The organism is Paraburkholderia sp. SIMBA_053, from assembly GCF_046534895.1.
Taxonomy (GTDB): domain Bacteria; phylum Pseudomonadota; class Gammaproteobacteria; order Burkholderiales; family Burkholderiaceae; genus Paraburkholderia; species Paraburkholderia caledonica.
Genome location: NZ_JAWRXU010000012.1, coordinates 57672 through 173014 on the forward strand (window position 1 = coordinate 57672; position 115343 = coordinate 173014).

General features: G+C 63.5%; 75 protein-coding genes and 1 tRNA gene (2 of these 76 cut by a window edge). 28 read left to right on the top strand and 48 right to left on the bottom strand.

What is annotated here, in order from left to right:
• The 5 genes from SB753_RS27150 to SB753_RS27170 form a co-directional block, all read right to left on the bottom strand.
• On the bottom strand, positions 1-548 hold the 5' portion of the coding sequence (locus SB753_RS27150) for a MotA/TolQ/ExbB proton channel family protein (RefSeq protein WP_020069917.1). It extends 64 nt beyond the left edge of the window; only the first 548 of its 612 coding nucleotides appear in the window; the start codon lies at positions 546-548; its stop codon lies beyond the left edge, outside the window.
• 112 nt (positions 549-660) lie between these two features.
• Positions 661-3363: a TonB-dependent receptor plug domain-containing protein gene (locus tag SB753_RS27155; protein ID WP_088175097.1), complete on the bottom strand. Its 2703-nt coding sequence runs from the start codon at positions 3361-3363 to the stop codon at positions 661-663.
• Positions 3364-4419: 1056 nt separating this feature from the next.
• Positions 4420-10335, bottom strand: a complete 5916-nt coding sequence (uvrA, locus tag SB753_RS27160; RefSeq protein ID WP_410802906.1) for an excinuclease ABC subunit UvrA — start codon at positions 10333-10335, stop codon at positions 4420-4422.
• A gap of 226 nt (positions 10336-10561) precedes the next feature.
• Complete coding sequence (locus SB753_RS27165) at positions 10562-10879, bottom strand: single-stranded DNA-binding protein (protein WP_020069920.1); 318 nt, start codon at positions 10877-10879, stop codon at positions 10562-10564.
• A 76-nt stretch (positions 10880-10955) separates the two neighbouring features.
• On the bottom strand, positions 10956-11852 hold the full coding sequence (locus tag SB753_RS27170; protein WP_088175096.1) for a LysR family transcriptional regulator: 897 nt from the start codon (positions 11850-11852) through the stop codon (positions 10956-10958).
• 115 nt (positions 11853-11967) lie between these two features.
• On the opposite strand from SB753_RS27170, the gene SB753_RS27175 reads away from it, so the two are divergent.
• Entirely contained in the window at positions 11968-12711 is a 744-nt protein-coding gene (locus tag SB753_RS27175; RefSeq protein ID WP_410802789.1) for an SDR family oxidoreductase, read from the top strand.
• A gap of 134 nt (positions 12712-12845) precedes the next feature.
• On the opposite strand, the gene SB753_RS27180 is transcribed toward SB753_RS27175, so the two are convergent.
• The 4 genes from SB753_RS27180 to SB753_RS27195 all read right to left on the bottom strand — a co-directional run bounded on the left by SB753_RS27180 (position 12846) and on the right by SB753_RS27195 (position 16554).
• Positions 12846-13871, bottom strand: a complete 1026-nt coding sequence (locus SB753_RS27180) for an aldo/keto reductase (protein ID WP_410802791.1) — start codon at positions 13869-13871, stop codon at positions 12846-12848.
• A gap of 40 nt (positions 13872-13911) precedes the next feature.
• Positions 13912-15636, bottom strand: a complete 1725-nt coding sequence (locus SB753_RS27185; protein WP_410802793.1) for a tetratricopeptide repeat protein — start codon at positions 15634-15636, stop codon at positions 13912-13914.
• 67 nt (positions 15637-15703) lie between these two features.
• Positions 15704-16264, bottom strand: a complete 561-nt coding sequence (locus SB753_RS27190; RefSeq protein WP_410802795.1) for a DUF4142 domain-containing protein — start codon at positions 16262-16264, stop codon at positions 15704-15706.
• A gap of 140 nt (positions 16265-16404) precedes the next feature.
• The gene (locus SB753_RS27195; RefSeq protein ID WP_165572743.1) at positions 16405-16554 is read right to left on the bottom strand and encodes a hypothetical protein; all 150 of its coding nucleotides are present in this window, start codon (positions 16552-16554) and stop codon (positions 16405-16407) included.
• A gap of 24 nt (positions 16555-16578) precedes the next feature.
• Here SB753_RS27195 and SB753_RS27200 point away from each other — a divergent pair, with 24 nt between their 5' ends.
• Entirely contained in the window at positions 16579-17553 is a 975-nt protein-coding gene (locus SB753_RS27200; RefSeq protein ID WP_020069926.1) for a chemotaxis protein CheV, read from the top strand.
• A 38-nt stretch (positions 17554-17591) separates the two neighbouring features.
• On the opposite strand, the gene SB753_RS27205 is transcribed toward SB753_RS27200, so the two are convergent.
• The 6 genes from SB753_RS27205 to SB753_RS27230 form a co-directional block, all read right to left on the bottom strand.
• The gene (locus SB753_RS27205) at positions 17592-18698 is read right to left on the bottom strand and encodes an asparaginase (protein WP_410802797.1); all 1107 of its coding nucleotides are present in this window, start codon (positions 18696-18698) and stop codon (positions 17592-17594) included.
• 122 nt (positions 18699-18820) lie between these two features.
• Entirely contained in the window at positions 18821-20068 is a 1248-nt protein-coding gene (locus SB753_RS27210; protein WP_087753175.1) for a metal-dependent hydrolase family protein, read from the bottom strand.
• A 71-nt stretch (positions 20069-20139) separates the two neighbouring features.
• Complete coding sequence (locus SB753_RS27215; protein WP_310070955.1) at positions 20140-21441, bottom strand: MFS transporter; 1302 nt, start codon at positions 21439-21441, stop codon at positions 20140-20142.
• A gap of 163 nt (positions 21442-21604) precedes the next feature.
• Positions 21605-22522 (bottom strand): LysR substrate-binding domain-containing protein, encoded by a 918-nt coding sequence (locus SB753_RS27220; RefSeq protein ID WP_020069930.1) that lies wholly within the window; start codon positions 22520-22522, stop codon positions 21605-21607.
• A gap of 77 nt (positions 22523-22599) precedes the next feature.
• Positions 22600-23244 (bottom strand): pyridoxamine 5'-phosphate oxidase family protein, encoded by a 645-nt coding sequence (locus tag SB753_RS27225; protein ID WP_410802799.1) that lies wholly within the window; start codon positions 23242-23244, stop codon positions 22600-22602.
• 120 nt (positions 23245-23364) lie between these two features.
• On the bottom strand, positions 23365-24645 hold the full coding sequence (locus SB753_RS27230) for an MFS transporter (protein ID WP_410802801.1): 1281 nt from the start codon (positions 24643-24645) through the stop codon (positions 23365-23367).
• 373 nt (positions 24646-25018) lie between these two features.
• Here SB753_RS27230 and SB753_RS27235 point away from each other — a divergent pair, with 373 nt between their 5' ends.
• Positions 25019-27079, top strand: a complete 2061-nt coding sequence (locus SB753_RS27235; protein ID WP_410802908.1) for a TonB-dependent siderophore receptor — start codon at positions 25019-25021, stop codon at positions 27077-27079.
• A gap of 128 nt (positions 27080-27207) precedes the next feature.
• Here the strand turns inward: SB753_RS27235 and fhuB are convergent, their stop codons facing one another.
• The 12 genes from fhuB to SB753_RS27295 form a co-directional block, all read right to left on the bottom strand.
• Positions 27208-29199, bottom strand: a complete 1992-nt coding sequence (gene fhuB, locus SB753_RS27240; RefSeq protein ID WP_410802803.1) for a Fe(3+)-hydroxamate ABC transporter permease FhuB — start codon at positions 29197-29199, stop codon at positions 27208-27210.
• Positions 29196-30155, bottom strand: coding sequence for an ABC transporter substrate-binding protein (locus tag SB753_RS27245; RefSeq protein WP_410802805.1), 960 nt, complete (start codon positions 30153-30155; stop codon positions 29196-29198). The genes fhuB and SB753_RS27245 overlap by 4 nt, the downstream gene beginning before the upstream one ends.
• Positions 30156-30201: 46 nt before the next feature.
• Positions 30202-32394 carry a TonB-dependent siderophore receptor gene (locus SB753_RS27250; RefSeq protein ID WP_408417039.1) on the bottom strand — a complete coding sequence of 731 codons (2193 nt, stop codon included), beginning with the start codon at positions 32392-32394 and terminating at the stop codon, positions 30202-30204.
• A gap of 207 nt (positions 32395-32601) precedes the next feature.
• Positions 32602-38301: an amino acid adenylation domain-containing protein gene (locus SB753_RS27255; protein WP_410802807.1), complete on the bottom strand. Its 5700-nt coding sequence runs from the start codon at positions 38299-38301 to the stop codon at positions 32602-32604.
• 64 nt (positions 38302-38365) lie between these two features.
• The gene (locus SB753_RS27260; RefSeq protein WP_410802910.1) at positions 38366-55057 is read right to left on the bottom strand and encodes an amino acid adenylation domain-containing protein; all 16692 of its coding nucleotides are present in this window, start codon (positions 55055-55057) and stop codon (positions 38366-38368) included.
• A 91-nt stretch (positions 55058-55148) separates the two neighbouring features.
• Entirely contained in the window at positions 55149-58895 is a 3747-nt protein-coding gene (locus SB753_RS27265) for a condensation domain-containing protein (protein WP_410802809.1), read from the bottom strand.
• 224 nt (positions 58896-59119) lie between these two features.
• Positions 59120-59938: an ATP-binding cassette domain-containing protein gene (locus SB753_RS27270; protein ID WP_410802811.1), complete on the bottom strand. Its 819-nt coding sequence runs from the start codon at positions 59936-59938 to the stop codon at positions 59120-59122.
• A gap of 17 nt (positions 59939-59955) precedes the next feature.
• Positions 59956-61602, bottom strand: a complete 1647-nt coding sequence (locus tag SB753_RS27275; RefSeq protein ID WP_410802813.1) for a cyclic peptide export ABC transporter — start codon at positions 61600-61602, stop codon at positions 59956-59958.
• Positions 61603-61703: 101 nt separating this feature from the next.
• Positions 61704-62606: a YqcI/YcgG family protein gene (locus SB753_RS27280; protein ID WP_410802815.1), complete on the bottom strand. Its 903-nt coding sequence runs from the start codon at positions 62604-62606 to the stop codon at positions 61704-61706.
• 215 nt (positions 62607-62821) lie between these two features.
• Positions 62822-64258, bottom strand: a complete 1437-nt coding sequence (locus tag SB753_RS27285) for a peptide synthetase (RefSeq protein WP_410802817.1) — start codon at positions 64256-64258, stop codon at positions 62822-62824.
• 100 nt (positions 64259-64358) lie between these two features.
• Positions 64359-65177: a thioesterase II family protein gene (locus tag SB753_RS27290; RefSeq protein WP_410802819.1), complete on the bottom strand. Its 819-nt coding sequence runs from the start codon at positions 65175-65177 to the stop codon at positions 64359-64361.
• A gap of 18 nt (positions 65178-65195) precedes the next feature.
• Positions 65196-65429, bottom strand: a complete 234-nt coding sequence (locus SB753_RS27295; RefSeq protein ID WP_087752640.1) for an MbtH family protein — start codon at positions 65427-65429, stop codon at positions 65196-65198.
• 303 nt (positions 65430-65732) lie between these two features.
• Here SB753_RS27295 and SB753_RS27300 point away from each other — a divergent pair, with 303 nt between their 5' ends.
• The gene (locus SB753_RS27300) at positions 65733-66356 is read left to right on the top strand and encodes a nitroreductase (RefSeq protein WP_288827473.1); all 624 of its coding nucleotides are present in this window, start codon (positions 65733-65735) and stop codon (positions 66354-66356) included.
• Between the two features lie 257 nt (positions 66357-66613).
• Positions 66614-67129 (top strand): BLUF domain-containing protein, encoded by a 516-nt coding sequence (locus tag SB753_RS27305; protein WP_087752638.1) that lies wholly within the window; start codon positions 66614-66616, stop codon positions 67127-67129.
• Between the two features lie 161 nt (positions 67130-67290).
• On the opposite strand, the gene dacB is transcribed toward SB753_RS27305, so the two are convergent.
• The 4 genes from dacB to SB753_RS27325 all read right to left on the bottom strand — a co-directional run bounded on the left by dacB (position 67291) and on the right by SB753_RS27325 (position 73483).
• Positions 67291-68943, bottom strand: a complete 1653-nt coding sequence (gene dacB / locus SB753_RS27310; protein ID WP_410802821.1) for a D-alanyl-D-alanine carboxypeptidase/D-alanyl-D-alanine-endopeptidase — start codon at positions 68941-68943, stop codon at positions 67291-67293.
• 311 nt (positions 68944-69254) lie between these two features.
• Positions 69255-70730, bottom strand: a complete 1476-nt coding sequence (locus tag SB753_RS27315; protein ID WP_410802823.1) for an efflux transporter outer membrane subunit — start codon at positions 70728-70730, stop codon at positions 69255-69257.
• Between the two features lie 16 nt (positions 70731-70746).
• A complete protein-coding gene (locus tag SB753_RS27320; RefSeq protein ID WP_392395348.1) occupies positions 70747-72363 on the bottom strand; it encodes an MDR family MFS transporter in 1617 nt (538 codons plus the stop codon).
• A complete protein-coding gene (locus SB753_RS27325; RefSeq protein WP_410802825.1) occupies positions 72341-73483 on the bottom strand; it encodes an HlyD family secretion protein in 1143 nt (380 codons plus the stop codon). Before SB753_RS27325 ends, SB753_RS27320 begins: the two co-directional genes overlap by 23 nt.
• A gap of 95 nt (positions 73484-73578) precedes the next feature.
• Here SB753_RS27325 and SB753_RS27330 point away from each other — a divergent pair, with 95 nt between their 5' ends.
• Positions 73579-74373, top strand: coding sequence for a CerR family C-terminal domain-containing protein (locus tag SB753_RS27330; RefSeq protein WP_410802827.1), 795 nt, complete (start codon positions 73579-73581; stop codon positions 74371-74373).
• A gap of 160 nt (positions 74374-74533) precedes the next feature.
• Here SB753_RS27330 and argE read toward each other — a convergent pair whose 3' ends face one another.
• From argE to SB753_RS27350, 4 genes are read right to left on the bottom strand one after another with little or no spacing between them, the layout of a single operon-like run.
• On the bottom strand, positions 74534-75697 hold the full coding sequence (gene argE / locus SB753_RS27335) for an acetylornithine deacetylase (RefSeq protein ID WP_410802829.1): 1164 nt from the start codon (positions 75695-75697) through the stop codon (positions 74534-74536).
• Positions 75690-76367, bottom strand: coding sequence for a DUF1028 domain-containing protein (locus SB753_RS27340; RefSeq protein WP_087752632.1), 678 nt, complete (start codon positions 76365-76367; stop codon positions 75690-75692). The genes argE and SB753_RS27340 overlap by 8 nt, the downstream gene beginning before the upstream one ends.
• Positions 76368-76377: 10 nt before the next feature.
• Positions 76378-76815 (bottom strand): RidA family protein, encoded by a 438-nt coding sequence (locus tag SB753_RS27345; RefSeq protein ID WP_006048278.1) that lies wholly within the window; start codon positions 76813-76815, stop codon positions 76378-76380.
• Between the two features lie 44 nt (positions 76816-76859).
• Complete coding sequence (locus SB753_RS27350; RefSeq protein ID WP_410802831.1) at positions 76860-78224, bottom strand: flavin-containing monooxygenase; 1365 nt, start codon at positions 78222-78224, stop codon at positions 76860-76862.
• A gap of 209 nt (positions 78225-78433) precedes the next feature.
• Here SB753_RS27350 and SB753_RS27355 point away from each other — a divergent pair, with 209 nt between their 5' ends.
• The 6 genes from SB753_RS27355 to SB753_RS27380 all read left to right on the top strand — a co-directional run bounded on the left by SB753_RS27355 (position 78434) and on the right by SB753_RS27380 (position 85144).
• On the top strand, positions 78434-79360 hold the full coding sequence (locus tag SB753_RS27355; protein ID WP_027779271.1) for a LysR family transcriptional regulator: 927 nt from the start codon (positions 78434-78436) through the stop codon (positions 79358-79360).
• A gap of 181 nt (positions 79361-79541) precedes the next feature.
• Positions 79542-80705 carry an SRPBCC family protein gene (locus SB753_RS27360; protein WP_408411036.1) on the top strand — a complete coding sequence of 388 codons (1164 nt, stop codon included), beginning with the start codon at positions 79542-79544 and terminating at the stop codon, positions 80703-80705.
• 32 nt (positions 80706-80737) lie between these two features.
• Positions 80738-81919 (top strand): ABC transporter ATP-binding protein, encoded by a 1182-nt coding sequence (locus tag SB753_RS27365; RefSeq protein WP_410802833.1) that lies wholly within the window; start codon positions 80738-80740, stop codon positions 81917-81919.
• Between the two features lies 1 nt (position 81920).
• Entirely contained in the window at positions 81921-82967 is a 1047-nt protein-coding gene (locus SB753_RS27370; protein ID WP_020069960.1) for an ABC transporter substrate-binding protein, read from the top strand.
• A 37-nt stretch (positions 82968-83004) separates the two neighbouring features.
• Positions 83005-84258 (top strand): ABC transporter permease, encoded by a 1254-nt coding sequence (locus tag SB753_RS27375; RefSeq protein WP_410802912.1) that lies wholly within the window; start codon positions 83005-83007, stop codon positions 84256-84258.
• Positions 84259-84316: 58 nt separating this feature from the next.
• Entirely contained in the window at positions 84317-85144 is an 828-nt protein-coding gene (locus SB753_RS27380) for an ABC transporter permease (RefSeq protein WP_020069962.1), read from the top strand.
• Positions 85145-85429: 285 nt separating this feature from the next.
• Here the strand turns inward: SB753_RS27380 and SB753_RS27385 are convergent.
• The 4 genes from SB753_RS27385 to acs form a co-directional block, all read right to left on the bottom strand.
• Positions 85430-85520 (bottom strand) — tRNA-Ser (locus SB753_RS27385).
• A gap of 60 nt (positions 85521-85580) precedes the next feature.
• Entirely contained in the window at positions 85581-87599 is a 2019-nt protein-coding gene (locus SB753_RS27390; protein ID WP_020069963.1) for a sodium:solute symporter family protein, read from the bottom strand.
• Positions 87596-88030, bottom strand: a complete 435-nt coding sequence (locus SB753_RS27395; RefSeq protein ID WP_410802836.1) for a DUF4212 domain-containing protein — start codon at positions 88028-88030, stop codon at positions 87596-87598. The genes SB753_RS27390 and SB753_RS27395 overlap by 4 nt, the downstream gene beginning before the upstream one ends.
• Positions 88031-88167: 137 nt before the next feature.
• Entirely contained in the window at positions 88168-90150 is a 1983-nt protein-coding gene (gene acs / locus SB753_RS27400; RefSeq protein WP_410802838.1) for an acetate--CoA ligase, read from the bottom strand.
• Positions 90151-90581: 431 nt separating this feature from the next.
• On the opposite strand from acs, the gene SB753_RS27405 reads away from it, so the two are divergent.
• From SB753_RS27405 to SB753_RS27445, 9 genes are all read left to right on the top strand, one after another.
• Complete coding sequence (locus tag SB753_RS27405) at positions 90582-91475, top strand: DMT family transporter (RefSeq protein WP_410802840.1); 894 nt, start codon at positions 90582-90584, stop codon at positions 91473-91475.
• 274 nt (positions 91476-91749) lie between these two features.
• Entirely contained in the window at positions 91750-92316 is a 567-nt protein-coding gene (locus tag SB753_RS27410) for a TIGR00645 family protein (RefSeq protein ID WP_020069967.1), read from the top strand.
• A 52-nt stretch (positions 92317-92368) separates the two neighbouring features.
• Positions 92369-93892, top strand: coding sequence for a fumarate hydratase (locus SB753_RS27415; RefSeq protein WP_410802842.1), 1524 nt, complete (start codon positions 92369-92371; stop codon positions 93890-93892).
• 183 nt (positions 93893-94075) lie between these two features.
• Positions 94076-94555, top strand: coding sequence for a bacterioferritin (bfr, locus tag SB753_RS27420; protein WP_088175061.1), 480 nt, complete (start codon positions 94076-94078; stop codon positions 94553-94555).
• Positions 94556-94713: 158 nt separating this feature from the next.
• Entirely contained in the window at positions 94714-95598 is an 885-nt protein-coding gene (gene murI / locus SB753_RS27425) for a glutamate racemase (protein WP_410802844.1), read from the top strand.
• Between the two features lie 218 nt (positions 95599-95816).
• A complete protein-coding gene (locus SB753_RS27430) occupies positions 95817-96053 on the top strand; it encodes a bacterioferritin-associated ferredoxin (RefSeq protein WP_020069971.1) in 237 nt (78 codons plus the stop codon).
• A gap of 290 nt (positions 96054-96343) precedes the next feature.
• On the top strand, positions 96344-97078 hold the full coding sequence (locus tag SB753_RS27435) for an energy transducer TonB (RefSeq protein ID WP_410802846.1): 735 nt from the start codon (positions 96344-96346) through the stop codon (positions 97076-97078).
• A 27-nt stretch (positions 97079-97105) separates the two neighbouring features.
• The gene (locus SB753_RS27440) at positions 97106-97837 is read left to right on the top strand and encodes a MotA/TolQ/ExbB proton channel family protein (protein WP_027779251.1); all 732 of its coding nucleotides are present in this window, start codon (positions 97106-97108) and stop codon (positions 97835-97837) included.
• Positions 97838-97865: 28 nt separating this feature from the next.
• Positions 97866-98285: an ExbD/TolR family protein gene (locus SB753_RS27445; protein ID WP_088175058.1), complete on the top strand. Its 420-nt coding sequence runs from the start codon at positions 97866-97868 to the stop codon at positions 98283-98285.
• Positions 98286-98669: 384 nt separating this feature from the next.
• On the opposite strand, the gene SB753_RS27450 is transcribed toward SB753_RS27445, so the two are convergent.
• Entirely contained in the window at positions 98670-99665 is a 996-nt protein-coding gene (locus SB753_RS27450) for a LysR family transcriptional regulator (RefSeq protein ID WP_408194080.1), read from the bottom strand.
• A 122-nt stretch (positions 99666-99787) separates the two neighbouring features.
• Here SB753_RS27450 and SB753_RS27455 point away from each other — a divergent pair, with 122 nt between their 5' ends.
• From SB753_RS27455 to hemP, 4 genes are all read left to right on the top strand, one after another.
• Positions 99788-100666, top strand: coding sequence for a pirin family protein (locus tag SB753_RS27455; protein WP_288827432.1), 879 nt, complete (start codon positions 99788-99790; stop codon positions 100664-100666).
• Between the two features lie 201 nt (positions 100667-100867).
• Positions 100868-101266: an OsmC family protein gene (locus SB753_RS27460; RefSeq protein WP_087752616.1), complete on the top strand. Its 399-nt coding sequence runs from the start codon at positions 100868-100870 to the stop codon at positions 101264-101266.
• 94 nt (positions 101267-101360) lie between these two features.
• Complete coding sequence (locus SB753_RS27465; protein WP_020069979.1) at positions 101361-101843, top strand: SRPBCC family protein; 483 nt, start codon at positions 101361-101363, stop codon at positions 101841-101843.
• Between the two features lie 231 nt (positions 101844-102074).
• The gene (gene hemP / locus SB753_RS27470) at positions 102075-102338 is read left to right on the top strand and encodes a hemin uptake protein HemP (protein ID WP_408171956.1); all 264 of its coding nucleotides are present in this window, start codon (positions 102075-102077) and stop codon (positions 102336-102338) included.
• Between the two features lie 306 nt (positions 102339-102644).
• On the opposite strand, the gene SB753_RS27475 is transcribed toward hemP, so the two are convergent.
• The 5 genes from SB753_RS27475 to uvrB all read right to left on the bottom strand — a co-directional run bounded on the left by SB753_RS27475 (position 102645) and on the right by uvrB (position 108414).
• Complete coding sequence (locus tag SB753_RS27475; protein WP_410802849.1) at positions 102645-104051, bottom strand: 4Fe-4S binding protein; 1407 nt, start codon at positions 104049-104051, stop codon at positions 102645-102647.
• Positions 104048-104893, bottom strand: coding sequence for an FTR1 family protein (locus SB753_RS27480; protein ID WP_087751670.1), 846 nt, complete (start codon positions 104891-104893; stop codon positions 104048-104050). Before SB753_RS27480 ends, SB753_RS27475 begins: the two co-directional genes overlap by 4 nt.
• A gap of 79 nt (positions 104894-104972) precedes the next feature.
• Positions 104973-105305, bottom strand: coding sequence for a cupredoxin domain-containing protein (locus SB753_RS27485; protein ID WP_020069983.1), 333 nt, complete (start codon positions 105303-105305; stop codon positions 104973-104975).
• Positions 105306-105423: 118 nt separating this feature from the next.
• The gene (locus SB753_RS27490; protein WP_087751669.1) at positions 105424-105972 is read right to left on the bottom strand and encodes an iron transporter; all 549 of its coding nucleotides are present in this window, start codon (positions 105970-105972) and stop codon (positions 105424-105426) included.
• 348 nt (positions 105973-106320) lie between these two features.
• A complete protein-coding gene (gene uvrB, locus SB753_RS27495; protein WP_310359419.1) occupies positions 106321-108414 on the bottom strand; it encodes an excinuclease ABC subunit UvrB in 2094 nt (697 codons plus the stop codon).
• 335 nt (positions 108415-108749) lie between these two features.
• Here uvrB and SB753_RS27500 point away from each other — a divergent pair, with 335 nt between their 5' ends.
• Positions 108750-109949: an amino acid aminotransferase gene (locus SB753_RS27500; protein WP_410802852.1), complete on the top strand. Its 1200-nt coding sequence runs from the start codon at positions 108750-108752 to the stop codon at positions 109947-109949.
• Between the two features lie 117 nt (positions 109950-110066).
• On the opposite strand, the gene SB753_RS27505 is transcribed toward SB753_RS27500, so the two are convergent.
• Positions 110067-111305: a DUF3734 domain-containing protein gene (locus tag SB753_RS27505; protein ID WP_020069987.1), complete on the bottom strand. Its 1239-nt coding sequence runs from the start codon at positions 111303-111305 to the stop codon at positions 110067-110069.
• Positions 111306-111315: 10 nt separating this feature from the next.
• Positions 111316-112113 carry a 3-hydroxybutyrate dehydrogenase gene (locus tag SB753_RS27510; protein ID WP_013587820.1) on the bottom strand — a complete coding sequence of 266 codons (798 nt, stop codon included), beginning with the start codon at positions 112111-112113 and terminating at the stop codon, positions 111316-111318.
• A gap of 243 nt (positions 112114-112356) precedes the next feature.
• On the opposite strand from SB753_RS27510, the gene SB753_RS27515 reads away from it, so the two are divergent.
• Together SB753_RS27515 and SB753_RS27520 are read left to right on the top strand one after the other, a co-directional pair.
• The gene (locus SB753_RS27515) at positions 112357-113328 is read left to right on the top strand and encodes a potassium channel beta subunit family protein (RefSeq protein WP_410802854.1); all 972 of its coding nucleotides are present in this window, start codon (positions 112357-112359) and stop codon (positions 113326-113328) included.
• A 260-nt stretch (positions 113329-113588) separates the two neighbouring features.
• Entirely contained in the window at positions 113589-114434 is an 846-nt protein-coding gene (locus SB753_RS27520; RefSeq protein WP_410802914.1) for a 23S rRNA (adenine(2030)-N(6))-methyltransferase RlmJ, read from the top strand.
• Between the two features lie 48 nt (positions 114435-114482).
• Here the strand turns inward: SB753_RS27520 and SB753_RS27525 are convergent, their stop codons facing one another.
• Positions 114483-115343, bottom strand: the 3' portion of a protein-coding gene (locus tag SB753_RS27525; protein ID WP_408417409.1) for an ABC transporter substrate-binding protein. Its footprint extends 177 nt past the window's final position; the window shows 861 of its 1038 coding nt (coding positions 178-1038); its start codon lies off the right edge, out of view; its stop codon occupies positions 114483-114485.

Consider the following 115343-nt stretch of genomic DNA (forward strand, 5'->3'; position numbering starts at 1 on the left):
ATACGCTTGTTGAAGTAGTTCAGGAAGATCACGCAGATAATGGCGATCGTCAGGCCGCACGCGGTAGCCGTGAGCGCGTGGCCGATCCCGCCCGTCACGCCGTTCGGATTCGCGGTGCCGCTCGTGCCGAGCACGTTGAACGACTCGACCATGCCGATGATCGTGCCGAGCAGGCCGAGCAGCGGCCCGAGCGTCACCGCCGTGTCGAGAATCCACAGATTGCGGTCGAGGCGCGGCATCTGGAACATGATGGTTTCCTCCAGTTCGCGCTCCACCACCGCTTCGGGTTTGCCTTGCACCTTCAGCGCACTTTTGACCAGTTCGCCCTGCACGGTTGCTTTGTAGTGCTCGGCGACTTTCTGTGCATCGGACAGATTGGCCGGCTCGACCATCTTCAGATCATGTTCGAGCGTCTTGCCCGCCTTGACCGCTCGCGAGAAGAACATGAAACGCTCGACGATGATCGAGATGCCCAGCAGGAAGATGAAGGCCAGAACGGGAATCAGGCCCATCGATTGAACTGAATAGTTGATAAGGGTATTGAGCACGGGGAACTCCAGTTGCGTCTCTAACAAAGTTGGGCCGCTTCGGTCCCGAAGACGGGAGCCGAAGCAGCCGACCGACTAAACAGACTGCTTTTCAAAAACAGACATCGAGGACTTAGAAGCGGTACGTCGCGCCGACCTGGAAGAAGCGGCCGATGTTGGTGTAAAGCGACTGGTCGTAGCCGGTGATATCCGGTGTGGCCTGCCACTCGACGTCGAACGGCGGTTTGCGATCGAAGATGTTGTTGATGCCGCCGTAGATGGTCCAGTGCTTGAAGCCGCGATACGTGGCCATCAGGTTGAACTGGCTGTACGACGCCACCGACAACGTGCCGCCGTCGCCGAATTCGGACGCCACCGCATTCGTGTAAGGGCCCGTGTACTGCCACGTGAGCGTGGTCGTGAACTTGCGATAGTCCCAGCTCAGGCTCGTGTTGCCCTTCCAGCGCGGGTTGCTCGCGCCGAACGGTTGCAGCAGCGCAAGGTTGTTACCCGCGAAGTCCTGCGTCGGTGCGCCGGGGCTGTTCAGCTTGAAGTGCCACACATAGGCCCAGTCGCCGGCGAGCGTGAACGTGCCGTACTTCGTGCCGACCGACTTGCGGAAGTTCATGTCGAAGCCGTCGGTGTCGAGCGAGCCGAGATTGACGAACTGCTCCTTGATGTAGGCGACCGTGCCGTCCGCATTGCGAATCACCGTCGACGGGTCGTTCGCGTTCATCACCGCATTCGGATCGTTGGTGCCGATCACGCCGTCGATGTGAATCTTGTAGAACGCTGCGCCGATATCGGTCGACGAATCCGGCGAGAGCTGGAAGCCGATGTTGTAGTTCTTCGTATGCTCGGGCTGCAGGTTCGGATTGCCATTGACCTGTTCAGTCGTAAAGCGCTTGGTCGACGAACCGCTCGGATCGTTCGGATCGACCAGGTTCTGGTGCGCAAGATAGGTTGCCTGCGAGTTTTCCACGAGCGTAGGCGCACGGAAACCGCGGCTATACGACGCAAATGCCGTGAGCGCCTGCACCGGCTGGAAGCGCAGCGCAAAGCTCGGCGAGAACGCGCCGCCGAAGTCGCTGTAGTGGTCGTAACGGCCCGCCTGCGTGAACGTCAGATTGCGGATGATCGGAATGTCGACCTGGTAGTACACCGCGGCCACGTTGCGCTCGCCGTCGACCGTCTGCACGTTGGCCGGCGCGGTGATGCCCTGCACAGTGTACGTGCGCGAATTGATCAGCGAACTCTCGTGGCGGAATTCCGTACCGAAGCCCACGCCGACCGGCCCGCCCGGCAAGTTGAACAGATTGCCGGTCGAGGTTTTCGCCGTCACGCTGTCGAGCTTCGAGATAGCCTGCTCGTAGTCGTTCTGGAACACGCCGTTCAGCCCGTTAGGCGTGGCCGACGGATTCGCGAAGTCGTACACGCCGTTCTGCAGAATGTTCTCGACACCCGCGACGTTCAACATGTTTCTGTAGGTCGTGTCCACGGTGCTTTGCGAATGACCGTAGTCCGCAGACCAGTCCCAGTCGCCGAACTTCTGCGTGGTGAACGAGCCCTTCACGCCGGTCATCGCGCGCCAGAAGGTGGAGACCGTATCCGCTGAAATAGTGTTGGGGAACGTGTAGTTGATCTGCGCCGGTGCGCCGAACGGGTTGTACGGATTGGTCCCCGGAACGGTGCGCGACAGCGGCAGCGCGGAACCGGTGGCCGGATTGTAGGCGTTGGTTATGCTTGAAAGTGCCGCGGGGCCTTCGTTCTGCACGGTTTCGTTGCGGCTCACCCATAGGTCCGCGTAGGCCTGCACGTCGTCATTGATCTTGAAGGTGCCGCGCACCTTTGCGTTCAAACGCGTTGTAGACGGAACCAGCGAGGTCGTGCTCGCGGGATTCGATTTACACTCCGCGCCGCCGTCCGCCGACACGCTGCCGGGCGGGCATGGGTTGAGCGCGGTCTTGGTGCCGTCAGGAGCCGTCCAGTACGACTGCTGGTTCGGCCCGAGCGGGCCTGCAAGGCCGCCGGGGAACTGGCTGAAGTCCTGGTTGGCCGTCATCGAACGATCGGCGAGCGAGGAACCGGTGTCGCGGTAATAGCTCGCCGCAGCCGTTACGTTGAAGCGGTCGGAATTCAGATCGCCGAAGCCGCCGAGCACGCCGAAGTTGCCCTGCGCATCGCCCGGATGCTGCGCCTTGCCCAGTTGGCCGTCGAACTGCAAGCCCTGGAAGTTCTTCTTCGTGATGATGTTGACCACGCCGGCAATCGCGTCCGAGCCGTACACCGACACGGCGCCCGTCTTCACGATGTCGATGTGATCCACCATATTGAGCGGGATCGAGTTGACGTCGAAGAACGTGTCGGTGAAGTTCACCGCCTTGCCGTAATTGGCGACGCGCTGTCCGTCCACCAGAACCAGCGTGTACTTTTCGCTCAGGCCGCGCAACGCGATGCCCCCACCGCCTTGCGCCGAGCTGTTCATGGTCGTTTGGCCCCAACTGCTGCCCGAGTTGGCGGACGTGCCGCGCAGAAAATCAGCCACGGTCGTGTAACCGCTCTGCTCGATTTCCTTCGGCGTGATGGTTTGCACCTCGGTATTGCCGACCTTATCCGACGTGCGGATCAGCGAGCCGGTAACTTCCACGCGCTGCATCTTCGTTACGTTGCCCGAGTCCGTCGCTGTCGGAGTGGCTTCCGACGTCGTAGTGGCCGCGGTATTGCCGGTCGTCGCCGGCTGGCTTTGTGCAAACGCCGGTGCGGCCATAGCCGCCGACAAGGCGAGTTCTGCCCAAAGCATCCTTTTAATGGCCAACGCCAATGCCCTTTGTTTCATTTTCCCCTTCTCACTTGTCAGTAAGACCACACCTGTTGTGCAAAGAAAAGCCTTATGAACTTCCCTGCCCTTTTTACGACGACGGCGCACCACGCTTTACCGAATATGCCCAGCATTAGTGCAAATAAGTCCAAAACGATTAAATTGCGTTTAATCCAATCACTTTGCGAAAGGCGATACGAATCCAATTCAATCGATTGAATTGGACTACTAATTTACTAACAGAAATGAAAGCTTTTCTATTTCGTGCAATGTTCATGTCGAGGTGAACCAGCCCGCTTTCGCGGCACGCCATTTTCGGCGCGGCTCGGCACATTCACTGAGACACAAACACTTTGGATGCCTAACTTTTAATCAACCCGCCAGCGTTCTGCCGAGGGCACTTCCGGTGCGAGATTGCTTCTGCCCAGCTGATCCGTCAGTGAGTTGAAAGATTCACTGACTGGGGAACACTATTGCCACAGACCCGCCTGCGCGCAAGGCTCAGCTCAAATTGCGTTGCATGTCATGCGGTGGCAGAAACATAGCAAGTCAGAATCACGTAGTCAAAATTTGTTTGATATAAGCAAATATTGTTTCGCGCACCACACCCACTGCTCGTCCGGCCGCTATGTCGCAAAGCTGGACCACGCCTCGAGGCGTCACGGCAAGCGATTAAGCATTTCGAGCGCGAGCGGAAGCGGCGGCCGAATTACGGACGCTTGACTTTCAAACAGGCTGGAAAAGCGTGAAGAAGAGCCCGGTGCGCGTGTCCCACCAACGCACCAAGCGTTATGAAACACTCAATGGACAGGGACAATAACAAATCAAAATCGGTCGTCAAACTTTTTTTGATGGCATTGTTTCAATCTGGCACTGCCGGCCTTTTAGACGGGACGTTCTAAAGTTATCCGAATTTGCCCGTGTGCCAACCCGGCTTGCGATATCCGACGACGTGACAGTGCACTAAACAAAACATTGTCTCGAACTAAACATGCTCTAGTGGAATGGAAAGGGCCCGCATCGCCTGGTCGGCAATGCGGGCCCTCTCTTTTGCTACGCGACTCGAAGTTTCCGCTACCCGTTGGTGCCTTCGCCCGCTTCGACTTGCGCAGCGCGAGCGCCGCCATGTGCAGTACGGTCGAGCACAGGCTTCAACGCTGCGCCGGTGTGGCTCGCGCGAACCTGCACGATTCCTTCGGGGTCCGTAGCAGCGACGACTGTCCCGCCACCCACACCGCCTTCGGGACCGAGGTCGATGATCCAGTCTGCCTCGGCGATCACATCGAGGTCATGCTCGATCACCACGACGCTATGGCCGCCGTCAGCGAGACGATGCAGCACGCGAATCAACTTGGCGACGTCGGCCATATGCAGGCCAACCGTCGGCTCGTCGAGCACATACAACGTATGCGGCGGTTTTTGACCGCGCCGCGTAATGTCGTCGCGCACCTTGCTCAACTCCGTGACGAGTTTGATGCGCTGCGCCTCTCCGCCCGACAAGGTAGGCGATGGCTGACCGAGCGTGAGGTAACCGAGCCCCACGTCTTTCATCAACTGCAGAGGATGGGCAATGTTCGAGATCGGCGCAAAGAACTCGACAGCCTCGTCGATTTCCATGGTGAGCACGTCGCCGATATTCTTGCCCCGCCATGTCACTGCGAGCGTTTCCGGGTTGAAGCGCTGCCCGTGGCAGACATCGCATGGCACCTTTACGTCCGGCAGGAAGCTCATGCCGATGGTGCGCACGCCTTGCCCTTCGCAAGCTGGGCAGCGGCCCTCGCCTGTGTTGAACGAGAAGCGCGATGCCGTGTAGCCCCGCGCGCGAGCTTCGAGCGTGCCGGCAAACAGCTTGCGAATTGCGTCCCACACGCCGATGTACGTTGCGGGACACGAGCGCGGCGTCTTGCCGATTGGCGTCTGATCGACTTCCAGCACGCGGTCGATGCTTTCCCAACCCGTAATCGAGTCGCAGCCCTGCCACGCATGCGTGACGTTCAGCGGAGCACGTGGCGCGGTGCGCGCGAGCACGCTCGAACGGCGGTTCGCGGCGGGCTTCTCTTCTGCCGCCGCTCGCGCCCGACGCGTAGCCGGCGACGACAACACCGAGCGCCCAACTGCGTCGAGCAGATTCGCCATGAGCACGTCACGCGCAAGCGTGGACTTGCCCGAGCCGCTGACACCCGTCACCGCGACGAGCCGCGAGAGCGGAATGCCCACGGTGACGTTGCGCAGATTGTGCAGTCTGCCGCCGTGCACGGTCAGCCAGTTCTCGGGCACCGCCGCCGCGCGCTTGCCTGGCGCGACGACTTTGCGACGCGGCTGTAGCGGATGCACGATGGGCGTCGCGAGAAACTGCCCCGTCAGCGATTCGGGCTGCGCGGACAGATCCGCCACGCTGCCCTGCGCGATCAGCGTGCCGCCGCGCTTGCCGGCGCCCGGCCCGATGTCGATGATGTGATCGGCCCGCCGGATCGTGTCTTCGTCGTGTTCGACGACCACGAGCGTATTGCCCTTGTCGCCAAGCTTGCGCAGCGCGTTCAGCAGGATCTGATTGTCGCGTGGATGCAGGCCGATGGTCGGCTCGTCCAGCACATAGCAGACGCCTTGCAGGTTGCTGCCCAGTTGCGCGGCGAGGCGAATGCGCTGCGCCTCGCCGCCCGACAGGCTCGGCGCTGCCCGGTCGAGGCTCAGATAACCGAGACCGACCTCTTCGAGAAACTGCAAACGGCTGCCGATCTCGCTGACTACGTCGCGCGCGATCTCAGCGTCGCGGCCTGTCATGTGCAAACCGTCGATCCACGCGCGCGTATCCGACACGGTCCATTGCGCGACGTCGGTAATGGCTTGCGCGTCGAACGTGACGGCGCGCGCCGTGGGATTCAAACGCGTGCCCACGCAATCCGGACACGGTTCGTCGACGAGACCTTCGGGTTCCTGCTCTTCCGACGGCAAACTCTGTTCGCGGCCACGATGGTCGTCTACGACGATCGTGTCATCGTACGCGGCGCGTTGCTCGCGTGTGAGCGCGAGCCCCGTGCCCACACAGGTCGTGCACCAGCCGTGCTTGCTGTTATACGAGAACATGCGCGGATCGAGCTCGGGGTAGCTCGTGCCGCAAACCGGACACGCCCGCTTGGTGGAGAGCACCTTGACCGCGCCGAGCTTCGCGGTGGGCTGCCCGCCGTTTATTGCGTCATGCAGACCGTCGAGCGGCGCGAGCAGATGCATCACACCCTTGCCGACTTCCAACGTCTGATCGAGCGCGTGCCGCAGTTCCGCTTCGTTGTCCGCCGACACGATCAGGTCGGCGACCGGCAATTCAATAGTGTGCTCACGGAAGCGGTCGAGCTTCGGCCACGGGTCCACCGGCACGAATTCGCCGTCCACCCGCAGATGTGTATTGCCCCGCGCTTTTGCCCACTTCGCGAGATCGGTGTACACGCCTTTGCGGTTGACCACGAGCGGAGCGAGGAAGCCGACGTGCTGCCCCTTATGGTCACGCAGCAATTGCGCGGCGATGGACTCGACGCTTTGCGACGTAACCGGTGTGCCGTCATGAATGCAATGCTGCAAACCGAGCTTCACATACAGCAGGCGCAGGAAATGCCACACCTCGGACGTGGTCGCCACCGTACTCTTGCGGCCGCCGCGCGACAGACGCTGTTCGATCGCGACCGTCGGCGGGATGCCGTACACGGCGTCGACCTCAGGCCGGCCTGCGGGCTGCACGATGGAACGCGCGTACGCATTGAGCGATTCGAGGTAGCGGCGTTGCCCTTCGTGGAAAAGAATGTCGAACGCGAGCGTCGACTTGCCCGACCCCGACACACCGGTGATGACATTGAACTTGCCATGCGGAATGTCGACGTCCAGCGCTTTCAGGTTGTGCTCGCGCGCGTTGACGATGCGTACCACGTCTTCGCCTTCGATTGCACGGCGCGCGCGCGCCGCGCTCAGTGCCTTCTGCAACGGAATGCCTTGCGATGCCTCCTCGGCAGGCTGCGCAGCCGCGCTCATTGCGCGGTCGTAGTGCAACAGCGCTTCGCCGGTATGCGATTCGGGGCAGCCCTTGACGTCTTCCGGGGTGCCGGCGCACAACACGCGGCCACCGCCGTCGCCGCCTTCTGGACCGAGGTCGATGATCCAGTCTGCCGCGCGAATCACGTCGAGATTGTGCTCGATCACGATCAGCGAATGACCGCTTGCCAGCAGCTTGCCGAAAGCCTGCATCAGCTTGGCAATATCGTCGAAATGCAGGCCGGTGGTCGGCTCGTCGAACATGAAAAGCCGTTTGGCGACTGCCTGCTTCGCCCCGCGCGCGGTGGGCGCCTGCGCGGATTCAGCGAGAAAGCCCGCGAGTTTGAGCCGCTGCGCCTCGCCGCCCGACAACGTGGGCACCGGCTGGCCGAGCTTCACGTATTCGAGGCCCACGTCGACGATAGGCTGCAGCACGCGCAATACTTCGGCATCCTTCGAAAAATAGGCGGCGGCTTCGCTGACGGTCAGTTCGAGCACGTCTGCGATGCTCGACGCACGGGCGGGTTCGCCGCGCTCGATCTTCACTTCGAGCAGTTCGGCGCGATAACGGCGGCCGTCGCAGTCCGGACAGCGCAAATACACGTCGCTCAAGAACTGCATTTCGATATGTTCGAAGCCCGAACCGCCGCACGTCGGGCAGCGCCCGTCGCCGGAATTGAAGCTGAACATGCCCGGGCCATAGCCGCGTTGTTGCGCAAGCGGCGCCTTCGCGAACAGCTTGCGGATCTCGTCGAACGCGCCGACGTAGCTCGCCGGATTGGAGCGTGCAGTCTTGCCGATAGGCGACTGGTCGACGAACACGACGTCGGTCACCTGGTCCGCGCCGGTGAGGCTGCGAAATGCACCGGGTGACTCGGTGGCGAGACCGAAGTGCCGCGCCATGGCCGGGTACAGCACGTCTTGCAGCAACGTGGATTTGCCGGAGCCCGACACACCCGTTACGCAGACGAGCCGTTGCAGCGGAATCTCCACCGTCACGTCGCGCAAATTATGTTCGGTCGCGCCTTCGAGCACGATGCGAGGCGTGCTCGCGTCGACCGGGCGCTGCGACCAGTGCGCCGCGTCCGCCACGTGCCGGCGGCCGCCGAGATATTCGCCGGTGAGCGTGCCCGACGAGCGGATGGCCTCGGGCACACCGTCGTAAATGATCGAGCCGCCCCGCTCGCCCGGCCCCGGACCCATGTCGATCAGGCGATCCGCCGCCAGCATGACCGACGGATCGTGTTCGACAACCACCAGCGTATTGCCCGCGTCACGCAGGCGATGCATGGCTTCGACGATACGGTTCAGATCGCGCGGATGCAGGCCGATACTCGGTTCGTCGAGCACGAACAGCGTTTTCGTGAGCGACGTGCCGAGCGCCGTGGTGAGATTGATCCGCTGCACTTCGCCGCCCGACAGCGTGCGGCTTTGGCGGTCGAGGGTCAGGTAGCCGAGCCCTACGTCGCACAGGTATTTGAGGCGTGTGCGCACTTCCGCGAGCAGCAGCTTGAGCGCGTCGTCGAGCAAAGCGCTCGGCAAACTGATTTCGTCGAAGAAGCGGCGGATGCGCTCGATCGGCATCAGCATCAGATCGTGCACGGTGAGACCGGGCAACGCTTCGAGCTGAGCGCGGTTCCATTCGACGCCGCGCGGCATGAAGCGCTGTGCGGGCGTCAGCACGTCGTCGGCGTTCTTCTTGCTGCCGAGGCGCCAAAGCAGCGATTCCGTTTTCAGGCGCGCGCCGCCGCAGGTTTCGCATGGCGTGTAGCTGCGGTATTTCGACAGCAGCACGCGGATATGCATCTTGTACGCTTTCGATTCGAGATATTCGAAAAAGCGTTTGACGCCGTACCAATGGCTTTGCCACTTGCCGTTCCAGTCAGGCGAGCCGTTGATCACCCAGTCGCGCTCGGCGTCCGTGAGTTCGCCCCACGGCGTGCCGCGGCGTATGTCGGCCTTCGCCGCGTAGCGCATCAGATCGTCCTGACACTCCTTCCACGCCGGCGTTTGCATGGGCTTGATCGCGCCGTCGCGCAGCGTCTTGCGCGCGTCTGGGATCACGAGCCCCAGGTCGACGCCGATCACGCGGCCAAACCCGCGACAGACCTCGCACGCGCCGTAGGCCGAGTTGAACGAGAACAGCGCCGGTTGCGGATCGGCGTAGCGCAGATCGCTCTCCGGGCTGTGCAGTCCTGTGGAGAAACGCCAGATTTGCGGCTCGGCTTGCTGTGCCTCAGGCGGCTGCTGGACCTCGGAAGCCGGCGGCAGCACGTAGATATTCACGCGCCCGCCGCCGCGCTTGAGCGACGCTTCGATCGCCTCGACAACGCGCTGCTTGTCCGCCTGGCGCAGGCGGAAACGGTCGGCGACGACGTCCAGCAGTTTGCGTCTGCCGGTAGGCGACTCGACCTCGCGCTGCGCCTGCACACGCGTGTAGCCGCTTGCCGACAGCCATTGCTCCACTTCCTGCTCGGACGCCGACTCCGGCAACTCGACCGGGAACGTGACGACAAGCCGCGGATCGTCCTTTTCCGTGCGTTCGAGCAGCTCGGCATAGATCGTTTCAGGCGTGTCGTGACGCACCTGATGCGCCGTCTTGCGGTCGAACAGTTCGGCCGCGCGCGCGTAGAGCAGCTTCAGGTGGTCGTTGAGCTCCGTCATGGTGCCGACGGTGGAGCGCGAACTACGCACCGGATTGGTCTGGTCGATCGCGATGGCGGGCGGCACGCCGTCGACCCGGTCGACTTGCGGCCGGTCCATGCGATCAAGGAACTGCCGCGCGTACGCACTAAACGTTTCGACGTAGCGCCGCTGCCCTTCCGCGTAAAGCGTGTCGAACACGAGGCTCGACTTGCCGGACCCGGACGGGCCGGTAACGACCGTCATTTCGCCGGTTTTCACGTCGAGATCGACGTTTTTGAGGTTGTGCTGGCGCGCGCCGCGAATCTTGATGATGCCGTTGGATGACAATTTTTCGACCGTCTGAATGAGTGGGCCACCTCTCACGGACGCCTCGCGACCGCGCAAGTTCAGTGCAAACGGGCGCTGAGGCGCTGAAGCCGCGCCCCGCTTGCAGTTGAACACTATACTGTATATTTATACAGTTTTCCACGACGCGCACCGGCCAAGTTTGGCGCACTTCGTGTCATAACGCCCCGCTACACGGCAGGCGCCATGCCGCGCGCGGCGTCAGCCGTCACGCGTCGCCGTCCTTGCGCCCCTCGTAGGCTGTCAGGAGCTTGTGAGCGACCATGTCGACGGCCGGTTTGACCAGGCCGTTCTTGTCGGTCCACACCTTGGGCGTGATTGCCCCGCTCAGCGCAACGCTGTCCGCGTCGCTCAACGCGAGCAGCGCGGTTTGCACGCCGTTATCGAACGCAATCACGTTGACGAAAATCGTGTCGCCGTCATTGGTGACCGCGCGCACCTTGCAGGTCACGAAGCGCGTACCGTTTTGCCCCGTGCGAAGCTGCGCCTCGCCATACAGGCGCCCGCTCACCAGTCCATCGATCATCTTGCTGCTCCCTTGTTGCAGGTTCCGCACCCGATGTGCGGCGCACATCATCCCACGAGACCTTACACGGCGGCGCTTACGCCGTGCCCGCCGCCTCGAAGATATCGCGCAGCCACGTTGCAAACACGCGCACCCGCGACGACAGTTGCCGATTCTGCGGATACAGCACGGACACCGGCATCGGCGGCGGCGGAAAATTCGCGAGAATGATCTTAAGGCGCCCGCTTGCCAGTTCATCCGACACGCGATAGCGCGGCACCTGGACCATGCCCAGCCCGGCCACCGCCGAGCCCGTATAGAGCTCGACGCCCGTCACGGACACCGCGCCGGGCAACAGCATCGGCGTAATGCGGCCTTCGATGTCGAATTCGAGCGGCACCGGCTTGCCCGTTGCGCTCGACACATAGTTGACCGCGCGGTGCGATTCGAGCGCCGACGGATCGGCGGGCTCGCCATATTTCTCCAGATAAGCCGGGCTCGCCACCGTCACTTGCTGCAGTTGCGCGACGCGGCGCCCGACCATCGACGAATCTTGCAGCGTGCCCGCCCGCAGCACGCAGTCGATGCCCTCGCGCACCAGGTCGACCAGACGGTCGTCTTCGCCGATTGTCAGTTCGATGTCGGGGTAGCGTGCAAGGAACGCCGGCAGCGTCGGCACGACGAAGTGCCGGGCGAGCGTGCCTTGCAGATTCACACGTAACAAACCTTTCGGCGCCAGGTTAGAGAACGAGCCCTCCGCCTCTTCCATATCGGCGATCAGCCGCACGCAGCGTCCGTAATACGCCTGCCCGTCTGGCGTCAGGCGAACCGTTCGCGTGGTGCGCTCCAGCAGCCGCGCGCCGAGCCGCTCCTCCAGACGTTTGATGAGGTTCGTGACCGTGGCGCGCGGTATCTGCAAGTCGTCGGACGCACGCGTGAAGCTTTGCCGCTCGGCGACCCGCACGAACACACGCATTTCTTCGAAACGGTCCATATGGGCGCTATTGTTAAAGAAGATCGAATGATGATGGCGAGTCTAACCTGATTATCTCGGAGCACAAAGCGTTCATCATTCACTCACCAACTCCATACCGAAAAGGAAACGCACCATGAACACGATCAGAAACGCACAAGTCGCTATCGTTACCGGCGCATCGCGAGGCATCGGCGCCGCCATTGCGCGGCGCCTTTCGAGCGACGGCTTTGCTGTCGTCGTCAACTATGCGTCCAGTTCCAGCGAGGCCGACGCGCTCGTCGCCGAACTCAACGGCGCGGGTGGCCGGGCGGTGGCGGTGAAGGCCGATGTGTCGAAGGCTGCCGACGTGCGCCGCATGTTCGAAACCGCCGAGCAGCAACTGGGCAAAGTGGACGTGCTGATCAATAACGCCGGCGTGATCAAGCCGACGCCGCTCGCCGACACGAGCGACGAGTTGTACGACCGCACATTCGACATCAACGTGCGCGGCACCTTCAATACGTTGCGCGAAGCGGCGGGCCGCATGAACGACGGTGGACGCATCATCAACTTTTCGAGCACGACCGTCGCGCTGAACATGCCTGGCTACGCGATCTACAGCGCGACCAAAGCCGCGGTGGAAACGTTCACGCACGTGTTCGCGAAGGAACTGCGCGGGCGCAACATCACGGTGAACGCGGTGGCGCCGGGCCCGGTCGCGACGGCGCTGTTCTTCGACGGCAAGACCGACGAGCAGATTCAACACTTTGCAAAGATGCCGCCGCTGGAGCGCCTCGGGCAACCGGAAGATGTTGCGTCGGTGGTGGCCTTTCTTGCGAGCCCGGCGGCCGCGTGGGTCAACGGCCAAGTGCTGCGGGCAAACGGCGGATTGGCTTGATGCGTGTCGGGCGCCGCTCCAGCAACCTGAAGCGGCTCAACGCAGTGGTCTAATCGAACTTGCAGCGCGCGTGAGTCCGGGCACTCGTGACAAGCCGCCCAACTCACGCGTTAGAACTCGCAGCGAACCGCCCGCTAAACCGCTTTGGGATTGCGCTCGGCGAATCCTTCCTGATGCCAGTACGGATAAGCCGGCCGCACGGCGCTCGCCGCATCGAGCCGCGCGACCTGCTCCGGCGTCAGGTTCCAGCCGACCGCGCCCAGGTTCTGCCGCAACTGCTCTTCATTGCGTGCGCCGATCAGCACGGTCGACACCGTCGGACGTTGCAACAGCCAGTTCAGCGCGATCTGCGGCACGGTCTTGCCGGTTTCCACGGCGATCTCGTCGATCGTATCGAGCACGCGGTACAAATACTCGTCCGGCACCGGCGGCCCCATGTCGGCGGTCTTGTGCAAACGGCTCGTATCGGGCAACGGCTGGCCGCGCTTGATCTTGCCGGTCAGACGTCCCCAGCCGAGCGGGCTCCACACCACGGCGCCCACGCCCTGATCGACGCCGAGCGGCATCAGTTCCCACTCGTAATCGCGCCCGACGAGCGAGTAGTAAGTCTGGTTCGCGACATAACGCGGATAGCCGTAGCGGTCCGCCGTGTCCAGCGACTTCATCAGATGCCAGCCGGAGAAGTTCGACACACCTGTGTAGCGGATCTTGCCTGCGCGCACCAGGTCGTCCAATGTGGACAGCACTTCCGTGACCGGCGTTCTGGCGTCGAAACCATGCAACTGAAAAAGGTCGATGTAATCGGTTTGCAAGCGCTTGAGCGCTGCGTCCACTGCCTGAATCAGATGAAAGCGCGATGAGCCGACGTTGTTCGGACCGTCGTCGAAACGGAAGGTCGCCTTGGTCGAGATGATCACCTCATCGCGCTTGCCTTTCAGCGCTTCGCCAAGCACCGACTCCGAAGCGCCGCGCGAATAGATGTCTGCGGTGTCGAACATCGTCACGCCCGCATCGAGGCAAATATCGATCAGACGCCGTGCTTCATCGACGTCGGTCGAGCCCCACGCCTGAAAAAAATCACCCTTGCCGCCGAACGTGCCCGTGCCGAAACTCAGCACCGGCACCTTGAAACCGGATGCACCCAGATGTCTGTATTCCATTGATGAATCTCCGTGGCATAGCCGTCATTTAAACGGACGTTCAGTCTACGCCGGTCCACGCGAGCGCGTGGTCGGCGAGCGCTGCGCGCACGGTTTCCATTACACTATCCCAATCGCCCAGTGACGGTTGCCTGAAGAGCCTTGCGCGCGGATACCAGGGCGTGTCGCTGCGCTCCAGCATCCAGCGCCAGCAGGTGTCGAAGCGGTTCAGAATCCACACCGGCCTGTTCAGTGCGCCGGCGAGATGCACGGTGGATGTGTCGACGGAAATCACCAGATCCAGGTTCGCGACGAGCGCTGCAGTGTCGGCGAAATCGTGCAGTTCGCCGGTGTGGTCAACGATATGCGCGGCGCATTCGCCGGCAGTCAATTGTTGCGCCGCCGGTCCTTTTTGCAGACTGAAGAACTGCACGTTGGGCACATCGAGAAGCGGCGCGAAGCGCGCGAATGTGAGCGAACGGCGCGCGTCGTTCTTGCGAAGCTCCGCCACGTGCGGACGGTTCCCGCCGGCCCAGACGAGGCCGACCTTGAGGCGGCCTCCTGCGTCGGCGTCGATACGCTCGCCCCATGCGCGCGCCGCAGCGGGCTCGGCAGAAAGATAAGGTGTGGACGACGGAATGCTGCCGGGCGACGTGCCGAGCGCGAGCGGCAAGCTCAACAGCGGACAGTGGCAATCGAACGGCGGCAGCGGTTCGCCCGCTTCGACGATCTGATCTGCGCCGTCGAGCGTGGACATCAGCCGCCGCAACTCAGGCTGCACTTCGAGTATGACCTTCGCGCCGAGCTTCGACACCATTGCCGCATAGCGGCAGAACTGCAGCGTGTCGCCCAGCCCTTGCTCGGCGTGCAACAGAATCGTCTTGCCGTCGAGCGAAAAGTCGCCGAGCCAAAGCGGTTGCGCGATGACGCGCCGGCTCGCCTTGATGCGGCTGCGCTCCCATCGCCATTCATACTTCCGCCAGCCCGCTTCGAGCTGCCCCAATTGCAGCAGACACAGCGCTTCGTTCCAGTGGGTCTCGGCGGCTTCGGGATTGAGCGCGAGCGCGCGCTGATAGCTGGCAAGCGCCTGCTCATGTTGCCCCTGATCGATCTGCGTAAGACCGAGGTTATTCCATGCATCGACGAAGCCCGGCGCCAGTTCGAGCGCGCGCTGGTAGCTGCGCTCGGCTTCATGCGGCTCGTTCAGATCGGAGAGCGCATTGCCGCGATTGCTCCATGCTTCGGCGTAACCCGGTTGCAGCGCGAGCGCGCGGTCGCAGCTGGCCAATGCGTCGGCGGGACGGCCCAGATCGCGCAGCACGCACGCGCGGTTGTTCCAGGCCTGCGCGAAATCGGGGGCGAGCGCGATCGCCCGGTCGAAGCTCGCCAGCGCGTCGAGCGGACGATCGAGGCCCGCCTGCGCGTTGCCGCGATTATTGAGCGCGTCGGGAAACTGCGGCTGCAAGGCGAGCGCGCGATTGGCACTGGCCAACGCCTGATCGAAACGATGCAGCGCGTTCAACGCATACGCCAGGTTGGAATGAACCGCGGCCTGTTTCGGGTTGACCGCGAGCGCCCTCGCGAGCAGATCGACGCCCTCTTCGATGCGGCCGCTCTGCAACGCCAATGCGCCCAGCAGTTGCAGCGCGTCGAAATGGCGAGGCCTGAGCTCGAGAATCTCGCGATAAAGTTCCTGCGCCACGGCCAACGCGCCGTTCTGTTGAAGCGCGACCGCTTGCCTAAGCATATGGTCCAACTGTTGCGCCAGATTGGCAGGCTTCTTCATGCGATGAGTCCGGAAAAAGCGCGCGCCGCGCCGCTTTGCTCCAGCGAGGCGGCACGCGTGCAGTGCTTTACTGCGCCGCCGTCAGATGCTTGCGTTTGGCCAGTTCCTGCGCCATCGCGTAATGCTCCTGAATGGTCGGCAGCGCCTTTTTCGCCGCATCCTTCAACTGCGGATCGCGGCCCGAAGCGATCTCGGCCTGGAACGCCGACAATGCCTTCTGCTCGCCGGCAAGCGCGACCTGCTCGATATATGCCTTGTCGAACTCGGCGCCACGCAGATTGTTGATGCTCGCGAGCACGGCAGTGTCAGGGTCGTTCTTCGGCACGTCGACGCCGCGCGGGCTCGCCGCGCGAAGCGCGTCCGAGATCTTAGCGTTATCGGTCGAGACGCGCTCGGCGAATGCCTTGACGTCGCGGTCCGTGGAACGCGAGGTGGCGATGCGCGCGGCATCGCGTTGAGTCGCGACGGCCTTGGTGCCGTCGGCAATGAACGTCTGGTCGGCAGCATGCAGACGGCCCGCGTCCGGCGCGGCGGGGGCCGGCGCCGTCTGGGCGCTGGCGGCCGTGGCGACGGTCAGCAGGCTCACCATAGTGGCGTTGACGATAGTGGCGAGAGGCAAGCGGATCATACGTTCTCCTTGGATTGAAAGCGAAACGGCAACGGAGCACGGGGCGCCGCGTGGCACCGCCGTCCATCGCGGGAGATTCTAGAAGCGCGCCCCGGCGCGGTGTGATACGACGCTGTGGCTTGTGTAACGGCAGGTAACCTTCACACGAATGACGCCATCTCGTGAATGAGATCAGGTGGCTCACCCAGGGATTGCCAGCAGAAATCCGGCAAAGCGCTGAATTTTTCGGCAAGCGCGCCGATAACAAAAAGTAAGAGGCGCGACGGCATCAATCCATGCAAGCGCGCCACGCACCGCAATCCTGGAGAGATTCGATGGCAGCAGATAACCGCGCGCACGACGAACGCAGCAACCTGACGAGTTCCAACAAATTCGAACTGCTGCTGTATCGGCTGGGCTCCGTCCCCGGCAGTGACGCGCATGAGCTTTACGGCATCAACGTGTTCAAGGTCCGCGAAATTTCGACGATGCCGCCGGTCACGCCGATCGCCGGTTCGTCGCCGTTCGTGATGGGCGCCGTCGACATTCGCGGGCAGATCATTCCCGTGATCGACTTGCCGCGGCTCATGGGCTGCGAGCCCACGCGCGGCCTGAATATCCTGCTCGTCACCGAATTCGCGCGCTCCACCCAGGCGTTCGCGGTCGAGGAAGTGGACGACATCGTGCGACTCGAGTGGAATCAGGTGCTCTCCGCGGAAGGCGCGGCGGGCGGCAACCTGGTGACGAGCATTGCGCGGATCGACGGCAATACGGGCGATTCGCGGCTCGCGCAGGTGATCGACGTCGAGCAGGTGTTGCGCGACGTGTTCCCCTCGCAGCACCCGAGCGTGGACCCGACGTCCGTGGGCGATGCACTCGGCATTCGCCCGGGCGCGAAGATTCTTGCCGCCGACGACTCCGGCTTCGCCCGCAAGCTGATCGAGCAGGCATTGACCGCAATCGGCGCCGAATACGTGATGACCAAGACCGGCGAAGAGGCGTGGCAGACCTTGCAACAAGTCGCCGACGAAGCACAGAGCAACGGCGCGCGCGTCAAGGACAGCATCGCGCTCGTTCTGACCGACCTCGAAATGCCCGAGATGGACGGCTTCATGCTGACCCGCCAGATCAAGGCCGACGAGCGCACCCGCGACATTCCGGTGATCATCCATTCGTCGTTGACCGGCGCGGCCAACGAAGCGCATGTGAAGAACGCCGGCGCGAACGGCTATGTCGCGAAGTTTCAGGCCAGTGAACTCGCCAGCGCGATACGCAGTGCACTGATGTCTGCCACAGAAGCCGCGGCCTGACGAATCGCGTGAGTGCCGGGCGCTGCCCGGCACACGTCCTATCGGGACGCTTCGAGCGTAACCGAAAAGACCCGCCGGCCAGTTGCGACGCCCATGGTGTTGAGCATCGTGGGCGTATGGAAAGAGTCGAGCTTCGCGCGCTGTCCGGCGGTCCCGATGTCGAGTTGCGCCAGCACTTCGGCAACCACCGCGTACAGCACGCCGACATTGCCGTCCTCGATTTTTACGGCGATGCCGAGTGCGCCTTGTGTGCCTTGTGCACCTTGTGCGCCCGCTTTCGCCGTGTGCGCGGCAGTCTGACTCGATGCGCGCACGCCGATCCCATAACTGCCGTCTGCACCGAGCTTGCCGACGAGCGCGCCGCCAAACGCGTTCATCAATATCGTGCAGAAGCGGCCCTCGCCCCCCACCAGTTCCGGATAAGCCGTCATCGCGCGATAGATGCGCGCGAGCGCCGCTGTCCGCGTATTGGGCGCTGCACCGGACGACGAGACCTCGTCCTGCGCCGCGGCCAGCTTCGCAAAGAGCCGTGCGAGACGATCGAGCGGAAAGGCCGGCGTGGGCAGATTGCAACCGTCAGTGGCCCATTGCACGCCGTCGTCCGGCAAGTCGCAAACGTCGGCCACCGTGTGCTTCACGCGGATCTGCAACGGATGCTCCGGCTGTTCGTAACCGCTCAGCGCCGCGCCGATCGAACGCGCGCCCGCCAGCATGCCCGCATGCTTGCCCGAACAATTGCTGCACACGGCACCCGGTTTGAAATCGCGCTTGATCCAGTCGACATATACCGCATCCGACAGCGGCGGATGACCGCCGCAGCGCAGGTCGGTTTCGCTCGCCTGCGCTTTGGCGAGCATCTGCCGCGCACGTTCGATATGACGCGGCTCGCTGCTGTGCGAGGCGCACATCAGCGCGAGGTCCGCATCGTCGAAACCGAAGCGCTCGAGCGCGCCCGTTTCCAGCACCGCCAGCGCTTGCGCGGGCTTGGCGGCGGAGCGGGCCAACGTCACGCGCGACGGGTCGCCGAACGAATACAGCAGGCGGCCATTCGAATCGACGACCGCAACATGCGCGCGGTGCGTGTTCTCTACCGAATCGCCGCGATAGACGGTCGCCGCAATCGGCCCGGCCGTGTGCAAAGTCATGCCCGTTCTCCTCGTGATCGCGCAAATCGTTGCGCTGGCAATCAAGCGTTGTGCGCCACGATTCTACGTAACGGGCGCACGGGCATCAATTGCACGCGATCAGTCCGGCATGACACGCTGTCTCAGCGCGAGACGACCGCGCCGCGCTCGCTCACAACTTCGCCGCGCTGAAACACATACGCGAGACGCTCGCCCTGCCCGGTCAGCGTGCCGATATCGTCGAGCGGATTGCCGTCGACGACCAGCACATCCGCCACCGCGCCCGCTTCGATTGCGCCCAGCTTGCCTTCTTGCGCAACGATCTCAGCGGCGATCGTGGTTGCTGAGCGCAGCGCTTCGAGATTGCCGAGCACTTCCGCGCGAATGCGCAGTTCGTCGCTCTGGAACGTGTGCATTTCGCCGAGCAGGTCGGAGCCGAAACCCATCGGCACGCCCGCGTTCGCGTAGATCTGCAGCGAATCGCGTCCTGCTTGCCGCACGGTTTCGACCTTCGCGATCGAATCGGGCGGCAACCCGTAGTCAGCGCCGTGCTTCGCAAGCGCGTCGTAGGTGACGAGCGTCGGCACGACGAACGCGCCATGTTCGCGCATCAATTTCGCGGCGGCTTCGTCCACCAGATTGCCGTGCTCGATAGTGCGCACGCCGCAGCGAATCGCGCGCGAAATCGCGCGGCCGGTGTATGCATGCGCCATCACATAGGTGTTTGCAGCTTGCGCTTCGGCGACGATCGCGCGGATTTCGTCCTCGGAATACTGCGTGTTGCCGATTGGATCGGTTGGCGATGCCACGCCGCCCGATGCCATGATCTTGATCTGCGTCGCGCCCTTCTGGATTTCTTCTCGGACGGCGAGACGCACGGCATCCACGCCGTCCACCACGCGCGCAATTGCGCCAGCCCGAAAACAGCACGAACACGGCTCGAGCATATCGCCGCGCGGACGGAAATCGCCGTGGCCGCCCGTCTGCGAAAGCGCCTTGCCGGATGGGAAAATGCGCGGCCCCGGAACCAGGCCGTTTTCGAGCGCCTGCGTCAAACCCCAATCCGCGCCGCCCGCATCGCGCACGGTCGTGAAGCCGCGGCCGAGCATCGCCTTCAGGATCGGCAGCGCGCGGATCGCCGTCAGAATGTTGGGCTGCGTTGCGTTCGCACCGAGGTTCGCACGCGAAGCGAGCACATGTACGTGACAATCGATCAGACCTGGCATCACCGTCTTGCCGCGCGCGTCGATCACGCGTGCGTTCGGCAGATCAACGGGACGATCGGTGACTTCGACGATATGGCCGTTCTCGATCACGACATGATGATGTTCGAGCAGAATGCCCTGCTTGAGATCGAGTACATTGCCGCCATTGATTACCGTAATGCTCATGGGAATTGTCCTGACTTGCTGACTTGATGAGAATCCGTGCGGCCGGAAGCGCACCGCACGCGCTGCCCGATTCAGTGCCGCTGCGGATCGCGCACGAAGAACGTGCCCGTCAGGCTGATCGCGGCGGCGATCATCACGTAGAACGCGGGTGCCATGTTGCTGCCTGTCGACGCAATCAGCCACGTAATGAAGAACGGTGCGAAGCCGCCGAAGATCGTCACAGCGAAGTTGTAGGCGACCGACAGTCCCGTGGAGAGCACCTTGGTCGGAAACAGTTCGGAGAACGCCGCGAGAATGGGTCCGGTGTATGCAGCGATCAGCAGACCGAACACGCCTTGAAAAACCATCAGCGAAGTGAGGCCCGGCGCCCGGTTGATGTATGCGAACATCGGCCAGGCCAGCACGAGAATCAGCACGGCGGCTCCCGACAGGAAGCGGCGGCGCCCGTAGCGGTCGGCGAGTTTGCCCACCACCGGAGCGAAACACATGATCATCGAGCCGCCGAACATGCCCGCGAGAAATCCCGTGGACTGCGGCAGATGCAACGTGCGGACCGAATACGTCGGCATGTAGAACAGCAGAACGTAAGTACAAACGGTCCACAGAATCACCATCGAAAAGCTCGCGAAGGTTTCTCGCGGGAAGCGGCGGAACACTTCGGCGAGCGGCGAATCGTCTTTTGCTTCGTCGGCCACTGCGCTGAAGGCAGGCGTTTCGTCCATGCGGCTGCGAATGAAATAGCCGACGGGTCCGATCAGCATGCCGATCAGGAACGGCATTCTCCAACCCCACGAATGAAGCGCTTCGGTGCTCAGACTGCTGGTCACGAACGTGCCGACCGCTGCGCCCAACAACACCGCAAAGCCGATGCTCGACTGAATCCAGCTCGAGTAGTACGCGCGCTTGTTAGCGGGCGCGTACTCGGTGAGAAACGCCGTCGCGCTGCCCATCTCGCCGCCCGCCGAAAACCCTTGCAGCAATCGCGCGATCACGATCAGTACGGGTGCCCACACGCCGATCTGCTGATAAGTCGGCGCGATGCCGATGAGCGCCGTGCCGCCCGCCATCAGCAGAATGGTCAGCGACAGCGCGGCCTTGCGCCCGACCTTGTCCGCATACACGCCGAGCACGATGCCGCCCACCGGACGCATGAAAAAGCCCACGCCGAACGTGGCGACGGCAAGCAGGAGCGAGGTCAGGTCATTGCCGGTCGGAAAGAACAGCTTCGCGATAATGACCGCGAAAAAGCTGTAGACGGTGAAGTCGAACCATTCGAGCCCGTTGCCGAGCACGGTCGCGATAATGGCGTGCCGCCGCTGACGCGCGAGCGTGTCCACCGAGAGCGGTACGTTGGATGAAAGCGTTCCTTGCATGGTCTCTTTCCTCATCTGGCTGCCTGTCAGGCAAAGTGTCGGCAACGCGCCACGCCGTCGTCGCGGCGCTTTTGCATGCATAACGCCGATCGTAGAGAGACCTGAATTGTTTTCGAAACGAAAGATTCGCATGCACGCATGCGTGCAGCGCATGCGAAGCCGTTCAGGCCGCCGCCCTGCCCGTCTGCGCTTCGGCCTGCTCGAAGAGCCACCGCGTGAACACGCGCGCGGCCTGGTTCTGTGAGCGGTCGTTCGGCGACACCACGTAGTAGCCGCCGCCGTGACTTGCGGATGCGTGGGTGGCGCGCACCAGCAGCCCTTCTTCGAGACATCGGTCGATCATGTGCCGCCAGCCGAGCACGACGCCCTGACCGAGAATCGCCATTTGCACGAGTTGCGGATAGTGATTGACCATGACAGCCTGCGGCGCAACCGGCATTTGCACGCCGTTGATGCGAAACCATTCCGGCCACGACATCCATTGGCGCTGACCGTCTTCCTGAATCAGCAGCGTTTCCTGAGCAAGATCGGCGGGCTCGAGCACGCGGCCTGCGAGATAGGCGGGTGAACAGACCGGGTACACCTCCTCGTCGAAAATGCGGCGGGCGGTGTAATGCGGCTCGGCATGCTGGCGAATGTAGTAGAGACCCACATCGAATTCGGCGGGCGACATCGAAGCGAGTCCGTCGCGTACGATCATTCTGATTTTCACGTTCGGGTAAGCGGCACGAAACGCACCGAGCCGCGGCGTCAGCCACAACACGGCGACGCCCGACGAACACGCGATGGTCAGTTCCTGGTCGCCGTAACGCTTCATGACGTCGAGCGTCGCTTCGGAACAGTTAGCAAGCAACCATTGCACGCGCTTTGCGTAACCCTCGCCGGCGATGGTCAAACGCAATGCGCGATGCTCACGGACGAACAGCGACCGGCCGAGAAATTCCTCGAGTTGCTGGATTTGCCGGCTGACCGCGCTTTGCGTCAGATGCAACTCCGCGGCGGCCTTGGTGAAGCTTGCGTGCCGCACGGCCGATTCGAACGCGACCAGACATTGGAGCGGTGGTAAGGGAGCAATGCGCATGATGAAAGGAGCCGAGTCGCGATCGCACCATGATAGCGGGTGCGGCTCAGGCTCAGATCACCGTCGGGCATCGTCTATCAAGCGCCAGAAGCAGCTGAAAGGCGCTTGAGTTCCGCTACTTGCGCTTCGAGATCCTTGATGCGCTCGTCACGCTCCTGCAACGCGGCGGCGACGTCCGCAGCCTCGAAACGCTGTGGAATGTGCTGAGGGCAATTGACGTCCCACGCATGCACGCTCATCACGATCACGCGTTCTCCGCGTGCCTTGTAACCTTGCGGCATGAGCTTCGCGAGCAGCGCGGGATCGTCGTCGATCACACGCGCTTCGCCCCATAGCTTGATGCGCCGGCGATGCGCATAGTCGACGAGAAAGAGATGCACTTTCGGGTTGTCGGTTAGATTGCCGGACGTAATGTACTGACGATTGCCGGCGAAGTCGGCGAACGCAATCGTGTGGTCGTCGAGCACGTGCAGAAAACCCGCAGGGCCGCCGCGATGCTGGATATAAGGTTGCCCTTCTGCGCTTGCGGTCGCGAAGAACACACTGGTCTGCTGCTCGATGAAACGCGCGACGTCAGGCGTCAGCCGGGTTTGCCAGCCGTGCTCTTCTTCCATCCGGGCATACGCGTCGCGCGATCCGTTGCGGCTTTGCAATGCCTTGACGGTGGGCGTGAAAGCAATGTCGCTCGGATAACTGTTCGGTTGCGAGTCGAGGCGTGTCATGAAGCGGCTCCTTCGCGGGTCGTTCCGCAAGTAACGCGTCAACCTTAACCGTTAAAGCCTCTCTGGAGAACCCGGCCGGATCGAGAACCGGGTTTCCATCAATTGAGAATAGCGCGCCGCTCAGATGCTAGGCACCAGTTCTTCTTCGCGTTCGAGCGAACGCGCGTTCCTGAGTTCGGGGAAGAGCTTCATCCACAGCAAGGCGACCGTGATCGTTGCGATGCCGCCTACCAGTACGGCCGTTCGTGCGCCCCACCAGCCGGCCGTCACGCCGGACTCGAATTCGCCCAATTGATTCGACGTCCCAATGAAAAGCGAGTTGACGGCGCTCACGCGTCCGAGCATTTCATCCGGCGTGCGAAGCTGCACGAGCGACAGCCGCACGACCACGCTGATGGTGTCCGACGCGCCGAGCGCCATCAACGCAAGCAGCGAAACAATGAACTGATGCGACAGGCCGAACACGAGCGTGGCGATGCCGAACACGACCACGCCGCCGAACATGGCCGCGCCGGGCCGGTTGCGCAGCGGGAAATGTGCAAGCCAGATGGTCCCGGCGAGCGCGCCGATGGCCGTGCCCGAGCGCAACAGGCCAAGCCCGAGCGGCCCCGTATGCAGGAAGTCCCGCGCAAACACCGGAAGCAACGCCGTGGCACCGCCGAACAGCACCGCGAACAGATCGAGCGACAGCGCGCCCAATATGACCGGCTCCTTGCGAATGAACGCGATGCCGGAGAACACCGATTCGAGCGTGACAGGCGCGCGGCTTGCCGGCTTCGCGCGTAGCGGAATGCCCCACACGGCCGTCGCGGCGGCAGCGAAGGACAGCATGCACGCGAGATAAGCGGCGCCCGGCCCGATGCCGTAAAGCAGACCGCCGAGCGCGGGACCGGCGATCTGCGCGGTCTGGTTCGCCGAAGTGGCCCATGCCGTCGCTTTCGGCAACTGCGGGCGCGGCACGACGCCCGGCAGCAGCGAAGCGACCGCCGGCGATTCGAACGCGCGCGCCGCGCCCACGCATGCGGCCAGCGCATAGATGACCGGCGCGCTGATCCATCCGCCAAAGGTGCCGCACGCGAACAGCAATGCGGCGACGCTTTCGAGACTCTGACAAATCGCCGCGATCCGCCGACGATCGTAGCGGTCCGCAAAATGGCCGACCACGAGCGTGAGCAGGAACATTGGCAGGAATTGCGCGAGACCGACGAGGCCGAGCGCGAACGCGCTGTGCGTCAGCGCATAGATATGCCACCCCATCGCGACCGCGAGCATCTGGAACGACAGCGACGAAAGGATCCGCGTGCACCAGAAGCGTTGAAACGCCGGTTGCTTCGGCAGGCTGACACTCGCTGTATCGGTGGAGTCGTTGCGATCGTTGGAATCGGCGGGAACGGGAGGCATCGAGGTCGTCTTGTTTGATTGGGCTGGGCGCGGGCGGCAGCTAGTTTAGAGCAAGCATGCGGGTTCTGCTGACGCGGCGGTCACCGGCGTAGCGCAAGCAGGCCGAGCCAATGCGGCCGCCTCACCGCTCTCCGCCTACCTAAGATTTTCGATGTTTTCATTTGATAACAATTCTCATTTACATTATTCTCTCGCATCATTAATAAAAACTGACGCCGCCGGACACTCCCGACCGCTTTGGTGCGGGCGTGCCGCGTCGTCCGAACCATCCATGCGCTTCGTAAAAACTTCTGCACTACCCGGCCGCTATCGCCGGTTCGGCATCGGCTTGCCGCTTTCGATGATGATGTACATGGTGACCGCGCCAGCCGCGATGGCCGCCGCTTCCTCCGACGCCGCGAGCCCCCAGCCCGCCGCTTCGACGGAATTGCCGGCGGTCGCCGTGCAAGGCACAGCGCTCGCCGACCCGACCGTCGGTTATCGTCCGCGCACGAGCGAAACGGCGAGCGGTATCGCGACGAAGATCAGCGACATTCCGCAATCCGTCGCGGTAGTGAGTTCGAGCGTGATGCAGGACCAGCAGGCGCGCACACTCGACGACGTACTGAGTAACGTAAGCGGGATCACGCAGACCAACACGCTTGGCGGCACGCGCGACGCGTTCATCAAACGCGGCTTCGGTTCGAACGACGACGGCTCGATCCTCGTCGACGGCATCCGCTCGCCGAGCTTGCACAATTATCTGGCGACGATCGACCGTGTCGAAGTTCTCAAAGGCCCCGCCTCGCTGCTCTACGGCATTCAGGAGCCGGGCGGCGTCATCAACCTGATCACGCGCAAACCGGAGGACACCTTCCACGGCTCCGTCTCGGCGAATTACACGAGCCATCGCGGCAGCGGTACGGGCTTCGACCTGACCGGGCCCATCGGCCAGCCGGGACAGGTCGCGGGCGGCACGCTCGCCTTTCGCCTGACCGGCGAATACAACACGGCGCGCTACTGGCGCAGCTTCGGACGTCAGCGCGATTCGTTGATCGCACCGTCGCTCTCATGGCATGACGCCAATACATCGATCGACGTGAGCTACCAGTACGTCGATTACACGACGCCCTTCGACCGGGGCACGGTGCTCGTCAACGGCCATCTCGACGATGCACTGCGCTACACGCGCTACGAGGAACCCTGGGCGCAAAGCTCGGGCGAGCAGGAAACGCTACGGGCGAAGATCGAACATCGCTTCTCGGACGAGTGGCGCGTGCGCGCGACTTACGGATGGAGCCGCGACCGCTACGACCAGTACATCACGCGCGCGACGGCGTTCAACAGCAGGACCGGCATCATGAGCCGCACGTCGGATGCGAATCTGCAGCGCAACGACTCCGACGAGATCGCCACCGTGGGCGCGATCGGCAATCTGAATCTCGCGGGCATGCGTCACGAGGTATATGTGGGCGGCGAATACGAACGGCAGCGCAGCTTTCGGGGCGACACGATTCGCGGCAAGGCAGTGTCCGGCTTCGATCTGTACGAGCCTGTCTATGGAATGCTCGCTGCGGGCGGCACGCCGAGCGCGGCGCAAAGCGATAGCTTGTCGAAAGTGCACACCTACTCGGTCGTCACGCAGGACACCGTTCATCTGACCGACAGGCTGATCGCGGTAGGCGGCGTGCGCTGGGAGAACTGGCAGCAACTGTCGGGCGTGGGCCGTCCGTTCGTGATCGCCGATCACTCGCATGGACAGGTTTGGCTGCCGCAATTCGGCCTCGTGTACCGGCTGACGCCGGCACTTTCCGCGTATGCGAACTTCAGCAAGTCGTTCGTGCCGAACGTCGCCACACAAGTGAACGAGCCGCTCGCGCCGGAGCATGGACGCGTGTTCGAAACCGGGTTGAAGTTCGACTCGCACGGTATCACCGGCACGCTCGCGGTGTATCAGATCGACAAGCAGAACGTCGCGGTAACCGTCGGCGATACGACCGAGACAGTGGGCAGCGCGAGGTCGCGCGGTGTCGAACTGGACGTTGCCGGACGGCTCACGCAGCACGTCAGCGTGATCGGCAGCTATGCATATACGAACGCGACGGACCGCGACGACGGCACGCGTCTCGTGAATGCAGCACGTCACACGGGCAGTCTCTTCGCCGTCTACGACACGATGCTGCCCTACCTGCCGGGACAATGGCGCTTTGGCGGCGGTGCGCGGCTCGTAAGCAAGCGGCCGGGCGATACGGCGAATAGCTTCACGCTGCCGGGCTATGTGGTCGCCGACCTGTTCGCCGCGTACGACACGAAGATCGGCAAGATTCCCACGCATGTGCAACTGAACGTGAAGAACGTGTTCGACAAAACGTACTATCCGTCGAGCAACAGCAATCTGATCATCGCCGTCGGCGAGTCGCGGCTCGTGATGCTCAATACGACGTTTTCGTTCTAAGGCGGCGTTCGACGCAATTCGCGAGGCCGCGCAAATCGCGCGCAGACGTCGCACAAAAAGTCAGGGAGCCATCGGCTCCCTGACTTCGTCCCCGCTTTCAGCAGGATCGGCCTAACTGGATCGATGCATCAACGACGCAACAGCCACATCAGATAAGGGCCGCCCAGAAGCGTCGCAATCACGCCCGCCGGCATCTGCTGCGGGAAGATCATGTTGCGCCCGAGCCAGTCCGACAGCACCATCAGCAACCCGCCAATGAGCGCCGCGATGAGCATCTGCGAACGCGCGCGCGGAAAGCCGAGCAGCCGCGCGAGATGCGGCGCCATCAGGCCGACGAACGACATCGGGCCGATCACGACCGTTGCTCCCGCCGTGAGGATCGCGGCGACCGCGAGCAGCAGCAGCCGCGCGCGCTGTGCGCCGACGCCGAGCGCATCCGCCACGTTGGCGCCGAGCGGCAGGATTTCCAGCCAACGCGCGCCGAGATACGCGACAAGCACGGCGGCGACCGTACACACGCCAACGGCGATGGCCGTCGCGGGCACGATGAGATAGGTCGAACCGTACTGCAGCGGACGCAGCAGGTTCGCATAAGCGCCGCCGCTCGCGGTCGCGAGCATGATGACTGCTTGCGCGAACGCGCTGATCGCGATGCCCGCGAGTAACACGTGCTCGGGCGCGAAACCGCTGCGGCGTCCAAGCGTGACGATAGTCAGCAGGCAAATAAGTGCACCGGCCGCCGATCCCGCGAGCAGCACGGGCGTCGACGGCTCCGTCGCGACGACCGCGGCCACCAGCATGCCGAGCATCGCGCCACCGCTGACGCCGAGCAAGTCGGGGCTCGCCATAGGATTGCCGGTTACGCGCTGCAGGATCGTGCCCGCGAGTGCGACCATCACGCCGGCCCCGAGCGAAGCAGTCAGCCGCGGCACGCGCCAGAACCAGACGTCGCTCCAATGTTGCGCGTCCGTCCACTGCCAGCCGTGTAGCGTCACCGAAAAACACAGCGAGATGACAACCGCGGCAACGAGCAGCCCGCCGAGCAGCAGCACGGGCACACGCAACGCGCGGCGCGGGGCTGCGCGTTCCACCGACGCTGGACGCGGCGCGTCGACGTGCAAACGGCGCAGCATCCACAGCAGCAGCGGGCCGCCGCAGAGGGCCACCGCGACGCCGGTCGGCAGCAATTCGCCGAGCACGCCTGGCAAGCTCTGCACGGCTTGGTCGGCGATTGCGAGCAACAGCGCGCCGACGAGCGGCGCCCACAGCAACTGGTCGCGCAGCCGGCGCGCGCCCATCAGTCGCGCGAGCACCGGACCGCCGAGCCCAATGAAGCCGATCACGCCGACCGCGCTCGCGACGAACGCGCTCAGGATCACCGCGATGGCGAGCGCGACGGGCCGCGTCCATGCGAGCGACATACCGAGCTGGCTCGCGCTGCCGTCGTCGAGAGAAAACAGCGTGAGCGGACGCACAAGTAGCGCCGCAGCCGCACCGCAGGCGAGCACGCGCGGCAGTAGCCAGACGACACCCGCCCAGCCGTTCTGCACGAGCGAGCCGCCGCCCCAGATGAAAACGGACGTGAGCGAACGCTCGAACACAATAGTTAGGAGGACGGACAGTGCACCGCAATACAGGTTCACGATCATTCCGGCCAGCACGATCGACACGGCGGCGAAGCCTTTGCGCCAGGTCATCGCCATGGTTGCCAGCATTGCGAGTGCGGCGCCGGTCAGCGCAACCGTGAAACGCATGTCGGCGACCAACGCGGGCGCGACGACCGCGGCGATCGTCAGGGCGAGATAGGCGCCCGCTGACACGCCAAGCGTAAGCGGTTCGGCAAGCGGATTGCGTAATACCTGCTGGAACACGACACCGGCGAGCGACAAAGCCGCACCGGCGATCAACGCAATGGCGACGCGCGGCAACCAGCCATAACGCACGACGAGTTGCGGCAGCGTTGCGTCGGCGCCGGACAGCACGACGCCTGGCCATTGCGCGACCGGCAGCCGCGCCGATAGCGTGTGATAAACGAGCCACGCGGCCAGCATCAGCAGCAACGCGGGCAGTCGCCATGTGCGAGGGGCGGCGAAGGCGACGGTCGCCGTTGGGCGATTCATGTAGTGACTCCTTGCAGCGCGTTTGCGAGGCTGTCGGCAAAACGCATCGACGCAACGACGCCGCCGAGCGCAGGCAACGGTCCGATATGTTGCACGCGGTTTTGCCTCACGAACGGCAACGCGCCCCATAGCGGGCTTCGCGCAAGTTGCGCGGCGACGCCGGGCGGCACGCCGATCGTGACGACTTGCGCATCGGTGCGCGTCGCGAGCGCGCCGAGGTCCGCTTCGGTCATGCCTTGCGGATCGGCCATGCCCTGCCACGCATTGTCGATTCCGAGCGCGCCGAGCACGCCGCCGAACAGACTGTTCTTGCCGAACACGGCGATATGCCGGTCGTCGATTGGGCGTAGTAGATAGAGCGGGCGTCCGGTCCCGCGAAAGGCCGCGAGACGTGCGGACGCGTCGGCAAGCGCGGCGTCGGCGCGTGCGAACAGCGCATCGGCCGCGGCCTCGCGTCCTAGCGCGCCGGCCAGCCTTCGCGTCGCGGCATGAACCGCCGGATACACGTCGATGCCGGGTCCGAACAATTGCACCGTCAACGTCGGCGCGATCCGTTCGAGCAACGCGCGCAGCGGCGCATGCCATGGGGTGATGACGATAAGCTCTGGTTTCAGCGACTCCAGCACCTCGAAATTGGGCTGATACAGCAAGCCCGTGTCGACGACGGAAGACGGCAACGGTGGAACGCCGTCGAGCTTCGCATACCACGTGGGACGCGAAACGCCGGCCGGAACCACGCCGAGCGACAGCACGACTTCCGTCAGCGGCCAGTCGAGCACCACGACGCGCGGATTCGAAGCGACAGCGGCGCCTGCAGCCGCACGCGCGGCCGAACTCGCGGCCAAACTCACCGCCGCCTCGCGGGCGAACGGAGCGCCCGATGCCGCGAGCGCCGCCGCGCCCAAACCCGCGAGCGCGAGGCGCCGCCTGCCGTTAAAGCGCAAGCGTTCCGTCATGACAACGCATGCAGTGAGCCATCGGCGCTACCCTTCGTCATGGCCATCACCATTGGTAGCGCGCCGTTCCGAGCACCGTACGGCTCGCGCCCCAGTAGCAAACCGACGCGGTCGTGCAGTACGAGATGTACTCGCGGTCGAACACGTTGTTCAGGTTCAGCGACAGACGCCAGTTCTGGATGTCGTAATGCGCACCCAGGTCGACGAGTACGCGCCCCGGCACCGTGAACGTGTTGGCTGCGTCGCCCGCCGAACTGCTCATATAGCGCACGCCCGAGCCGAGGCCGAAGTTGCGCAGCGGTCCGCGGTGGAACGTGTAATCCGCCCACAGCGAAGCGGTGTTACGAGGCGCGATCGTCGGGCGCTTGTTCAGGCTGCTAGCCGTCGTCGTGTTCGTCACTTCCTGATTCAGGTACGTGTACGACGCGATCACCTTCACGTCTGCGGTGACATTCGCGTGCGCTTCCAGTTCGACGCCGCGCGAGCGGATCTGACCGGTTTGTATCGTGCTGCCCAGATGGTTCGGATCGCTTACCGACACGTTGTCCTGCGTGAGAGTGAACGCGGCGACCGAGAAGTAGCCGTCGAACCACTTCGGCTGATAACGCACGCCGGCTTCGACCTGCCGGCCCTTGGTCGGCGCGAACGGCGCGCCCGAGTATGTCGCGCCGAGCACCGGCTGGAACGAACGCGAATAGCTGATGTACGGCGCAATGCCGTTTTCGAACTCGTACGCGAGACCGGCGCGCCAGGTGAACGCGTGATCGTTCGTGTGGTAGGTCGTGCCGGTTCCGGTGGTGAGCAACGTGGTCTGCTGGTTGCCTCCTGTCCAGTCCTCACGAACGCCGAACGTCAGCACCCAGTTGCGCCAGCGCGCCTCGTCCTGCGCATAGACGCCGACCGTGCTCAACGAATAGTCGAGGCGCGTGTTCGCTTGCTGTGTCGGCAGCGACGAGAAGTTCGGGTTATACAGATCGACCGTGCCGAGGACGGAATTGCCCTCTGTGTCGCCCAGCATCGAGCGCTGATAGTCGAGACCGAACAGCAACGTGTGCTGGACGGCGCCCGTCGTCACCTTGGCCTGCGCGTGCGTGTCGACCTCGAACTGCGTGTAGTGTTCGTTATCGACGTTGCCCCACATCGACACCGTACGCTGATTGCTTCCGAGCGCGCTCGTCACCGACGTCTGGTAGTAATGCTGGTCGATGTGCAGATAGCGCAGGTTCTGCGACACGCTGAGTTTGTCGTTGATCGCATGATCGAACTGATAACCGAACCAGTACTGGGTGCGGTGCATGCCGTCGCGATCCGGATCGCCGAAATATTTGTCCGGCCCAAGTTGACCGTTTGGATTACTGAACAATGTCGCGCCTGCGGGAACCGGATTGAACAGTCCACCGTTCGGGTCGCGCTGAAAACTGCCCTGCAGCGTGAACGTGGTGTCGCGGTTCGGGCGGATCGTGACCGACGGCGCGATGGCAAGCCGCTGGTCCTTGATCGCGCTGACTTGCGTCTCGGCGGTGCGGGCGACGCCTGTCAGCCGGTACAGCACGGTGCCATTCTTGTCGACGGGACCGCTAAAATCGAAACCCAACTGATAGTTGTTGTGGTTGCCGATCTGCATCATGAGTTCGTGATACGGCTGCTCCGTCGGCAACTTGCTCACGTAGTTGACGAGACCACCCGGGCTGCCCTGCCCATAGAGCACTGAGGCCGGACCATGGAGCACGTCGATGCGCTCCATGAAATATGGGTCGATGCGCGGCGTCGCGAAGCGCGGCGACTGGTACAGATGCAAGCCGTCCAGATACGAGTCGAGCGCAAAACCCCGGCCGTAAAGCTGATCGGCACGAATGTCGGTGCCGTCCTGCGAATACACGCCCGGTGTATAGCGCAACGCCTGATCGACAGTCTGCGCGCCCTGATCGTCCATCTGCTGACGCGTTACGACCGATACGCTCTGCGGATTCGTGAGCAACGCGGAATCCGTCTTGGTTCCCGTCATGGAACGTTTGGCCACGTAGCCGACGCCTGGCCCAAGCGGATCCTCAGCAGAACTGCGCACCTGGACCGCGGGCAATTCCTTCGAGGCCTCCGTGCCCGAGGCCGCGGCCGGCGACCCTTGCGCGTGCGCGCCGAACCCGGCAACGCCCAGCATCAGCGCCACGTATATCGGGCGCAGGTGCGGCAAGCCGCGCTCCCGTTTAGAACCGCTTTTCCCTGCCTGCTCTACCTTCATTCTTCTTGTTTCCCCATTCTTGTATCCCCGAGTCAGGGGCGGCGTCCCGCGCCGCTCCTGGTGCGTGACGATTCTCTCAAGACAAGATGCTAATGTAAACAATAATCGTTCGCATTCAATGTGAATAAATCGTCGCGACGAAGCGACAACGGCGCTTGTCGGAGAGTCCTGCAGGTCGTGCGGCGGACCTTGCAGAACGCCGACTGCTCAGGCGTCGCCGTATAAGGACGCTGATGGGTGGTCGTTTCGTGGAAGCGGCTGTCCGAACCACTGCGCAAGCTGCGCCGCGAGAAGCGGATGGTGGACGATGCTGGAATGAGTCGCGTCGATGTCGAACTCGTGCAGCCGGCCGCGCGTGCGGTCCGCCCATGACATCCGGCGGCGCGGATCGGCGACACGCAGAGCGCGCCACACGTGCAGATCGCAAGCGACGCGCGGCAGTTCATGCCGGGACATCAAGTCCGCGTGCATGGAATCGACGGCAAGCGCTTTGCCGAGCAGCGACGGCTCCGCCCCGTCGAGCAATGCGAGTTCGGGCGCAGCCACGGAGCTTTCGTCGACTATGGGCGCAGCGCCGTCTACGCGATGCGTCGCCGTATCGACGATACCGACGAACGACGCGCGCGCGCCGCGCCGCTCGAAATGATCCGCGATGGCGATCGCAAGCCGCCCGCCGAACGACCATCCGAGCAACGCGTAGTCGCCGTGCGGCTGCAGCGCCTCGATGCGCTGTGCGTAGTGCGCGGCGAGCGCTTCGAAGCTGTCGCCTTCCCATGGCTCGCCACGCAGCACCGGCGCCTGCATCGCGATCAGGGTCACGCGGCCATTGAGCGCTTGCGCAAGCGTGCGATATTCGCCGACCATGCCGTAGCCCGGATGCAGACAGAACAGCGTGGCGGGCGCACCGAGCGCGTTCAACGGCACGGCCGGCGATGACACGGCGCACGCCCGCGCGTTCGCGTCTTGCGGCCGACGTCGCGCGAACCAGCCAGCGAGCGCGTCGTCGGACGGCACCGGCAGACTGGCCTCATAGACCGCACGCGCAGCCCAGCTTGCAGCGACGGCGTCGCGCCTTGCAAGCGCCTCGATCGACTCCGGAACTGCTTTTAGGGAAGCGGACATCTGCGGCTGCGACGTGGCCGTGCGTAAATGAGCCAGCAGTTCGCCGAGAGCGGACTCGAACGACGCGAAGAGTTTCTCCGCGAGCTCGTCGGGCAAGAACTGCGGCGCGTAGCCCCAGTTGAACGCCAGCGAGTTGCCTGCAATCCAGCCATTGATATCGAGCGCGCGATCGGGAATCCGCGCATGCGGCGCGATGGCGTCTCCCGACGATTCAGGCGCGAAGCCAAAGCGGCTTTCGCCGTCGAACGTTTGATCGAAGCGGCCCAGGTAGTTAAAGCCGATTTCCGGGGATGGCAGCGCACGCACCGCGGACTGGCTGGCTGCGTCGGCGCAACAGGCCAGCAGGCCCCAGCCGAGGCCGCGCAGCGGTACTGCGGCAAGGCGCTCGCGCACGCGCAGCAGCGAGTCAGCGGAGTCCATGCCGCGCGGTAACGCGAGCGGGTATTGAGTGGTGAACCACCCAACCGTTCGGCTGAGGTCTGCGCCTTCAATCACGTCTTCGCGACCGTGGCCCTCCAGTTCGACCAGCACTTCGTCACGCGCGACGGTATCGCCGATGGCCCGAGCGAGCGCGGCAAGCAGCACTTCATCGACACGCATTTTGTAGGCGCGCGGCGCTTCGCGCAGCAACTCGGCGGTCATGTCGGGCGATAGTTTCTTCAGCAGCGTCTTTTGCGGTTGGGGATGCGAAGAAAGCGGCGGGAACAGCGGGCCGGCGCGCAACGCCGGCGCGTCGAGTGACGTTTGCCACCACGCGAGTTCACTGACGCGCTCCGATGATTCGGCATACTGATTGATTGCGCGTACCCAGGCGCGCCATGGCATCGACGGCGCCGGCAGCGCGATGGGTTCGTCGCGTTCGGCCTGTTCATAGGCGGTTTGCAGTTCTTCGAGGAGCACGCGCCAGGAGACGCCGTCCACCGCCAGGTGATGAATCGCGATCAGTACGCGCGTTTCGTCGAGCGTCTCGAAGTGGCCCACGCGCCAGATCGGGCCGTGTTCGATGTTCAGGCTCGACTGGATGCGGTCGCAGGCCGCTGTCAGCCTGGAAAGCGAGGCGAGGTGGTCGTGATGGACTACCGCTGTGCTAGCTGACTGTAACGGTTGTGAGGTCTGCGCTGCTTGAGAGGCTTCAGACATTTGCGCGAACATCTCTGACGCCCCTGCTTGCTTCACCGCCACCTGCTTCCACTCCCCCGCCTCCTTCACGAACCGTAGCCGCAACGCGTCATGCCGCGCCTCCAGCGCCGCCACCGCGCGCTCCAGCGCCGCCGGCACCAGCCGCCCTTTCACCTTCAGCAGCACCGCCTGGTTCCAGTGCGATTCCCCTTGCGGATAGCGCTCGAAGAAGAGCCGCTGGATCGGCGTCAACGGCAGCGCGGCGCCGTCGTCGATCTCCTGTACTGCGCCCGCGTCCAGCCGCTGTGCGCGTTGCGCGAGGCCGGCCACGGTTGGATGCTCGAACACCTGCCGCGGCGTCAGCCGCCAGCCCGCCTCGCGTGCCCGCGCGATGATCTGCAGGCTCTGGATCGAGTCCCCGCCCGCTTCGAAGAAGTTGTCCGTCACACCGAGGTCATCGCGCCCGAGCACGGCCGCCCAGATCGACAGCAGTGCCGCTTCGACCTCGTTCGACGGCGCCACCCGTTCGATCGACCCCGCCTGCGGCGCGGGCAGCGACGCCCGGTCGAGCTTGCCGTTGGGCATCCACGGCAACCGTGCGAGCACCGTTATCGACGACGGCACCATGTAGCCGGGCAGCTTCTGCTCCAGTTCGCGCTGCAGACGCTGCGCGTCGAGCGGCTGCAAGGCCGCTGCATCGGACTGCCCCGCCACATACGCCGCGAGCCGCTGCTTCTGCGCCTCGCCCACCACGATCACCGCGGCTTCGCGCACGCCCTCGCACTGGCGCAGCACCGCCTCGATCTCGCCCAGTTCGATGCGCTGCCCGCGCAGCTTCACCTGCTGGTCCAGCCGCCCGAGGAACTCCACCGTGCCGTCCGCGCGCAGCCGGCACAGGTCACCGCTGCGATAGAGGCGCGCCCCCGGCTCGCCGTACGGGTCCGGCACGAACCGCTCCGCCGTCAGCGCTGCCCTTCCCGGATAGCCGCGCGCCACCGTCGGTCCGCCGATGCACAGCTCGCCGAGCCCGCCCACCGGCGCCTCATCGCCGAACGCGTCGAACACCCGCGCCGTACGCCCCGGATACGGATGCCCGATCGGCACCGTCACCTGCCGTGCGTCGTCGGCTCCGGTGCGGCGGTACAGTGCCGCCACCGTCGTCTCGGTCGGCCCGTACAGGTTGTCCAGCCGGATATCCGCGAGCGGCCCCTCGCGCCAGCGCGCGAGCGCGTCGCCCGGCAGCGCCTCGCCGCCCACCGTCACCTGGCGTAGCGCGAGCTGCGCGCGCGGCGGCGCATGACGCTGCCACTGCTGCCACAGCGCGGTCGGAATCCGCGCGAATGTCACGCGCCGCTTCACCAGCCGCTCGCTCAGGCTTTGCAGATCCCACGGCTGCGAGCCGCGCATCTCCACCGTCGCGCCGCGCAGCAGCGCCGGCAGCGTCTCGTGCAGCGCGACGTCGAAGTTGATCGTCGACGAGTGCAGCACCGTATCCTTGCCGTCGATGCCGTAGGTCGCGAGAAAGTCCTGCAGGTGCGTCCACAGCGCGCCGTGGCTCACGCCGACGCCCTTGGGCCGGCCAGTCGAGCCCGATGTGTAGAGCACGTAGGCGAGCTGGTCGGGATGAAGGGGGGTGTCGAGGAACTGTGGTGCTGCGGTCGCTGTTTCCGCGCTCAAGGCGGCATCGTGCTGAGTCGCCCCCACCTCAACCACCTCACACCCAGCCAGCACCGCCCCCACCTGCTTCGCGCTAGCGCTATCGGCCACCACCTCTACGATGCCCGCGTCGTCGATCATCTGCGCAAGGCGTGCGGGCGGATACTCGGGATCGAGCGGCACGAACGCCCCACCCGAGCGGATGATCCCAAGCAGTGCCGCAACCAACGCCGGACCGCGTGCCACGCACAGCCCCACGCGCCGCTCGGCGCCAACGCCTCGCGCGACGAGCCGTGCCGCCAGCGCCGCCGACCACGCGTCCAGTTCCGCATAGGTGAGCGATTCATCCTCGCAGCGCAACGCAATCGCATGCGGCGAGCGCTTCGCCTGCGCCGCAAGCGCCATCCCGAGCGATTCGAACGCATAACGCTGCAACGGCGCTGCTTCGTATCGCCCGGGCAGCGTCAACGATCCAACGCGTCGCGCGACGTCTTCGGCCATCTTCGTCAGAATTGCTTCGTACTGCAATGCAATTTGTTCGACGGTGCTTGCATCGAACACATCCGCCGCATAGTTGAACATCAGGCGCAGGCCGTGCCCGTCGTCCACCACGTTCAGCACAAGATCGAAACGCGCCGTGTCCGTGCCGCCTGCCTCCGGCTCCACGACAAGTCCTGGCATCGCAACGGACGCGCTACTCGTCGCCTGCTCGAGGTTGAACATCACCTGAAACAGCGGCGAGCGCCCGAGATCGCGTTCGATCCGCAATGCGTCGAGGATGCTGCCGAACGGCGCCGCCTGGTGCGCATGCGCTTCGAGCACACGTTCATGCAATCCAGCGAGCAGCGTGCCGAACGGCATGCGGCCGTCCACATCGACGTCGATCACGAGCGTGTTGACGAAAAAGCCGATCAGCCCTTCCGTCTCGCTGCGCTGCCGTCCCGCCGACGGCACGCCGATCCGTACGCCTGACTGCCCGTCATAGCGATACAGCAAGGCGGCATACGCGCCAAGCAGTAAAGTGAAAAGCGTCGTGCGCTGCGCGCGCGCGACTTCGCGCAGGCGCCCGGCGAGCGCAGGGGCGACGTCGCGCCGCGCGCGTCCGCCTTCGATGCCCCGCACCGCAGCGCGCGGCCGGTCCAATGGTAGTTCGAGCGCGGGGCGATCGGTGCCGAGGCGCTGCGTCCAATACGCTAGATCGTCAACGAGCGCGCCGTCCTGCCATTCACGCTGCCATGCAGCGACGTCGCCAAAATGAATTTCGACGGGCGGCAGCGCGCGAGCCAGCGGCGCATCCTGGCCCGTGAGTGCCGCGCGATACAGCGCCGCGAGTTCGCGAACGAGCAATGACTGCGACCAGCCGTCAGACACGATGTGATGCACGACGATCGAGAGCGCGTGACGCTCTGCCCCGATCGCGATGAGATCGACACGCAGCAGCGGCCCCTTCATCAGATCGAATGGTTCGCGAGAGGCGGCACGCAGCGTGTCGCGCAGTTGCGCGGCGTCTTCGAGCGCGTGCTCGCGCCACAGGTAGTGCGCGCCGTCACCGATGTGCTGCGCCACCACGCCGCGCGTCTCCACGAAGCGCGTACGCAGTGCGCCATGGCGTGCGACGAGCGCATCGAATGCACGGCGCAATGCGGGCACATCGAGATGTCCCGTCGACCGCAGCGCACGCGACAGGTTGTACGCCGGGTTCTGCGGATCGAGTTTCCACAAGAACCACAGGCGCTCCTGCGCGGGCGCAAGGGGGTAAAGCGCGGAGCCGGGCGAAGAAGGAACGCCGTCCTTATCGTTCGCGTTGCCAGCCTCGCGCGACAACGGCACGATCGGCAGACGCGCGGGATCGACGCCCTGCTCGCTCGCCTTCTCGCGAAAACGGCGCCGACGCTCCGGCGACAGCGCTGCGTACTTGCGCGAAATCGCGAGCGCGTGGCTCGGCGCGTCGCCGATGCCTGTGGAAGAATCCGGCGCTGCGGCCGGTTCGTTGCGGGTCGTGGTCTGCATGACGTCAGTCTGGTCAGTCTAGTAGGTAAGCGAGCGCGTCGCGCCCGCGCATGGTGTTCGCTTCTCAATCCAGCGCATCGAACAGTCCATCGAGCGCCTGCAACTCATCGCTCGCGGTCTTTCCCGACGACACGTCGACCTGCGTGTTTCCATCCACAACGTCCGTAAGCAGTTGAGCCAACAGCCTCGGTGTAGGACTGTCGAACAGCGCCGCGAGCGCAACCTTTCGTCCGAGCTGTTCCGACAGTCGGGCAATCAATCGCACCGCCGCGAGCGAGTGGCCACCGAGCGCGAAGAAATCGTCGTCGGCGCCGACACGCGCGAGCCCCAGCACATCGCCAAACAGCCGCGCCGTCAGCACTTCGATTTCGCCCGATGGCTCCGCCCACTGCGCCTCGCTTTGCGGCGACACCTCGAACCGCGCGAGCGCGTTGCGATCAAGCTTGCCGTTCGCGGTGCGAGGCAGCGCATCAATCTGGTAGAGCGCTGCGGGAACCATGTAGCCCGGCAGACGTGTAGCAAGCGCTTGGCGCCAGCCTGCAGGTACCGCGGATGATTGGCCCACCACATAGCCGACGAGCCGCGCTTCGGCGTCACCTGCGCCCGGCACGAGCGCGACTGCAGCGTCGAGTACGCCGTCGTAGTCGCGCAATGCCGCCTCGATTTCGCCCAGTTCGATTCGATAACCGCGCAGCTTGACCTGCTGGTCGATCCGGCCAAGGCATTCGACTTCGCCGTCGGGCCGCTCGCGACACAGGTCGCCTGTGCGGTACATCCGCGCGCCCGGCGGCCCGTACGGATCAGGCACGAAGCGCTCGGCAGTGAGTCCGGCGCGACCCAGATAACCGCGCGCAAGATTGTCGCCGCCGATGCACAGTTCCCCGACGCCGCCTTGCGGCGTCAACTGGCCGCTCGCGTCGACGATGCGCAGCCCGTTCGCATGCAGCGCGCGACCAATGGTGACCGCTCCGCCTTGAGACACCCGGGCGCAAGTCGACCAGATCGTCGTTTCGGTCGGGCCGTAGAGGTTCCACAAATCGACGCCGCGTTGCGCGAGTTGAACCGTCAGGTCTGCGGGCAACGGCTCGCCGCCGGCGATGCCGGTGAGTCGTCCGCGCGACGCCCCGCGCCAACCCGATTCGATCAGCAGACGCCAGCCGCTAGGCGTTGCCTGCATGATGCTCGCGCCGCTTTCATCGATAAGACGCGCAAGCGCAGCGCCGTCCGCGACGGCGGCGGCGTCGGCCATTTCGACGCAAGCGCCTTTCATGAGCGGCAGGCAGAATTCCAGCAGCGAAATGTCGAACGACGGCGTAGTGACTGACAATAGTACGTCATCCTTATCGATTCCCATGACGATGTCGACACTCGCGAGCAGCCTTGCCAGCGCGCCATGAGAAACCGCAACGCCCTTGGGTCGCCCTGTCGAACCTGACGTGTAGATCACGTAGGCGAGTTCCGAACCGGTGCATGGCAATACGGGTGGCGGCACTGTTGCCGCCTTGCCCACCACGGCGTCAGGGACACCCGTAACTCCGACCTCTGCGCCAATCCCACCATTCACCACGACACGACCGTCGAGCCCGCTGCCGAGCCGGGCGCGCCCTTCTTCGTCCGCGATGACCCGCGTTATCCCCGCGTCGTCCAGCATGGCGACGAGGCGCTCCGCCGGGAACGACGGGTCGAGCGGCACATAAGCCGCGCCGCTGCGCCACACGCCGAGCATGCTCGCAATCAGCGCCGGCGAGCGGCGCATGCAGACGGCTACGCACTCCTCCCGCGCGACGCCGCTCGCACGCAAACGCGCGTCGATCGTCGCGGACCAACGGGCGAGCGTCGCGTAGTCGAACGCTTCGCCGTTTTGCCGGACGGCGATGCGATGCGCCACGCGCGACGCCTCAGCCGCAAAGCGTTCGTGCCACGCGAGCGGCGCAGGTTCTGGCAACGGCTCGGCGTGCGGCGCACCTCGCCGCACCGCAAGTTCGCCGACGAAGCGCGGCGCGTGCTCGCCGTCGTCAGCGAGTTGATCGAGGAGCCCGAGATATTGCCGCTGCAACTGCTCGACCTGAGTACGCGTGAGCCGCCGGTTGTCCCACTGCCATTGCAGTTCGATGCGCGTCGCCGGCAGGATCGTCAACGTCAGCGGATAGTGTGTGCGTTCGAACGAATCCACGCGCTCCACACGCAGCGCGTCGGTTGCCGTGGACGCCGCGCGGGCCGCAACCGGATAGTTCTCGAACACGATCAGGCTGTCGAACAACGCGTCGCCGCTGCGACCCGCCCACTGCTGCAGCGACGATAGCGGCGTATGCTCGACCTCACGCATTTGCATGTTGCAGGTCTGCAATTCATCGAGCCATGCCGGTATCGTCAAGTCACCGGGCACCGCTGCAAACACGGGCAAGCTATTAATAAACAGTCCGAACATTTGATCCGACCCAGCGAGAGATGCGGGCCGCCCCGACACCGTGACACCGAAGGCCACCGTCCGCTTGCCGCTCGCCCGTGCGAGCAGCACGGCCCACGCGCCCTGCATCAACGTGTTGAGCGTCACGCGATGCCGCTGTGCGGCACGGCGGACTCGCGCATCGAGCGGCGCGTCCAGTTCGAGCGTGAGCTTGCGTGGCACGCTCGCCGCCTCGCTCGAATCTGTGCCGAGCGGCGCGACAAGGCTGGCTGTGAGCGTGCCGGTATCGTCGGCAGCGGGGAGCCGCTCGCTCCACCAATCCCGTGGATCGGGTTGCACAGCGAGCCACTCGACATAGCGCCGGTACGATGGCGGCATGCCCGCGGCAGCGCGCGCGCCGTCGCGCGGCGAAACGCCCAACGCACGCTCGTAGTCGTCGAATACTTCGGCGAGCAGACGTGCGCCGCTCCAGCCGTCGGTCAGCACGTGGTGATGCGTGCGCACGAGGTCGAAGCGGCCATCCGGACGCCGGAACACGTCGACACGCATCAGCGGCGCGCGCGACGCATCGATGCCCGCAGCGATGTCCGCCGCGCGCCACGCGGCGAGTCGCGCGTCGTAGTCGTGTGCATCGCGCCAGTCGTGCACCGCAAACGGCAGCACGGCTTCGCGTTGCACGATCTGCAACGCCACTTCGCCATGACGCCACTCGAAGCGCGTACGCAACATGTCGTGCCGCGCAATGGCGGCCTGCCAGGCGGCGCGCAAGGCGGCGGCGTCGAGGCGGCCGCCGAGCGTCAGCAGCAACTGGTTCACATACACGCCCTCGCCCTGCTGCAACTCGCTGTGATAGAGCAAGCCCTGCTGCAATGGTGTAGCCGGATAGATATCGGCGACGCCGCCAAGCGGCAGGCGCAGCGCGCGCAACTGTACCTGGTCGAGGCCCGACAACGGGAAATCCGATGCTGTCGCGCCCGGCGGGGCGGCGACGCAGTGCGCGATCAGTGCGTCGACGTGTTGATCGAAGGCCGCGACAATGCGCTCGACGCTTTCACGCGCGATGCGTGCCGGGTCGAAGCGCCAGCGTAGCAGCAGCGTGTCGCCGGTGACGATGCCGTTGAGGTCGAGCGCATAATCGACGCGCGCGCCGGGTCCGTGGCTGCTGCCTGCATCATCGGAGCTGAAGGTGAAGCGCGATGCCGCGTCGAACGACTGATCGAAGCGCCCGAGATAGTTGAAGCTGATCGCCGGACGCGGCCGCGCGCGGCTCGCGTCGAGCAGCCCCCAGTGCATCCCTTTGTGAGGCACGGCACGCACTCGCTCCTTGACCGCAACGAGGGCATCGCCCGGTGCTGCCGGGGCTCCTGGAAGCGCGACCGGGAAGCGCGTCGTGAACCAGCCGACCGTGCGGCTCAGGTCGGCACCGTCGATCACGTCTTCGCGGCCATGGCCTTCCAGTTCGACGGCAATTTCAGCCGCGCCGCTCCACGCGCCCAGCGCCTGCGCAAGCGCGGCGAGCAGCAACTCGTCGACGCGCGTGCGATAGGCGCGCGACGCGTTTTGCAGCAGATCGCGCGTGCGGCTAGCGTCGAGTGTCCAGTCGATGGTTTCGCTTCCGGCGACGCGCGTGCCTGCGGGCGCACGCAACGGAAGTTCCGAAGCCTCATCGAGGACACTCAGCGCGTTCTGCCACCAACCGGCTTCGGACTTAACTACATCGGAGTGCGAATATTGTTCGAGCGCGCGTACCCAGGCGCGCCATGACATCGACGGCGCCGGCAGCGTAATCGGTTCGTCGCGTTCGGCCTGTTCATAGGCAGTTTGCAGTTCTTCGAGAAGCACGCGCCAGGAGACGCCGTCCACCGCCAGGTGATGAATCGCGATCAGTACGCGCGTTTCGTCGGGCGTCTCGAAGTGGCCTACGGCCCAGACCGGGCCGTGTTCGATGTTCAGGCTCGACTGGATGCGGTCGCAGGCCTCTGCCAGCCCGGAAAGCGAGGCGAGGTGGTCGTGATGGACTACCGCTGTGCTAGCTGACTGTAATGGTGGTGAGACCCGCGATGCTTGAGAGGCGTCAGACATTTGCCCGGCCATCTCTGCCGTCCCCGCTTCCCTCACCGCCACCTGCTTCCACTCCCCCGCCTCCTTCACGAACCGCAGCCGCAACGCGTCGTGCCGCGCCTCCAGCGCTGCCACCGCGCGCTCCAGCGCCGCCGGCACGAGCCGCCCTTTCACCTTCAGCAGCACCGCCTGGTTCCAGTGCGACTCCCCTTGCGGATAGCGCTCGAAGAAGAGCCGCTGGATCGGCGTCAATGGCAGCGCGGCGCCGTCGTCGAACTCCTGTACTGCGCCCGTGTCCAGCCGCTGTGCGCGTTGCGCGAGGCCGGCGACCGTCGGATGCTCGAACACCTGCCGCGGCGTCAGCCGCCAGCCCGCCTCGCGTGCCCGCGCGATGATCTGCAGGCTCTGGATCGAGTCGCCGCCCGCTTCGAAGAAGTTGTCCGTCACCCCAAGGTCATCGCGCCCGAGCACGGCCGCCCAGATCGACAGCAGTGCCGCTTCGACCCCGTTCGACGGCGCCACCCGTTCGATCGCCCCCGCCTGCGGCGTGGGCAGCGACGCCCGGTCGAGCTTGCCGTTGGGCATCCACGGCAGCCGTGCGAGCACCGTTATCGACGACGGCACCATGTAGCCCGGCAACTTCTGCTCCAGTTCGCGTTGCAGACGCTGCGGGTCGAGCGGCGGCAGGGACGCTGCATCGGACTGCCCCGCCACATACGCCGCGAGCCGCTGCTTCTGCGCCTCGCCCACCACGATCACTGCGGCCTCGCGCACGCCCTCGCACTGGCGCAGCACCGCCTCGATCTCGCCCAGTTCGATGCGCTGCCCGCGCAGCTTCACCTGCTGGTCCAGCCGCCCGAGGAACTCCACCGTGCCGTCCGCGCGCACCCGGCACAGGTCGCCGCTGCGATAGACGCGCGCCCCCGGCTCGCCGTATGGGTCCGGCACGAACCGCTCGGCCGTCAGCGCTGCCCTTCCCGGATAGCCGCGCGCCACCGTCGGCCCGCCGATGCACAGCTCGCCGAGCCCGCCCACCGGCGCCTCATCGCCGAATGCGTCGAACACCCGCGCCGTACGCCCCGGATACGGATGCCCGATCGGCACCGTCACCTGCCGTGCGTCGTCGGCTCCGGTGCGGCGGTACAGCGCCGCCACCGTCGTCTCGGTCGGACCGTACAGGTTGTCCAGCCGGATATCCGCGAGCGGCCCCTCGCGCCAGCGCGCGAGCGCGTCGCCCGGCAGCGCCTCGCCGCCCACCGTCACCTGACGCAGCGCGAGTTGCGCGCGCGGCGGCGCATGACGCTGCCACTGCTGCCACAGCGCGGTCGGAATCCGCGCGAACGTCACGCGCCGCTTCACCAGCCGCTCGCTCAGGCTTTGCAGATCCCACGGCTGCGCGCCACGCATCTCCACCGTCGCGCCGCGCAGCAGCGCCGGCAGCGTCTCGTGCAGCGCGACGTCGAAGTTGATCGTCGACGAGTGCAGCACCGTATCCGTACCGTCGATGCCGTAGGTCGCGAGGAAATCCTGCAGGTGCGTCCACAGCGCGCCGTGGCTCACGCCGACGCCCTTGGGCCGGCCGGTCGAGCCCGATGTGTAGAGCACGTAGGCAAGCTGGTCGGGATGAGGGGGGGCGTCGAGGAAGTGTGGTGCCGCTGCTGTCGCTGTTTCCGCGCTTGCGTCGTCATCCGGCCGAGTCGCCAAGACGGCGTCTCCCACCTCAACCACCTCACACCCCGCCAGCACCGCCCCCACCTGCTTCGCGCTAGCGCTATCGGCCACCACCTGCACGATGCCCGCGTCGTCGATCATCTGCGCAAGGCGTGCTGACGGATACTCAGGATCGAGCGGCACGAACGCCCCACCCGAGCGGATGATCCCAAGCAGCGCCGCAATCAGCGCCGGGCCGCGCGCCACGCACAGCCCCACGCGACGCTCGGCGCCAACACCTTGCGCGACGAGCCGTGCAGCCAGCATCGCCGACCACGCGTCCAATGCCGCATAGGTGAGCGATTCATCCTCGCAGCGCAGCGCAATCGCATCCGGCGAGCGCTTCGCCTGCGCCGCAAGCGCCATCCCCAGCGATTCGAACGCATAACGCTGCAACGGCGCTGCTTCATAACGCCCAGGCAGCGTCACTGATCCAACGCGTCGCGCGACGTCCCCGGCCATCTGCGTCAGAATTGCTTCGTACTGCACCGCAATTCGCTCGACGGTCTCGCGATCGATCCGCTCGCCGTTCCACGCCCATTCGAGCGAAAGCGTCTTTCCGCGCGGAATGATCGCTAGCGCGAGCGGGTAATGCGTCGGATCGACGGAATCGATCGACTCCACCTTCAGGCTCGCATCGCCATCGCGCGCGGCATCGACGGGATAGTTTTCAAACACCACTATGCTGTCAAACAGCGCGTCGCCGCTACGTCCGCTCCACTGCTGCACGCGCGCGAGCGGCGTGTGCTCGTAGTGGCGCAGTTCCATCAGTTCGCCTTGCAGCTTGTGCAGCCATGCGCCGAGGTCCGCGCTTGCGTCGACGTCGACCTGCACCGGCAGCGTATTGATGAACAGCCCCAACATGCGTTCGACGCCCGGCAGATGCGCCGGCCGTCCCGACAACGTAGTGCCGTATGAAACCTGTCGCCGATGTCCATAGCGCGCGAGCAGCACCGCCCACGCGCCTTGCATCAGCGTATTGAGCGTGATTTCGTGGCGACGCGCCGTTGCATGCAAACGCGCGACGAGCGCTTCGTCCAGCGCGCAGCGCCGCGCATGGGCGCCCGGTTCTGCTGCGCGCGGCTCGCCGAGACTGGCGGTGAGCGTCGCAGGATCGTCGGCGCGCGCGGCCCATGCGCGCCACCATGCTTCGGTTGCGGGATCGTCGGCCGCTTCACGAATCCACTCGACGTACCCGCGATACGGCGGTGCCTGTTCGAATGTCGCGGCAGCGCCGCTCGTGCGCAGTCGATAGTCGCGCAAGATCTCCGCGAACAACAGCGAAACGCTCCAACCGTCGAGCAGAAGATGATGATGCGTCCACACGAGGTCTGCGGTGTGCGCGTCGCGAATGAAGAGCGCGATGCGCATGAGCGGCGCCTCATCTGGCGCGATGCCATCGGCGAGATCGCGCGCCCGCCAGTCGGCCAGGCGCGCGTCGTAATCGGGTGCGGCCGACCAATCGTGCGTTTCGAACGGCAACGCGATGCTGCGATGGACAATCTGCATCACCGAGCCGCCGTGCTGCCACGCGAAACCGGTGCGCAATATCGCATGACGCGCAAGCGCGGCCTGCCACGCGGCTTGCATTGCGGCGACGTCGAGCGTGCCCGACAGTGTCGCGCGCATCTGGTTGAGATACGCGCCCTGTTGGGACTCCGCGAGCGTGTGATAAAGCAGACCGCTTTGCAGCGGCGTCGCCGGATAGACATCCTCGACGTGCTCAGGCGTGATGCCCAGCGCGCGCCACAGATCGGACGACGCCGACGCGCTGGTTCCAGCCGATGGTTCTACGCCCGCGAGCGATGCGGATGCCGACGCCGGCACAGGTCCGGCCGCACGCGCAAGCTGTTGCACGGTCGGCGCTTCGAACACCATGCGCGGCGTCACGTGCAAGCCCGCATCGCGCGCTTTTGCCACGATTTGCAGACTCAGGATCGAGTCGCCGCCTATCACGAAGAAGTTGTCCGTCACGCCGATATCGTCGCGCCGCAACACAGCACGCCAGACGGCAAGCAACGCGGCCTCGGCGGGCGTCGATGCGGCGACGCCCTGCTTCGCGTTCGCCACCGCCTCCGGCGCAGGCAATGCACGGCGATCGAGCTTGCCGTTCGGCGTCAGCGGAAATCGCTCAAGCTCCACATACGACGACGGCACCATGTGCCCCGGCAGCCGCTCGGCGAGCCACGTCTGCCAGCGTCCCGCATCGCCTGCATCGGGTCCCCCGCGTGGCACCACGTAGGCAATCAGGCGCCGGTTGTCGTTGGCGTTGTTGCCGTTGCCGTGGCCCGACACCAGCACCGCCACGTCCTGCACTTCTGGATGCGCCCGGAGCGCCGCCTGGATTTCACCCAGTTCGATACGGAAGCCGCGAATCTTCACCTGATCGTCGTTACGGCCCAGGTACTCGAGGTCGCCATCGGGCAGCCGCCGCGCGAGGTCGCCCGAACGGTACAGCCGCGCACCCGGCGCACCATATGGATCCGGCACAAAGCGCTGCGCGCTCAGCGCTGCGCGGCCCAGATAGCCGCGCGCAAGACCCGCGCCGCCCACATACAGTTCGCCCACTGCGCCCAGCGGCACACGGTTCAGATCCGCGTCGAGCACGTGCAGCGTGAGGTCATCGAGCGGTGCTCCGATCACGCTGCGCCCGTCGCGCAACGCCGCTTCGTCCAGTGTCCGGTGCGTCACGTGCACCGTCGTTTCCGTGATCCCGTACATGTTCACGAGCGCCGGTAATACGCCCTTGCGCCGCGCGCCGTCGGCCCATCGCGCCAGCGAGGACGGCTCAAGACGCTCGCCGCCAAAAATCACCGCACGCAGCGAGTCGAGCGTGTTGCCGTCATCGGTCTGGATCAGTTGCACGAAGGCCGACGGCGTCTGGTTCAGCACCGTCACCTGTTCCTTGCGCAAAAGCGCATGGAATGCCGCGGGTTCGCGTGCGCTCCAGTGCGGCACGATCACGAGCCGCGCGCCATGCACGAGCGCCCCGAAAATCTCCCACACAGAGAAGTCGAATGCGTAGGAATGGAACAGCGTCCACACGTCCTGCGCGTCGAATGCAAAGCGCGACTGCGTTGCGTCGAACAGGCGCGCGACGTTCTCATGCGTGATGCCCACGCCTTTCGGTACGCCCGTCGAGCCCGACGTATAGATCACGTAGGCCAGTTGTTGCGGATGCGGGGACGCCTCGGCATCGGCCGTGTCATCGCCCGTGGCATCGGCAGGCACCGCATCGCGCAGCGCCGCCGCATCGACGGTGGACCGCGAGCCGAACAGCGACGCATGCTGCGCGAGACTCGACGCATCGGTGACGATCAGCCGAAGCTGCGAGTCGTCAAGGATATGCGCGAGGCGTCCGGCCGGGTACGACGGATCGAGCGGCACATACGCGGCGCCCGCACGCAACACGCCGAGCAGCGACGCAACCAGCGCAGCAGAGCGCTGCATTGCGACGCCCACGCGCGTTTCCGCTGTTGCGCCGAGACGCCGCAACTCATGTGCGATTGCGCGCGACCACACATCGAGTTGCGCATACGTCACATGCTCATCGCCATCAATTAGCGCGACCGCTTCGGGCCGCGCATGCGCCTGCGCGGCGATCCGCGCCGTCACCGGCTCGTAGGCGAACGTGGATGGCAGACGTGGCGACGGTTGATCACCGAGTTCATGCAGTTCGAACGAGGCAATCCGTGCATCGGGAGCCGCGCTCCACTGTTCGAGCAAGCCCGTGAAGTTACGCGCTAACCGTTCGATGGTGGACGCGTCGAAGACGTCAGTCGCGTACGTGAACGCCAGGTCGATCGCGCCGTCGGCGGCCTCGGCGATATTGAGCATCAGATCGAATTGCGCCTCGCCGTTGTCGACTTCCTGCACCGTCACGCGCAGTCCCTCGCCGAACGATGCAGCGAGATCATGGCGCTGTTGCTGATTGACGAGCACCTGAAAGAGCGGTGTCTGCGCCAGGTCGCGCTCCGGTTGCACCGCCTTGACGACGCTCGCAAACGGCACGTCCTGGTTCGCGTAAGCGCCGAGCAGCCGCTCACGCACATCGTCGATGAGTTGTGCCGCGCGCGTTTCGCCGCGCGGCGCGGTGCGAATCACGACAGTGTTGACGAAGAAGCCCGCGACGTCCTCGGCTCCCGGCAGATCGCGGCCTGCGAGCGGCACGCCAAGGCGAATGTCGGACTGGCCCGAGTATCGGTAAAGCAGCGCATCGACTGCGGCGAGAAGCGTCATGAAGAGCGTCGCGCGACGTGCGCTTGCGAGCGCGCGCAACGCATACGCAGTGCCGGCGGGCACGCGCACGCGATGACGCGCGCCGGGCGCGCAGCGCGAGCCGGAGCGCGTTCGATCGTATGGCAGCGCAAGCGTCGCGGGAGACTCGTCGTCGTTCGTGAGCGCTGCGCGCCACCATTCGAGTTGTTGCAACTCGCGCTCGGGCGTCAGTCGAGCCGCGCGCGCCGAGATCAGTTCGCGATAAGCGGCGGCCGATGTGACGGCGACGCGCTCATCGTCGGAGATAGACGCGACAGATGTCACGGACGCAGCAGGACCCGCTGCGCAGTAGTCGCGATACAGGCGCGAGAAATCGGCGAACAGGAGACCGAGCGACCAGTCGTCGCTGACGATGTGATGCAGCACGAGATGCAGCACGTGACAGTCGTCGGCCATGCGCACGAGCGTCGCGCGCACGGGCGGCTCGGCGCTCAGGTCGAACGGCGTGCGAACGAGCGCGCCGAGACACGCGGCCAGCGCTTCCTCGCTGGTGTCGTTGGTCTCGGTGTGCGTGTTCGTGTTCGGCAAATCGAGCAGGCGGATCTCGCTGCGGCATGCGTCGCCGATGCGCTGGTATGGAACGCCTTCTATCTCGGCGAAACGCATCCGCAGTGCGGGATGCCGCTTGCCTAGCGAGACGAACGCTGCACGCAGCGCATCGACGTCGAGCTGGCCGTCGAAGCGGAGCGCACCGTTCACGTGATATGCCACGCTCTGAGGATCGAGCTTCCACAGGAACCACAAGCTTTGCTGCGACGGTGAAAGCGGCATTGGCGCGGTGACGTCTGCTTGACGGGCGATGTCGGCGGCGGTGACGGCAGCGGTGATGGAGAGCGCAGCAGCATCACCATCAGCAGCAACCGCAACGCTAGACGCCGACGTCAGCGCGCCGTCGTCGGCTCCAGCGGATTGCGCGGCGCTCAGCAGCGTCGCGAAGTCTTCGAGACGCGGATGTTCGAACACTGCCCGAAGCCCGGGCGCGTCGCCGAATTCTTTACGCACGGCCGACAGGACACGCACTGCCAGCAGTGAATGGCCTCCAAGGAGGAAGAAATCGTCGTGTGCGCCGACGCGCTCGACGCCGAGTACCTGTTGCCAGATCGCGGCAAGCTTTGTCTGTGTTTCGCCGTGCGGTGCGACATAAGTCGCGCGGCTTGAATTGGCCACCTCCGGCGCAGGCAATGCACGGCGATCGAGTTTGCCGTTCGGCGTCAGCGGAAATCGCTCAAGCTCCACATACGACGACGGCACCATGTGCGCCGGCAGACGCGCGGCGAGCCACGTCTGCCAGCGTCCGGCATCGCCTGCATTGGGTCCGCCGCGTGGCACCACGTAGGCGATCAGGCGCCGGTTGTCGTTGGCGTTGTTGTCGTCGCCCTGGCCCGACACCAGCACCGCCACGTCCTGCACTTCCGGATGCGCCCGCAGCGCCGTCTGAATCTCACCCAGTTCGATACGGAAGCCACGAATCTTCACCTGATCGTCGTTACGGCCCAGATACTCGAGGTCGCCATCGGGCAAGCGTCGCGCGAGGTCGCCCGAACGGTACAGCCGTGCACCCGGCGTACCATACGGGTCCGGCACGAAGCGTTGCGCGCTCAGCGCGGCGCGGCCCAGATAGCCGCGCGCAAGACCCGCGCCGCCCACATACAGTTCGCCCACCGCCCCAACCGGCACGCGGTTCAGATCCGCGTCGAGCACGTGCAGCGTGAGGTCATCGAGCGGCGCGCCGATCACGCTGCGCCCGTCGCGCAGCGCCGCTTCGTCCAGTGTCCGGTGCGTCACGTGCACGGTCGTTTCCGTGATCCCGTACATGTTCACGAGCGCCGGCAATGTTCCCTTGCGGCGCGCGCCCTCCGCCCATCGCGCCAGCGAGGACGGCTCAAGACGCTCGCCGCCAAAAATCACCGCGCGCAGCGAGTCGAGCGTGTTGGCGTCATCGGTCTGGATCAGTTGCACGAAGGCCGACGGCGTCTGGTTCAGCACCGTCACCCGTTCCTTGCGCAAAAGCGCATGGAATGCCGCGGGTTCGCGTGTGCTCCAGTGCGGCACGATCACGAGCCGCGCGCCATGCACGAGCGCCCCGAAAATCTCCCACACAGAGAAGTCGAATGCGTAGGAATGGAACAACGTCCACACGTCCTGTGCGTCGAAGGCAAAGCGCGACTGCGTTGCGTCGAACAAACGCGCGACGTTCTCATGCGTGATGCCCACGCCTTTCGGTACGCCCGTCGAGCCCGACGTATAGATCACGTAGGCCAGCTGTTGCGGATGCGGGGACGCCTCGGCATCGGCCGTGTCATCGCCCGTGTCATCGCCCGTAGCATCGGCAGGCACCGCATCGCGCAGCGCCACCGCATCCAAAGTTGGCCGCGAGCCGAACAGCGACGCATGCTGCGCGAGGCTCGACGCATCGGTGACGATCAGCCGAAGCTGCGCGTCGTCGACGATATGCGCGAGGCGTCCGGCCGGGTACGACGGATCGAGCGGCACATACGCCGCCCCTGCACGCAACACGCCGAGCAGCGACGCAACCAGCGCAGCAGAGCGCTGCATTGCGACGCCCACGCGCGTTTCCGCCGTCGCGCCGAGACGCCGCAACTCATGTGCGATAGCGCGCGACCAGGCATCCAGTTGCGCATACGTCACCTGCTCATCGCCATCGACCAGCGCGATCGCTTCGGGCCGCGCGCGCGCCTGCGCAGCGATCCGTGTTGTCACCGGCTCGTAGGCGAACATGGATGGCAGACGTGGCGACTTTGCAGATGGAGCGTCGTCGGTCGGCAGATCGCGCAGCCGCACGTGCGGGTCGTCGCCTTCAACGAGCGCGTTCGCGAGGCAGTCCAGCATCCGCTCGAAATACTTCGCGATGCGCGCAACGCCATCCTCGGACACGCTCGCGGCATGCCTGTGCCACTCCAGTCTCAGCGCGTCGCCGCCTCCTACATGACGCGGCGCGACGACCAGCATCAGCGGAAAATGACTGCGATTGCGTGCGTCGACAGCGCGAATACGCGGCACGTCGCCAAGCGCATCGAGCGCGTCGTCGAGCGGATAATTTTCGAAGACGATCAGGCTATCGAACAGCGCATCGGCGTTCGAATTCGCCCATTGCTGCAAGCTCGCGAGCGGCGTGTGCTCGACGTCGCGCAACTCCGCGTTTTGCCGCTGCAGCGCGGCGAGCCAGGAGCGCACCGTCGCGTCGGATTTCACATCGACCCACAACGGCAAGCTGTTGATGAACAGACCGACTATCGATTGCGCATTCGGCAGATCGACCGGGCGGCCAGACACCGTCATGCCGAACGTCACCTGCGTGCGCCCGGAGAAACGTGCGAGCGCGAGCGCCCACGCTGCCTGGACAAGCGTATTCAGCGTGACCTGTGCGCGCCGCGCAGCGCGCGTCAGTCGCGCGTGAGACGGGCCGTCGAGCTCGCGGATCAGCGCTTGTGCCGCTACGCCATCGGCGCCCTTTTCAGACGACGCACGCAAAGCACCGCCGAGCGCATCGGCTACGCGCGCCGGTTCATCGCGCGTCGCGAGCCGTGCGCGCCAGGACGGAGCCGTATCGGGTTGGCCGCGCAGCCAGTGGACGTAATCCGCGTACGGCGCCGCCGGCGACGTGTCGGGGACGCCGCCCGCGTCGAGCGCCGCATACGCGCGCGCGACTTCGCTGACGACCTGCGCGGTGCTCCAGCCATCGGTCAGCGCGTGATGGTGAGTCCACAGCAGATCGTGCGCGCCGTCGGGGCGCTCGAAGACATCGACGCGCATCAGCGGCGCGACGTCCGGCTCGAAACCGCGCGTGGCAATCGCCTCGCGTGCGGCTTCGTATGCGGCGTCGTACTGTTCGTCCGTCGATGCCGCCGCAGTGAGCGCGGCGATCGGAACCGGCACAACTAGCGCATCACGTGGATGCAATTCGAACGGCATGCGCACGCGCCGCTCGACGATCTGCAACGGCTCGCCACCGGCCGGCCACACGAAGCGCGTGCGCAAAACCGGGTGACGGGCGATCACAGCGTCCCACGCCGCACGCATAGTGTCGATCTTCAAGCTGTCGATCGTGAGGCGCAATTGCGATACGTACATGCCTGGCTCGCCATCGAGCATGCCGTGAAATAGCAGACCCTGCTGCATCGGCGTGGCCGGATAGACTGCGTCGACGGCGTCGCGCGAAACACCGGCTTCGGCGAACCAGCGATCGTCGTCGGCGACCTGCGTGGTGCGCGGCGGTGTCGCGGCGGCATGTGCCGTTGCGTGACTCGTGCTGGCGTCGGCGCGGGTCCACTCGCCTGTCTTGGTCTGTGTCGTCGTGCTTGCCTGCTCAGTCGAGCCTGCGCTTGTCCGCTGGTTCGCCCCGCCGCCTTTCTCTCCAGCGCTCCGATGGTCGGACGCCACCTTCATGGGGACGGCGACGCGCGCCGCCGCCTCGATCGTCGGGTGGTCGAACATCTGTTTCGGCGTGAGCTTGAGTCCCGCGCCGCGCGCCTTGGCAATGATCTGCAGGCTGAGAATCGAATCTCCGCCGATTTCGAAGTAGTTGTCCGTTACGCCAATGTCATCGCGCTTGAGCACCAGCTTCCAGATTCCAATCAGCGTGCGTTCCGCGTCATTGCGCGGCTCGACACGCGCGGCTCCCGCCGTGTTTTCCTGCAGCGGCGCCGGCAACGCGGCACGGTCGATCTTGCCGTTCGGGGTCAGCGGCAACGCGGCCAGCACCTGAAGCGACGACGGCACCATGTAGTCCGGTAGTTCCGCGGCAAGACGGCTGCGGATCGCATCGACGTCGAGCGATTCCGCGGCACTCAGGTACGCGACGAGGCGAGGCGCGGCGCCGTCGCTATCCGCGTAGGCGATCACCACTGCGTCGCGCACGCCATGCTCGTTGCGCAGGCGCGCGGCGACCTCTTCCGGCTCCACACGAAAACCGCGGATCTTCACCTGGTCGTCGAGTCGGCCGAGAAACGCGTATTCGCCGTCCGGCAGACGGCGGCTTCTATCGCCCGTCCGGTAGAGCCGCGCGCCGTTACCGTCGGGATCGGGCACGAAGCGCTCCGCCGTCAGCGAAGGTCTGTTCAGATAGCCGTGCGCCACGCTCGCGCCGCCGATGCACAGCTCACCAGTGGCACCTTTGGGCACCGCATGACCGTCGGCATCCACGATGCGAGCCTTCACGTGCGCGAGCGGCTTGCCGAGCGGAAGCGTCCCCGCGCGACTTTGCGCGCCCGCGCGCGTGAGTACGCCGACCGCGGTCTCGGTCGGCCCATAGTGGTTGATCAACTGGCATTCGGGCCGCAACGTCGCGATGCGCCCGGCCAGACGCGTCGGCGCCGGCTCGCCGCCCAGCATTAGACAGCGGCGCGGCAGCACCCATTCCGCCGATTGCGCTTGCAACAGCGCGTCGAGATGGCTCGGCACGATCTTGAGCAGGTCGACCGAATGCGTGTGCATGTAGGCGGCAAAGGCGTCCGGATCGGCGGCGACGTCGGCGTCGATCAGATGCAGAGTCCAGCCGTGCCACAGCGCGCCGAACAACGACGTGTGGCCAAGATCGGCGGCGGTGGTCGACAGATACGCTGCGCTTGCAATACCTTCGGGCAGCCGTTCGGAAAGACCCTGCAAATAAGCGGCGAGCGCCGCATGACTGAGCACGACACCCTTCGGCCGGCCGGTCGAGCCCGACGTGTAGATCACGTACGCAGGCCAGATCAGGACGCTGTCGTCGCTCGATGGACCAGACATCGCGTGGTGAAAGATTTCGCTGCTTGCGGCGTTAGTTGTGTCGAGCGCCTTGGCCGCAGCGTCGTCGGGGACGCGGAACGCTTGCGGGTCGAGTGTCGTCACGCCCTCGGGGAGCCAGCGCGGGCCGTCGGTTCTGATTGCGGCGTTGGTTGCATGAACTGCATCAGCGGCGACACCCTCCACCACCGCATCCAACACCCCACTTGTCAGCGCAGCGCCCGTCATCACCACGCGCGCGCCGCAGTCCCCGGCCTGCCAGCGCAGCCGCGCTTCCGGAAGCGCCGGGTCGAGCGGCACATAGCATGCGCGCACCCGCCACACTGCGAGAATCGCTGCAACGAACGCCGTGCAGCGCGGTAATGCGAGCACCACGCGATCGCCGGGCCGCACACCTTCTGCGACGAGCGCCGCGGCGAGCCTGCCGGACCACTGCCAAAGATCACGCCAGACCAGTGGTCCCGTGCTGTCGACAAGCGCAACGGCATCCGGCCGTTCGATGGCAAACCGCGCGACGCGGGCGGGCAAAAAGTCGGTGTCGAAAGAGATAGCTTGCATGGTGTCCGTGGTGTGATCCAGGTGTCTTGCACCCGCGCCGGCAAGCGCGGGCTCGATGCGTCGATGCGATGTCAGGACGGCGGCCGCATACTCAAAGCGAGTACGTCCCAGCGACTGGCGCAATGCCGTCGACCACTTCATCCTCGTCGAGATTGAATTCGCCGATCGCGCGCTCCGGCGTGTCGGCGATCTGTTCGAGCAGACCGATGTAGTGCCGCGCGAACTGCGCGATAAAGGCGTCGTCATAAAGCTCGGCGGCGTACGCAAAAACGCAGCGCAGTCCGCGCGCGCCCTCGCGAAACACGTCGAGCGCGATTTCGAACCGCGCGTCGCTCGCGTCGGCGTCGACCAGCGCGCAGCGCACGCCGCCAAGATCGAGCGCGCGTTCGAACTCGTCGTGCAGCACGAACTTGATCTGCGCAAGCGGGCTGACGCCCGCGCGCCGGCCGACCTGCAGCGCGGCCACGACGCGCTCGAACGGCACGTCGGCGTTCGTCTGCGCGTCGATGCTGTCGTCGCGCACCTCACGCAGCAACGTCGCGAACGACTTCGCGCCTTTCACGGACGCGCGCACCGCGAGCGTGTTGATGAAGAAGCCGATCAGCTCCTCCGTTTCGATCCGGTCGCGGCCGGCGACGGGCACCGCAATCGCCACGTCGTGCGCGCCGCTGTAACGCGACAGCAACGCAGCGAACGCGGCAAGCAGCACCATGAACAGCGTGGCGTTGTGCTCGCGCGCGAGCGCCTCCAAACGGCTCGCGAGCATGGTCGGTATATCGGCGCCGACACGCTCGGCACGAGGCTCATAGGGACGGCCGCGCTCATGCAAGGTCGGCAGATCGAGCAGCGCGTCGTAGCCCGCCAGACGGTTGCGCCAGTAATCGAGTTGCGCAGCGAGTTCCACGCCGCCGTCGCCGTCGTCGGAGAATCGCGCGCGTTGCCATGCGGCGTAATCCGCATATTGAACCGCCGGCGCCGGCAACGCCGGCATCTCGCCGAGCCGCGCGGCGCGATAGGCGGCCGCAAAATCGCGCAGCAGCACATTGATTGACCAGCCATCGCAGACGATGTGGTGCATCACGATATGCAGCACATACTGCTCCGGGCCGCGGACAAACAGCGCCGCGCGAAAGAGCGGGCCGAGCGTCAGGTCGAAGGGCTCGCGAGTGCGTCGGCGCAACTGCGCGTGGAAGTCGCCGGTGGTGAGTTCCAGCGCGTTCACGCACTCCCAGCGCCACGCATCGGTCGTGTCAGTCACGGGCCTGACCAGTTGACGCGCCACGCCGTCGACATCCGCAAAGCGCGTGCGCAGCATCTCGTGACGGCGTACCACATCGTCGAGCGCCGTTCTCGCGGCATCCGCATCGAGCGGACCGGTCAGCGAAAGTGCAGCAGAAATGTTGTACGCGGGGCTGTCCGGATCGAGTTGCCACAGCATCCATAAACGCTGCTGCGGCAGAGATAGCGGCGCCTCGCTGCGTTCGCTTTCGGCGCGGCGCGCGAGCGGCGCAACCGGAGCGAGCGCGTTCGACGGCGTCGCCCAGCGAGCATCGAGCGCCGCGGCAAGGTTCGCGAGCGTCGGGTGGCTGAACAACAGACCGACTGGCACGTCGCGACCCAACTGCGCGCGCAGCCGCGACGCGACCTTCGCTGCCAGCAGCGAACGGCCGCCGAGCGCAAAGAAATCATCCGATGCACACGGCGTCGGCACGTCGAGAACCTCGCTCCATACTTGTGCGATAGCGTGCGCGGTGGGTGTCAGCATGTCGCCGCAACCGGCAACCGGAATTGCATCCGTCGGTGCTGTGTCCGTCGCGATGCGTGGCGACTGCCCGGACCTGGCGTCGCGCACTGCGAACGGCACGAGCGCGCCGCTTTGCCACGCGGCAACACACGCGCTGCGCTGCAGTTTTCCGCTCGACGTCCGCGGCAAATCGCCCGGTTCGAGTAACAGAATCAACGCTGCTTCATGTTGGAACGCGTCGCCGAGCGCGGCCGCGATCGCGGCGAAGATGGTCTCGGGCGCCACCTGCCGCGCCCTGCCGCGCGGCACTTCGGCGGCGACGCCGATGGCCTCGGCGCCGTCGGCCGCTTCGACGGGGAACGCGGTGACGCGCCCGCGCCTCAGCCATTCGACGCGATCGGCCAGCACGGTTTCAAGATCCTGAGGATAGATGTTTTCGCCACGCAGCACGATCAGGTCCTTGCGGCGTCCGCAGAAGAAAAATTGGCCGCGCTCGACGAAGCCGAGGTCGCCGGTGCGTAGCCAACGTCCCGGAAAACCCGGTGCGTCGTCGAGGAACACCGCAGCGCTCGCTTCGGGATTGCGCCAGTAACCGCGAGTGATGCTCGGGCCGCTGCACCACACTTCGCCGACGTGCCGATCCGGCAAACGCTCGCAAGTATCCGGATCGACGATCGCGAGCGCATGGCCCAACGCGGTCACGCCGCAGCCGACCACGGCCTTGGTGTCGTCGTCGCTTGCGTTGTCTTTTTCGTCATGCTTTTCGCTGCCGTTTCCGCGGCCGGCCGGCAACGCGACCGGCACGCGCCGAGCAAGCGCCGATGCAGAGAAGCGCGTCTCGGGCGCGCCCGTGCCGACCTCGACGCCCGTGAAAAACAGTGTTGCCTCGGCGAGGCCGTAGCACGCATACATAGCGTGCGGATCGAGGCCGTGCGTACTGAAACGCGCGGCGAAACCGTCGAGGGTAGTCTGGCGAATAGGCTCCGAACCGCAAAACGCGACACGCAGCGAAGACAGGTCGAGCCCGGCCAGTTGCGCATCGCGCACGCGGTCGGTACACAGCCGATACGCGAAGTCCGGGCCGCCCGTCACCGTCGCGCGCTCACGTGCGATGCCCGCGAGCCAGCGCGCCGGGCGTTCCAGAAAATGCAACGGCGAAATCAGCGTGACCTGGAAGCCGCACAAGACCGGCATCAGCACGCTGCCGATCAAGCCCATGTCGTGATAGAGCGGCAGCCATGAGAACATCCGGTCGCCGGCACGGCAACCCATGCCTCGCGACATTGCGCTGACGTTCGCGCATATGTTCGCATGACTAACGATCACCCCTTTCGGCGACGACGTAGAGCCGGACGTGTATTGCAAAAACGACACTGCATCGGGCGCCGCGCTGTCGATGCAAAATCCGTTGCCACCGCTGTGAACATCCGTATCGACGGCGTCGGGCGACAACAACGTCGCGCCATGCAAAGAAAGCTCGTCGCTGATGCTGGCAAACGACTCATGCGATGTCCGATCTAGCACCGCAATGTGCGCCATGCAATCGCCGGCGATGCGCCGCAGCCGCGCGAGGTGTGCGCTTTGCGGCGCATCGGGCGGATATGCGGGAACCGCGATCATCCCTGCGTACTGGCACGCGAAGAACGACACGATGTAATCGAGCCCGCTTTGCAGCATCAGCAGCACGCGATCGTTCGGCGCGCCATGGCGGCGGAGCACGGCCGCGAGACGCCGCGCGCGCTCGTCGAGTGCCGCGTACGTGAGTTCGCGTGCGTCGGCGTCGCCGTCAGCGAGAAATCGCACCGCCAATTGATCGGGGCGCTGGCCGACGTGCAACTTCATCACCGAGACGAGGTCGTTTGCTGGCGCCGAGGCCCAATTCGCGGTGTGGGGCGCTGTGTTGGCCGTTACGGTTTCGGCCGTTGCGTTGGCCGTTGCGCTCGTTGCGCTACCGGACGCGGAATCGGCAGTCTTAATCGCCGCAACGTCACCTGTGCCACGATCCGCCCTATCTTCTGCCGCGTTCTCCGCGGTGGCCGCACCCGCTGCATGCAGGTTCACGCCATCCTGGCGCGGCGTATTGATAACAGACATCCTCGCCTCCCGAGATTTACCGCGCGCCGCGCGGTCGTCTTCGCCGTGCACCGCATCAGCGCGGCGCACGCAGACCGTCGCCGACGCATGCTTGCGTCGACAACCTGAATTCGTCATTGCGGGGAAAGCAAGGCGTCTCTTGGGAGCGCCGTTATCTGCTGTCGGTCATGCAATGCCGGCAGCGATGCATCGTGACGATGCGAGAGCCGGCATGCGCATGCCGTTCAATACGCGAAGCTGATTGGCATGCCGCCGCGCGGATGCGCGACCGTGCCCATCGGCACGCCGTAGATCGCGCCGAGCATCTTCTCCTCGATCAGCTCTGGCGCCGTGCCGCTTGCTAGCAGCCGGCCGTTTTTCAACGCGATCAGGTCGTCGCAGAAACGCGCGGCCATGTTGATGTCGTGCAACACGACGACCACGCCAAGACCGCGCTGCTGACTCAGCGTGCGCACGAGATCGAGCACTTCGATCTGATGCGCGATATCGAGCGCGGAGATCGGCTCGTCAAGCAGCAGGCACTGGCTATCCTGGGCGACCAGCATCGCGATCCATGCGCGTTGCCGCTCGCCGCCCGACAGGCTGTCCACTGCACGATCCGCGAACCGGGTGATGTCGGTCAACTCCATCGCTTCATGAACTTTCTCGCCGTCGACGCCGGTAAAGCGGCCGAGCGCGCCGTGCCACGGATAGCGGCCGAGCGCAACCAGTTCGCGCACCGTCATGCCGCTCGCGGCCGGCTGCTGCTGCGGCAGATAGGCCACCTGTCGCGCGAACTCGCGGTTCTCCCACTCGCGCAGTGGGCGGCCCGCGAAACGCAGCGTGCCCGCCGTGGGCGACTGCTGACGCGCAAGCAGTTTAAGCAGAGTCGATTTTCCGGAGCCGTTGTGACCGATCAGGCCGCACACGCGACCTCTCGGCAGCGTGAGCGCAAGCGGATGCAACAACACCCGCTCGCCGATGCGAAACGACACGTCATCGAGTTCGTACATCGGTTCGCCGTGCACGGCGCGCGCGGAATCAATGGATAGATTGGCATTCATGTGCGGAGGCATGCTGGTCAGTTATCAACGGACGTGAGGTTCGCCGCATGTGCAGCGCCCGGCCCGTCCTCGACGATCTGACCGAAATCGAGTTTGATAAAGCGCTCTGCAAGATGGAAATAGCGGTCGTCATGTGTGATGACGAGCACGGTCTTGCCCTTCGCCTTGAGTTCGGGAAGCAGACGCTTATAGAACACGTCCTTGAAGAGCGGGTCCTGATCCGCGGCCCATTCGTCGAACACATAGAACGGCCGGTCCTCCAGATACGCGACGACAAGCGCGAGCCGCTTGCGCTGCCCTTGCGAGAGATCGAGCGTCGAGAACTTGCCGTCCTTCACGCTCACCTTGTGGTCGAGCTGCAGGTCCACCAGCAGTTGCTGCGCGAGCGCGTCGAGTCCTTCGGTATGCATGCCGAGCAGTGTGTCGAACAGGAAGAAGTCGCTGAAGACGACCGAAAAATGCTGGCGGTACGCGTCGCGCCGTGCTTCGTCGACAGGCTCGCCGTTCAGCAACACCCTGCCACTTTCCGGCACGTACAAGCCAACCAGCATCTTTGCGAGCGTGGTCTTGCCGCTGCCGTTGCCGCCGATCAGATAAACGAGCTCGCCGCGCCGGAACGTAAGATCGATCGGCCCGAGCGTGAACACCTCATTCTCCTTCTCGCGGAAGTAACGGTGCGTGGCGCCGTCGAGCGCGATGGTGTCGAACGATGCGGCGACGGGCGGCTCGAGCATGACTTCGCGCGGCAGTTCCGCGTTGACCTGCTCGATTCGTTCGAGCGCGACGCGCGCCGAACTAAGGCTCGGAATAGCAGAAAGCACGGCTTCGATCGGCATGATCATGTAGACGAACACGATCGCATAGCCGGACATGACATGCGGATCGACTTTGATGTAGCGCGCGAACACGAAGAGCGTAAGGCCGATGAACGCGAACAGAATGAAGTTGCCCCAACTGGACGCAGCCGCATACAGCATGTAGCCGCGCGTGCGCTGCACACGCACCTCCTCGACGTTGCTTGCGAGCGTGTCCTCGACGAACGCGTGTTTGCGGGCGCGATGCAGCTTCAGTTCCTTCGCACCGTCGAAGAGTGCGCGGAAGTGCTTGACGAGATCGTCCTCGCGTTTGCGCGACGCGCGCAGATGGAACATTGCGCGGCTGTGCGCGTAGCGAAAGCCTGCCATGCCCAGCACGATAGTCACGATCGCGACCAGAAGAATCGGCCACGACATGTAGCCGAGATAGGCAAGACAACCGACTATCACTGCACTTTGCATCGCGAGCGACGGCATGCTCACGAAAAACACCACGATGGTGTCGAGATCCTGCGTGAGCACCGCGAGCGATTTCGCCGCGCCCTGCTTCTCCAGATGCGCGAACGCAGCGTCGCCGATACGACGAATGGTGCGCATGCGAAGCGTCGCCTTCGCCTGCTGGCCGAGCCACATGAAGAGCGACTGTGCGAGCGCGCGCATCGCCAGAACAGCGAGGCCGATCGCAAGGAACTGCCAGCCGAGGCGCGCGAGTCCCTGCGGCGTCGCGACCAGCGCCTGATTGATGAGGGCGAGCAGCGCCGCATTGCCGAGGCCGCCGAGCACACTTGCGATGAGCGCCGCAGCGATCATCCAGCGTGACTTGCTGACCAGTTGCAAAAGTACGGACATGAATCTCCTTTCGTTGCGGCATGAGAGCAGGAAGACGGCAGGCCGGCTCGCAGTAGCGAATGCCGCGAGCGTCGTGCAGACGTCCTCGTGCGCCGGCCGCGTCAGTTATCGGCGCCTCGCGCAGCGTCCTTTCGCGCGAAGCCTCTTTCGTGTTCATTGCGCGCGTCTTGCGGAGCCACCTGACGGCGGGCCTGCATGGACTGCACTTGCGCTGACGCTGCGTCGCGTGCCTGCGCGCGGCGTTTCAGAAACGGACAGCGCTCCTCGATGGGCGCGTTTGCATCGTCGAGAAAGTACTGCTTCCATTCGAGATTGCCCGGATCGCCATAAAAGCCGAGATCGGGATGCGCGGGAATCTCGTCCCATGTTTCCAGACGCTTGCGCACCTGATTGCGTGCCTCGCGGCCAATGACCTTGTTCGTGATCGTATCGACAAACACCGAGCGCGGTTGAAACAGCAGCACCATGCCCGGCCCCAGGTTGCGGCTATGGCGCGCGCGAAACGACGGGCACGCGCACACCACGAACATCTGCACGCCCGCATATGAGAACTCCCACGCCTCGTCCATCGGGTCCGGCTGCTGGTCGGCCGCCGGATCCGGATCGCCGTCGTGCAGCTGCTGCAGGATGCTCCAGAACAATGTGCGGTACGCATCGTGCGCAAGCGGCTGCGGGTCCGGTTCGAAAAATACCGCGATGTTGTTTCGCCTGTACTCGGGCTGCACGGCGAGCTCCGCGAACGTTTGCATCGTCGCGGGCAGGTCGCGCAAATCGCGCCCGTTGACGAACGAGTAGAACATCTCGCCGCGCCGCTCGGCCATCGTGCCGAAAAAGCACGGATACGCCGGATCGAGCACCTGCTCGCGCAGCGTGGCATACGAAGCGTCCAGCCACGCAGGCGCGGACACCGCCGCGCCCGTCGCCCTGCCGGCAATGATCCGGCTCTTCCAGTCGCTGACCTCGAACCGATCGGCCTCTGCGATAGCACTGTTGCCTGCTTGCATCGTTCGCTCTCTCTTCCTCACCCACTGTTGCGCGCGTCGAACGCGCGAGGCATCCCAGCCTGCGTGGCCGGAACGTCGATATTGCTGTCGTGGGGAAGAGGCGCATTTTTTGTCGATCTCCGCCGTTAGCGCCTGCATGGTGCCGCCGGCTCGTTGCTACCTTGTTACCAGCTTGTTGCCGATCGGTTACGGATGTACCGCGCGATCTGCTGCTGTCATGTCGAAGCCGCCGCCGGTTCGTCGAGCTCGGCCACGAGGGCCTCGACCCACTCGTTCGGAATGATCGGCTGGTGATACGTGCATTCGTTCGATACGACCGTCGATCCGTGCAGCCTGCCATCCGGAATCAGCACCATGTCGCCTTTGTGCATCGAAAGCTGCATGCCGACGTTGCCCCAGAACAGCATGTCGCCCTCCTCGATCGTGACGAGGCGGTGATCGTTGTGCACGTGCGTCGTCGAGCACATTTCCTGAGGCTCGATGAAGGTCTCACGGTCGATGCCGGGACACTCAGCGTCGATGCGCGAGCTGATGCGATGCGCGAAGTTCACATACTCGCGAATCGACGACAGCCAGCGCAACTGTTCGCCAAGATCCCAACGCCCGCGTTCCGCGAGGCGCTCGCCTGCGACAACGCCTTGCACGCATTGAGCGCGCGCGACATCGCCGAAGCCTTGCGCAACACGCTCCAGCGCACGCGCGCAGCGCTGCTGCAGCGCGGCCCTCAGTGCTTCGGAATCGGCCGGGCCGCGGCCGGCCGGTTGCAGATGCGCGCAAGCCCGTTCGAGCGCGAGCCCGAACGCCAGCCACTCCGCCTCGGCTGCGAACGCCGCGCCGATAAGCCCGAACGCGCGGTCCGGACGGCGAGCAAGCGCATAGAGCAGATTGCATTTCGCGATGCTCGTCGGCAGATAAAACTGCCAGTAAGCATGTTGCCGGCGCGTAATGCGGCTTGCCTCGGCCACGCGCTCGAACAGTGCGTCGTCAGGCACCTGACGGTGAAGGCTCGGACGCTCGTCGGGCGCGAGCATGTCGAAGAAGCCGCTTGCGCCCGCTCGCGCGAGCGCGCGGCGCTTCGACACCGCGAGCGCCCAGCGCTGCACCATGATGAAACGCAGCCCTTCTTCAAGGTAGTCGTTGCTCATCAACCGCTCGAACGTGGCGCTCCAGAATGCCAGTTCGTCGTCGACGATGCGCGTCAGTCGCGCGCTCACGGCGCCGGTGTTTTCGCGGGTATCGACGTCCTTCGTCAGGTATTCGAACGCATACGCTTCGAGGAACGGCGCAATCTGCGCCCCGAGTTCGCGCGTATCTTCGCGATAGAAATCAGCAAAACGCTGCCAGTCGGTGGGCTCGCTGCTTACCGGCGGGCGCGCGACGTCGAGCTCGTAGATCGACATCAGCGTGCGCCCGGACGCAAGCGCCGGCAGACGACTCACGTTGTGCCCGCGCACGGGTTTCATGAACTTGAGGAAGTCGAAATCCTCTGGCCGCAGCGGGCGTCGATGGAAGTCGTCGTCGAGCAGCAGTTCGTCGACCGTCGCGCTGCGAAACGGCCCAGCCGCCGCAAACTGTTTGATAAGCGCCACATAGCGCTCGCTGTGCCCAACGAACGGCGAGAAATCGAAGATCGGCAGCGAAGCCTGGCTCATGGTCATTCGTTCCTTTTCCGGGTTGCCCCAATACTGCAATTAGTGATTACCGCGTGCGCGAGGTCAGCGATTCGCGCGAGCACTCCGCGCTAAGGGTTCGTCATGCCGCGACGCCTCGCACCGGTTGCGCTCGTTGCGCCGGCTGTCCATGCAGAAAGAGCGCTTTGGCCACGGCTGCGAGTACGGCTTCGCGAGCCGTGTCGATGAAGAAGTGCCCGCCGTCGAACCAGTGCACTGCGCATGGGCCGCGTGTCTCGTTTGCCCAGGCGTCGACATCCGCGCGGTTTGCCGTGGCGGGATCATCGCGGCCGATGAACACGTCGATCGGACAGTCGAGCATGGCCGATGTGTTCGACGTTCCGGGCAGCATCGCGCGCCTCGCAATATGCGCCGGATGCACGCCGCACAGGTGGAAATCGGCGCGCAGCACCGGCAGCATGAAGTCGACGAACTCCGCGTCGTCGAGCAGCTCGGCGGGTGTGCCGCCGCGCTCCCGCAAGCAAGCAATCATTTCGCTCTGCGAACAGTTCAGCCAGTGTGTTTCGTGCTTACGACGCGCTGGCGAGATGGTTGCCGACGCACCGAACCAGACAGGAGCGCGCGCTCCGCGCTCGCGCAGCGCGTGTATCAATTCGAGTGCGACGAGCGAGCCCATGCTGTGTCCGAACAACGCAAACGGAGCGCCGCCGACCAGCGCGAGCAGTTCATCTGCGAGTTGCGCGATGAGCGCGGGCCATTCGGTATGCGGCGATACGGACCGGCGCATGCCGTGGCCGGGCAATTCGAGCATGCGCGCCTGCACGAACCACGGCAACCGTGGCTGCCAGTCCCGGTACAACGCCACGCTGCCGCCCGCATGCGCGAGACACACGAGGATTAGCGGGTCCGACATACGCGGCAAACCATTCGACGAGGTCATCGGCTGGACGCCCGTTGATCACGCATTGGGTACGCTTTCGGCCGCAGCGCTCCCGGCCATGGCCTCGCGCAAGCTCAGCGGACGCATATCCGTCCAGACCTGGTCGATCCATTGCAGGCATTCGTCCTTCTTGCCCGACTTGCCGGCTTCACGCCAGCCGGCGGGAATCGCCTTGTAGTCAGGCCAGATCGAATACTGCTCTTCGTGATTTACAACGACAACGAAGTTGGTGTTTTCGTCACCCCAGCTCATCGCGGCTCCTGAATGAAGTTGTACGTCGGCTTGCGGCCAAACATGCCGGGCAGCCCTCGCAAAAGCGCGGCGGATTGCCCGGCAGAATTTTGAATCACTACGCATTAAATGCGAATCATTTGCATTTAAATTTACTCGTTGCCCTTGATGCGTGTCAAGGTCCATCCCTACCCTCTTTGTCTCTGGGCAATGGAGGGCACAGCTTAAAACAAATTCATTCGTCATACAAGCAAATAGGAATCATTTGCATTACCGTGCGTTTGTCGTCATCATCCATCCGATAGAAAACTCAATTACACCGCCATGGATACCTCTCAGATCCGTCAGATCGACGACACCGTTTCGCCGCGACAACAAGCGTTCTTCGAAACGCTGCTCTCGCGCCAGTCGCACTGGCCGCTGGCCGAGCCGGGACCCGGTGACACCGAGCTAAGTCTGATCTTCGACGCGGCCATGCGAGCGCCGGACCATGGTGCACTGCGCCCCTGGCGCTTCGCGCTGATTCGCGACGACGCGCGCGCCGATTTCGGCGAAGTCCTCGTCGATGTCGCGGCGCGACGCGAACCGGCAACGCCTCGCGCAGATCACGAGCAACGGCGGCAACTCGCGTACACGGCGCCGCTCGTGATCGTCATAGCCGCGGCGCCGGTTCCCAATTCGCACATTCCCGAATCGGAGCAACTGCTCGCGGTCGGCGCGGCGGTCATGAACATGCTCAACGCAATTCACGCGCTCGGTTACGGCGGTTTCTGGGCGACGGGCGTCGATGCGTACGACCCCAATCTCCAGGCCGCGCTCGACTTCGAGCCGGCCGAGCGCGTGCTGGGTTTTTTATTTGTTGGCACACCGAAATCACGTGAACATTCGGCCGTGAGGCCGCCGCATTCGCCGTACGTGCGTGAGTGGTTGGGACGTGCATCGGTTTGACAATGTCGACAGCGATTGAACCGACCGCCCCGCTTCACTAGAAGCTGCGCGAGACGCGACCTCAAGCGCAATTTCTAAGCACGCGTTGAAACACGCGGCGCGGTCAGTCATGCGTCACCCTGCGCTAATCGGACAACCGCATAACGTGTGCCGTGAATTTCCGCCTGCATGGGCGCAGCCGACTAACGTTGGTCGATTTTAGACAGCCGGCCCTGTACTAAAGTGGAAACGCGAAACGACTTTGCAGAGGTGTCCCTATGTTCTCAGACGAATCCAAACGTCTCGAAACGCGGGACCAGGACGAAACTTTGTTCGGCGCGGTGTACATCAGCAATGTCGCGTCGGGCGTAGGCATATCGGACGTTGAATCGATTGTGTCGGTATCTCGCGTGCTCAATCGCGCGGATGCACTAACCGGTTTTCTCGTGCACGCGGGCCGTAATTTTGTCCAGTATCTCGAAGGTGATCCGGTAGCAGTGAGGGAATGCTTGCGCCGTATCGGCAATGACAGCCGTCACTACGACATGCGGATTGTCGCGATCGGTTCGCTGGAAAACAGGCACTTTGCCGAGTGGTCGATGGGGTATTTCACCGGTGACATTCACGGCTCCGAGCGCATCGAAAATGTGCTGACAAGCTGGTCGGGTACGGACCGCTCGCTTCTGGAGGAAGTCTGGCGCATCACGCAAGCTGCCAAAACGCTGCCGGAAGTGAGCGAATCGCATCTCGTAGCAGGCCGGTTCGACGTTCTGCTGCGACGAAGCGTGAAGTGAACGGCGCCTTGTCGCATCGGTGATGATCCCGTCACTGCCGTCGCTATGCTAGATCTTCTTCGCGCGAGCCGGCAGGAACATCCATGCGCGCGCAGTTCCTGCCCATTCCGACCTTTATGTTGCCCCTTGGCATCGTCTATGCGAAGTCCTGACAAGCGCCGTCATTGCATTTTCCATAACATGGCAGCGATCGTGCCCTCGTCCTGAAACACGGTCAGCACGTCGGGAATGCCCGTGATCGGCACGTTGTTCACCGTCAGGAAGAAGACGATGCGGCGGCCGCTTTTCGCATCTATATAGCCGGCGAGCGCCTGCCCTTTCAGCAGCGGCATGCCCGGCGCGGCCGGATTTTCGGCGACGTACGTGCCCGTCTTCGCGTGCACCTGGCCTCTCGCTCCCGCCAATGTAGAGTCAGCTTCGAAGTTTGTGACTGTGGCGAGCGATCCGTCCACGCCGAGCACCGGCATCGAATTGAAGTACGGTGTAAAAGCAGGTTTCGCGCTCATACCGCGCAGCATCGCAATGACGGCTTTGCCGTTGGCCGTGGTTTCGCCGCCGCCGCTGCCGTCGATGAAATGATATTGAGCCGGCGAAATGTTGAACACGGTGGACAGTTCGCTCTGTTCCGCGGCAAGCGAACCGGCCATGGTGGTCGATCCGTTGTGCGCGAGTCCGAACTGCATCAGCGTCACGTCGGCCCCAATGTTGTAGCTGATTTTGTTGACGTATCGAACGTGCTGCGCATACGGCGCCGATGTCAGTTGCGCCACCTGTTGCGCGCTCGAATACGAGCCCTTCGCGGGCAGCAACTGCACAGGATTGGCCGCGACGGGCGCAGCCGTTACCGTTACGCCCGAGCGCGCGAGTGCTTCGATAAAGATCGTGCGCGCGTAGTTCGACGGCTCGCTCGCGCGGAACGTGCGGATCAGCGGATATGCGTTGGTCAGAATGGGCACGTAACCCGCCGGCACGGTCCCGCTGACAGTGGCCACACAATTAGCCGCGCCGATGCATTGCGGCGGCTCGGGGTCGAGCCCGATGGCGAGCGTCGACGTCGCGCTGCCGGTCTTCAGCGTCGATTGCACGGAGAAAGCCGCCGACTTCGGCCGCCAGTCGAATGGAACAGCGGCGCCTTCGGCGCTCTGCGATAGTGTGACGTCGACGAGGTCGTCATTGACGAAGATCGGCCGCACGTCGAACTCACCGCGGAAGTTGAACGGTTCGAAAAGACGGTCGTCGATCACGACATTGCCGTTGATCGTGGTGATGCCGGCAGCCGCCACCTGCGCCGCCAGCGCGTTGTATCCCGCGAGCGGGTCGGGCGCCGACAGCACTGCATTGCCGAGCGAGTTCGCTTCGTTATGGTCGAAGTCGGTGAGCGCTATCGTTCCATCGGGATTGGCGCGCCCGCCCATCGTCAGATCTCCGCTCGCAACCAGGATCAGATTGCCGTTGAGCGTGCCGTTCGAAGCAACGCTGCCCTGCCGATAGACTGGCGTGACGAACTTGTGTTGCGCGCCGAGCGCGTTGAGCGCGTTTCCGGTCGAGAAAACTTTACGCACCGAGGCAATGAACATCTGCGAGTTGGAGTCGAGGTCGTAGATAACTTGCCCGGACTCGAGATCGACCACCAGCATGGACCAGCTCGCACTCTTATAGGCGGGCTTCTGCATTACCTGCATGATGGATGCAGGCACGGCCGTATTCGAATCGATAGACCCGCCGCACGAGGCCAGCAAAAATGCACCTGCAATCACGGTCCAGCGTTCGCACGCTCCACGGAGCGTCGTCATTGTCGCGATCGTCGCGTTCATCGCAGGCCTCCAGATTCGTTCTGTCTTTGCAAACTGAATGGCTCGGGTCGACGCATTGCGCGCCGATGACCGCGAGTATTCGCGCCGACAGACCCAAAACCCTGCCCACTATATTCCGCCGATAGCGGGGGCGATCGTCTTTTTGCAGCCAAAATCCAGAAAACCGGCCATACCGTGCGTGAGTCGCTGCCGCTCGTGCGCAAACTGCGAAGCCAGGCAGCGCACCGCGCAAAAGTGACGCACCGCAATAAGGACCCGCGCTGTGCGCCACTACGGAAGGCTCGCACCCGCCACGCAAACGCACGACCGGACTACCCCTGCGGCGCTTCCCACCCAATGCCAAGACTCTTCTGCAGCGACACGAAGTCCTTCAGCAACTCGGCCTGCCCTGCCACGACATTCTGCTGCGCGCTGAATTCCTGGCGCTGCGTGTCGAGCAAATCGATCAACGTCGCGACACCCGCCGTGTAGCGCTGCCGCATCAGCGCGGCAGAGTGGGTCGCGGACGTCTCCACTTTCAGCAACGTCACGACATGCTCCCGCTGATGCCCATAGCGCGACAACGAAGAGTTCGCGTCCTGAAGCGCGCCGAGAACAGCCTTCGTGTAACGCGCCTCGGCTTCGTCTCGCGACGCCTCCGCCGCATGTACGCTGCCTAGCGTGCGTCCGAAATCGAACGCATTCCATTGCAGATAGGGTGCGGTAATCCAGCTGAAGTTGCTCTTGCGTATGAGATGGCCCGGATCGCTCGCGCTGAAGCCGATATCGCCGAACAACGTCACTTTCGGGAAAAAGTCCGCCACGTGTTCGCCGATTTGCGCGTTGCTCGATGCAAGCCGCCGCTCCGCAGCTCGAATGTCCGGACGGCGCTGCAACATCGCGGAGGGATCGCCAATGGGCACCGTCGCAGGCATAGGCGGCAGCGGCCGGGCAGACGCCAGTTGTTGATCCAGCGCGCCGGGTACGCGCCCGGTCAACACCGCGAGGCGGTCGAGCGAATCGCTCATTTGCGCGTCGAGCGGAATCAGCGTCGAGCGCGTGTTTTCGACCTGCGTGGTCAGACGTTCGACATCGATATCCGCAGCCGTGCCGCGCTCACGCCGCTGCCGCGTTAGCGTCAACATTTTCTGTTCGATGTCCGCCTGGCGCCGCGCGAGTTCAAGCCGCGTTTGCTGGTCGCGCAGATCGATGTACGTTTGCGCCACTTCCGCGGCAAGCGAGACCTGGGTATCTGCGAGATCAGCGTCGACCGCTTCAGCATTGGCCGATGCGGCTTCGATCGCGCGCCGGGTGCCACCGAACAGGTCGATTTCCCATGAGGCGTCGAAACCCGCCGTGTAAAGTTGCAGCGGCCCCCTTCCCGATGACCCCGAACTGCCACCGGACGAACCCGCCGAACTGAGCGCACTCAGATCGGGCTCGCGCGTGCGCAGCGCAGCCGCGTTGGCCGAAAGCTTCGGCAAAGCGTCCGCGCGCTGCGACTGCAGCTGCGCGCGCGACTCACGCAGGCGCGCCTGCGCAATATGCACGTCCGGGCTATGTGCGAGCGCGGCGGCAATCAGATCGTTCAGTTGCGGGTCGTTCAGTGCGAGCCACCACTCGCGAGGCGCCGGTGCCGCGGTCGTGCCGGCCGCCGGCGTGCGCACGAACGCTGCGCCGCGAGCATCCTGCGCAACGGGCGGTGCACCGTGATAGTCGGGACCGACAGTGCAGCCCGGCAAGACAGACAGCGAAAACAGAAGCGCCGCGGCGGCGAGAGCGAAACTCGAGGGACGGTTGAACATCATGTGAGATCAGAAAACATTAGTGTCCAGCGGACGGAGGCGCCGGCGCATTCCTGCGCGGCGTCTTCAGAAGCAACGCAAGAGGAATGCAGGCGACGAGCGCGATGGCGAGCAGATAGAAAGTTTCCGAATAGGTCATCACGATCGCCTGCTGCTGGATCTGCGCGCCGAGCTGGCCGAGCGCTCGCATTCGCGAGTACGCCATGTCGCCGGTATGGGTGAACCAGTTCGCCGCATTGGCGGCAATGCTGTCCTGACCGATCAGTGAATTCGCGCTCACCGATTCACGGATCATTGCCGTATGAAACGTCGTGCGCCGGTCGATCACGGTGCCGATGATCGCAAGGCCGATCGAGCCGCCGAGATTGCGCGCCATGTTGTAGAGTCCCGCGGCATCGCCGGAATCTTCGCGCGACACCGCAGCCATGGAGGCCTGATTGAGCGGCATCATTGCGAGCATCTGTGCGGTGCCGCGTATCAGTTGCGACCAGACGAAATCGTGCCCGACGCTTTGCGCCGTCAGGCTGATGTCGAGCATGCAGCTGAGCGCGTACAACACGAGCCCGGTGATGACGAGAAGACGGAAATCGAACTTGCCAAGCAGCCGCGGCAGCACCGGCATGATCAGAAATGCCGGCAGCCCCGAGAGCAGCATGATCGCGCCCGACTGCTCCGCGTTATAGCCCGCCACCACGCCGAGAAACTGCGGCAGCAGATACGACACGCCATAAAGCGCAGCGCCGACCGCCGACACGATCACAATCACGCTCGCATAGTTAGGATTACGCATCAGGCCGAGGCGCACGATCGGCTTCTTTGCCGTCATCTGCGAAGCTGCGATCAGGAGCATGCCGAAAACCGATACACAGGTGAGCAGGACGATTGTCGACGACTCGAACCAGCGTTCGCGCTGCCCTTCTTCGAGCACCACCGTGAGCGAACTGAGCCCGATCGCGAGTCCGACGATGCCGAGCCAATCCGCCTTGAAGAAAGCTTCCCAGTGGGGCTTGTCCGACGGCAGTCCGACAATCAGCAGCGTCATCAGCGCTAAGCAGATCGGCAGGTTCATGAAGAAGCACCAGCTCCAGCTGACGTTCTCCGCGAGCCAGCCGCCGACCACCGGCCCCAGCAGCGGTCCGAGCAGCACGATCAGGCCGAACATCGTCATGCCGACCGGCAACTGCGAAAGCGGCAGCCGTGTGCGGATGATGGTCTGCGCGGTAGGAATCAGCGCGCCGCCAGTAAAGCCCTGGCCGATCCGGCCGGCGATCATCATGGGCAGCGTGTGCGACCAGCCGCACATCATCGAAAATGCAATGAAGAGCGCCGAGTTGGTGAGCAGGAAGTTGCGCAGGCCGAAGACGCGTGTGAGCCATGCCGCGAGCGGAATCATCACGATCTCGGACATCAGGTAGCCGGTGGAAATCCACGTACCCTCCGTTCCCGTCGCGCCGATTTCGCCCTGAATCTGCGGCAGCGCGGAGTTCGTGATGGAGATGTCGAGCGTCGCCATCAACGCGCCGAGCGCGCCGGCGGCGACGGCGATCCAGTCGCCGACACTCGCCCGCTCTTCCCCGTGTGGTGCGGCAGGCGCCGCAGTCGCCGGCGTCGCGTCAGCCACGACGGTTCTCGGCATCGATCCGCGCATCGCGCTCACGCGCAGACCGCGTGTCGACATCGACCGTGACGGACAGGCCTGGCAACAATACGCTGCGCGTCTCGGCCCCCGTATCGATACGAATCCGCACGGGCACTCGCTGCACAATCTTCGTGAAGTTGCCGGTCGCATTCTCCGGCGGCAGCAATGCGAACTGCGAGCCGGTGCCCGGCGAGAAACTGTCGATCACACCGTGCAGCGTATGGCCAGGCAACGCGTCGACATGCATTTCGACGGGCTGGCCGACCCGCATGCGGCCCACCTGCGTTTCCTTGAAATTGGCCAGCAAATAGGTGCTTCGTACGGGAACGACCGTCAGCATCCGCGTGCCGGGCTGCACGTATTGGCCGACGCGCACGGTGCGGTCCCCTACCTTGCCGCCGAGCGCACTGCGCACCATGGTGTTCTCGAGATCGAGCCGCGACTGTTGTGCGCTTGCCTCGGCGGCTTCGAGTTGCGCGCGCGCCTGTGCAAGCTGCGCGGTGGCAGAGCCGATCTGCGAACGTGCGGCGTCGACCGCGGCTGCGTTTGCGGCAAGCGTGGCATTCGCCTGGTCGCGCGTGCTGGTCAGCTCGGCCATGCGTTCACTGCTTTCAGCGCCGGTCGCGATGAGCGGCGCGTAACGCCGCACTTCGTCGCTCGCATGCTGTGCACTCACGCGGGCCACCCGCTCTTGCGCCTGTGCCTGCGCAATATTGGACTGCTGCTGTTTGATGTCGGCCTGCGCGCGTTCTATGTCCGCCTTGCGTGCGTCGATGGTCGCGAGCGCCTGGTCGAGCGCAACCTGGTTCTGGCGCGCGTCGAGATGCACGAGAGGATCGCCCGGCTTCACCATCTGATTGTCCGCGACATAAACTTCCGTCACATAGCCAGACACCTTGGGAGCGACCGTGACGCTGTCGGCCTGCAGATAGGCGTCGTCGGTACTCTCGATAAAGCGCCCTACGGTCCACCAACGCGCGAGCCAGATACCTCCGGCAATGAGCGCGACAACGCCGAGCGCGATCAACACCGTGCGCCGGCTCGGACGGCGCACGCCTGACGGCGGCGACTCTTCGGCGGGTCGGGGACGGGACGGGGAATCTGCGGTCGTTGACATCTCAATGGTCCAATTATTTCCAGTTGGCAGAATTATTCCAGTCGATAGAATTGTGTCAAGTGATATATTTGTGTGGAAGTAATGGAGAGAAATGCATGAACCCCGCACAGAAAGTGCGTCGGTCGCCCGAAGGCGGCTACGCACGCGGTGACGAGACGCGTCAGCGAATAATCGAAGCAGCGATCCAGCTGTTTGGCGAACACGGATTCGAAGGCGCGTCGACCCGCGAGATCGCGGCTTGCGCCGGCGTCAACGCGCCCGCGCTGCAGTACTACTTCGAGAACAAGGAAGGGGTGTATCGCGCGTGCGTCGAAGCACTGGCCGACGATGCATGGAGAACCTTCGGCCCGGCCATCGAACACGCACAGGCCGTGGTGCGCGAAAACGCCGGGACCGAAGTGTTGATCGACGCTTTCATCCGGATTCAGGAAGCCATGGCAGACGGCGCGTTCGCGAAAGCGAGCAAGCCGGGCCGGCGGATGTTCTTTGCACGCGAGCAGGCCGGCTACGAGCCCGAGAGCGCCACGCAGATTCTCGCGTGCCGGATCCGTCAGCCGTTGAACGAAGCGAGCGCCGCGCTGGTCGCGCGTATCTGCGGGCTAGCCTCCGACGACCCCGTCACGCAGATTCGCACATTCAGTCTGCATGGACAGCTGGTGGTCTTTCACCTCGCGCATCGCTCGACGCTGTCGGTTCTCGGCTGGAAAAGCATGGATGCAGAGAAGGCGGAGCAGTTGAAGTCCACGGTACGCGATCAAACGCGAATACTGCTCGAACACTGGAGCCGGGAACGCGACGCGCGGCACGTGAAAGATGCGAAAGGTGCGAAAGCCGCGAGCAAACCGCCGCGTTCGCGCAAGCAGGCCCGAGGCGATGACGACGGTAACTGAAGCACGGCCCGCGTATCGGCCGGGGCCGGCCTGGGAGCCGGCCTAGGGACCGGCCGATCACGCGGCGAGCACCGCGAGTGCTCTGTAAACCGAGGCCGAGGTTTCAGCGCCAGAAACCAGGGTTGAATCGCGACCGCGCGCTGTCGCCAGCGCGTGCGTTTCAATCCATAGCCGAAAGGTAATCCGCCAGACGGGCGAGCATTGCATCGCAATCGCTCAGTTGCTCGCTGGTCAGAAATTCATCTGGCTTATGCCCCTGGTCCATACTGCCTGGTCCGCAGACCACTGTGGGAATGCCCGCCTGCTCGAAGAGCCCGCCTTCGGTGCCGAACGCCACGGTGCCAAACTCGTTTGAACCGGTCAGCAACGTTAGAAGACGCGCCGCTTCGCTGTCAGGCGACGTAGCCAGTGCGGGATAAGCAGAGAGCGACTGGAAGCGGATATCGGCGTCGGACTTCACGGCACGCATTCTGGGAAGCAGCTCGGCTTCGGCGTACGTTTGCAACTCGTCGGCTACCTGACCGGCGTCGAAACCCGGCAGCGCCCGGACTTCGAAATCGAACTCACATTCTGCCGGTACGATGTTCAGCGCACGGCCGCCTTTGATCACTCCCGTCTGCACGGTCGAGAACGGCGGATCGAACCGTTCGTCGCGATACTCGGGCTGCGCGAGATGATCGCCGATCTCTTCCAGACGGCTGATCATGCGCGCCGCGTACTGAATGGCATTGACACCATATGGCGCGTAGGCCGAATGGCGCGGCGCACCCTTGACCTGACAACGCATCGCCAGTTTGCCCTTGTGTCCGAGCACCGGCTTGAGTTCGGTCGGCTCGCCGATCAGACACAGCACCGGCTTATGCGGACGCCGTTCAAGTTCAGCGAGCATAGGCCGCACGCCAAGGCATCCGACTTCCTCGTCGTATGAAAAGGCGAGATGCACCGGGAGCTTCAAATCGCGCTCGACGAAGCCCGGCACCGCCGCGAGCACCGATGCGATGAAACCCTTCATGTCGGCCGTCCCGCGACCATACAGCCTCCCGTCACGTTCGGTGAGACGAAATGCGTCGACGCTCCACGCCTGTCCTTCGACCGGCACCACGTCGGTATGGCCTGACAGCACAATGCCGCCCCGCTCGTGCGGACCGATCGTCGCAAACAGATTCGCCTTGGTACGCTCGGCGTTGTAGAAGAGTTCGCTCTTCACACCCAGTTCGTCCAGGTAATCTCGAATGAACCCGATCATGTCCAGATTCGACTCGCGGCTGACCGTGGCAAAGCCGATCAACGTGGCGAGCAGCGCGCGGCTGGACCTGTCACTCATTGCCGGGCACCCCGTAGCTCGGCGCGGCGGTCGGATTCAAAGCGCGCGTCAGATAGTCCTGCATTTGCGGCTGATATGCGCGCCACAAACCATCGAGTTGGCCGATGGGATCGTCGTCCGCCCAATCGACACGCAAGTCGACGATCGGCCAGCTCACATCGCCCACGATTCTGAGCGCCGCCGAATGCACGGGCCCCGCCTCGCCGCCCGCGGCCATCGCCGCGTGCATGGCCGCGAGGAGTCGATCGGCAAGCGGGCCTGCGGTCTGCTCGAACGCAGGGACCATTGCCTCGATCACTTCGACGCCTGCGAGCATATTGCCCGCTGCCACGCATTGCTTGCCCGCAACCGCGTGATACGTGCCCAACGCTTCCTTGCCGCTGAAAAACGCCGTGCGGCCCTGGCTATCGACCACCGTCACCTGACGATATTCGCTCCAGTCGCTTGCGCCTAGCGCACGATCCAACGCGGCGGCGGGATCGAATTGCCCGCTTTCGAGAAGATCGAGAATCTGCGGGCCCAGTGCCGGCAGCGTGACGTTTTGCGTCGCGACCACGCCGACGCCTGCACGCACCCAGGGACAACGGGCGCCCACTGCAATGCTCGACGAACTGATTGCAACCCCAAGCTGCCCCGACTGCGCGCAGCGTCCGACAATGGAGAATGTCATGTCCCGCTCCTCAGGCTTGCGGCCGCGTCCATCCGTCTGGAATGACGGCGATTACGTCGATCTCCATCAGCCATTGCGGCTGACCGAGCGCAACCACGACGAGGCCGGTGGAAATCGGAAATACGCCCTTCAGCCACTTGCCGACTTCCTGATACACAGGCTCGCGATAGCGGACGTCGGTCAAATATGTCGTTGTCTTGACGACGTGAGACAAGTCGCTGCCCGCCTCTTCGAGCAATTGCTTGAGGTTTTTCATGGCCTGCTCGGCCTGGGCGCGCGGATCGCCCAAGCCGACCAGACGTCCTTCGAAATCGGTCCCCACCTGGCCGCGTACATAAACCGTATTGCCTGCGCGCACGGCCTGACAGAGGTCGTTGTCGAGCGTCTGGTTCGGATATGTGTCCTTCGTGTTGAACATGCGAATTCGGGTATGCGTGGGTTGGCTCATGAGTGCACCATTTATATGGGGAGAAAGATGGGGAGACGCGTGAATCAATTCACGCCCATTTCGCTTACTTTATGAACCTTTGAACCGGCGGACGAGCCGTCGGCGGCGTCAGTACCTGCTGGGCTTTCGTCGCGGCTTGCTATCTCGGGTTGCGGTCCATCGTAATACGCCAGATATTTGCGCTGCGTGACGATGTGATCGGCGACGTGCTTCGCGTCGTGCCACACGCCCCAGATAAACGCAGAGCCGCGACGCGACAACCACGGCAGTCCGAGAAAATAAATGCCCGGCTCCTTCGATACGCCGCGCTGATGCGACGGCTTACCTTTTTCGTCGAACGCGTTCACGTCCAACCAGCCGAAATCGACTGCATAACCGGTTGCCCACACAATCGACGTCACGCCGGCTTCTGCCAGATCGAGTTCGCGAAGCGGATGCGTGACGCACTCGGGGTCGGCGGGAATGGCGCGCGCCTCCGGTTCTTGCGGAAGATCGAGACCGTTGCGCTCGGCATACGCGTCGGCCGCGTCCAGCAGCGACAGATAGTTCTCGTCGCCGCGCGCGATGTTCGCCGCCAGATCGTCTTCGAAGACAGCGACGCCATTGTCGAAAGACTTCGTGAGACCCACGAGCGTAATGCCCTGATGCGCGAGACGCCGGAAGTCCACCGTATGACCGCCGCGCGACCCGCTTACTGCGATCGTCACGTGTTCCCTGCCCGGCTTCATGACCTCCGCGTCCCATTCGCCGAGCACGCCGAGCCACCAGCAAAAATCGCGACCGCGATAAGCGCGCGGCGGACGGTCATGCGCACCGACCGACAGATAAACGCGCCTGCCTGCACGCTGCAACTCGTCCGCGATCTGCACGCCGGACGATCCCGCGCCCACCACGAGCACGCCTCCTTCAGGCAATTGCCCCGGGTTGCGATAGTCGGCGGAATGAATTTGCGTGAGACGCGTGTCTTGCGGAGCAATCGGCGGAATCACGGGGCGCTGGAAAGGTCCCGTTGCAACGACCACGCGATTAGCCTCGATCGTGCCCTCCGACGTTTCGACCGTAAAGCCCGGACGTCCCGCATTACGCACGACGTGCTTCACCTCCACGCCAGTGCGGATCGGCGCGTCGAACTTCTTTGCGTATGCGACGAAATATTCCGCGACCTGTTCCTTTGGCGCAAAAGCGTCCGGGTGAACGTCGGCGAACTCCAGGTTGGGGAAACGATCGTGCCATGCGGGACCGTTCGCAACCAGCGAATCCCAGCGCCCGGTACGCCAGCGCTCGGCAATACGGGCGCGCTCCAGTACGAGGTGCGGCACCCCGAGCCTCGTCAGGTGTTCGCTCATCGCGACGCCGGCCTGGCCGGCGCCGACCACCAGCGTATCGATCGACGTTGTTTCGAGTGTCATGACTGTGTCCTTCAGAAGAGGCTATAGCGAATCATGCTTGCAGACGGCGTGTGCCGCCCGGGCCGTTCGTCTCCCGTCAAAATCTACCCGCCCGTTCCGAATCCGAAAAACATATTAAAAAAATGCAGCGCATCGGTTTTTCCTATGCAGCGCTTTTTGACCGCCTCACAATGCCGCTCGTTGAAGACCTTGAAGATGGAGCGTCGTCGATGGAAAGTCACCCGTTGCGCTATTCATTGCGCCAGTTGCGCTATTTCGTCGTCACGGCGGAAGCGCTGTCTTTCACGGCGGCGGCAAAGCGCCTGCATATCTCGCAACCGTCGATCTCGACGGCGCTTGCGGATCTCGAAGTCTCGTTCGGCGTGCAACTCTTCATACGACATCACGCTAGCGGTCTTTCGCTCACGCAGGCCGGACGCGATCTGCTCGGCCAGGCGCGCAATCTGCTGAAGATCGCGGAGGAACTGCAAACGACCGCGAAGGAAATGGACGGCGGCATGACGGGTGCGATTGCGCTCGGCTGCCTCGTCTCGCTCGCGCCGCCGCTCATGCCGCGGTTGATCAGCCGCTTCACGGGCGAGCACGCGGGCATTTCGTTTCGCACCGTCGAGGCGCATCAGGACGGCCTTCTACGCGGCCTGCACGACGGCTCGCTCGACATTGCCCTCACCTACAGCCTCGACCTGACCGAGGACATCGCCTTCACGCCGCTGCTTTCGCTGCCGCCTTATGCGATCCTGCCGCGCACGCATCGGCTCGCCCGCGCGCGCAAGGTATCGCTCGCCGACCTTTTGCCCGAGCCTTATGTGATGCTCGACTTGCCGCACAGCCGCGAGTACTTCGCCGCGCTCTTCGACGCAGTGGGCAGCCGGCCGGTGCCGGCGTTTCGCTCGTCGCAGCCCGAGGTCGTGCGCGGCATGGTGGCCAACGGTCTCGGCTACAGCCTGCTTAACTTTCCGCTCAAGTCCAATCGCACGGTGGATGGCGAAGAGTTCGTCATTAAACGCTTCAAAGACAACGTCAACGCAACGATGCTAGGCATCGCACAATCGCGCACGATGAAGCCTCGCCAGGTCGTGCATCGTTTTGCTTCGTTCTGCGAGAACTATATCCGGCGACTGCATATAGACGAATGAGTCATCGCGGTTGGTCGACTGCTTTCAGATTGCGTTCGCTGCATAGACAAAACCTTTGCTTTGTATCTGAAAACAATATTTTGGCTTGCAAATTGGCTTGATAGATTGGTGGCCATGTTGAGCGCTACGCCGCGAGGCTTTACGCCGGCTCGCTCTGACCGTCACGAATCGAGGGGGACGCATGACCGACCTGCCAACGACGACTGCAGTGCATGCACTGGTTGAAAAGCTGCAGACGGGTTGCGAACGGCCATTCGGCGATGCACGTTCAATGCCGCCCGGTGTCTACACGTCGCCCGAATTTCTGGCGCTGGAAGAGCGCGCGATCTTCTCGCGGGAATGGCAATGCGTCGGCCGCGCTAGCGCGCTGAAAGCCCCCGGTGATTACCTGAGCGCGCGCATCGGCGCGCAACCCGTTGTGGTTCTGCGCGACGAACAGATGCAACTGAGGGCCATGTCGAACGTGTGCCTGCATCGCATGTCGGTATTGCTCGAAGGACGCGGAAACGTGCGCCGCATCGTCTGCCCGTATCACGCGTGGAATTATTCACTGGACGGCGCATTGCACGGCGCGCCGCTCATGGACCGGCAACAGGGCTTCTGCAAGGAAAGCTACCGGCTGCCCGCAGTGCGTTGCGAAGAATGGCAAGGCTGGCTCTATGTGACGCTCGACGAAAACACGCCACCCGTGCGCGAGCAGCTTGCCGATCTGGGCGAACTGATCGGCGCATACGGCATGTCGGACTACATTGAAACGTTCTATGAAGAGCACGTGTGGGACACGAACTGGAAGATCCTCGCGGAAAACTTCATGGAAAGCTATCACCTGCCCATGTTGCATCGCGCGACGGTCGGACCGCATTCGCGGCTCGAAGAAATGGAATGCCCGCCGGGTTATCCCGCGTTCAACTATCACTGGATTACGAAGGAAGCGTCTTTGCCGATCGGCAACGCGCATCCGGAGAACACGCGACTTACCGGGCATTGGCGCAAGACCACCGCGCTGCTCGCGATCTACCCGACGCATCTGGTCACGCTTACCCCAGGTTACTTCTGGTATCTCGTGCTGCAACCTCAGGGCGTAGGGCACGTGCATATCCGCTTCGGCGGAGGGCTCGCGCCGGAGTTCATCGCGGACCCCGAAGCGAACGCGCATATGGCGACGCTGAAGAAACTGCTGGACGACGTGAACGCCGAAGATAAACGCGGCGTGGAAGCGGTCTTTCGCGGCGTGCACGCGCCGCTCGCGAAACCGGGCCATTTGAGCCATCTCGAACGCCCCAACTATGACTTCGCGCGCTACCTAGCCAGCAAGATCGCCGCGACGCAGCCCGGTACACATTGATTACGACGCATCATCGACAGGACGCGATCACGATGTCAAACCCTTCCTTCATTTCGCTCTCGCGCGTGAGCAAATCGTATGACGGCGCCCAATATGTCGTCGATGACTTGAATCTCGAGGTGGGCAAGGGAGAATTTCTGTCGCTGCTCGGTCCCTCCGGCTCGGGCAAGACAACCACGCTGATGATGCTCGCGGGATTCGAAACGCCCACTCACGGCGAGATCCGCCTCGACGGCCGCCGCCTCGACGACAAGCCGCCGCATCAGCGCGACATCGGCATGGTGTTTCAGAACTACGCGCTCTTTCCGCATCTGACGATCGCGGAGAACGTCGCCTTTCCGCTTTCCGTGCGGCACGTGAGCCGCGCCGAGCAGAAGGTGCGTGTGAAGCGTGCGCTCGACATGATCGAACTTCCGCATCTGGCGAACCGGCGTCCTGCGCAACTCTCCGGCGGACAGCAGCAGCGCGTCGCGCTCGCACGTGCGCTCGTGTTCGAGCCGAGTGTCGTGCTGATGGACGAGCCGCTCGGTGCGCTCGACAAGCGCCTGCGCGAAACGATGCAATACGAAATCATGCGCCTGCATCGCGAACTGTCGCTCACGATCGTCTACGTGACGCACGATCAGGCGGAGGCACTGACCATGTCGAACCGCGTGGCCGTGTTTTCCGATGGCCGCATCCAGCAGGCCGCCACACCGAGCGAGCTTTACGAAAATGCGCAGAATGCGTTCGTCGCCAACTTCGTCGGCGAGAACAATGGACTGACCGGACGCGTGGCGAATACAAACGACGGCTCGGCAACGCTCGCGCTTTCGGACGGCAGCATGATTCGCGGCCGTTGCGAAGAAGGCCTGCGCGCCGGCGACGAAGCGATGCTCGCGCTGCGCCCCGAACGCGCGCATATCCCGAGCGCGGAAGGCACGCTCGCCGCCGAACACGACAACGTAGTGCGTGCGCGCGTCGACGAACTGGTGTATTGCGGCGATCATCACCGTGTACATCTCACGCTCGGCTCGCGCGATTCGATCGTTGTGAAAGTGCCCAACACCCAGCGCCATGCGCTGCCCTCGCCCGGCAGCACCATCGACGTCGCGTGGCGCCACGACGACTGCAAGATTCTCGCCGCACCTGCGCCGCGAAGCACGCCCGCAATCAACGTAACCACACCGCCCTCACCTTCCATAATCACGACCGCACCAGCAGGAGCCAACTGACATGCGCACCCTCATCAAAGCACAATGCGCTGCACTCGCCGTAGCCGCATTCGCCACCGTGACCACCCAGGCAGCGGAGACGCTCTCCGTCGTGACCTTCGGCGGCGCGTACGAAGCGGCGGCCAAGAAGGCCTACTTCGAACCGTTTACGCAGGCCACGGGGATCGGCTTCTCGACCGAATCGTACGACGGCGGTCTCGCCAAGCTTTCCGCGATGGAGCAGGCCAAAAACACCACGTGGGACCTGATCGACCTCGAAACCAACGATGAGATCACCGCCTGCGAGGAAGGCCTCCTGCAGAAGTTCGACAAGAAGACGATCGGCAAGACGAGCGACTTCATTCCCGGCTCGATCAGCGATTGCGCGGTCGCGAGCATGGTGTGGTCGACGGTCTATGCGTACGACGCGAGCAAGCTCAAGACCGCGCCGACCACCGTCAACGACTTCTTCGACCTGCAGAAATACCCGGGCAAGCGCGGCTTGCGCAAGTCGCCGAAGGTGTCGATGGAATGGGCGTTGATCGCGGACGGTGTCGATCCTAAAGATGTTTACAAGGTGCTCGGCACGCCCGCCGGCGTGGATCGCGCGTTCAAGAAGCTCGACACGATCAAGAAGAGCATTGTGTGGTGGGAGTCGGGCGCGCAGGCGCCGCAGTTGCTCGCCGACGGCGCGGTCGTCATGACGCAGGCCTACAACGGCCGCATCTCCGATGCCGCGAAGAAAGACAACAAGCCATTCAAGGCGGTCTGGGACGCGCAGGTCTACGACTTCGACTGGTGGGCCGTGCCGACGGGCGCGAAGCACGCCGACGCCGCGGCGAAATTCATCGTCTCGGCTTCGCAACCCAAGGCTTACGCGGATCTGTCGAAGTACATCGCGTACGCGCCGCCGCGCAAGGACGCGATTGCGCTCATCGACAAGCAGCGTCTTGCCGATCTGCCGACCGCACCCGAGAACTTCAAGCGCGCGCTGCAGATCAACGCGAACTTCTGGGCCGACAACGCGGACCAGATCAACAAGCGCTTCCAGGTGTGGCTGACGCAGTAACGCCACCGTTCGACGAGAGCCCAACTTGACTACCAGCATGCCCGCTTCCGCCCAAGGTACGGTCCCGGGCTCTCCGACGAGAGCCGAAGGCCGCGCGTCGTTCCAGAAGGCGCGCCGCCGCGCATCGTTGCAGGCGTTGCTGCTTGCGCTGCCGTTGCTCGTGTTTCTGCTGTCGACGTTCATTGCGCCGATCATGCTGCTGCTCGCGCGAAGCGTCGAGAACCGCGAAGTGCCGGACAGCATGCCCGCACTGACGCGTGCGCTCGATGCGTGGGACGGCCGCGGCGTGCCGGACGAAGCCACGTTCGCGCTGCTCGCCGCGGGGCTCAAGGAGGCGCAGCAAAGCGGACAGCTCGGCACCGTCGCGCGGCGGCTGAATTTCGCGCAGCCAGAGTTTCGCAGCCTGCTCATGCGCACCGCGCGCCAGCTGTCGGACGATGCGCCGCCGGCGTGGAAGCCGGCGCTCGTCGAACTGGATGAACGCTGGAACTCGCCCGACACCTGGCGCTTGCTGAAGCGAGCCGCCGCGTCGCCGACGCCCGACTATCTGCTCGCCGCAGTCGATGCGCAGGTGACGCCGCAAGGCACGCTCGCGTTCGTCGCGGATAACGCTTCGGTGTACCGGCAAGCATTCGTGCGGACCATCTCGATCAGCGCGACGGTCACGCTGCTGTGCCTCGTGCTCGGCTACCCGGTCGCGTGGCTGCTTGCGAACCTGCCCGCGAAAAGCAGCAACCGGTTGATGCTTCTCGTGATCGTGCCGTTCTGGACTTCGCTGCTCGTGCGCACGACGGCGTGGTACGTGTTGCTGCAACCGGGCGGCGTCATCAATAGTCTCGTGACGGGTCTCGGCCTCGCCACTCACCCGCTGCCGCTCATCTTCAATCGGACAGGCGTTCTGATCGGCATGACACACGTGCTGCTGCCGTACATGATTCTCGCGATCTACTCGGTCATGAAGAGCGTGTCGCCGGTGTATATGCGCGCCGCGCAATCGCTCGGCGCGCATCCGTTCACCGCGTTCGTGCGCATCTATGTGCCGCAGACGCTGCCGGGCGTCGGCGCCGGCTGCTTCCTCGTCTTCGTGCTCGCGCTCGGCTACTACATCACGCCTGCGCTGCTCGGTGGCGCCGGCGACGAGATGATCAGCCAGCTCATTGCGATGCAGACGAACACGCAACTCAACTGGGGCCTCGCCGGTGCGCTCTCGGCCTATCTCGTGATCTTTACGGCGATCTTCTATTTTCTCTTTAACCGCATCGTAGGCATTGACCGCCTGCGCTTTGGGTGAGCACCGTTCGAACGCACACGCGGCGAAGCACGACGAAGGGACACGACGGAGGAACGATATGCAAGATCAACGCAACAAGATGCTGACCGAACGCGTCGCCGCGCGCTGGGTGCGGCTGCATACCGCACTCGTGCTGTTCTTCCTGATTGCGCCGATTCTCGCGATCATCCCGCTCTCATTTAATTCGGGATCCTACTTTTCGTACCCGATGCAAGGATTTTCGCTGCGCTGGTATGAGCAGGCGCTGACGAGCGCGGACTGGCAACGCTCGCTGCTCAATAGCCTCGGAATCGGCGCGGCTTCGACGGTGATTGCCACGTGTCTCGGCACGCTCGCCGCATTGGGGCTGTCGCGCTCGCAGTTTCCGCTGCGCTCGCTGATCATGCCGCTCATCATTTCGCCGATGATCGTACCCATCGTCGTGGTCGCGGCAGGCTTCTATCTGATCTTCGCGCCGCTCGGACTCGTGAACTCGTATCCCGGTGTGGTGCTTGCGCATGCGGCGCTCGGCACGCCATTCGTCGTGATTACCGTGACCGCTTCGTTGCTTTCGTTCGACCACAGCCTGCTGCGTGCCGCTTCAGGGCTCGGCGCGCCGCCGTGGGTCACATTCAGGCGCGTGACGTTGCCGCTCATCATGCCGGCGATCGCCACGGGCAGCGTCTTCGCGTTCGCGACGTCATTCGACGAGGTGATTGTCATTCTGTTCATCGGCGGCCCGGATCAGACAACCGTGCCGCGGCAGATGTGGAGTGGGATTCGCGACTCGATCGACCCGTCGATCCTCGCCGTAGCGACAATGCTGATCGTGTTCGCAGTGCTGCTCTTTGCGAGTATTACGTGGCTGCGCGGGCGGGCGGCGGCTGCTAGTAATGCGCTTGTTTGATGAAGTAGAAGCGAAGGGAGGTTGTAGGCAACCTCCCTTCGACGATTCAAATGACATTGGCTTGGCAAGCGCCTGATTCGCGGATGGGCGAACGGGCGCCTGTGACGCGCAGACGTCGGACCACGCGCAAGCGCTTCTGGCGGACGCAGACCGCTAGGTCACAAAGGGGATTTGTCGACGCAGACCGGAGCGATCAAGGCCGCTTCGCTGACTGATCTATGGCACAACCCCGATTTTATGGCACAGATCGGGGATTGAATCGGCCGCAAAGCCGTACTGAAATTCTGGCGGAGAGACGGGGATTCGAACCCCGGATAGGCTATTAACCTATACACGCTTTCCAGGCGTGCGACTTAAACCGCTCATCCATCTCTCCGGCGGGGAGCCGAATTATAGCAAACTTCGAGCCGTCCGCTACACCCTCGCGCAAACCGCTCTATGGATGACGGATATAGTCCACCAGCGCCGTCGTATAAGCATCCGGTTTGCGGTCGAAAAGGCTCACGCCGATGGCCACCAGAAAGCCCGCCGGCACGCCGAACACGCCCGAACTGATCGGTTCGATGCCGAACCACCGCGGCCCGGCAAAGCCCGTCATCTGCGCGAAGAAGGGATAGGTCGAAACAATGTAGTAGATGCACACGAGTAGCCCCGCCAGCATGCCGGCCACCGCGCCGAGCCGCGTCGTGCGCTTCCAGAACACGCCCAGCACCAGCACCGGAAACAGGCTCGACGCCGCCAGTGAAAATGCCGCGCCGACCAGAAACAGAATGTTGCCCGTGTTGAGCGACGCCACATACGACGCAAACAGCGCCACTCCGAGCAGCAGAATCTTCGAAATGGTCACGCGCCGCTGACTCGACGCGCCCGGGTCGACCATGTGGTAATACACGTCGTGCGATAAGGCGTTCGCAATCGTCAGCAGCAAACCGTCAGCCGTCGAAAGCGCCGCGGCCAATGCGCCCGCCGCGATCAGGCCAGACATCACATATGGCAATCCCGCGATCTCCGGCGCGGCAAGCACCACCATGTCGGGCTGCATCTGAATCTCGCTCCATCGCACGATGCCGTCTCCATTGGTGTCCGCGAGCGTGATCAGGCTCGGCTCCACCTTGCGCCATTGCGTGAGCCATTGCGGCAGATCGGAAAAGTGATGACCGACGAGGTTCGTCAACATCTCGTACTTGATCAGTACCGCAAGCACCGGCACGGTCACATAAAACAGCGCGACGAAAAAGAGCGTCCAGCCGACCGAGCGTCGCGCGGACGCGACCGACGTCGTCGTGTTATAGCGCGTCAGAATATGCGGCAAGCTCGCCGTGCCGAGCGACAGGCACAGCAGAAGCGAAAGAAAGTTGCGCTCGTGCATCCGACGGTCGTCATCGCTCGCCGCGGGGAACGGCTCGTGCATCGGCAGCGGCGCGGCAGCACGCATCAGCATCTCATCTCGCTGCTGGCTCCAAACGATCTGCGCGGCAGCGGCATCGCGCGGAAACTGCTCGAGCGCTTTCTCGCGCTCCTTGATCTCGCGCAGCGGACCATTGCGGCGGCGCAGATCCGCCACCTCCTGTGTGAGCTTCAGCTTCTGCGCGACGAATGAATGCGGCAGCATGTCGAGCCGCTGCTGCATCAGCGCGGCCCGGCGGCGATAATCGTCGCGCACGGTCTGCTCGAGCGGCTCGTCGCGCACCTGTTTCTCGAGGCTCTCCATACGCTCCATCAACCGGCCGTAACTCAGTTGCGGTACCCAGCCGAGCCCGTCCTTATGCGCGATCATCGAAACGGGAATCAGGATCGCCGAAATCAGAATGATGTATTGCGCAACCTGTGTCCACGTCACCGCGCGCATGCCGCCGAGAAATGAACACACAAGAATCCCCGCGAGTCCGCAGAAAATGCCCACGGCAAAGTCGACACCAATGAAGCGTGTCGCAATCAGGCCGACGCCCTGAATCTGCGCAACCAGATAAACGAAGGAACACAGAATCGCCGACAACGCCGCGAGGCCGCGCACGGCGTTGCTCGAAAAACGCGTGCCGAGGAAATCGGGAATCGTGTAGCGCGCGAGCTTGCGCACGTATGGCGCGAGCAAAAACGCAACGAGGCAATAGCCGCCGGTCCAGCCCATCAGATAGGCCAGCCCGTCGTAGCCGGTTGCGTAGATGGACCCGGCGAGGCCGATGAACGAAGCCGCCGAAAGCCAGTCCGCCGCCGTCGCCATGCCATTGAACGCGGACGGCACGCGCCGTCCCGCCACGTAGTATTCGACGAGATCCGACGTGCGCGACAGCAAGCCGATCACCGCGTACACGGCAATCGGCACGAACAGGAACACGTAGCCGATCCACATGCCCGGCCCGGTCGTGCGCTCGATGCGCCACATCACATAGATGAACAGCAGGAAGCCAAGCGTGTAAAACGCATATGAGCGAACCAGCCTGTTCGTCAGCTTCATCGGATCAGGTTCCCGCGCACGCCGGCATCGGCGGCATCGGCGGCGGTCGGGATTGAGGCCACACCAGCGCCTGAAGCGGCACCGGTGTCGGCAGCAGTATGAGCGTCGGCCTCGAACGCGCGTTGCAAGTGGCGGTCGGCGCGCTGCATGGACACGATATACACGATGATCAGCGCGAGATACATCAGGATCGCGCCTTGTGCGCCGAAGTAAAACGGCAATCTGAAGCCGGCAAAACGCAGATGCGCGAGAGCGGGTGCCGCGAGCGGCAACAGGAACGATACGGCGAAACCCACCGACATCAACGCCGCGATGAGCGCGAGATTGAAGCGCCAGTACTTCTGATGTGCGCGAGCAAGCGCCGCCGACACCGCCGGCGGTTCGGGCGCGGGGTTCTGCGCAGCGTGAGAGGAGTGGTGAGGCGCGGCCATGCGCCTATGTATCAAAAAGGCACCGCGCAGGCAATCGGGATTGTCCGCCCGAAGGCTGATCAGGCATTCGGCGAGGAGCGCATCGTCCGATACGCCCCCTGCCTTTTCATCTGCAACGTGCCGGCAGACGCATGCTTTTAAAGCGACTCGCCGAGCTGATCGAGGATCGCCGGGTTCTCCAGCGTCGATACGTCTTGCGTAATCTCCTCGCCCTTTGCAAGCGAACGCAACAGACGGCGCATGATCTTGCCTGAACGCGTCTTCGGCAGATTCTCGCCGAAGCGGATGTCCTTCGGCTTCGCGATCGGACCGATCTCCTTGCCGACCCAGTTGCGCAATTCGTTGGCGAGCTTGACCGCCTCCTCGCCTTCCGGACGCGCGCGCTTCAACACGACGAACGCGCATACCGCCTCGCCGGTCGTTGCATCTGGCCGGCCGACCACGGCGGCCTCCGCGACGATCGGGTTCGACACCAGCGCCGATTCGATCTCCATCGTGCCGAGACGGTGACCCGACACATTGAGCACATCGTCGATGCGACCCATGATCGTGAAGTAGCCGGTGTCCTTGTCGCGCACCGCGCCGTCGCCGGCGAGATACAGCTTGCCGCCGAGCTCCTCGGGGAAATAGCTCTTCTTGTAACGGTCCGGATCGCCCCACACGTTACGCAACATGGAAGGCCAAGGCCGCTTCACCACCAGAATGCCGCCCTGCCCGTTCGGCACGTCCTGGCCGGTTTCGTCGACGACCGCCGCCATGATGCCCGGCAATGGCAGCGTGCACGAACCCGGCACGAGCGGCGTTGCGCCCGGTAGCGGCGTGATCATGTGGCCGCCGGTTTCCGTTTGCCACCACGTATCGACAATCGGGCAGCGCCCGCCGCCGACGTTCTCGTAATACCACACCCACGCTTCCGGATTGATCGGCTCGCCGACCGTACCGATGATGCGCAGCGTCGACAGGTCGTAGCTCTTGGGATGCACTTTCGCATCGGCTTCCGCGGCCTTGATCAGCGAGCGGATCGCGGTCGGCGCCGTATAGAACAGCGTGACCTTGTGCTTCGCGATCATGTCCCAGAAGCGGCCGGCGTTCGGATAGGTCGGCACACCTTCGAACACGACCTGGGTGCCGCCAAGCGTCAGCGGACCATAAGTGATGTAGCTGTGACCCGTGATCCAGCCGATGTCCGCGGTACACCAGAACACGTCGCTGGACTTCCAGTCGAAGGTCCACTTCATGGTCTGCGCGGCCCACAGCAGATAGCCGCCCGTGCTGTGCTGAACGCCCTTCGGCTTGCCCGTCGAACCCGATGTATAGAGAATGAAAAGCGGATGCTCGGCACCGACCCACTCGGGCGCGCATTGATCCGACTCGGCTTGTGAGATCTCATGCATCCACAGGTCGCGGCTTTCGTTCCACGCAATCTTGCCGCCGGTGCGCTGGTAGACGATCACACTCTTGACGGCTTCGCAGCCGCCCATTGCGAGCGCTTCGTCGGCGATGTTCTTCAACGGCAGCGCCTTGCCGCCGCGCATCTGTTCGTCGGACGTGACGAGTGCGACCGCGCCCACGTCGACGAGCCGTTCGTTGAGCGACTTCGACGAGAAGCCGCCGAACACCACCGAGTGCGTCGCACCGATCCGCGCGCATGCCTGCATCGCGACAATGCCTTCAATCGACATCGGCATATAGATCACCACGCGGTCGCCCTTCTTCACGCCGCGCGTTTTCAGCGCGTTCGCAAAGCGCGACACACGTTGCAGCAGATCCTGATACGTAACGTTGGTGACGGTGCCGTCGTCGGCTTCGAAAATGATCGCGACGCGCTCGCCGTTGCCCGCCTCCACGTGACGGTCGATGCTGTTGTACGACGCATTCAGCTGACCGTCCTCGAACCACGTGTAGAACGGCGCTTTCGATTCGTCGACCACTTTCGTGAAGGGCTTGTTCCAGCTTAGCGTCTCGCGAGCGAGGCGCCCCCAGAAGCCTTCGTAATCTCGTTCCGCCTCGGCGGTCAGCGCATGGTAAGCGTCCATGCCGGAGATCGTGGCACCGGCCGCTGCTTCGGCGGAGGGCGGGAAAACACGGCGTTCCTGAAGAACCGATTCAATCGCAGACATCGACAACCCCTTGGTGAAGATGAAACGTAAAACCTGTGCCGGCGCACAGTTCGCGCGCCGTGTCATGTGGACGCCGCAATCAGACGCGATTGCAGGCGCGTGTCTCCCGCCTCACGCATTGACAGTGTGATGTCGCTGCGCCGCGGACCGTTTCCGTCAGCCTGCTTCATGCCGCAACGCAACATAAACGCAGGCGGGACAACGTCCGCTCTCGTGTTCAACCATAAGCGGTGCAACTTACCGGCCACTTACGCGAGCGGCATCGGCTTGCCCGCACAAACCCTTACGCGATTCGTACGACGCTTTCAACGAGCCTCGCATCGGCGCCATTCGGGCACGTCATGCAGGTTACCTTCGTTAAGCCTGCTTCCCTTACGCTGCGTTGCGGGCCCTAATACAATGCTAACTGAATTAGCTGCCCGGATTCCAGTTTGAATCGCTACGCCCTGCTCCTTATCAGTTCGATGCTGCTCGTCGGCAGCAATGTCGGCATCGGTAAATCGATTGTCCAGTTCGTCCCCGTTCCGCTGTTCGCGCTGCTGCGCTTCGTGATCGCTATGGCCGTGCTGTGGCCGCTTCTGCGCATCGCGAAACTGCGTCACGTGAAGCGCGATGAATGGCTCAATCTGTTTCTGCAGGCGCTCTTCGGCACCTTCGGGTTTACGCTACTCATGCTCAATGGCGTGCAGCGCACGAGTGCGGTGGCGGCGGGCGTCATCACGAGCACCATTCCGGCCGTCGTCGCGCTGCTGTCCTGGCTTATTTTCAAGGAGCGTCCCAGTGGACGCGCGCTTGCGTCGATTGCATTGGCCATTGCGGGCGTGGTGGTCATCAATCTCGCGCATGTCGATGCGGGCGCGCACGGCGAGACTTCGTTCACGGGCAACCTGATGGTGCTCGGCGCAGTGTGCTGCGAGTCGCTCTACATCGTCCTGTCGCGGCGCCTCACGCAAACGCTCGCACCTATCGACATCTGTGCATACACGCATCTGTTCGGCCTGCTGTTGATGCTGCCGTTCGGCGCGACAGCGCTCGCCGATTTCGACTATCGCGCGGTGCCGCCTTGCGTGTGGACGCTGGTGCTGTGGTATGGACTATCCGCAAGCATCTTTTCCTTCTGGCTCTGGATGAAAGGCATCCGGCATGTGCCCGGCAGTCTTGCGGGCGTATTCAGCGCCGTGCTGCCGGTTGCCGCGGCCATCTACGGCATTGCGTTTCTCGGCGAGCGTCCGACGCTTGCGCACGGCGTCGCGCTTGCGTGCGTGATTGCGGGCATTGGACTCGCGAGTCTGAAAGTGAAGCGCGTACCGCCGGTTGCATCGTAAGCGTTGGGGCTCGACCGTGCCCGCCGCGCCGCAGCAAATTCGCCCAACGCTGTACAATAGCGCGCGCTGATGCCAGCGTTGCCGGGCCGCTGCCGGCCCAGAATGGGCTCGCCTCGCGTCTGTGCCGCGCCTGCGCACTTTGCTTTCCGTGCCGATCCGCGCGCGTGATTCGCACGCTGTCGGGCTCATTTGCTCCACGTTCCGTCACCTGCGTTCGATCCGATTTCTGTCTATGTCCGCTTCGCGAATCAATTCCCCGCGCCAACGCCGACCCATGCGCCCGCTGCCCGTCGTCATCTTCATGAGCCGCTGGCTGCAGGTGCCGCTGTATCTCGGGTTGATCGTCGCGCAGGCCGTGTACGTCGTGCTGTTCCTGAAGGAAGTCTGGCATCTCGTCACAGCGTCGATGACGCTCGACGAAACCAACATCATGCTGGTCGTGCTCGGTCTGATCGACGTGGTCATGATTTCGAACCTGCTGATCATGGTGATCATCGGCGGGTATGAAACGTTCGTGTCGCGCCTCGGTGTGGAAGGCCATCCCGACGAGCCCGAATGGCTCGACCACGTGAACGCCGGCGTGCTGAAAGTGAAGCTCGCCATGGCGCTCATCAGCATCTCGTCGATCCATCTGCTGAAAACGTTTATCAGCCCGGACCAGAACTCGACGCACACCATCATGTGGCAGGTCATCATCCACGTCGCGTTCCTCGTCTCGGCACTGATCATGGCCCTGGTCGACCGGCTGACCACGCACACGCATCCGACTCATTTTCAGGAACCCGCGGATCTGCAGCCGCTGGGTTCCAGCGGTTCCACTCCCCTGAAAGCGCACGACTGACCGCACAGCCTGCGAACAGAAAAAAGCGCTACCGTCCCCACCGAGCTTAGCCATGACCGTCATCAAACAGGAAGATCTGATTCAGAGCATTGCTGATTCGTTGCAATACATCAGCTACTACCATCCGCTCGACTACATCCAGGCCCTGGGCCGCGCGTACGAACTCGAACAGAGCCCGGCCGCGAAAGATGCGATTGCGCAGATTCTCACCAACAGCCGCATGTGCGCCGAAGGCAAGCGTCCGATCTGTCAGGACACGGGCATCGTCACAGTGTTCGTGAAGGTCGGCATGGACGTGCGTTGGGACGGTGCGACGATGGGCGTCACCGACATGATCAACGAAGGCGTGCGCCGCGGTTACCTGAACCCGGACAATGTGCTGCGCGCGTCGATCGTGAGCCCGCCCGAAGGCGCGCGCAAGAACACGAAAGACAACACGCCGGCCGTGATTCACTACGAGATCGTGCCGGGCGATAAGGTCGACGTGCAAGTCGCGGCCAAGGGCGGCGGCTCGGAAAACAAGTCGAAGTTCGCGATGCTGAATCCGTCGGACTCCATCGTCGACTGGATTCTGAAGACGGTGCCGACCATGGGCGCGGGTTGGTGCCCGCCGGGCATGCTCGGCATCGGCATCGGCGGCACGGCCGAGAAAGCCATGGTGATGGCGAAAGAATCGCTGATGGACCCGATCGACATTCAGGACGTAATCGCACGCGGCCCGAAAGACTGGATCGAGGAACTGCGCGTCGAACTGCACGAGAAGGTCAATGCGCTCGGCATCGGCGCGCAGGGCCTGGGCGGCCTCGCCACAGTGCTCGACGTGAAGATCATGGCCGCCCCGACGCACGCCGCGTCCAAGCCGGTTGCGATCATCCCGAACTGTGCGGCCACGCGTCACGCGCACTTCACGCTCGACGGCTCGGGCGTCGCCAAGCTCGAAGCGCCGTCGCTCGATGCATGGCCGAAGGTGCAATGGCAGCCGAACACAGAGACCAGCAAGCGTGTCGATCTGAACACGCTGACGCCGGAAGAAGTCGCTTCGTGGAAGCCGGGCCAGACGCTGCTGCTGTCGGGCAAGATGCTGACGGGCCGCGACGCCGCGCACAAGCGCATCGCGGACATGCTGGCCAAGGGAGAGAAGCTGCCGGTCGACTTCACGAACCGCGTGATCTACTACGTGGGCCCGGTCGATCCGGTGCGCGACGAAGCGGTCGGCCCCGCGGGCCCGACCACCGCAACCCGCATGGACAAGTTCACCGAGACCATGCTGTCGCAAACGGGTCTCATCTCGATGATCGGCAAGGCCGAGCGCGGACCGGTCGCGATCGAGGCAATCAGGAAGCACAAGGCCGCGTATCTGATGGCCGTGGGCGGCGCGGCTTACCTGGTGTCGAAGGCGATTCGCAGCGCAAAGGTGCTGGCATTCGAAGACCTCGGCATGGAAGCGATTTACGAGTTCGACGTGCAGGACATGCCGGTCACAGTGGCAGTCGATTCGAGCGGCACCTCGGTGCACCAGACCGGCCCGAAGGAATGGCAGGCAAAGATCGGCAAGATTCCCGTCGCAACCGTCTGATTCGCCGCCGACGCGCATAGCGTGTCTTGAGAAGCCGGGGCCACGGTCCCGGCTTTTTTCATGGATGCCACGCATCACGCGCATGCCAGAGCCGACGTTGAAAGATGTTCTGTTCTCTTGGCTTTTTAAGGCATGGCGTTTATTGTTGTTGGAAAATTGAAGTCCCCCGAAAAAGGAAAGATCATGCAAGGCGACACGAAAGTTATCGAGTATCTCAACGCGCAGTTGAAAAACGAGCTGACCGCGATCAACCAGTATTTCCTGCACGCGCGGATGTATAAGCATTGGGGCCTCGAGAAACTCGGCAAGCATGAATACGATGAGTCGATCGGCGAAATGAAGCATGCCGACTGGCTGATCGAACGCGTTTTCATGCTCGACGGTCTGCCGAACCTGCAAGATCTGCACAAACTGCTGATCGGCGAGGAAACGAAAGAAATTCTCGAATGCGATTTGAAGCTGGAGCAGATCTCGCAGAGCACCTGCAAGGAAGCCATTGCGTATTGCGAATCGGTTCGCGATTTCATCTCGCGTGAAATCTTCGTGAAGATTCTGGACGACACAGAAGAGCACATCGACTGGCTCGAAACGCAACTCGACCTGATCGACAAGGTCGGCATTCAGAACTACCAGCAAACCGCCATGGGCTCGGTGGAGTCCTGATCGGATCGCGCGGGTCCGCTGGGCACGCTCAAGCGCTGGCGCAGGTCCCGGCTCATACGGGATAGCATGCGCCGCGTTGGCGATATACTTGCTCGCTTCGCTTTTTCCCTGCTTTCCCCTGCTTTTCCTGAACGCCGCGCCGGCCGCCCCGATCGCTTATGCCCGAACAATCGTCGTCTACGAACGCATCAATTGGCTCCCTCAGCGCGGATTCGCGGGCGCCCGTCGGCATTTTCGACTCGGGCCTCGGCGGGCTGTCGGTGTTGCGAGCAGTTCGGGCGCAGTTGCCTGACGAGGCGTTGCTCTACGTCGCCGATTCGCTTTATGCGCCATATGGCGAGCGCGACGACGACTTCATCGCCGACCGCACGCTGGCTATCGGCGAGTGGCTCGTCAAACAGGGCGCGAAAGCGCTCGTCGTGGCCTGCAATACGGCAACCGCGCAGTCCATCGCGCTCGTTCGCGAGAAACTGTCCATTCCGCTCGTCGGTGTCGAGCCGGGCATCAAGCCCGCCGCGTTGCAATCGAAAACTCGGGTTGCCGGCGTGCTCGCCACGCAAGTCACGTTGCGCAGCGCGCGCTTTCAGGCGCTGCTGGAACGCTACGCCGCGGATTGCCGCTTTCTTTGCCAGCCCGGTCACGGGCTCGTGCAGGCTGTCGAGCGCTGCGACGTCGGTTCAGCGGAATTGCGCGCGCTCCTGCGCGGCTATCTTCAGCCGATGCTGGACGCGGGCGCCGACACGCTGGTGCTTGGCTGCACGCACTATCCATTTTTCGATGCCGCGATTCGCGACATCGTCGGCGACCGGCTCGCGCTTATCGACACCAGCGTGGCTATTGCCCGCCAGCTGGAGCGCGTGCTCGAACAACACGGCGTGCGCGCAGCGCCTCACACGGCGGACGCCGCGCTGCCGCGCTTCTATTCCACCGGCGACGGCACGCATCTGCGGCAACTTGTCGCCACGCTGCTGGAAATCGACGCGCAGGTCGAGCGCGTACTCATTCCTTCGCGCCGTACCGCACCGTCCTCGCAACCTGCCTGAAAGCCTCCCCGGGCGTCCGTTCCAGAGCCTTTCTGCCGCTTTTAGGCGCGCCTTCGATGGCGTTTGGCGAGGGCGTACGCGGCTCTCTAGCCGCCGTCCGTATAGTCGAAACCCTTCTAAGAGTCTGGTTTTGTTACAAAAAACCGCGTAGGACGCTTGCCAAACGGCTCAAACATAATGATAATAATTCGCATTAACGTTAGCTATGACGCCCTGCCATGATTGTCTGTGTCTGCAAGTCTGTTTCTGACCGAAAGATCCGTGCCTCGATCGCGGAAGGCGTCGATTCGTTCGACGAACTGCAATTCGAGCTCGGCGTTGCGTCCTGCTGCGGCAAGTGCGCGGATTCAGTGCGCGACGTGATGATGCAAAGCGGCGTGTGCGCAAGCCGCTGCGGCTTCGAGCACCAACCGCAAGCTGTGCCCATGATGTTTTACGAGCGCAAGGCAGCGTAACGTACCGTTCGAAACCTGGCGCGAGGACGTGAGGCACGTATGGGTGCCTGCTCCGTATCGTTAGCCGTTGCTCCCTGTTTTCTGGTGCCGATTCAACGTTTTTCAGTTAATCGCACTGCCGTCAGCAAGCCAGTATCCCTGCCAGCCAGCTACCCGCTCACCCATTAATGGAGTTCGAGATGGAATTGCTGATTGGTTTCGTGACCACAATGTGTATTTCGCTGGTGATCTTCCGAACATGACGATGTTTTGTCAGCCGCGCTCCCTCGACAGCGCGCCGCCACGCTAACATGCAGGCTTCGCATACCGCTTTAGCCGGTGCCGCACCGGCTTCGTCCCCCCGAATGAATTCCCGCGTCATGACGGCGACCGCCATGGTTGCGGCGGTTCACGTCGCGCTGCTGGCCGTCGTCCTGACGCTGCGTCACGATCCGGTCGAGGCAACCATCGAGTCGCGCGTGATGACTGCACAGTTGCTGCCGCCGGCGCCTGTTGCCGCGCCGGTCGCGATGCAATCGGTCGCGCCGCCCCCGCCCACGCCAGCGCCGCCGGTTCGCAGCAAGCCGAAGGTGCAGCCCAAGCCGACGCCTACGAAGCCAACGCCAGCGCCGCTTCACGAGGCGCCCGCGCCGTCGCCAACGCCCGTAGCGGCCGCCGAACCGACGCCGGCCGCACCGCCCGCTCCGGCGGCGCCCCCGGCACCGGCTGCTCCGGCAATCGGCCGTCAGACAATGGAAATCACCGCGCCGAAAAACGTCTCGCACCTCGACTGCAACATTGCGAAGCCGGACTACCCGGCCCTCTCGCGCCGCCGCGGGGAAAGCGGCACCGCGTACGTCAAGTTCGTGGTGGGCCTGACCGGCAAGCTCGAGAACATCGAGTTGAAGAAAAGCAGCGGCTTCAGCCGGCTCGACGACGCCGCGCTAGCCGCCGCGCATTCGATCGCGTGCAAACCCTATCTCGAAGACGGCCAACCCGTTCGGGCCGCGTACACCCAGCCTTACAACTTCAATCTCGAAGATTGAAGCGGATTTCAAAAAAAAGGAATTGCAATGCAAAACTACGGATTGGCGCACGTGTGGGCGCAAGGGGATTTCGTCACGCGCGGCATCGCGCTCGCGCTGCTGGTGATGTCAGTGATGTCGTGGAGCGTGATCGTCATCAAAGGCTGGAACGTGATGCGTTTGAACCGCCTCACGAAGAACGCCGAGCAGGCGTTCTGGCATTCCGACGATCTCGCTGACGGCGTGAAAAAGCTTGGCGCCGGATCGTCGACGCCACATGACAATCCGTTCCTCGCGCTGGCGCTGTCGGGCCAGGAAGCGGCCGATCATCATCACCAGACGCAGCCGCATCTGCACGACCGCATGGACGTGTCCGATTGGGTCACGCGCTGTTTGAAGGACACGATGGACGAAAGCGTTGCGCGCATGCAGAGCGGACTCGCAATTCTCGCGTCGATCGGCAGCACGGCGCCGTTCGTGGGTCTCTTCGGCACGGTGTGGGGCATTTATCACGCGCTGCTGGCAATCGGCGCGAGCGGCCAGTCATCGATCGACCAGGTGGCGGGCCCGGTCGGCGAAGCGCTGATCATGACCGCATTCGGTCTCTTCGTTGCAATTCCGGCCGTGCTGGGCTACAACGCACTGACGCGCGCAAACAAGGCGATCGTCGCCAAGCTGAGCCGTTTCGCGCACGGCTTGCACGCATTCTTCGTGACGGGCGCGCGCCTGTCGTCGTCCAAGCGCGGCGACGGCCTGCGTCTCGCGACTCGCGCCAACTGAAGCGCCAACTGAACGACGAGGCATACAGATGGCAATGAGCCCCTTCGCCGGCGACGATGACGACGGCCTGATGAACGAAATCAACATGACGCCGCTCGTCGACGTGATGTTGGTTCTCCTGATCGTTTTCATGGTGACGATTCCGGTGATCCGTCATGCTGTGAAAATCGATCTGCCGCATGCAAGCAGTCAGAAGGAAGAGACCAAGCCTGCTCAGGTCACGGTCGCAGTCGACGCTGACGGTAACGTGTTGTGGAACGACAAAAAAGTGGACGAGGCCGAACTGAGCGCGAAAATTGCAGAGGCCGCGCAGGCGAATCCGCAACCCGAATTGCATCTCGATGCAGATCGTAAAGTGCCTTACGAAAAGGTCGCGCAGGTGATGTCCGCAGCACAGGCCGGTGGCCTGACGAAAATCGGTTTCGTCACGCAGCCTAAAGGCAAGTGACCTTGCCAGATTCGGTGGGGCGCAGTACCCGGAAGTGAAGAAAAGCCCATGAAACAGGGGCTGAAAAGTAAAAGGCCTTCATCAAACGATGAAGGCCTTTTTTTGTGCGCGCTTGGCGCCTTCGGGCGGCGGGATCATTTGCCATCAGCCGAAGACTGTTGGCTCGAATCACCGCATGCGACAGCCGTGCTCGACACGGACAGCGCGGTCAGCCCTATCAGGCCGGCTATGATAGCGGCCATGAGTTTTCGCATAAGAGACTCCTTAGCGAAGGGATTTCAATATAGCCCCATGAGCTCGCGCACACAAGCAAATGGCCATTGAAAGTACTCATGACAGCCCGCGCTTCAATGCTAAAAACGATGCCGCGAAGCTCGCGATCCGCTAGGACGCGATAGCGGCCGTCGCACGCACAGGTACGGGCTGCTGGCGCGTTTCGGACGCCGGGCATTCGCCCATGATGTGCTTGCCTTCATCGGGATCGAGCATCTCGACCAGATAGTCGACGAAAGCGCGCACGGCTGGCACCATTCCCTGGCGCGACACGAAAACGGCGTACAACTGCGGCATAGGAAAAGTCCAGCCAGGCATCACCGGCGACAACTGGCCCGCGCGCAACGAGGCGCCGTACATCATCTCCGGCAACGCAGCGATACCTACCCCACGGAGTACGGCCTCGCGAATCGTCAACAGATCGGCGGTGACGAGACGCGGCTCGTGTTCATGTACGTGACGCGTGCCGTCCGGCGCGATCAGGTTGTAGACGTGCCGTCCGTCGCCCGTGGGTACGTCGAGCGTTTCGAAGCGCGACAGATCTCCCGGTTGCAGCGGCGGCGCATTCTGCTGCAACAGGCTCGGCGCGCCGACCAGCATCTGCTGCGTGCGCCATAGAGGACGCACGACAATATTGGCGTTTTCCGGAGGATCGGAGCGCACGCGCAATGCGACGTCGATCGAATCTTCGAACAGATCGACCACGCGGTTGGTCACGCGCATGACGACGCGCACTTCCGGATAGCGATGCATGAATTCCGGCAGGATGGTCGACAGTATCGTCTGCGAAATCGTGACCGGCACGCTGACGCGCACCGTGCCGCGCGGCGACGAACGCAGTTGCTGCACGACGTTCACGGCGGCCTGCGCCTCGCTCAACATCGCCTGGCAATGCTGGTAGAAAAGTTGGCCCGCCTCTGTGAGCGCGAGCTTGCGTGTCGAGCGCTGCAAAAGCCTCACGCCGAGCGACGCTTCGAGCTCCGTCAAGCGGCGCGACAGCCGCGACTTGGAGATACCCAGCACGCGTTCGGCGGCGGAAAAACCGCCATGTTCGACGACCTGCGAGAAATACATCAGGTCATTCAGATTGTGTGAATCGATCTTCATCTCATCGTTCCAGTAATAGAACAATCCATTGCGTGACGGCGGCTGGCACCCGAAAAAACGGTCCCTATAATAGCTCCATGTTTCAAAAATAACGCTATTCCCCATTTTTCGAGGTGACATTGATGACCGCGACACGCACGATCGAACGCACTTATCCTGCCGTTCGCACGACCGAAGGTGGCGGTTTCGTCGTCCACCGCCCGTTTCCCACGCGCATGCTGATGGACTTCGATCCGTTCCTGCTGCTCGACGAAATGGGACCGGTCGATTACGCGCCCGGCGAGGCGAAAGGAGCGCCCGACCATCCGCATCGCGGATTTGAAACGGTCACCTATGTGCTCGAAGGCCAGTTCGGCCACAAGGATTCGGCGGGCCACTCCGGCACCCTGCATGCCGGCGACGTGCAATGGATGACTGCGGGCGCTGGCGTCGTGCATAGCGAGATGCCCGACCCGTCGTTCGTGCGGACAGGCGGACGCGTGCATGGCTTGCAACTATGGGTGAATCTGCCGCGCCGCGACAAGATGATCGCGCCGCGTTATCAGGAAATGCCGTCGTCGGCAATTCCGGTGGCGACCTCGGCCGACGGCAAGGTTCGCGTGAAGGTGATCGCCGGCGAGGCGCTCGGCGTGAAAGCCGCTGTTGAAACGCGCACGCCGATTCTGTACCAGCACTTTTCGTTGCAACCCGGCGCGACGATCCGGCAGCCCGTCCCGGCCGACTATCGCGTATTTGCATACGGCTTGTCGGGCAAAGGCTTTTACGGCGAAGACGACGCACGCCAGGAAATCGACCCGCGCAAAATGGTCGTGTTCAACAACGACGGCGACTCGATTACGCTCACGGCCGGCGCCGAGCCGCTCGAGGTACTGCTGCTCGGCGGCGTGCCGTTGAAGGAACCCGTCGTGCGCTATGGTCCGTTCGTCATGAATACAGAAGACGAAATCCGCCAGGCGGTCGTCGATTATCAGGCCGGCCGCATGGGTTCGATCACCCACTGAGCAATCTGCCGAGCGCGCGCGCCGGGGCGCAGATATTTGCCAAACCGCGCGCGATGCCAGGTTGCCGCCTCCCGCGAACCCGCGCGCACTCGCGGCGCAAATGCCCCCGACTTCGTTCACAATAGCAATTCCTGCCGCGCCCTGGTCTTGACGCCGTCGAGCCGCCGCGCGCGGCGTTTTCCGTCCTGCTCAGGAGCCCGCATGGCAGAAGCCACCGTCACCGCGCATATCGGTTCGACAAACTACCAGGTCCGTCTCGACGACGGCAAGCACACGTGGCTCGCCGACGAACCCGAATCGCTCGGCGGCGGCGATCGCGGCCCCACTCCGGTTTCGCTGCTGCTGTCGAGCCTCGGCGCATGCACGTCGGTCACGCTCAAGATGTACGCGCAGCGCAAGGACTGGCCGCTCGAAGAGGTGCATGTGACGCTCGGTATCGAACAGGGCGACGAGGGCTCGACCATCGACCGCAAAATCACGCTGCTTGGCGAGTTGTCCGATGAACAGCGGGAACGGCTCTTGCAAATTGCCAATGCATGCCCAGTTCACAAGATTCTCACGCGCTCCATCACGATCCGATCGGGTCTGACTGTTGCGTGACGCTGCGAACGGCCCGGCACGTGCGCGAAGCTGTCCGGGCCGCGTTACTGCAACGCTTGCAACGCTTGCAACGCTTTCATAGGATGCCGTCGTCTTGAATTTCGAACACCTTATCCAGATCAACGACCCGTTGAATCCGTTTGTCGACTCCATGACCCGCGAGCAGTTGTGGGAAGGTCTCGTGCTGCGCGCCGAACAGCCGCAACTGTTCGTGATCGGACTCGACAGCTGCACGATCCTCTCGCGCGAAGGCAATACGATCGAGCGGGAACTGCACTATGGCCAGGCCACCGTGCGCGATCGCGTGACACTCCACGAGAGCCAGGCCGTGCGCTACGACATCCTGCCGACAGCGGACTATGTCGGCGGCTCGCTGACGATGACCATCGAACAGCCGGATGAACTGCAACTGTTCCTGCGCTTCGAATACGCGACCACGCTGCCCGTTTCCGACGACCAGGACGCCGTGCAGACGCAGGAGATCGTCAAGTCGGCTTACCGCGAGAACGACATCGATACGGTGCGGCTGATTCGTCAATATGTGCAGGCGAAACAGGAGCCGGGCTCGCTGCATTGAGCGACCTGCCTCTGGTCTACCATCGCACCGCCCCGCCGCCCGGATGAATCACCTGTCCGGGGCGGCGCCGGCCCCTACTGCGCAACACCCTGCGCGCTCTCCCCCGCTACGCCTTTAGCCTCGATCTCGCTGCGCCTATCGAAAGTCTCAACCGATGAATTTCTGCCTCTTGTAAATAGGAATGGTTATCATTTAGAATTCATCCATCGAATCAAACAACAGCGAAGACGAATGACCGATACCACTCGCACCAGCACGCTCAGCCTGCGCCGCCCGGCCGCCGCGTTGACCAGCCGCCCGAAGCCTTCGGCAGCGACGGCAACGGCCGCCGCCAAGCCTGCTGCGGAGCGTACGAACGGTTCCGGCGAAACGGCCGAACGGGTGGTGCGTAGCGACGCCTTGCTGCAAGGACATAGTCACATCAGCATTTTGCATAACGGGGAAACGTATCAACTGCGCGCCACCCGTTTGGGCAAGCTGATCCTGACCAAGTAACGACGAACGAGATTTCAGTACCGGGTATTGTGGGGACCACCTCCCAGAGAGGTGTTAGGCATTAGCCAGCCACGACGGCTTGCACGTGAGAACTAGACCCCTTCGTGCAGACACCAAGCCAGCCGTCGCAGCCAGCCAGGCCGCTTTTTTGGTTCCCGCCCAAGCGGACACGAAATGCCGTGTACCGTCATGCCAATGAAAAAGCCGTGAAGACGATGTCGCGATGACGTCTACACGGCTTCTGTTTTTTTGTGTCGGGCGGCTCGGGCACGCGAGTGCTCAGCAGCGTAGCCGCCCTATTCCCGCCTACTTCGAGGCCCAGCCCCAGAACATGAGCCACCAGGCGCTGTCGACAACGGCGAGCGCAGCGGCAAACCAGAGCATGGCGAGGCCGCGTTGAACGAAGCGCTCCCTGTAGCGCCGCGTGACGAGCCACGCGAGCCATGCGCTCCACAGATTGGCGATCGCCAGAATCGCGATGCGCAGGTCCGATGCCCACCACAGCGGCACATGCTCGGCACGCAACAGCGACAACGTGGTGGCCGACAAACCAAGGAACACGCCCGCGCCTGCAATCGGAATGAGCCCTTGCGTCAGGTGATGCAAACGCACGGCGCTAAAGCGCCCGAGCATGCGCGTCGCGCCCGTCATCAGAACGAGCAGCGCAGTGCCGTAGACGAGCGCCGTCGCGAGGATGTAGCCGATCACCATCGTGCCGTCGAGCCACGAGAACACGTCGTTCTGTTCCGGGTAATGCGTGAACAGGAACCACGGCGCGTTCGTATCGAGCGGCCATGTGATGTCGTGTTCGACGAGCCACGTGGCGAAGAACATCTTCAGGTCGACGAACCAGCGCGAAGCCGTCCAGTGGAATGCGCCAATTGCAATACCGAGCAGGCCGTACAGGATCAGCGCGGTGTCCCACACATTCGCCTGCTTGTCGCCGAGCTGCACGACTTCCGACGACGGCGCGCGCCACGTGAGCGCAATCGCGTCGCGGTGGCCGCTGCAACGGCCGCACATATGGCAGTCGGACGCGCCCTTCATATTGCGCAACGGCACGAGCGGCGCGCAATTGATCGGAATCACGCGATGTCCGTGTTCGCCATTCTTGTACGAGCGGCGCCATGCATCTTCATCGACTTTGTAGTGGAACGGCGCGAGGCGCGCCAGAAGCGAAAAAACCCCGTTGACGGGGCACAGGTATTTGCACCAGACGCGCTTCTCTCGCCCATACAGCAGGCCGATGACGATGGCCGCCAACGTCGAGCCGCCGAGCACCAGCAGCACCGCCTTCGGGTACTGATAGACGCTCACCATCTGACCGTAGATGGTCGTGATGCCGAACGCGACGAAAGGCCAGCCGCCCCAGCGCATCCAGTGCGGAATCGCTTTGCCGCGACCGTGCTTGCTGGCGAATTCCGCGAGTGCGCCTTCGGGGCAAAGCACGCCGCACCAGACGCGGCCGAGCATGACCATCGACAGCAGAACGAACGGCCACCAGATGCCCCAGAACACGAATTGGGCCGCAAGCGTCAGGTTGTTCCACAAATGCGCGCTGTCATCCGGCAACGGCATCACAGCCGGAACGAGGATCAGCAACGCGTACACCGTGACCACGACCCACTGGATGCCGCGGATTGCGGAACCGTGACGCTGCATCCACTGCCCGGCCGCGGCGAGACGCCCCGGGCGGGTCATGACGGTACTCATGCTGCACGCCCTGCCGTTTGTTGCGCCGGCTTGCGGTTGGCACGGCGCAGCAGCAGATAGACGACCCCCCAGTACACCGCGTACGCAATCAGATTCATCAGCGCGGGATGCGCGCGATAACCGGTGAGCGTCGCGACGAGCGAGCCGAAGGTGCTCGAATCATCGAGCACGGCCGACGTGTTCCACATCTGGTCGACGATGGTCGGCAGGAATTCCTTGTCGATCAGCTTATCGACGCCCGTTTGAAAGAGCCCCGCGCCGAGGAACAGCAGCATGATTTCCGTCACGCGGAAAAAGAGCCGCCACGAGAAGAACTTGCCGCCCAGTTGCAGAACGTAGAACGTGAGCAAGGCGAGACCGAGGCCGATCACGACCGCGAGCATCTGGTTGGTGTCCACGTGACCGGACTGACCGAAGCCGAGGCCGTACAGGAAAATCACGGTCTCGCTGCCTTCGCGCGCGATCGCGAGAGCCACGAGCAGCGCCACGCCCCACCAGTTGGAGTCGCGCTGGCTTTGTTGCAGCGAGCGTTCCATGTCGCGTTTCAGCGAGCGGCCGTGCTGCTTCATCCACAGAACCATTTGCACAATCAGCACGCAGGCAACCAGCACCATCGCGGTCTGGAAATAATCCTGCGCGTCGCCGGAGAGCACCTCGGTGAAGCCGACGAGCGCCGCGCCGAGCGCCACCGCTGCAATCAGGCCCGCCACGACGCCGCCCCACAGGTACGGCAGACCGCGGCGCGCATCGTCATCGCCATTTTTCAGCCACGCGTACAGGATGCCGACGACCAGCAATGCCTCGACACTTTCCCGCCACACGATGAATAGAATCTGACCCATCAAGGACTCCCTTCTGCTCTGCAACTGCTCTTGCGAGCGCAGCGGCCCTAAGCCTTCGCGCCCGCCTCAAAAACCACTGCTACTTCGCGACGATCACGCCCTGCGCCTGCTGGTGGAAATCGTCGAAAAACTTGTACTCGCCGGGTTCCAGCGGAGCGATCACGACGAAAGAATCCGCGCCCGGCGCGAGGACTTTTTCCTTGCGCAACTGGACGCTTTCGAACTCGGCGGCGCCCTTGCCGGTATTGCGCACCTCGATCTTGATACGCTGCCCCGCCGGCACTTCGATGCGGGCCGGATTCAGCTTGCCGTCGTTCATTTCGAGCTTGAACGTGGGCAGATCGGCTGCATGCGCCGCGCCCGCCAGCAAAATCGACGAGGCAAGCACAGCGATCTTTCGGTTGATTCTCATTGGCGTTTCCAGAAAACGCGGCGCGAGGCGTGGAGTCCGCGCGCCGCCTGCTGCATTCATTCACCTGTCACAGCGTGCTCGCATATTGCCAGGTGACGAGTTGCGACGATCGTGGAGATCAGTACCCGCCCTTCTTGCCGATGCCGGCGAACGTAAAGTCGTATTCAAGCGTGATCGGCTTGAACCACGGACCCACGCCGGTTTCCTTGTCGACGTGGCGACCAAACGCCATGTGGCCGGTTTGCATCGGCGCTTCGACGATCATCTTCAGGTGATACTTGCCAGGGCCTTGCAGCTTCACGTTGTCGCCGTAGTGCGGGCCGTCGTTGGCGACCATCGCCATCATGTCGCCCTTCTGCGTCTCTTTCGAACCGGCTTTAGTCAGTTCGTAGCGCACCTGCAGATACGGCATCCAGTCGCCTTCCGCGAAGCCTGTCGGATTATTCTTGACTGCGTGGATGTCCGCTTCGAGGTGGATGTCCGAATCCGACGCCTTGCGCATCATGCCTTCCGGCTCCATCGTGATCGGCTGCAGATACACCGCGCCAATTTCCATGCCGCCCTGAATCTGCTGCTTGCCGATCGGATATTCGGCGGCCGTTGCCGAAAGAGCCGCCACCGCCGCAGCCGTGGCAATGCCGCCACGCACAAATGAAGAAATCCGCATTGAAACTCCTTGTTTTTATCAGACTCGATTTGATCCCATTGGAACAGTGCGTCGGGCGACGAACCGAAGCAGATCGCATAATTGAACGTTAATGCGAACCATTCTCAATATTGGTCGAGTTTATCATCTCTCGCCTGCTGGAACAAATACGGACGCACGCCGAGCCTTATGCCAGCAGGGGCTTAAGGATGTCTTAAGAAACAGGGTGTGGGCGTAAAGCGGCGGGTAGTTTCCTGCGGGCAATTCCCTTTACGGTCTCGTCCGCGTACCGGCAAAAAGAAGCGCGGCACATTGCCGCGCCCTTTGCGCTAGAACCACGCTGCATCTTCGCTGCATGGTCCTGCCGATTTAGTCGACGCCCGAGACGTGGTCGCCGACATTCGCCCCGAACACGCGCTGACGCAGCAACGCCAGCTGGTCGCGCGTTTGCGCGGCCTTCTCGAACTCGAGGTTTTTCGCGTGCTCCATCATCTGTTTTTCGAGGCGCTTGAGCTCCTTGGCAAGCTGCTTTTCGGACATGTCCTCGAATTTGGCGCGCGTCTGCTGTTCCTTCAGCTCGGCGCGGGCGTCGTCGACGTTGTACACGCCGTCGATAATGTCGCGGATGCGCTTCACCACGCCGCGCGGCGTAATACCGCGTTCGAGGTTGAACGCAATCTGCTTGGCGCGCCGCCGCTCGGTCTCGTCAATGGCGCGGCGCATTGAATCCGTCACCTTGTCCGCATACAGAATGGCCTTGCCGTTCACGTTGCGCGCCGCCCGGCCGATGGTCTGAATCAGCGAGCGTTCGGCGCGCAGAAAGCCTTCCTTGTCCGCGTCGAGAATCGCGACGAGCGACACTTCGGGAATATCCAGACCTTCGCGCAGCAGGTTGATACCGACGAGCACGTCGAAAGTGCCGAGCCGCAAGTCGCGGATGATCTCGACGCGCTCCACCGTGTCGATGTCGCTATGCAGATAGCGCACCTTGACACCATGGTCGCTGAGAAACTCCGTCAATTGCTCGGCCATGCGCTTGGTCAGTACGGTCACCAGCACGCGATCGCCCGCCTTGACGCGCTCGTTGATTTCGGCGAGCACGTCGTCGACCTGGCTGCGCGCGGGCCGCACCTCGATTTCCGGATCGACGAGGCCGGTCGGACGCACGAGCTGCTCCGCAACCTGACCCGAGGTCTTTTTTTCGTAATCTGCCGGCGTGGCCGACACGAACACGACCTGGCGCATCTTGCGCTCGAACTCGTTGAATTTCAGCGGCCGGTTGTCCAGCGCGGAAGGCAGACGGAAACCGTAGTCCACCAGGTTTTCCTTGCGCGCCCGGTCGCCGTTGTACATGCCGTTCAGCTGGCCGATCAGCACGTGCGATTCGTCGAGCAGCATGATGGCGTCCGACGGCAGGTAATCGACCAGCGTGGGCGGCGGCTCGCCGGGCGCCGCGCCCGAAAAGTGCCGCGAATAATTCTCGATGCCCTTGCAGAAACCGAGCTCCTGCAGCATCTCCAGGTCGAACCGGGTGCGCTGTTCGAGCCGTTGTGCTTCGACCAGCTTGCCTTCGCTATAGAAGAATTCCAGCCGCTCGCGCAGTTCGGCCTTGATCGTTTCGACCGCGCGCACGACGGTGTCGCGCGGCGTCACGTAATGCGACGACGGATAGACGGTAAAACGCGGAATTTTCTGACGCACCCGTCCGGTGAGCGGGTCGAAGAGTTGCAACGTTTCGACTTCGTCGTCGAATAATTCCACACGCACCGCCATTTCCGCGTGTTCGGCCGGGAAGATGTCGATGGTATCGCCTCGGACGCGGAACGAGCCGCGCTGGAAGTCCGCCTCGTTGCGGTTGTACTGCATCGCGATGAGCCGCGCGATGATGTCGCGCTGGCCGAGCTTGTCGCCCGTGCGCAGCGTGAGAATCATCTGGTGGTATTCGGACGGATTACCGATGCCGTAAATAGCCGACACGGTCGCGACAATCACCACGTCGCGCCGCTCCATCAGGCTTTTCGTGGCCGACAGGCGCATCTGCTCGATGTGTTCGTTGATCGACGAGTCTTTCTCGATGAACAGGTCGCGCTGCGGCACGTAGGCTTCCGGCTGATAGTAGTCGTAGTACGAAACGAAGTACTCGACCGCATTGCGCGGAAAGAACTCGCGGAATTCCGAGTAAAGCTGCGCAGCGAGCGTCTTGTTCGGCGCGAACACGATGGCCGGACGGCCGAGCCGCGCGATCGTGTTGGCCATCGTGAAGGTCTTGCCCGACCCCGTCACGCCGAGCAGCGTCTGGAACGAGAGGCCGTCCTCGACGCCTTCGACGAGCGTCTCGATCGCCGTTGGCTGGTCGCCGGCAGGCGGATAGGGCTGATAAAGCTGGAACGGCGAGCCTTCGAAGCGGACGAATCGGGATTCGTCGAGCGCGTCGTCGGCTTCGGTCAAATGTTGTTCGGACATGGGGGCGGCAGCGGCCTTGGGCAAAAAACTATTCTAACGGGTTGCATCGAGATGGACCGGCGACGGACCAAGCGGATCTGCGTAGGCTGGCAGCGCTGAGTGATGCGGGCGGTTTTAGACATTTAGCGACGGCCTGCCCGTTTTTCAAGCAAATAAGTCCGCCAAGGGGGTTTTCGTCCGAAAAACGTTCGTATATTCGTTACAATGCGAAGTTGCGCTCGCTTGCGGCTGTCCGCGTTCTGCATCATCCGGCGTTTGCGTTTTGCATGAAACGCAGTCGGCACGGTCGCGCATGCTCGTAGCTGCCCTCTTTTCACTACTGCTGCCCATCCACCATGTCTCTGTTCTCCGCCGTCGAACTTGCTCCCCGCGACCCGATTCTGGGCCTGAACGAAGCCTTCAACGCCGACACGCGCCCCACCAAAGTCAACCTCGGCGTTGGCGTGTATTTCAACGAAGAAGGCAAGATTCCGCTGCTGCGCGCCGTGCGCGACGCGGAGAAGGCACGTGTCGAAGCCGCGTTGCCGCGCGGCTATCTGCCTATCGAAGGCATTGCCGCCTACGACGCAGCCGTGCAAAAGCTGCTGCTCGGCAACGATTCGCCGCTGATCGCCGCGGGCCGCGTCGTGACGGCGCAAGCACTGGGCGGCACGGGCGCGCTGAAGATCGGCGCGGACTTCCTGAAGCGTCTGAACCCCAGCGCCAAGGTCGCGATCAGCGACCCGAGCTGGGAAAACCACCGCGCACTGTTCGAAGCCGCGGGCTTCGAAGTCGTGTCGTATCCGTATTACGACGCGCACACTCACGGCGTCAATTTCGACGGCATGCTGAGCGCGCTGAACAGCTACGCAGCGGGCACGGTTGTCGTGTTGCACGCATGCTGCCATAACCCGACGGGCGTGGATCTGACCGTCGACCAATGGAAACAGATCGTCGATGTCGTCAAGGCGCGCAATCTGGTGCCGTTCCTCGACATCGCCTATCAGGGCTTTGGCGACAACATCGAAGCGGACGCAGCGGCCGTGCGACTCTTCGCGGCCTCCGAACTGAACGTGTTCGTCTCGTCGTCGTTCTCCAAGTCGTTCTCGCTGTACGGGGAGCGTATCGGCGCGCTGTCCATCATCACGGGCAGCAAGGAAGAAGCTACTCGCGTGCTGTCGCAACTCAAGCGCGTGATCCGAACGAACTACTCGAACCCGCCGACGCATGGCGGCTCGGTGGTCGCCGCGGTGCTCGCGTCGCCGGAACTGCGTGCCACGTGGGAAACGGAACTCGCGGGGATGCGTGACCGGATTCGCGCAATGCGCAATGGCCTCGTCGAACGCCTGAAGGCAAGCGGCGTGGATCGCGACTTCAGCTTCGTGAATGCGCAGCGCGGCATGTTCTCGTACTCAGGCCTGACCGCGCCGCAAGTGGATCGTCTGCGCGAAGAGTTCGGCATTTACGCTGTCAGCACGGGCCGCATTTGCGTCGCTGCATTGAATACGCGCAACCTCGACGTGGTAGCCAACGCGATTGCCCACGTGTTGAAGTAAAGGGTTCAAGGCGCGCGATCCCGCGCGCTCTGGTTGATTCGGTTGAAGCCGAATGTGAAAACGGCGCCCCTTTGAGGGCGCCGTTCTCGTTTCTGGACTCCGCGTTGGCGGATGGTGTCAGCGCGAGTCGCGATGAATGTCGTGCGTGACGAAGCCCGCGTCGTTATCCGGCATGGCAAGCCAATCCGGCTGCGAAAGCGAATGGCGGATATCTGCCAGTCCGCTTTCCCAGTGCTCCCGCATGGTCGAGAGGCCAAACTGGAAGTCCTTGTAGTGCCCTTCGTATTCTTTTTGCCTGTAGATGAGATGAATCACGTTGTAGCGCTTCGAGCACGACAGGTCTTCAGCCAGCTTGCACCATGGATCGTCGCGCTGGTCCGGCGAGACCCGGTCCAGCACCTCGCGCAGCACGTGCCGGAAACGCTGTGAGCGTTGCAGCATGTCGGTCACAAGACGCGTGCGGCTCGAATATTGAATGTCTTTCATGCGCCCCTGCACGTCGGTGATGTTGTCGGGCACCGGCCCGATCGCGCTCCACAGATCGACCTGGAACGCCAGCGTGTCGCGCCGCGGCGTGGTTTGAATCACCTCGTAGAGCGGCGTGTTCGACATCAAGCCGCCGTCCCAGTAATACTGGCCGTCGATTTCCACAGCAGCAAAGCCGGGCGGCAAAGCACCGGATGCCATGAAGTGCTCAGCCCTCAGCGTGGTCTGCGTGTTGTCGAAGTACGCAAAATTCCCCGTGCCGCAATTGACGGCGCCCACGGACACGCGCATTTCCCGCGAGTTGATGCGGTCGAAGTCGCACAGACTTTCCAACGTCGCTTTAAGCGGCGCGGTGTCGTAGTAGCTGGCCGCTTGAGGCGGTCCCGACACGGTCGGCAAAGGCGGCGGAAAGCGCGGCACGAAGAAGCCCTTCTGCCCTTCCACGAGCGCGCCAACGGCCTGTGTTGCCGTGAAAGCTTTACGCACTGCGTCGCTCGAATTGAAGAACGCGTGCTCGATAAAAGCGGGCAACGGTAGACCGAATGCGGGCTGGCAGATGGTTTCCCAGAATTGCAGCAGCCGTTCGACCCGCTTTTCGGGCGGATTGCCGGCGATGATCGCCGTATTCAACGCGCCGATAGAAATGCCTGCCAGCCAGTTCGGCTCGACGCCTGCTTCATGAAGCCCCTGAAAAACGCCGGCCTGATATGCGCCCAGCGCGCCGCCACCCTGCAGTGTGAGCGCGATGGTTTCATAGGCGGGCAATTGCACACGCTTGCCGCGGGCCGACGCAGACGCCGCGCTGGCGCCTGCGCCTTCCTCATTACCGGCCGCGCCGACGCGAGCCCGTTTGAGATTGCGTTGCGCCATGCGCACCTCCTTATTGCATGTACCAGCCGTGACTTACGATAAACGATTGGCCCGTCAGTGCAGCGGTGGGGAAAGTCGACAGGAACAGGACGGTTTGCGCGACGTCTTCCACCGTGGTGAAAATGCCGTCGACCGTACCGCCCAGCATGACGCGCTTGACCACTTCTTCTTCGCTGATGTTCAGTTCCTTCGCCTGCTCCGGAATCTGCTTGTCGACGAGCGGCGTACGCACGAAACCCGGACACACGACGTGCGAGCGCACATTGTGTTTCGCGCCTTCCTTGGCGAGCACGCGAGCGAGACCGAGTAGCGCATGCTTGGCCGTCACGTAGGCGGACTTGAGCGGCGACGCCTCATGCGAGTGAACCGAGCCCATGTAGATCACGATGCCGCCGCGATCGTCCTTGTACATGTGCTTGAGCGCCGCCTTCGTGGTCAGGAACGCCCCGTCCACGTGAATGGCTTGCATCTTCTTCCAGTCGGAAAACGAGTAGTTTTCAATCGGATTGACGATCTGAATGCCGGCATTGGAAATGAGGATGTCGACCGAACCGAGCTCTGCCGCCACTTTGTCGATGCCCTGGTTCACCGCGTCTTCGTTGGTGACGTCCATGGCGATGCCGATTGCCTTGCCCCCGCCCTTCGTAATTTCTTCAGCGACGGCATTCGCGCCGTCCTGGTTCAGGTCGGCAATTGCGACAGCGGCGCCCGCAGCCGAAAGGGTCAACGCAATCTGCTTGCCGATGCCGCTCGCCGCGCCGGTGACGACCGCGACCTTGCCATTCAGATTTGTGTTCAGTGACGACATCCAGAACCTCCATGCAGTTGATGAGCAATGAGACCACGAGCCGCGCGCAGCGAGAAGTAGACCGAATGGCATAGGCGCGCATAGGCACTGTCCTATACCGTTCGGCCGATGTTGCACTGCGGCCAATGCTGCTATTGTGCATGAACCGTGTGGAATCGATCGGTAAAAAGCACGCCCCGGCTTATCTATTTAAACTAGGCGTTCTGGCAGGATTCCGGTCGCTTCACTATCGAGGAGAATTGCATGAATTATCGGCGTCTAGGCCGCTCGGGACTGCAGGTCAGCGAGTTGTCCATCGGCTCGTGGGTTACGTACGGCAATCAGGTCGACCATCGCGCGGCGCGTGAATCGCTCGCTGCCGCGCGCGATGCGGGGGTCAATTTCTTCGACAACGCGGAGGTGTACGCAGGCGGCAAGTCGGAAGAAATCATGGGCCAGGCGCTCAAGGAACTGGCATGGCCACGCGTGAGCTACGTCGTGTCGACGAAATTCTTCTGGGGGCTCGAAGAAGCGCCCAATCAGTACCACACGCTGAACCGCAAATATCTGCTGAACGCAATCGACTCGTCGCTCAAGCGTCTGCAACTCGACTATGTCGATCTGGTCTTCTGCCATCGGCCAGACCCGAACACACCCGTCGAGGAAACCGTATGGGCAATGAGCGACATGATCACACGCGGCAAAGCCTTGTACTGGGGCACGTCCGAGTGGAGCGCCGACGAAATCCGCGCCGCTTATGACATCGCGGAGCGGCACCATCTGCATAGGCCGGTCATGGAACAGCCGCAGTACAACCTGTTTCACCGCAAGCGCGTCGAACAGGAATACAAGCGTCTCTACGAAGATATCGGTCTCGGTCTGACTACCTGGAGCCCGCTCGCGTCCGGCCTGCTCACCGGCAAGTATCGCAACGGCGTGCCTGCCGACAGCCGCGCCCAGTTGCAGGGCTACGACTGGCTGCGCAAACAGGTTACCGACGCAGGCAAAAACAATGTGGTCGGCAAGCTCGGCGAAGTAGCCGACGAACTGGGCTGCACCGTCGGCCAGCTTGCGATTGCATGGATTCTCAAGAACCCGCATGTCAGCACGGTGATTACAGGCGCGTCGCGCGTCGAGCAGATTAGCGAGAATATGAAATCCGCTGAGGTCGCCGAGCAGATCACGCCGGAGATCAAGGAGAGAATCGAAGGTATTTTCGGAGACGTGTACGACTAACGCCGCTCTGTCGGACGTCTGGGTACGGCCGCGGCAAGATTGTGGCCGTGGTCCCAGTCGTGGTGGTAGTCGCGCAGGGTACCGCGCAATCCGACAACGCGCACGGCAGCACCGCCGCAACTCACGGCGCCGCGAGCGGCGTCGCGTACAATACGCGACCGCGCGGCACATCGGCGTTCTGTGCCGGCGTGCCGCCGCAATGCATCCGCATCGTCGACTCCAGCCTGGAACGGCGCGCCCTCTTTCTGCATCTCCTCATCATGCTCAGCTATCGCCACGCCTTTCATGCAGGCAACCACGCCGACGTTCTCAAACACGCGGTCTTGTTGCAGCTATTGCGCTACCTCGGTCAGAAGGACAAGGCCTACTGGTATATCGACACGCATGCCGGCGCGGGCGTCTATTCGCTGCAGGAAGGCTATGCTGTCAAGACCGGCGAGTTTCAGACAGGCATCGCCAGGCTGTGGGAGCGCAACGATCTCCCGTCGCTCTTCTCCGACTATGTCGATGAAGTCGCCGCGCTCAATCCCGACGGCCAGTTGCGCTTCTATCCCGGCTCGCCGTATATCGCCTGGCGCCAGATGCGCGAGCAGGACCGTATGCGTTTATTCGAGTTGCACACCACTGAGATCGACGTGCTGCGTCACAACTTTCGCGATGCGGGCCGTCGCGCGATGCTGTACGCGGGCGACGGTTTCGACGGCATTCTCGCACTGCTCCCGCCAGCGCCGCGCCGCGCGCTGATACTGCTCGATCCTTCGTATGAGGACAAGCGCGACTACACGCGCACGCTGCGGTGCGTCGAAGAGAGCCTGAAGCGCTTCCCCACCGGTACCTACGCGGTCTGGTATCCGCAAGTGAAGCGCCTCGAATCGCAACGCTTTCCCGACCAGTTGAAAAAGCTGCAGGAGCGCAACTGGCTGCACGTCAGCCTCACAGTGAGCAGTCCGCCCACGGACGGATTCGGGCTTTATGGCAGCGGCATGTTCATCCTGAATCCGCCGTACACGCTGCCGAAGCTGCTGAAGGACCAGATGCCCTGGCTGGTCAAAGCGCTCGGTGAGGACAAGGCCGCGCAGTTCAAGGTCGAATACCGCGGCGATTGACGCCGGGGGAGGCCGCGCATAGTCGAATAGCGCGCCCTCGCCACGCTGTTACTTGAGTTGTGCCGCGGCCTTGCGGGCGAAGTCGTTGGTATACGTCGCGTTCAGGTCGATCTTTTTCGGATCGAGCCGATTATCGAACGACGCCAGTGCGCGCAACGAAGTCTCCGGGCCGTCGGCGGGCATCAGGCCATCTGGCGAATAAGCGTCCCGCACATTGTGGAACGCCTCGACATAGAGCGACGAGTCGTTGAGCAGATAGGCCGGCGGCACCATCTTCAGCAGATCGGCATCGCTCGCGGTCTGCAGCCAGTGATCCGCACGCACGATAGCATTGGCGAGCGCCTGCGTCGTCTTCGGGTACTTCTGAATAAAACTCTCCGACGCATAGAGTGTGGCCGCCGGCATCGTTCCGCCGAACACTTCCTGCGTACCTTTCACGGTGCGCGTATCCACCAGCACCTTGATTGCGCCGCCGCGTGTGAGCTTCGTCATCATCGGATCGACGTTGGATAGCGCGTCGATCTGACCGTTGCTCACTGCCGCGAGCACCGTTGCGCCGCTGCCTACACCGATCGCCGCAATGTCGCTTCTCTGCACGCCGGCCTTGCGCAAGGCGACAGTCAGCACGAGATCGGTCGATGACCCCGGCGCGCTCACGCCGACCTTTGCGCCTTTGAAATCGGCAAGCGTCTTGATCTTGTCTGCCTTCGACGTCAATACGGCAACGACGATCTGCGGCGCGCGGCCCATCAACGCAAAAGCCCGGTAGCGTTGCCCCTTCGCCTGCATGAATAGTGTGTGCTCGAATGCCCCGGCGCCGATATCCGCGCTGCCGCCCACTACTGCTTCGAGTGCTTTGGAACCGCCCGCGAAGTCTTCGAGCGTGACCTCGAGACCCTCGTCCTTGAA

Coding starts and splice junctions, on each gene's coding strand:
- SB753_RS27225 (WP_410802799.1), bottom strand. CDS start 23,244: ATGACACGCCTCGACTCGCAACCGAACAGTTATCCGAGCGACATTGCT.
- SB753_RS27315 (WP_410802823.1), bottom strand. CDS start 70,730: ATGATGTTCAACCGTCCCTCGAGTTTCGCTCTCGCCGCCGCGGCGCTT.
- SB753_RS27380 (WP_020069962.1), top strand. CDS start 84,317: ATGCAAGATCAACGCAACAAGATGCTGACCGAACGCGTCGCCGCGCGC.
- SB753_RS27460 (WP_087752616.1), top strand. CDS start 100,868: ATGGCAGAAGCCACCGTCACCGCGCATATCGGTTCGACAAACTACCAG.
- murI (WP_410802844.1), top strand. CDS start 94,714: ATGCCCGAACAATCGTCGTCTACGAACGCATCAATTGGCTCCCTCAGC.
- SB753_RS27155 (WP_088175097.1), bottom strand. CDS start 3,363: ATGAAACAAAGGGCATTGGCGTTGGCCATTAAAAGGATGCTTTGGGCA.
- SB753_RS27190 (WP_410802795.1), bottom strand. CDS start 16,264: ATGATCCGCTTGCCTCTCGCCACTATCGTCAACGCCACTATGGTGAGC.
- acs (WP_410802838.1), bottom strand. CDS start 90,150: ATGTCTGCGATTGAATCGGTTCTTCAGGAACGCCGTGTTTTCCCGCCC.
- SB753_RS27340 (WP_087752632.1), bottom strand. CDS start 76,367: ATGACATTCTCCATTGTCGGACGCTGCGCGCAGTCGGGGCAGCTTGGG.
- SB753_RS27320 (WP_392395348.1), bottom strand. CDS start 72,363: ATGCCGAGAACCGTCGTGGCTGACGCGACGCCGGCGACTGCGGCGCCT.
- SB753_RS27255 (WP_410802807.1), bottom strand. CDS start 38,301: ATGCAGACCACGACCCGCAACGAACCGGCCGCAGCGCCGGATTCTTCC.
- SB753_RS27245 (WP_410802805.1), bottom strand. CDS start 30,155: ATGACGGAACGCTTGCGCTTTAACGGCAGGCGGCGCCTCGCGCTCGCG.
- SB753_RS27415 (WP_410802842.1), top strand. CDS start 92,369: ATGACCGTCATCAAACAGGAAGATCTGATTCAGAGCATTGCTGATTCG.
- uvrB (WP_310359419.1), bottom strand. CDS start 108,414: ATGTCCGAACAACATTTGACCGAAGCCGACGACGCGCTCGACGAATCC.
- SB753_RS27485 (WP_020069983.1), bottom strand. CDS start 105,305: ATGAGAATCAACCGAAAGATCGCTGTGCTTGCCTCGTCGATTTTGCTG.
- SB753_RS27410 (WP_020069967.1), top strand. CDS start 91,750: ATGCGCCCGCTGCCCGTCGTCATCTTCATGAGCCGCTGGCTGCAGGTG.
- SB753_RS27325 (WP_410802825.1), bottom strand. CDS start 73,483: ATGTCAACGACCGCAGATTCCCCGTCCCGTCCCCGACCCGCCGAAGAG.
- SB753_RS27175 (WP_410802789.1), top strand. CDS start 11,968: ATGAACACGATCAGAAACGCACAAGTCGCTATCGTTACCGGCGCATCG.
- SB753_RS27515 (WP_410802854.1), top strand. CDS start 112,357: ATGAATTATCGGCGTCTAGGCCGCTCGGGACTGCAGGTCAGCGAGTTG.
- SB753_RS27390 (WP_020069963.1), bottom strand. CDS start 87,599: ATGAAGCTGACGAACAGGCTGGTTCGCTCATATGCGTTTTACACGCTT.
- SB753_RS27210 (WP_087753175.1), bottom strand. CDS start 20,068: ATGAGCATTACGGTAATCAATGGCGGCAATGTACTCGATCTCAAGCAG.
- SB753_RS27520 (WP_410802914.1), top strand. CDS start 113,589: ATGCTCAGCTATCGCCACGCCTTTCATGCAGGCAACCACGCCGACGTT.
- SB753_RS27395 (WP_410802836.1), bottom strand. CDS start 88,030: ATGGCCGCGCCTCACCACTCCTCTCACGCTGCGCAGAACCCCGCGCCC.
- SB753_RS27440 (WP_027779251.1), top strand. CDS start 97,106: ATGCAAAACTACGGATTGGCGCACGTGTGGGCGCAAGGGGATTTCGTC.
- SB753_RS27205 (WP_410802797.1), bottom strand. CDS start 18,698: ATGACTTTGCACACGGCCGGGCCGATTGCGGCGACCGTCTATCGCGGC.
- SB753_RS27165 (WP_020069920.1), bottom strand. CDS start 10,879: ATGATCGATGGACTGGTGAGCGGGCGCCTGTATGGCGAGGCGCAGCTT.
- SB753_RS27285 (WP_410802817.1), bottom strand. CDS start 64,258: ATGAGCCAGGCTTCGCTGCCGATCTTCGATTTCTCGCCGTTCGTTGGG.
- SB753_RS27490 (WP_087751669.1), bottom strand. CDS start 105,972: ATGCGGATTTCTTCATTTGTGCGTGGCGGCATTGCCACGGCTGCGGCG.
- SB753_RS27170 (WP_088175096.1), bottom strand. CDS start 11,852: ATGGACCGTTTCGAAGAAATGCGTGTGTTCGTGCGGGTCGCCGAGCGG.
- hemP (WP_408171956.1), top strand. CDS start 102,075: ATGACCGATACCACTCGCACCAGCACGCTCAGCCTGCGCCGCCCGGCC.
- SB753_RS27480 (WP_087751670.1), bottom strand. CDS start 104,893: ATGGGTCAGATTCTATTCATCGTGTGGCGGGAAAGTGTCGAGGCATTG.
- SB753_RS27365 (WP_410802833.1), top strand. CDS start 80,738: ATGTCAAACCCTTCCTTCATTTCGCTCTCGCGCGTGAGCAAATCGTAT.
- SB753_RS27215 (WP_310070955.1), bottom strand. CDS start 21,441: ATGCAAGGAACGCTTTCATCCAACGTACCGCTCTCGGTGGACACGCTC.
- SB753_RS27475 (WP_410802849.1), bottom strand. CDS start 104,051: ATGAGTACCGTCATGACCCGCCCGGGGCGTCTCGCCGCGGCCGGGCAG.
- SB753_RS27260 (WP_410802910.1), bottom strand. CDS start 55,057: ATGCAAGCTATCTCTTTCGACACCGACTTTTTGCCCGCCCGCGTCGCG.
- SB753_RS27375 (WP_410802912.1), top strand. CDS start 83,005: ATGCCCGCTTCCGCCCAAGGTACGGTCCCGGGCTCTCCGACGAGAGCC.
- fhuB (WP_410802803.1), bottom strand. CDS start 29,199: ATGAATCGCCCAACGGCGACCGTCGCCTTCGCCGCCCCTCGCACATGG.
- SB753_RS27280 (WP_410802815.1), bottom strand. CDS start 62,606: ATGCAAGCAGGCAACAGTGCTATCGCAGAGGCCGATCGGTTCGAGGTC.
- SB753_RS27185 (WP_410802793.1), bottom strand. CDS start 15,636: ATGAAGAAGCCTGCCAATCTGGCGCAACAGTTGGACCATATGCTTAGG.
- argE (WP_410802829.1), bottom strand. CDS start 75,697: ATGAGTGACAGGTCCAGCCGCGCGCTGCTCGCCACGTTGATCGGCTTT.
- SB753_RS27235 (WP_410802908.1), top strand. CDS start 25,019: ATGGCCGCCGCTTCCTCCGACGCCGCGAGCCCCCAGCCCGCCGCTTCG.
- SB753_RS27265 (WP_410802809.1), bottom strand. CDS start 58,895: ATGTCTGTTATCAATACGCCGCGCCAGGATGGCGTGAACCTGCATGCA.
- SB753_RS27355 (WP_027779271.1), top strand. CDS start 78,434: ATGGAAAGTCACCCGTTGCGCTATTCATTGCGCCAGTTGCGCTATTTC.
- SB753_RS27305 (WP_087752638.1), top strand. CDS start 66,614: ATGTTCTCAGACGAATCCAAACGTCTCGAAACGCGGGACCAGGACGAA.
- SB753_RS27270 (WP_410802811.1), bottom strand. CDS start 59,938: ATGAATGCCAATCTATCCATTGATTCCGCGCGCGCCGTGCACGGCGAA.
- SB753_RS27200 (WP_020069926.1), top strand. CDS start 16,579: ATGGCAGCAGATAACCGCGCGCACGACGAACGCAGCAACCTGACGAGT.
- SB753_RS27450 (WP_408194080.1), bottom strand. CDS start 99,665: ATGAAGATCGATTCACACAATCTGAATGACCTGATGTATTTCTCGCAG.
- SB753_RS27430 (WP_020069971.1), top strand. CDS start 95,817: ATGATTGTCTGTGTCTGCAAGTCTGTTTCTGACCGAAAGATCCGTGCC.
- SB753_RS27300 (WP_288827473.1), top strand. CDS start 65,733: ATGGATACCTCTCAGATCCGTCAGATCGACGACACCGTTTCGCCGCGA.
- SB753_RS27230 (WP_410802801.1), bottom strand. CDS start 24,645: ATGCCTCCCGTTCCCGCCGATTCCAACGATCGCAACGACTCCACCGAT.
- SB753_RS27505 (WP_020069987.1), bottom strand. CDS start 111,305: ATGGCGCAACGCAATCTCAAACGGGCTCGCGTCGGCGCGGCCGGTAAT.
- SB753_RS27290 (WP_410802819.1), bottom strand. CDS start 65,177: ATGACCTCGTCGAATGGTTTGCCGCGTATGTCGGACCCGCTAATCCTC.
- SB753_RS27345 (WP_006048278.1), bottom strand. CDS start 76,815: ATGAGCCAACCCACGCATACCCGAATTCGCATGTTCAACACGAAGGAC.
- SB753_RS27180 (WP_410802791.1), bottom strand. CDS start 13,871: ATGGAATACAGACATCTGGGTGCATCCGGTTTCAAGGTGCCGGTGCTG.
- SB753_RS27350 (WP_410802831.1), bottom strand. CDS start 78,224: ATGACACTCGAAACAACGTCGATCGATACGCTGGTGGTCGGCGCCGGC.
- dacB (WP_410802821.1), bottom strand. CDS start 68,943: ATGAACGCGACGATCGCGACAATGACGACGCTCCGTGGAGCGTGCGAA.
- SB753_RS27500 (WP_410802852.1), top strand. CDS start 108,750: ATGTCTCTGTTCTCCGCCGTCGAACTTGCTCCCCGCGACCCGATTCTG.
- SB753_RS27510 (WP_013587820.1), bottom strand. CDS start 112,113: ATGTCGTCACTGAACACAAATCTGAATGGCAAGGTCGCGGTCGTCACC.
- SB753_RS27330 (WP_410802827.1), top strand. CDS start 73,579: ATGAACCCCGCACAGAAAGTGCGTCGGTCGCCCGAAGGCGGCTACGCA.
- SB753_RS27370 (WP_020069960.1), top strand. CDS start 81,921: ATGCGCACCCTCATCAAAGCACAATGCGCTGCACTCGCCGTAGCCGCA.
- SB753_RS27250 (WP_408417039.1), bottom strand. CDS start 32,394: ATGAAGGTAGAGCAGGCAGGGAAAAGCGGTTCTAAACGGGAGCGCGGC.
- SB753_RS27445 (WP_088175058.1), top strand. CDS start 97,866: ATGGCAATGAGCCCCTTCGCCGGCGACGATGACGACGGCCTGATGAAC.
- SB753_RS27275 (WP_410802813.1), bottom strand. CDS start 61,602: ATGTCCGTACTTTTGCAACTGGTCAGCAAGTCACGCTGGATGATCGCT.
- SB753_RS27220 (WP_020069930.1), bottom strand. CDS start 22,522: ATGCGCATTGCTCCCTTACCACCGCTCCAATGTCTGGTCGCGTTCGAA.
- SB753_RS27360 (WP_408411036.1), top strand. CDS start 79,542: ATGACCGACCTGCCAACGACGACTGCAGTGCATGCACTGGTTGAAAAG.
- bfr (WP_088175061.1), top strand. CDS start 94,076: ATGCAAGGCGACACGAAAGTTATCGAGTATCTCAACGCGCAGTTGAAA.
- SB753_RS27455 (WP_288827432.1), top strand. CDS start 99,788: ATGACCGCGACACGCACGATCGAACGCACTTATCCTGCCGTTCGCACG.
- SB753_RS27295 (WP_087752640.1), bottom strand. CDS start 65,429: ATGAGCTGGGGTGACGAAAACACCAACTTCGTTGTCGTTGTAAATCAC.
- SB753_RS27435 (WP_410802846.1), top strand. CDS start 96,344: ATGCAGGCTTCGCATACCGCTTTAGCCGGTGCCGCACCGGCTTCGTCC.